Source organism: Faecalimonas hominis (assembly GCF_054660755.1).
Map to the genome: position 1 here is coordinate 57,672 of NZ_BAAHSH010000023.1, position 81,623 is coordinate 139,294.

78 protein-coding genes, 1 tRNA gene and 1 other RNA gene (1 of these 80 only partly in view) are annotated in these 81,623 nt (G+C 40.0%); 71 read left to right on the forward strand and 9 right to left on the reverse strand.

Annotation, left to right across the window (positions count from 1 at the left end):
* The 7 genes from ileS to ACYQ35_RS03175 all read left to right on the forward strand — a co-directional run.
* A protein-coding gene (gene ileS / locus ACYQ35_RS03145; protein WP_459830214.1) for an isoleucine--tRNA ligase crosses the window boundary here: on the forward strand, window positions 1–2,572 show its 3' portion. Its footprint begins 536 nt before the window's first position; only the last 2,572 of its 3,108 coding nucleotides appear in the window; its start codon lies beyond the left edge, outside the window; its stop codon occupies window positions 2,570–2,572.
* A gap of 10 nt (window positions 2,573–2,582) precedes the next feature.
* On the forward strand, window positions 2,583–5,045 hold the full coding sequence (locus tag ACYQ35_RS03150; protein WP_459830216.1) for a glycogen/starch/alpha-glucan phosphorylase: 2,463 nt from the start codon (window positions 2,583–2,585) through the stop codon (window positions 5,043–5,045).
* Window positions 5,046–5,057: 12 nt separating this feature from the next.
* Window positions 5,058–5,723 (forward strand): hypothetical protein, encoded by a 666-nt coding sequence (locus ACYQ35_RS03155; RefSeq protein ID WP_459830219.1) that lies wholly within the window; start codon window positions 5,058–5,060, stop codon window positions 5,721–5,723.
* A 79-nt stretch (window positions 5,724–5,802) separates the two neighbouring features.
* Window positions 5,803–6,762: a SpoIID/LytB domain-containing protein gene (locus ACYQ35_RS03160; protein ID WP_009461864.1), complete on the forward strand. Its 960-nt coding sequence runs from the start codon at window positions 5,803–5,805 to the stop codon at window positions 6,760–6,762.
* A 42-nt stretch (window positions 6,763–6,804) separates the two neighbouring features.
* Window positions 6,805–7,548, forward strand: a complete 744-nt coding sequence (locus tag ACYQ35_RS03165; protein WP_009461862.1) for a M23 family metallopeptidase — start codon at window positions 6,805–6,807, stop codon at window positions 7,546–7,548.
* Between the two features lie 96 nt (window positions 7,549–7,644).
* Window positions 7,645–7,923, forward strand: coding sequence for a hypothetical protein (locus ACYQ35_RS03170; RefSeq protein WP_009461860.1), 279 nt, complete (start codon window positions 7,645–7,647; stop codon window positions 7,921–7,923).
* A gap of 2 nt (window positions 7,924–7,925) precedes the next feature.
* Window positions 7,926–8,177 carry a GIY-YIG nuclease family protein gene (locus tag ACYQ35_RS03175; RefSeq protein WP_009461858.1) on the forward strand — a complete coding sequence of 84 codons (252 nt, stop codon included), beginning with the start codon at window positions 7,926–7,928 and terminating at the stop codon, window positions 8,175–8,177.
* Between the two features lie 27 nt (window positions 8,178–8,204).
* Here ACYQ35_RS03175 and trhA read toward each other — a convergent pair whose 3' ends face one another.
* Window positions 8,205–8,861: a PAQR family membrane homeostasis protein TrhA gene (trhA, locus tag ACYQ35_RS03180; protein ID WP_459830355.1), complete on the reverse strand. Its 657-nt coding sequence runs from the start codon at window positions 8,859–8,861 to the stop codon at window positions 8,205–8,207.
* Window positions 8,862–9,110: 249 nt separating this feature from the next.
* Between trhA and ACYQ35_RS03185 the strand changes: the two genes are divergently transcribed.
* Both ACYQ35_RS03185 and ACYQ35_RS03190 read left to right on the forward strand, forming a co-directional pair.
* Complete coding sequence (locus tag ACYQ35_RS03185; protein WP_009461854.1) at window positions 9,111–10,697, forward strand: DEAD/DEAH box helicase; 1,587 nt, start codon at window positions 9,111–9,113, stop codon at window positions 10,695–10,697.
* 90 nt (window positions 10,698–10,787) lie between these two features.
* The gene (locus tag ACYQ35_RS03190; protein WP_009461852.1) at window positions 10,788–11,378 is read left to right on the forward strand and encodes an ECF transporter S component; all 591 of its coding nucleotides are present in this window, start codon (window positions 10,788–10,790) and stop codon (window positions 11,376–11,378) included.
* A gap of 53 nt (window positions 11,379–11,431) precedes the next feature.
* Here the strand turns inward: ACYQ35_RS03190 and ACYQ35_RS03195 are convergent, their stop codons facing one another.
* Together ACYQ35_RS03195 and ACYQ35_RS03200 are read right to left on the reverse strand one after the other, a co-directional pair.
* Entirely contained in the window at window positions 11,432–11,974 is a 543-nt protein-coding gene (locus tag ACYQ35_RS03195; RefSeq protein WP_009461850.1) for a rubredoxin-like domain-containing protein, read from the reverse strand.
* 103 nt (window positions 11,975–12,077) lie between these two features.
* Window positions 12,078–12,482, reverse strand: coding sequence for a Fur family transcriptional regulator (locus ACYQ35_RS03200; RefSeq protein WP_009461848.1), 405 nt, complete (start codon window positions 12,480–12,482; stop codon window positions 12,078–12,080).
* A 687-nt stretch (window positions 12,483–13,169) separates the two neighbouring features.
* Between ACYQ35_RS03200 and ACYQ35_RS03205 the strand changes: the two genes are divergently transcribed.
* A complete protein-coding gene (locus ACYQ35_RS03205; protein WP_459830226.1) occupies window positions 13,170–13,367 on the forward strand; it encodes a DUF1858 domain-containing protein in 198 nt (65 codons plus the stop codon).
* A gap of 77 nt (window positions 13,368–13,444) precedes the next feature.
* On the opposite strand, the gene ACYQ35_RS03210 is transcribed toward ACYQ35_RS03205, so the two are convergent.
* Window positions 13,445–14,182: an adaptor protein MecA gene (locus tag ACYQ35_RS03210; protein WP_459830228.1), complete on the reverse strand. Its 738-nt coding sequence runs from the start codon at window positions 14,180–14,182 to the stop codon at window positions 13,445–13,447.
* Between the two features lie 446 nt (window positions 14,183–14,628).
* On the opposite strand from ACYQ35_RS03210, the gene ACYQ35_RS03215 reads away from it, so the two are divergent.
* From ACYQ35_RS03215 to ACYQ35_RS03240, 6 genes are all read left to right on the forward strand, one after another.
* On the forward strand, window positions 14,629–14,850 hold the full coding sequence (locus ACYQ35_RS03215; protein WP_009461842.1) for a hypothetical protein: 222 nt from the start codon (window positions 14,629–14,631) through the stop codon (window positions 14,848–14,850).
* A gap of 112 nt (window positions 14,851–14,962) precedes the next feature.
* On the forward strand, window positions 14,963–16,774 hold the full coding sequence (locus ACYQ35_RS03220; RefSeq protein WP_459830231.1) for a glycosyl hydrolase family 18 protein: 1,812 nt from the start codon (window positions 14,963–14,965) through the stop codon (window positions 16,772–16,774).
* 53 nt (window positions 16,775–16,827) lie between these two features.
* A complete protein-coding gene (locus tag ACYQ35_RS03225) occupies window positions 16,828–17,502 on the forward strand; it encodes an N-acetylmuramoyl-L-alanine amidase (RefSeq protein WP_009461838.1) in 675 nt (224 codons plus the stop codon).
* Between the two features lie 46 nt (window positions 17,503–17,548).
* Entirely contained in the window at window positions 17,549–19,069 is a 1,521-nt protein-coding gene (locus ACYQ35_RS03230) for an L-threonylcarbamoyladenylate synthase (RefSeq protein ID WP_459830233.1), read from the forward strand.
* A 17-nt stretch (window positions 19,070–19,086) separates the two neighbouring features.
* Entirely contained in the window at window positions 19,087–19,716 is a 630-nt protein-coding gene (gene upp / locus ACYQ35_RS03235) for a uracil phosphoribosyltransferase (protein ID WP_009461836.1), read from the forward strand.
* A 16-nt stretch (window positions 19,717–19,732) separates the two neighbouring features.
* On the forward strand, window positions 19,733–20,221 hold the full coding sequence (locus ACYQ35_RS03240; protein WP_459830236.1) for a deoxycytidylate deaminase: 489 nt from the start codon (window positions 19,733–19,735) through the stop codon (window positions 20,219–20,221).
* A gap of 141 nt (window positions 20,222–20,362) precedes the next feature.
* Here the strand turns inward: ACYQ35_RS03240 and ACYQ35_RS03245 are convergent, their stop codons facing one another.
* The gene (locus tag ACYQ35_RS03245) at window positions 20,363–20,602 is read right to left on the reverse strand and encodes a YaaL family protein (RefSeq protein ID WP_009461834.1); all 240 of its coding nucleotides are present in this window, start codon (window positions 20,600–20,602) and stop codon (window positions 20,363–20,365) included.
* Between the two features lie 164 nt (window positions 20,603–20,766).
* On the opposite strand from ACYQ35_RS03245, the gene ACYQ35_RS03250 reads away from it, so the two are divergent.
* The 12 genes from ACYQ35_RS03250 (at window position 20,767) to ACYQ35_RS03305 (ending at window position 29,836) form a co-directional block, all read left to right on the forward strand.
* Window positions 20,767–20,976 (forward strand): pro-sigmaK processing inhibitor BofA family protein, encoded by a 210-nt coding sequence (locus ACYQ35_RS03250; protein ID WP_009461833.1) that lies wholly within the window; start codon window positions 20,767–20,769, stop codon window positions 20,974–20,976.
* A gap of 158 nt (window positions 20,977–21,134) precedes the next feature.
* Window positions 21,135–22,124 (forward strand): P-loop NTPase family protein, encoded by a 990-nt coding sequence (locus tag ACYQ35_RS03255; RefSeq protein ID WP_459830239.1) that lies wholly within the window; start codon window positions 21,135–21,137, stop codon window positions 22,122–22,124.
* Entirely contained in the window at window positions 22,078–23,292 is a 1,215-nt protein-coding gene (locus ACYQ35_RS03260) for a CpaF family protein (protein ID WP_459830241.1), read from the forward strand. The genes ACYQ35_RS03255 and ACYQ35_RS03260 overlap by 47 nt, the downstream gene beginning before the upstream one ends.
* Window positions 23,237–23,992: a type II secretion system F family protein gene (locus ACYQ35_RS03265; RefSeq protein ID WP_459830244.1), complete on the forward strand. Its 756-nt coding sequence runs from the start codon at window positions 23,237–23,239 to the stop codon at window positions 23,990–23,992. Before ACYQ35_RS03260 ends, ACYQ35_RS03265 begins: the two co-directional genes overlap by 56 nt.
* A 1-nt stretch (window position 23,993) precedes the next feature.
* Complete coding sequence (locus ACYQ35_RS03270; RefSeq protein ID WP_459830247.1) at window positions 23,994–25,205, forward strand: type II secretion system F family protein; 1,212 nt, start codon at window positions 23,994–23,996, stop codon at window positions 25,203–25,205.
* A gap of 11 nt (window positions 25,206–25,216) precedes the next feature.
* Window positions 25,217–25,393, forward strand: coding sequence for a Flp1 family type IVb pilin (locus ACYQ35_RS03275; protein WP_459830250.1), 177 nt, complete (start codon window positions 25,217–25,219; stop codon window positions 25,391–25,393).
* A 10-nt stretch (window positions 25,394–25,403) separates the two neighbouring features.
* Window positions 25,404–26,759: a DUF5702 domain-containing protein gene (locus ACYQ35_RS03280; protein WP_459830252.1), complete on the forward strand. Its 1,356-nt coding sequence runs from the start codon at window positions 25,404–25,406 to the stop codon at window positions 26,757–26,759.
* A gap of 17 nt (window positions 26,760–26,776) precedes the next feature.
* On the forward strand, window positions 26,777–27,658 hold the full coding sequence (locus ACYQ35_RS03285; protein WP_459830254.1) for a pilus assembly protein: 882 nt from the start codon (window positions 26,777–26,779) through the stop codon (window positions 27,656–27,658).
* Entirely contained in the window at window positions 27,646–28,050 is a 405-nt protein-coding gene (locus tag ACYQ35_RS03290) for a prepilin peptidase (protein ID WP_459830256.1), read from the forward strand. Before ACYQ35_RS03285 ends, ACYQ35_RS03290 begins: the two co-directional genes overlap by 13 nt.
* Complete coding sequence (locus tag ACYQ35_RS03295; protein ID WP_459830259.1) at window positions 28,047–28,442, forward strand: TadE family protein; 396 nt, start codon at window positions 28,047–28,049, stop codon at window positions 28,440–28,442. The genes ACYQ35_RS03290 and ACYQ35_RS03295 overlap by 4 nt, the downstream gene beginning before the upstream one ends.
* A complete protein-coding gene (locus ACYQ35_RS03300; RefSeq protein ID WP_459830261.1) occupies window positions 28,432–29,139 on the forward strand; it encodes a DUF6382 domain-containing protein in 708 nt (235 codons plus the stop codon). The genes ACYQ35_RS03295 and ACYQ35_RS03300 overlap by 11 nt, the downstream gene beginning before the upstream one ends.
* 85 nt (window positions 29,140–29,224) lie before the next feature.
* A complete protein-coding gene (locus ACYQ35_RS03305; protein ID WP_459830263.1) occupies window positions 29,225–29,836 on the forward strand; it encodes a rhomboid family intramembrane serine protease in 612 nt (203 codons plus the stop codon).
* Here the strand turns inward: ACYQ35_RS03305 and ACYQ35_RS03310 are convergent.
* Entirely contained in the window at window positions 29,765–30,514 is a 750-nt protein-coding gene (locus ACYQ35_RS03310; RefSeq protein WP_009461821.1) for a sensor histidine kinase, read from the reverse strand. The two genes, ACYQ35_RS03305 and ACYQ35_RS03310, sit on opposite strands and share 72 nt — an antisense overlap.
* 105 nt (window positions 30,515–30,619) lie before the next feature.
* Here ACYQ35_RS03310 and ACYQ35_RS03315 point away from each other — a divergent pair, with 105 nt between their 5' ends.
* A complete protein-coding gene (locus tag ACYQ35_RS03315; protein WP_009461820.1) occupies window positions 30,620–31,027 on the forward strand; it encodes an HIT family protein in 408 nt (135 codons plus the stop codon).
* Window positions 31,028–31,058: 31 nt separating this feature from the next.
* A complete protein-coding gene (locus tag ACYQ35_RS03320; RefSeq protein ID WP_009461819.1) occupies window positions 31,059–31,625 on the forward strand; it encodes an RNA polymerase sigma factor in 567 nt (188 codons plus the stop codon).
* A gap of 57 nt (window positions 31,626–31,682) precedes the next feature.
* Here the strand turns inward: ACYQ35_RS03320 and ACYQ35_RS03325 are convergent, their stop codons facing one another.
* Window positions 31,683–32,747 (reverse strand): undecaprenyldiphospho-muramoylpentapeptide beta-N-acetylglucosaminyltransferase, encoded by a 1,065-nt coding sequence (locus ACYQ35_RS03325; protein WP_459830268.1) that lies wholly within the window; start codon window positions 32,745–32,747, stop codon window positions 31,683–31,685.
* Window positions 32,748–32,851: 104 nt separating this feature from the next.
* On the opposite strand from ACYQ35_RS03325, the gene ACYQ35_RS03330 reads away from it, so the two are divergent.
* Window positions 32,852–33,685, forward strand: coding sequence for a DUF4367 domain-containing protein (locus ACYQ35_RS03330; RefSeq protein WP_459830271.1), 834 nt, complete (start codon window positions 32,852–32,854; stop codon window positions 33,683–33,685).
* Between the two features lie 68 nt (window positions 33,686–33,753).
* The gene (locus ACYQ35_RS03335; RefSeq protein ID WP_459830274.1) at window positions 33,754–34,212 is read left to right on the forward strand and encodes a DUF6147 family protein; all 459 of its coding nucleotides are present in this window, start codon (window positions 33,754–33,756) and stop codon (window positions 34,210–34,212) included.
* Between the two features lie 293 nt (window positions 34,213–34,505).
* Here ACYQ35_RS03335 and ACYQ35_RS03340 read toward each other — a convergent pair whose 3' ends face one another.
* Window positions 34,506–34,748, reverse strand: coding sequence for a TIGR03905 family TSCPD domain-containing protein (locus ACYQ35_RS03340; protein ID WP_459830276.1), 243 nt, complete (start codon window positions 34,746–34,748; stop codon window positions 34,506–34,508).
* A gap of 124 nt (window positions 34,749–34,872) precedes the next feature.
* Between ACYQ35_RS03340 and ACYQ35_RS03345 the strand changes: the two genes are divergently transcribed.
* The 5 genes from ACYQ35_RS03345 (at window position 34,873) to ACYQ35_RS03365 (ending at window position 41,307) form a co-directional block, all read left to right on the forward strand.
* Entirely contained in the window at window positions 34,873–35,568 is a 696-nt protein-coding gene (locus tag ACYQ35_RS03345) for a 5'-methylthioadenosine/adenosylhomocysteine nucleosidase (protein ID WP_009461814.1), read from the forward strand.
* Window positions 35,569–35,690: 122 nt separating this feature from the next.
* On the forward strand, window positions 35,691–36,458 hold the full coding sequence (locus ACYQ35_RS03350; protein WP_009461813.1) for a hypothetical protein: 768 nt from the start codon (window positions 35,691–35,693) through the stop codon (window positions 36,456–36,458).
* A 64-nt stretch (window positions 36,459–36,522) separates the two neighbouring features.
* Window positions 36,523–37,872, forward strand: coding sequence for a glucose-6-phosphate isomerase (locus tag ACYQ35_RS03355; RefSeq protein WP_459830281.1), 1,350 nt, complete (start codon window positions 36,523–36,525; stop codon window positions 37,870–37,872).
* Between the two features lie 79 nt (window positions 37,873–37,951).
* Window positions 37,952–39,058 (forward strand): PucR family transcriptional regulator, encoded by a 1,107-nt coding sequence (locus tag ACYQ35_RS03360; protein WP_459830283.1) that lies wholly within the window; start codon window positions 37,952–37,954, stop codon window positions 39,056–39,058.
* Window positions 39,052–41,307, forward strand: coding sequence for a hydratase (locus ACYQ35_RS03365; protein WP_459830285.1), 2,256 nt, complete (start codon window positions 39,052–39,054; stop codon window positions 41,305–41,307). Before ACYQ35_RS03360 ends, ACYQ35_RS03365 begins: the two co-directional genes overlap by 7 nt.
* Window positions 41,308–41,728: 421 nt before the next feature.
* Here ACYQ35_RS03365 and ACYQ35_RS03370 read toward each other — a convergent pair whose 3' ends face one another.
* Window positions 41,729–42,283 carry a biotin transporter BioY gene (locus ACYQ35_RS03370; RefSeq protein WP_009461809.1) on the reverse strand — a complete coding sequence of 185 codons (555 nt, stop codon included), beginning with the start codon at window positions 42,281–42,283 and terminating at the stop codon, window positions 41,729–41,731.
* Window positions 42,284–43,019: 736 nt separating this feature from the next.
* Between ACYQ35_RS03370 and ACYQ35_RS03375 the strand changes: the two genes are divergently transcribed.
* The 34 genes from ACYQ35_RS03375 (at window position 43,020) to ACYQ35_RS03540 (ending at window position 81,478) form a co-directional block, all read left to right on the forward strand.
* Complete coding sequence (locus ACYQ35_RS03375; RefSeq protein ID WP_459830287.1) at window positions 43,020–45,575, forward strand: hypothetical protein; 2,556 nt, start codon at window positions 43,020–43,022, stop codon at window positions 45,573–45,575.
* A gap of 92 nt (window positions 45,576–45,667) precedes the next feature.
* A complete protein-coding gene (gene glgB, locus ACYQ35_RS03380; RefSeq protein ID WP_040449995.1) occupies window positions 45,668–47,584 on the forward strand; it encodes a 1,4-alpha-glucan branching protein GlgB in 1,917 nt (638 codons plus the stop codon).
* Between the two features lie 21 nt (window positions 47,585–47,605).
* A complete protein-coding gene (trmB, locus tag ACYQ35_RS03385) occupies window positions 47,606–48,259 on the forward strand; it encodes a tRNA (guanosine(46)-N7)-methyltransferase TrmB (RefSeq protein ID WP_459830290.1) in 654 nt (217 codons plus the stop codon).
* 42 nt (window positions 48,260–48,301) lie between these two features.
* The gene (locus ACYQ35_RS03390) at window positions 48,302–48,439 is read left to right on the forward strand and encodes a hypothetical protein (protein ID WP_009461805.1); all 138 of its coding nucleotides are present in this window, start codon (window positions 48,302–48,304) and stop codon (window positions 48,437–48,439) included.
* A gap of 14 nt (window positions 48,440–48,453) precedes the next feature.
* Window positions 48,454–48,723: a thioredoxin family protein gene (locus ACYQ35_RS03395; protein ID WP_459830294.1), complete on the forward strand. Its 270-nt coding sequence runs from the start codon at window positions 48,454–48,456 to the stop codon at window positions 48,721–48,723.
* Window positions 48,724–48,850: 127 nt separating this feature from the next.
* Window positions 48,851–49,732 (forward strand): YitT family protein, encoded by an 882-nt coding sequence (locus tag ACYQ35_RS03400; protein WP_459830297.1) that lies wholly within the window; start codon window positions 48,851–48,853, stop codon window positions 49,730–49,732.
* 80 nt (window positions 49,733–49,812) lie between these two features.
* Window positions 49,813–49,885, forward strand: a tRNA-Lys gene (locus ACYQ35_RS03405).
* Window positions 49,886–50,093: 208 nt separating this feature from the next.
* A complete protein-coding gene (locus ACYQ35_RS03410; protein WP_459830299.1) occupies window positions 50,094–50,939 on the forward strand; it encodes a DUF5685 family protein in 846 nt (281 codons plus the stop codon).
* A complete protein-coding gene (locus ACYQ35_RS03415) occupies window positions 50,936–51,562 on the forward strand; it encodes a J domain-containing protein (protein WP_009461801.1) in 627 nt (208 codons plus the stop codon). Before ACYQ35_RS03410 ends, ACYQ35_RS03415 begins: the two co-directional genes overlap by 4 nt.
* Window positions 51,553–52,068 (forward strand): hypothetical protein, encoded by a 516-nt coding sequence (locus ACYQ35_RS03420; RefSeq protein ID WP_459830358.1) that lies wholly within the window; start codon window positions 51,553–51,555, stop codon window positions 52,066–52,068. Before ACYQ35_RS03415 ends, ACYQ35_RS03420 begins: the two co-directional genes overlap by 10 nt.
* Window positions 52,065–52,706 carry a 4'-phosphopantetheinyl transferase family protein gene (locus ACYQ35_RS03425; protein ID WP_459830302.1) on the forward strand — a complete coding sequence of 214 codons (642 nt, stop codon included), beginning with the start codon at window positions 52,065–52,067 and terminating at the stop codon, window positions 52,704–52,706. The genes ACYQ35_RS03420 and ACYQ35_RS03425 overlap by 4 nt, the downstream gene beginning before the upstream one ends.
* Before the next feature lie 2 nt (window positions 52,707–52,708).
* The gene (locus tag ACYQ35_RS03430; RefSeq protein WP_459830305.1) at window positions 52,709–53,512 is read left to right on the forward strand and encodes a M15 family metallopeptidase; all 804 of its coding nucleotides are present in this window, start codon (window positions 52,709–52,711) and stop codon (window positions 53,510–53,512) included.
* Between the two features lie 74 nt (window positions 53,513–53,586).
* A complete protein-coding gene (locus ACYQ35_RS03435; protein ID WP_459830307.1) occupies window positions 53,587–54,231 on the forward strand; it encodes a hypothetical protein in 645 nt (214 codons plus the stop codon).
* Between the two features lie 113 nt (window positions 54,232–54,344).
* A complete protein-coding gene (locus ACYQ35_RS03440) occupies window positions 54,345–55,088 on the forward strand; it encodes a DUF6128 domain-containing protein (RefSeq protein ID WP_459830309.1) in 744 nt (247 codons plus the stop codon).
* Complete coding sequence (gene tadA, locus ACYQ35_RS03445; RefSeq protein ID WP_009461795.1) at window positions 55,085–55,552, forward strand: tRNA adenosine(34) deaminase TadA; 468 nt, start codon at window positions 55,085–55,087, stop codon at window positions 55,550–55,552. The genes ACYQ35_RS03440 and tadA overlap by 4 nt, the downstream gene beginning before the upstream one ends.
* 32 nt (window positions 55,553–55,584) lie before the next feature.
* An RNA gene (gene ffs / locus ACYQ35_RS03450) (signal recognition particle sRNA large type) lies at window positions 55,585–55,846 on the forward strand.
* 64 nt (window positions 55,847–55,910) lie between these two features.
* Window positions 55,911–57,635, forward strand: a complete 1,725-nt coding sequence (locus tag ACYQ35_RS03455) for a B12-binding domain-containing radical SAM protein (RefSeq protein ID WP_459830312.1) — start codon at window positions 55,911–55,913, stop codon at window positions 57,633–57,635.
* Window positions 57,636–57,851: 216 nt separating this feature from the next.
* A complete protein-coding gene (locus tag ACYQ35_RS03460; RefSeq protein WP_459830314.1) occupies window positions 57,852–59,447 on the forward strand; it encodes a VanW family protein in 1,596 nt (531 codons plus the stop codon).
* Between the two features lie 14 nt (window positions 59,448–59,461).
* Window positions 59,462–60,451 carry an AIR synthase-related protein gene (locus ACYQ35_RS03465; RefSeq protein WP_459830316.1) on the forward strand — a complete coding sequence of 330 codons (990 nt, stop codon included), beginning with the start codon at window positions 59,462–59,464 and terminating at the stop codon, window positions 60,449–60,451.
* 11 nt (window positions 60,452–60,462) lie between these two features.
* Window positions 60,463–60,945 carry an Lrp/AsnC family transcriptional regulator gene (locus tag ACYQ35_RS03470; RefSeq protein WP_009461785.1) on the forward strand — a complete coding sequence of 161 codons (483 nt, stop codon included), beginning with the start codon at window positions 60,463–60,465 and terminating at the stop codon, window positions 60,943–60,945.
* Complete coding sequence (locus ACYQ35_RS03475) at window positions 60,945–62,126, forward strand: aminotransferase class I/II-fold pyridoxal phosphate-dependent enzyme (protein ID WP_009461783.1); 1,182 nt, start codon at window positions 60,945–60,947, stop codon at window positions 62,124–62,126. Before ACYQ35_RS03470 ends, ACYQ35_RS03475 begins: the two co-directional genes overlap by 1 nt.
* Window positions 62,119–62,616, forward strand: coding sequence for a tRNA (uridine(34)/cytosine(34)/5-carboxymethylaminomethyluridine(34)-2'-O)-methyltransferase TrmL (gene trmL / locus ACYQ35_RS03480; protein WP_459830321.1), 498 nt, complete (start codon window positions 62,119–62,121; stop codon window positions 62,614–62,616). The genes ACYQ35_RS03475 and trmL overlap by 8 nt, the downstream gene beginning before the upstream one ends.
* Before the next feature lie 78 nt (window positions 62,617–62,694).
* The gene (locus tag ACYQ35_RS03485; protein WP_459830324.1) at window positions 62,695–62,928 is read left to right on the forward strand and encodes an AtpZ/AtpI family protein; all 234 of its coding nucleotides are present in this window, start codon (window positions 62,695–62,697) and stop codon (window positions 62,926–62,928) included.
* Window positions 62,918–63,319: a hypothetical protein gene (locus ACYQ35_RS03490; RefSeq protein ID WP_009461772.1), complete on the forward strand. Its 402-nt coding sequence runs from the start codon at window positions 62,918–62,920 to the stop codon at window positions 63,317–63,319. Before ACYQ35_RS03485 ends, ACYQ35_RS03490 begins: the two co-directional genes overlap by 11 nt.
* A 15-nt stretch (window positions 63,320–63,334) precedes the next feature.
* Window positions 63,335–64,054, forward strand: a complete 720-nt coding sequence (gene atpB, locus ACYQ35_RS03495; protein WP_009461771.1) for a F0F1 ATP synthase subunit A — start codon at window positions 63,335–63,337, stop codon at window positions 64,052–64,054.
* Between the two features lie 38 nt (window positions 64,055–64,092).
* Window positions 64,093–64,359, forward strand: coding sequence for an ATP synthase F0 subunit C (gene atpE, locus ACYQ35_RS03500; RefSeq protein WP_009461770.1), 267 nt, complete (start codon window positions 64,093–64,095; stop codon window positions 64,357–64,359).
* 43 nt (window positions 64,360–64,402) lie between these two features.
* On the forward strand, window positions 64,403–64,918 hold the full coding sequence (gene atpF, locus ACYQ35_RS03505; RefSeq protein ID WP_009461769.1) for a F0F1 ATP synthase subunit B: 516 nt from the start codon (window positions 64,403–64,405) through the stop codon (window positions 64,916–64,918).
* Entirely contained in the window at window positions 64,906–65,451 is a 546-nt protein-coding gene (atpH, locus tag ACYQ35_RS03510; RefSeq protein WP_009461760.1) for an ATP synthase F1 subunit delta, read from the forward strand. The genes atpF and atpH overlap by 13 nt, the downstream gene beginning before the upstream one ends.
* 27 nt (window positions 65,452–65,478) lie before the next feature.
* Window positions 65,479–66,981: a F0F1 ATP synthase subunit alpha gene (gene atpA, locus ACYQ35_RS03515; protein WP_009461756.1), complete on the forward strand. Its 1,503-nt coding sequence runs from the start codon at window positions 65,479–65,481 to the stop codon at window positions 66,979–66,981.
* 16 nt (window positions 66,982–66,997) lie between these two features.
* Window positions 66,998–67,858, forward strand: a complete 861-nt coding sequence (atpG, locus tag ACYQ35_RS03520; RefSeq protein ID WP_009461755.1) for an ATP synthase F1 subunit gamma — start codon at window positions 66,998–67,000, stop codon at window positions 67,856–67,858.
* Window positions 67,859–67,899: 41 nt separating this feature from the next.
* Window positions 67,900–69,291 carry a F0F1 ATP synthase subunit beta gene (gene atpD / locus ACYQ35_RS03525; protein ID WP_009461748.1) on the forward strand — a complete coding sequence of 464 codons (1,392 nt, stop codon included), beginning with the start codon at window positions 67,900–67,902 and terminating at the stop codon, window positions 69,289–69,291.
* Between the two features lie 12 nt (window positions 69,292–69,303).
* Window positions 69,304–69,705: an ATP synthase F1 subunit epsilon gene (gene atpC / locus ACYQ35_RS03530; protein WP_009461747.1), complete on the forward strand. Its 402-nt coding sequence runs from the start codon at window positions 69,304–69,306 to the stop codon at window positions 69,703–69,705.
* A 193-nt stretch (window positions 69,706–69,898) separates the two neighbouring features.
* Complete coding sequence (lacZ, locus tag ACYQ35_RS03535; protein ID WP_459830343.1) at window positions 69,899–75,724, forward strand: beta-galactosidase, LacZ type; 5,826 nt, start codon at window positions 69,899–69,901, stop codon at window positions 75,722–75,724.
* Between the two features lie 171 nt (window positions 75,725–75,895).
* Window positions 75,896–81,478 carry an NPCBM/NEW2 domain-containing protein gene (locus ACYQ35_RS03540; protein ID WP_459830347.1) on the forward strand — a complete coding sequence of 1,861 codons (5,583 nt, stop codon included), beginning with the start codon at window positions 75,896–75,898 and terminating at the stop codon, window positions 81,476–81,478.
* The last annotated feature ends 145 nt before the right edge of the window (window positions 81,479–81,623 follow it).

An 81,623-nucleotide genomic window follows, 5' to 3' on the forward strand; every position in this document is an offset into this window, starting at 1 on the left:
TCCATATTGTCCGCGCTGCGGGACTCCGCTTTCAAGCCACGAGGTTGCACAGGGATATAAAGATGTAAAAGAAAAATCGGCAATCGTAAGATTTAAGGTAAAAGATGAAGATGCTTATATTTTAGCATGGACAACAACACCGTGGACACTTCCTTCAAACGTTGCACTCTGTGTAAATCCGGAAGAAACATATGTGAAAGTAAAAAATGACGGATACACATATTATATGGCAGAAGCATTGCTTGACAGTGTGCTGGAAGGTGACGTGGAAGTAGTAGAACGCTATATGGGAAAAGAACTGGAAGGAAAAGAATATGAGCCGTTATTCCCATTCGTAGAATTAAATAAAAAGGCATATTATGTTACTTGTGACACATATGTTACACTTACGGACGGAACAGGTGTTGTTCATATTGCACCTGCATTTGGTGAGGACGATGCTCAGGTAGGACGTAAATACGATTTACCGTTCCTTCAGTTGGTAGATGAAAAAGGTGAGATGACAGAGGAAACTCCGTGGAAGGGAGTATTCTGTAAAAAAGCAGATCCATTTGTATTGGAAGATTTGGAAAAGAGAGGACTTTTATTCTCCGCTCCGAATTTTGAACACAGTTATCCACACTGCTGGCGTTGTGACACACCACTTATCTACTATGCCCGCGAATCATGGTTCATTAAGATGACTGCGGTAAAAGATGATTTGATCAGAAATAACAATACAATTAACTGGATTCCGGAAAGTATCGGTAAAGGGCGTTTCGGTGACTGGCTGGAAAACGTTCAGGACTGGGGAATCAGCCGTAACCGTTATTGGGGAACACCGTTAAATGTATGGGAATGTGAGTGTGGACATATGCATTCTATCGGAAGTATTGCAGAGTTAAAAGAAATGTCCGATAACTGTCCTGACGATATTGAATTACATCGCCCGTTTATTGATAAAGTTACAATTAAATGTCCTCATTGTGGAAAAGAAATGCACAGAGTGCCGGAAGTAATCGACTGCTGGTTTGACAGCGGGGCAATGCCATTCGCACAGCATCATTATCCGTTTGAGAATAAAGAATTGTTTGAACAGCAGTTCCCGGCAAACTTTATTTCAGAGGCGGTTGACCAGACAAGAGGCTGGTTCTACTCACTACTTGCCATTTCAACGCTTGTATTTAATGAAGCACCATACAAAAACGTTATCGTTTTAGGCCATGTACAGGACGAAAAAGGGCAGAAGATGAGTAAATCCAAAGGAAACGCGGTTGATCCGTTTGAGGCGTTAGAACAGTACGGCGCAGATGCGATCCGCTGGTACTTCTATATTAACAGTGCACCGTGGCTTCCAAACCGTTTCCACGGCAAGATTGTAACAGAAGGACAGAGAAAGTTTATGGGTACATTGTGGAACACATACGCATTCTTTGTACTGTATGCAAATATCGACGAATTTGATGCGACAAAATATACGTTGGAATATGATAAATTAACCGTTATGGATAAATGGCTGTTATCTAAACTGAATACATTGATTAAAACAGTAGATAATAACTTGGAAAACTACCGCATTCCTGAAAGTGCAAGAGCGTTACAGGAATTTGTGGACGATATGAGTAACTGGTATGTAAGAAGAAGCCGTGAACGTTTCTGGGCAAAAGGAATGGAACAGGACAAAATCAATGCGTATATGACACTTTACACAGCACTTGTTACTGTTGCAAAAGTGGCAGCGCCTATGATTCCGTTTATGACAGAAGACATTTACCAGAACCTTGTAAGAAGTATTGATACAAATGCACCTGAAAGTATCCACCTTTGTGATTTCCCTGCAACAAACGAAGAATGGATTGATACGGAATTGGAAAGAAATATGGAAGAGGTATTGGAAATCGTTGTTATGGGGCGTGCGTGCCGTAACAGTGCAAATATCAAGAACCGTCAGCCAATCGGAACAATGTTTGTAAAAGCAGAGGAAGAATTATCAGAATTCTATAAAGAAATCGTTGCTGAAGAATTAAATGTAAAAGAAGTGAAATTTACAGATGACGTGAGAGACTTTACTTCCTATACATTTAAACCGCAGTTAAAAACAGTGGGACCAAAATATGGAAAACTGTTAGGAGGAATCCGCACTGCACTTTCTGAATTAGACGGAAATAAAGCAATGGACAAATTAAATGAGAAAGAAGAATTGAAACTGGATATCAACGGGGAAGAAGTTGTTTTATCGAGAGAGGACCTTTTAATTGAAACTGCTCAGATGGAAGGTTATGTATCAGAAAGCGACAATGGAATTACGGTTGTATTAGATACAAATCTTACGGAAGAGTTATTACAGGAAGGATTTGTACGTGAAATTATCAGTAAAATCCAGACAATGAGAAAAGAAGCAGACTTTGAAGTGACAGATAAAATTTATGTGACTTACGAAGGAAGCGAAAAAGCAGATAGCATTTTTGCACAGTACGGAAGACAGATTGGTGACGAAGTATTGGCATTATCAGTAGAAAAGAAAACTCCGGCAGGCTATACAAAAGAATGGAACATCAACGGGGAAAAAGTGACTATGGGTGTTGAAAAATAGGAGGATTATAATGCGGCAGGAGAAGTTTAATAAAGAAGAATTTCAAAAGACAGTGAAAAATAATGTAAAAAGACTTTATCGGAGAACAATAGACGAGGCGAGTCAGCAACAGTTATTTCAGGCAGTGTCTTATGCAGTGAAAGATGAGATTATCGACAGATGGCTTTTGACACAGGAGCAGTACAAAAAAGACGATCCTAAGACAGTATATTATATGTCTATGGAGTTCCTTATGGGAAGAGCGTTAGGAAATAATATCATTAACTTAACTGCTTATAAAGAGGTGGCAGAAGCGTTAGATGAGATGGGAATCGACTTAAATGTTATTGAGGACCAGGAACCTGATGCGGCACTTGGAAACGGCGGCTTAGGGCGTCTTGCAGCCTGCTTCCTCGATTCTCTTGCAAGTTTGGGATACGCAGCCTACGGCTGCGGTATCCGTTATCACTACGGAATGTTTAAACAGAAAATCGAAAACGGTTTTCAGGTGGAAACTCCTGATGATTGGTTAAAGGAAGGAAATCCTTTTGAAATCAGGAGAGAAGAGTACGCAAAAGTAGTCCGCTTCGGAGGACATATCCGAATCAACTACAACGAAAAAGCGAAAAGAAGTGAGTTTATTCAGGAAGATTATGAGTCGGTTCTCGCCATTCCATACGATATGCCGATTGTGGGATACAATAACAATATCGTAAATACACTTCGTATTTGGGACGCGAAGGCGATTACGGATTTTCATTTAGACTCATTTGACAGAGGAGAATATCAGAAGGCTGTAGAGCAGGAAAATCTTGCGAAAACGATAGTGGAAGTATTATACCCGAACGACAACCACTATGCCGGAAAAGAACTCCGTTTAAAACAACAGTACTTCTTTATTTCTGCAAGTTTGCAGGAGGCGATAGAGAAATATCTGAGAGAGCATGATGATGTTCGTAAGTTCCATGAAAAAGTAACCATTCAGATGAATGATACCCACCCTACCGTGGCGGTTGCAGAATTAATGCGTCTGCTTATGGACGAACAGGGACTAGAGTGGGACGAAGCATGGGAAGTGACAACAAAAACATGTGCGTATACAAACCATACAATTATGGCGGAAGCGTTGGAAAAATGGCCGATTGACTTATTCTCAAGGTTACTTCCCCGAGTATATCAGATTGTGGAGGAAATCAACCGCCGTTTTGTAGCACAGATTCGTGCAAAATATCCGGGTAATGAGGAAAAAGTTCGTAAAATGGCTATCCTGTACGACGGTCAGGTGAAAATGGCGCATCTCGCCATCGTTGCGGGATACTCGGTAAACGGTGTTGCAAGACTTCATACAGAAATCTTAAAACATGAAGAGTTAAAGGACTTCTATGAGATGATGCCGGAGAAGTTCAATAACAAGACAAACGGAATCACACAGAGAAGATTTCTTCTTCACGCAAATCCTCTGCTGGCAGGCTGGGTGACAAAACATATCGGTGACGGCTGGATTACAGATCTTTCACAGATGGCAAAATTAAAACCTCTTGCCGATGATGTGAAAGAAAGAGAAAAATTCATGGACATTAAGTTCAGGAACAAGGAACGCCTTGCAAAATATATTTTAGAGCATAATGGAATTGAAGTAGATCCCCGTTCTATTTTTGATGTGCAGGTAAAACGACTTCATGAATACAAGCGTCAGTTGTTGAATATTCTGCATATCATGTATTTGTACAATAAAATAAAAGAGCACCCGGAACTTTCTTTCTATCCGAGAACTTTTATTTTTGGCGCAAAGGCGGCAGCAGGATATAAACGTGCAAAACAGACAATTAAATTAATTAACTCTGTGGCAGATGTGATTAACAATGACAGAAGCATTAACGGCAAGATAAAAGTTGTCTTTATCGAAGACTATCGTGTGTCCAATGCGGAACTTATCTTTGCGGGGGCAGATGTCAGCGAGCAGATTTCAACAGCATCAAAAGAGGCTTCCGGCACGGGAAATATGAAATTCATGTTAAACGGGGCTGTCACACTCGGAACAATGGACGGTGCAAACGTGGAAATCGTGGAGGAAGTCGGAATTGAAAATGCCTTTATTTTTGGATTAAGTTCTGATGAAGTTATTCAGTATGAAAATTATGGCGGCTATAATCCGGTGGATATTTACAACAGCGATTGGGAAATTAAACGTGTTGTCGACCAGTTGGTAGATGGAACATACGCCAATGGCGACCACGAAATGTACAGAGATTTATATAATTCATTGTTAAATACACAGAGCAGCGACCGTGCAGACACATATTTTATTTTGAAAGACTTCAGAAGTTATGCAGCAGCACAGGAAGAAGTGGAAAAAGCATACAGAGATGTAGACAGATGGTCAAAAATGGCATTGCTAAATACGGCGTCATGTGGTAAATTTACATCAGACAGAACCATTCAGGAATATGTAGATGAAATCTGGAAACTGGATAAGGTGACGATTGACGTATAGGGAGGAATGTGAATGTACTATAATGAGACAGATACGGTTGCAGTGACGGTCTTGGCAATTTATCTTGTTGTGTTGGGATTGTGCCTGTTAGGTTGGATAATCAGTTTTATTTTTCGCGGTATCGGAATGTATAAAATGGGAAAAGCTCAGGGAAAAACGAATTCATGGCTTGCATTTATACCGTTTGCGAGAACGTATTTTCATGGAGAATTAAGTGGAGAAATTCCGCTGAAGAAAAGAAGTATTAAGTCACCGGGGGTATGGCTTCTGATTGTACCGATTATTTACGGAGTGATTTTTGCGGTTATGTATTTCTTCATGATTATTTCGATTTTAATCAGCGCGATTTCGGCAGAATCACGCATGAGAGATTATATGGGATACCATGTACCCAATTCGGAAATGTCAGGACTTCTCATGGTTTTTGTAGTTTTTCTTGTATTTGTTATTATTATTTCTGTTATTTATGCAGCGATTAAAGGAGGATTGGAAATTCTAATCAATCGCCAAATTTATGAGAGATATACAACAGTAAATATGGCGACTTTGCACGCTGTGTTTAGTATGATTATTCCATTTTATGAATCTGTTTGTATGTTCATTTTCGGAAGGAGAGCGGAGCAGAATACAAAAGAAAATATGGCGGAAAATCAGTTGACAATAGAAGAAGAGGAATAGTTTTAAACACTGTGGAATATCTTAAGGATAAACCACAGTGTTTTTTATTTGCAGAAAAGTTCTTCAAAAGGAGGGGAGTATGAAAAAGAAATGTAGGACAATCTGTATCGTACTTTTTGCTTTTTTATTGTTGCCTTATATTGTTACAGTGTTGATAAATGGAAAGTCCATTGATGGAAATGGGGATAACTCTCCTTTCTATGTGAAAGTGCAGGTGGGAGACATGGAAAAGAAGGTATTATGGGACGAGTATCTGACGGGAGTGGTAGCGAAAGAGATTCAACCTGATTACCATGAGGAAATGTTAAAGGTACAGACGATTATAACACGGACAAACCTATACAGAAAAATAGAAGAGAAAAAGGACGTTGTTTTTTCGGGGGAATATATGACGCGGGGAGACATGGAAAAGTTATGGGGAAAGGACAATGGCAGGAAAATTTATAAGAAACTGAAAAAAGCGGTCAGCGATACAGAAGGGAAAGCCATTCTCTATAAAGGAAAACCCGCATCGGCGTCCTTTCATCAACTAAGCAACGGAAAAACACGAAATGGAAATGAAGTGTTAGGGGGAGAAAACTATCCTTATTTAAAGACAAAAGACTGTCCGAAGGATATAGAGAACAAATGGCAGTTGCAGACACTTGAGTTATCTTACGAGGAAGTGAAGGAATACTGTCAGCCGTTTCTTGCGGCGGTGGACAAAAAGGAGGCGGAGAAACCTTTTACGAAGGAAGATTTTGAGATAAAGCAGACGGATACGGCGGGGTATGTGACAAAAGTACGGATTGGAAAACATATTTATGCGGGGGAAGAATTTAGAAATGCATTGGAACTTCCCTCCAGTTGTTTTTCTTTTCAGGAGAGCAACGGAATGCTTAAAATCACGACAAAAGGTGTGGGACACGGTATCGGATTGAGCCAGCATACGGCAAATGAAATGGCAAAAGAAGGAAAAACATATGAAGAAATTCTACAGTATTTTTTTGAGGGGACGGAAATTAGGGAGGTTGCTGAAATTTTATTAAATATAGAATAAGGCAGTTGCTTTCTGGCAAAAATAAAGTCAGAGGTGATGAAAATGAAAAATAATTTAAGACCTTCCAAAAGAGGACATGGCCTGGCGATAGGTGCTGTGATTTGCTTTGTGGCGGTAATCGGCATGGTTGGAACATATACCATCAATCAGTACAAAGCCGGAGTGAAAAAGGAATTGGCAAAAGTAGAGAAGAAACAGAAAGAGGAAAAAATTGAAAGTACAGGCGGAGGACAGGATTTGGTTATCAATACACCACAAAAAGAGCAAAATGTGATTGAGGAACAGCCAAAAGTAACGGAACAGGTAGAAACGGTGGAAGAGCAGCCGGAAGTAGTGGCAGAACAGCCGGTTAAATCGCAGTTTTCATTCAGTGAAAAGGATTTAATCTTGTGGCCAATCGAAAATGGAGAAGTTATTTTAAATTACAGTATGGACAAAACAGTCTATTTCCCTACATTAGACCAGTATAAATATAATCCGGCAATGATTATAAAGGGTGCGGCAGGAACTCAGGTAATGTCGGTAGCAAGAGGAGTGGTAAAATCCATCGACGTCACAAGCCAGACAGGGACAACAGTTACGGTGGATATGGGAAACGGCTATGAAGCAATTTACGGGCAGTTAAAAGAAGTTCCGGTTCATGTGGGTGATACGGTGGAGGCAAAAACCGTTTTAGGATATTTAAGTGAACCGACAAAATATTACAGTGTGGAAGGCTGCAATCTTTATTTTGAGATGAGAAAGGACGGACAGCCGATAAATCCAAATGATTTTTTAGGAGAGTAGAAGAGGCGGGGCTTGAGCGGGAGGGCGCAAGCCCTGTTTTTTGCTTGATATATGGGAAATGGAGAGTATAATAAAGAGAAAAAGGAGGAAAAGAGTATGGACGAAAAAGATTATATTTCTATGGGACTTAATGGAACTGCTCCGCTAAAATTGATTTTGTGTGGAGAAGTAGAAGAAGCAGAAAGCAGGAAAACAGGGGTGGTGTCTGTTGTGTATGCGACAGAGAATAAGGAAATTGCGGAAGAGAAAATAAAGGAATTATCAGAAAAGTATCCGGAAAAATTTTATATGGTGTATAGTGTTCCTCTGAACGTAGATTTGACAACTTTATCCCACTATCCATCTATTGAAATAAGCCAAGAGGATTTGCAGTAGAGATGGAAAACTATACATACATTGTCCGATGCAGTGACGGTACTTTATATACGGGCTGGACAAATGACCTGGAGAAAAGAATACAGAGCCACAATGAAGGAAAAGGGGCAAAATATACGAAGACGAGAACGCCGGTTACTTTAGTATATTATGAAACGTTCCCGACAAAGCAGGAGGCAATGAAAAGAGAATACGCCATTAAGCAGATGCGAAGAAAAGAAAAAGAAAAATTAATAGACGGGAGAAGCGTTTAGAGTTCTCCCGTCTATTATGTTAAATGGTTATCCGAGCAGATACACATACATGACAACAAAATGGCAGGCAGTTCCGCCCATAACAAACAGGTGGAAAATTTCGTGGCTGCCGAAGTTGTGATGTTTCTTATTAAATATAGGCAGTTTCAATCCGTAAATCACTCCGCCGATTGTATAAATAATTCCTCCAACTAAAAGCCATATAAAAGCCGGTGTAGACAGAGTGTGATAAATCTGCGGAAAAGCAAGGACACAGGTCCACCCCATTGCGATATATAGAACGGAAGAAAACCATTTCGGACAATATATCCAAAATGCTTTAATCAGAATACCCAAAATTGCGATTCCCCATACGATTGCCAAGAGGGTATATCCTACCTTACCTTTCAATGCAATCAAACATATAGGCGTATAACTTCCTGCAATTAAAACGGAAATCATCATGTGGTCAAATTTTTTCAGGCGTTTATTTATCTTCTCTGAAATATCCAAAGAGTGATACGCCGTACTCGCCGTATAGAGAAGAATAACGCTTATAATATATACCGCAAAAGAAACAAAATATATTTTATCAGGTTTATGCCATGCCCTAAATAAAAGTGGTGCGGCTGCGATGATTGCAGCAACCATACCGATAAAATGTGTAATGGCGCTTGCCGGATCTTTTAATTTTTTCGCTTTCATCAACATAAATACTCCCTCCTAATCAATAAAAAAATACAAGTAGTATTAAATACTACATTAAGCATATTCAAATACTACACCAAATATACCTATATATCAAGAAAAAAAGGAAATTTTATAAAAATTTGACAAACAGAAGTGATTCTGTTATGATAGTCGACAGTGCTTTGTGAGTACCCTTTACTTATGACGAGTGAAGGGTATTTTTTTGGATACATAGAAAATTATGATTGTAGAAGGGAATAATAGATGGAAAATATAAAATTTGAGCAGTTGGGGATTTGTCCGGAAATTCAAAAGGCAGTAAAATATATGGGATTTGAGGAGGCGTCTCCTATTCAGGCAAAGGCAATTCCTGTTATTTTAGAAGGAAAAGATATTATCGGGCAGGCACAGACAGGAACAGGGAAAACGGCGGCATTTGGCATTCCGCTTTTACAGAAGGTAAACCCTAAAAACAAAAAATTGCAGGGAATCGTGCTTTGTCCGACGAGAGAACTTGCAATTCAGGTGGCCGATGAAATCAGAAATCTGGCAAAATATATGCATGGAATAAAGGTGCTTCCAATTTATGGGGGACAGGAGATTGTTAAGCAGATTCGTTCTCTGAAAAACGGAACACAAATCATTATCGGAACACCGGGGCGTGTCATGGATCATATGCGAAGAAAAACGATCAAAATGGAGCAGGTGCATACGGTTGTGCTTGATGAGGCGGACGAGATGTTAAACATGGGATTCCGTGAGGATATTGAAACGATTTTGGAGGGAGTTCCGGAAGAACGACAGACAGTTCTTTTCTCCGCAACAATGCCGAAAGCAATTATGGAAATCACAAAAAAATTCCAGAAAAAAGCAGAGGTAATTAAAGTAACAAAAAAAGAACTGACCGTTCCGAATATCGAACAGTTTTATTATGAAGTCAAACCAAAAAACAAAGAGGAAGTTCTGGCACGTCTTCTGGATATTTACACACCGAAACTCTCTGTCGTATTCTGCAACACGAAAAAACAGGTGGATTTGCTTGTGACTTCTCTTTTGGGGCGCGGATATTTTGCCGCAGGACTGCATGGAGACATGAAACAGGTACAGCGCGACCGTGTGATGCAGGGATTCCGCAGCGGGAAAACGGATATTTTGGTGGCGACAGATGTCGCAGCCAGAGGAATTGATGTGGACGAAGTGGAAGCAGTATTTAATTATGATTTGCCGCAGGACGATGAATACTATGTACACCGAATCGGAAGAACGGGGCGTGCAGGGCGAGTAGGACGTTCATTCTCTTTCGTATCGGGAAAAGAGGTTTATAAATTAAAAGAGATACAGCGCTACTGCAAAACAAAAATTTATGCGCAGAAAGTACCGTCGTTAAATGATGTTGCCACAACAAAAATGGAAAATATTTTGGACGACATCGACCAGATTATCGTAAACGAAGATTTAACTTTAATGATAAATGCAATTCAGGAAAGAGTAAACGATTCTGACTATACGGCAATGGATATGGCGGCTGCATTCTTAAAAATGTGCACCGGAATGACTTCCGAAGAAGAACAGGAAGAAATGGACTTTGGCGATACAGGAGCGGAAGAACCGGGAATGGTAAGATTATTTATCAATATCGGTAAAAAACAGAAGGCAAAACCGGGAGACATTTTGGGTGCTTTGGCAGGCGAAACGGGAATGCCGGGAAAACTTATTGGAACAATTGACATGTTTGACAAATATACATTCGTAGAAGTGCCGAGAGAATACGCGAAAGACGTATTGCTGGCAATGAAAAATGTAAAAATTAAAGGAAAAACCATTGTCATCGAACCTGCAAATCAGAAATAACTGGCATGGTTAAAAATGTAATAACTGGCGGTTTTGATAAATCCAGATATGTGCTAATATGTATTCATTCTAATAAAGGAGTGAAAAAGAATGAATAAGAAAAAGAGCACATTAATGAAAATTTCACAGACGGCGGTTATGGCGGCACTTTGCTTTGTCGTATTTACATTTCTGCAGATAAAAATACCGACACCGGGAGGAGATGCATCATCATTGCATTTGGGAAATGCGGTTTGTGTTTTGGCAGCGCTGATGCTTGGTGGTGTGTACGGAGGTCTGGCAGGGGCAATCGGCATGGGAATAGCAGATATTATGGATCCGATTTACATTACGGTTGCACCGAAAACATTTATTTTGAAATTGTGCATCGGATTGATTACAGGATTTGTTGCACACCGTGTGGCAAAGATTAATCAGAGTACGGATAAGAAATATATTTTGAAATGGAGTACGTTGGCGGCAGCGGCAGGGTTAGGATTTAATATAATTGCTGATCCGCTTGTTTCTTATTTTTACAAAATGATCATTTTCGGTCAACCGCAAAAAATGGCAGAGGTGCTGGCAAAATTAAGTGCGGTGACAACATTTGTAAATGCTGTTGTTTCCATTATTTTAGTAGCATTTTTATATAATGCCCTCAGACCGGTTTTAATCCGCAGCGGAGTGATTGTAAAAGAATAGAGTTCAATACAAAAAAGGGAGTGAATTTACATTCACTCCCGAATTCTTTATTCTTAGCCAAAGTATCTGTTAAGAAGTCCTTCAAATGCTTTTCCGTGACGAGCTTCGTCTCTTGCCATTTCATGAACTGTATCATGGATAGCGTCTAAGTTAGCTGCTTTAGCACGTTTTGCAAGGTCAAATTTACCTGCTGTAGCACCGTTTTCAGCTTCTACTCTCATTTCAAGGTTTTTCTTTGTGCTGTCTGTTACAACTTCACCTAATAATTCAGCAAATTTTGCAGCGTGTTCTGCTTCTTCCCAAGCTGCTTTTTCCCAGTATAATCCGATTTCTGGATATCCTTCTCTGTGAGCAACTCTAGCCATTGCAAGATACATACCAACTTCTGAACATTCACCTTCAAAGTTTGCTCTTAAATCAGCAACGATGTCTTCACTAACACCTTTAGCAACACCTACAACGTGTTCTGCTGCCCATTCTCTCTCTCCTGACATTTCTTTGAATTTTTCAGCCCCTACATGGCACTGTGGACATTCTGCCGGAGCAGCCTCTCCTTCGTAAACATAACCGCATACTGTACATACAAATTTTTTCATGTTAAATCTCTCCTTTTCTTTTTTGATTTATTATTATTTTTTAGTTATCAATATTAGTAATTGTTACTGATATTAATTTACCACATTAAGTTTTAAATGTCAATCACATTTTTAAAACTTTTGCATTTTTTACACAGTCTCCACAACGACCGTAAAAAGTAATGTTGTGAGTGTCAATTTCTCCATCAAAGTTTTTGCCGGCAATATGATTAATAGTTTCTATATTATCCATATCCAAATCTAAGACAGCACCGCAATCCGTACAGAAAAAGTGATAGTGTGGAGTTGTAGTCCCGTCAAACCGGTCACCGCCGTTTAAAGTGGAAATTTTTATGATTTCTCCAATATCCGCTAAAAGATTAAGGTTTCTATATACAGTCCCTAAACTTATATTAGGAAATTCCTGTTTCACATGAAGATACACCATATCTGCAGTAGGGTGTTCCTTCGTACTCATTAGGTACTCTTTGATGGATTCACGCTGTCGGCTATATTTTAATGCTGGCATAGAATCCTCCTTTCAAAACAATAATAACAATAATGATAATAGTTACTATAAGTATAATAAAAAAGAAGTGAAGAAATGTCAATAAAAATATCTGTTTTAGTTGGAATTAAAAAAGACATATTCATATTTTGCAAAGAGAACACAAAAAATATGCGTAGAAATCATCTTTTTCTATAGGGAAACGGAATAATCATTATCTGAAAACGGATATTTTAAAGAAAGAATAGATTTAACGGGAAAAAAACGCAAAAGAAAACGGAGAGAATATTCTTATACAATATGCACAATTTAAAAGTATTTTGTCGAAAACGGTATTTTCGTGTAAAAAAGTTATGAAAAACTATCCCAACATTATCCTTAAGTTATCCACGCGAGGAATGACGAAAATATGCAGGAAAATTGTCGAAAACTGAGTTTTACACAAAGTTATCCACATTATCCACATAAAATGAGGGGGATTATGTGGATTATTTTGGGTAAAAAAAAGAACAGGCGTTTTGTGTAGAAATAATAAATTTCTAATTTTGTCGAAAAATTAACAAAATCAACTTGACAATTGAGTAATCAAAAAGCATGTAAAAATGTGTATACAATTTTGAGGGAGACAAAGAGAATAAATACTCAGTATTGCTAATTCAAAAAAAAGGTATTATAATGAGTATCATGTTAAAAAAAGGAGGAAGTACAATGATTTCAAAAGATATGACAATCGGTGAATTATTAGCAGCAAATCCTCAAGTTGCACCAATTCTCATGGAGATTGGAATGCACTGTCTTGGTTGCCCGTCTGCTCAGGCTGAAACATTAGGAGAAGCAGCAATGGTACACGGATTAGATGCAGATTTGTTAGTTGAGAAGATTAACGCATTTTTAGCAGCAAACTAATATAAAAGATTATGCAGTTGCATATACGCAAAAAACCTGTCACACCAAAATGGTGGACAGGTTTTTGTTAATTAAAGTTAAATAAGTGCCAACTGCTGTATGGCGTTGCCGCCAATAATTGTATCACAATGTTCCTCAAGATATGCCAAAGTTGCACTTCCGGTTTTTTCAAAAGAACCATATTCGGAAAGCATATTACAGATTTTATTATAATCACTTGCGGAATGTCCGGACTGCGACAGAACTAAAATGTAAAGGTCATCTTTAGGATCTTTATATAAAGTATTTGCACCTGTGTACATTGTTGTAAGCAGATGTGAAGCATCTATTACATTGTCCAAAGATGCAAATGTAAACAAACGAACATCTTTCTTTGTCTTTCTGTCAGCAGGCGTGGATTCCGTTTCTTCCATTTCCGGTTTTTCAGAGACTGCTTTCTTCACTTTGCCAAGCAAATCAAGAAATTCTTCCGCACCTTCTAATTTATCTAAAACATTTTGCATTTTACCGGTCGTTCCACCCGACGATGAGGGAGCAAACTTGGAAAAGCGGGTATCCAGTTCTTCAGGGTCTTCCACTTTAGTAATAATCAGTACAATTGTATCAGAAGAAGCCGGGATTGCCTCAATCATAAGAGGGGTATCGTCCGCTTCAAATCCGAATTCAAATGCTGCCTGTTGCATCATATCCTGGAAAAGTGATTTTGCTTTTTCTGTTCCATAAGCCAATTCACTCAGTTTGAGTTCACGCTCGGCTAAATCAGCACGCGTCAGCGTACAACGAATTTGGTTATCATTTAGTTTTTCAATTTTCATATAATCACTTCCTATCTGCAAATAAAAATATTTACTCAATTATTAGTATAAACAAAAACAAAAAATATGTAAAGAAATTTAAAGAAAATACTTGAAAAGGAAAATATTACTATTTATAATGAGAGTGCAAGAAGATAGTCTTTCCATGTAACTATGTTTATATAGAAGAAGGAGGGATTTATGTTCGGAATAATATTAAGAAGTCTTATTTTTATAGTCTAAAGAGTCATATTAAAAGTTATCTGTAATTTGTTGTAAACAATATCAAGAAGAATATCTGTCATTTCAGACAAAATATCAGCAAAAGACAACACATAACAAAAAGAAAAAAGAGAAACTGTAAATTAAAGTACTGTCTTCTTGCCAGCCCAGAAGATAATTTTAATATATCACAATCCTTATGGAATATCGGAGGGCCATAGTTACAAGAAAAGAAGGGTCATAACATGGAGCAAGAAGATAAAGCATATCGGGAACTGTTTACGGAGTTGTCACAATATGAGAGATACGGAGTACCCATGTCCATAGATGGGGAAAGTGCAAGTCCGATGCAGATAGCAGCGGCACACATGGTAAAAGAAAGCGGCGGCTACATGCGGGACTATATATGGGATAAAGACGGTCATATGGAAGAACTTCATTTTCATGAGATTAAAAGTGTGGAATAGAATTACAATACCCCTCGTAAGACAAAACCTTTTAATGTGACGAAAATTGTCGAAATAGTTAATGACGTATGCCGAAATAATTGTTATAATGTACTGGAATAGGAGGTGCGTCATGAACGAAAGAGACAGAAGGGAACAAATAAGGCGCAGAAGATATTCCCGAAAGAGAAGACAACGTTCTTTGCTCATTAAAGTTTGTATTTTCATTATACTGGCACTGGTTGTTTTATGTGGAACTATATTGTGGAAAAAATACAGTCCATCGGATAAAAAAGCGAATAGAAAAGAATATTATGGTATTACGAATGAAGAGCAGCTTGCGGTAATAGTGAATAATCAGATTTTAGAGCCGAAAGGCAAGATGATTGACGGAACGCTATATCTGGAATATTCTGCAGTCAGAGATTACGTCAACGAAGGATTTTATTGGGACGCAAATGAGAATCTTTTATTGTATACTTTGCCAAATGACATGGTGTCCGTATCTGTTGGAAGTCGCGAATATGCAGTGTCAAAAGAGAAGAAAAGTGAAGAGTATGTTATTCTCAAGACAGAGGGAAGTACGGCATATATTGCGCTTGATTTTGTAAAGAAATATACGGATATAGAATATAAAATGTATAAAAGCCCTAATCGTATAGTGATTCAGAGTGACTGGAGCGACGCGAAAGTGGCAACAACGAAAAATAATTCTGCGATTCGTATGCGGGCAGGAGTGAAGAGCCCTATTCTTACGGAAACAAAATCAGATGATGTTGTGAGAATTATTGAAAAAGAAGGAAAGTGGAGAAAAGTCCGCACAAATGACGGCTTTGTCGGTTACATTAAGCAGAGTGATCTGAAAGACGAAAAGACAAAGACGTATAAACGTGAATTTAAGGAAGAAAAGTTTACTAACATTAAGAAGGACTATACAATCAACATGGCATGGCATCAGGTAAGTTCGCGTTCTGCGAATAATCAGGTGCTGGAGATGATTGCCAATACAAAGGGGCTTACAACACTTTCACCTACATGGTTCAGCGTAAAGGATACAAAGGGAAACATTACTTCCATCGCAAGTTCCGAATATGTGAACTATGCACATCAGTCCAATATAGAAGTATGGGGGCTGGTAAGAAATTTTGATCCTCTAAATCAGGAGGGAATTAAAACTTCAGAAGAGACACATGAACTGTTAAGCCGCACTTCAAGCAGGGAGAATCTGACAAACCAGTTGATTTCAGAGGCTCTTCAGGTTGGCTTGGACGGAATTAATGTAGACTTTGAGACAGTTGCCGAAAAGACGGGTGAACATTATATCCAATTTATCCGTGAATTGTCCGTGAAATGCAGAAAGAACGGTATTGTCCTGTCGGTAGATAACTATGTACCGAAGGGATATAATGCACATTATCACCGCAAAGAACAGGGAATTGTAGCAGATTATGTTATTATCATGGGATATGATGAACATTTTGCAGGTTCATATGAGAGTGGTTCAGTAGCCTCCATCGGATATGTGAAGGAGGGCGTTCAGGAGACTCTGAAAGACGTTCCGGCAAGTAAAGTGATCAATGCGATGCCACTGTATACAAGACTTTGGAAAGAAGTTCCAAAGACGGAGGCAGAACTTTCGGAGCAGGCGGGAACGGAAGCGGGAAAATATTCCACGAAAGTAACAAGTGAAACAGTTTCCATGAAGAGAACAGACAAAGTTCTTGAGCAGTTTGGTGCAGAAGCGAAATGGGACAGCAAAACAGGTCAGAACTATGCACAATGGGAGAAAGACGGCGCGACCTACAAGATTTGGCTGGAAGATGAAAAATCTATAGAAGAAAAATTAAAAGTCATGAAAGCGAATAAACTGGCGGGTACGTCAGTCTGGAAACTGGGCTTTGAATCTCAGGGACTTTGGGAACTAATTTTAAAATATGTAAATTAGACATTCCCTCTGTGGCATATATTTTAACAATAAATGTCACAGAGGGGATTTTTTTGTATCGTAAAACAAAATTATTGATGGCAGTTGTACTGATTGGCGCATCGTTTCTGATGGGAAAAACATTGAGTGTCCATGTATCGGGAAATCAGATAAAAAAAGGAAAAAGTATTGTTGTTTTGGACGCGGGGCATGGATATACCGATCCCGGCAAAATAGGGATAAACAAGAAAAAGGAAAAAGACATAAATTTAAGTATCGCAAAAAAAGTGGAAAAGAAGTTAAAAAAACAAAACATTATTGTTAAGATGACAAGAAGGGAGGATAAAGGGTTAGGCGATACAAAGATAGCCGATATGAAGGAGAGGGTAAAACGAATTAACAATACAAAACCGAATCTTGCAGTCAGTATTCATCAGAACAGTTATACGCAGGAGTCGGTGAAGGGGGCTCAGGTTTTTTATTTTACACACTCTAAAGAGGGAAAAGAGGCTGCAGAAGTAATGCAGGAGATGTTTCGTCTGTTTGATAAGGAGAATAAAAGAGTTTGTAAGGGAAATAATACATATTACATGTTGAGAAAGACGGAAGTCCCTACAATTATTGTGGAATGCGGATTTTTGAGCAACTGGGAGGAGGCGGAGAAACTTTCTACAAAAGAATATCAGGAGAAAGTAGCACAGGTTATCTGTGATGGTATTATACATATTTTACAAAAACAAGAGGAATAGATACTGTGGGTTTTTTTTTCAGGGCAATAATGGTATAATAAAAGTTATGAAAACAATAATAACAAAAGTAGACAAAAACCAAATAGAGAAAGAAGTCATAGAGCAGGCAGGAAAAATTATACAAGAAGGAGGTTTAGTTGCCTTCCCAACGGAAACGGTATATGGACTTGGGGCAAATGCACTCGACGAGGAGGCGGCAAAGAAAACGTATGAGGCAAAAGGCAGACCTTCGGATAATCCTCTGATTATTCATATCGCAGACATCAGCCATCTGAATAAGATTGTTCAGAATATCTCTAAGAAGGCAATGGATCTGGCGGAAGTATTTTGGCCGGGCCCGCTTACAATGATTTTTGAGAAGTCGGATATAGTACCATACGGAACGACAGGCGGATTGGACACGGTTGCTGTCCGTATGCCTGATGATATAATTGCGCGGGAATTGATTTTAGAAGGGGGAGGATATATTTCTGCCCCAAGCGCTAACACTTCGGGACGTCCAAGTCCAACAACGGCAAAACATGTTGAGGAAGACATGAGCGGAAGGATTGACATGATTTTGGACGGGGGAAGTGTGGATATCGGCGTGGAATCGACGATTGTGGATATGACGGCAGAGCCGCCGATGATTTTAAGACCGGGGGCGGTGACCCAGAGAATGCTTGAGGAAGTCATTGGGGAAGTGCAGGTGGATAAGACACTTCTCGGTGAGGAGACGAGTGAAGCGCCGAAAGCGCCGGGAATGAAGTACCGTCACTATGCACCGAAAGCGCAGTTGAAGATTGTGCAGGGAACACTGAAAGACGAAGTGCATGCAATTAAACAACTTGCTTATGAGAAGACAAAAAAAGGAAAAAAGGTAGGTATTATTGCCAGCACGGAGACTGCCCCTCAATATACGGCAGGGCTGATTAAGCCGATAGGAACAAGAGAAAATCAAAGTTCCATTGCCAAAAATTTATATAAAGTGTTGAGAGAGTTCGATGATGAAAATGTAGATTGTATTTACAGTGAATCTTTTTCTGTTGACGGAATCGGAAGCGCAATTATGAACCGATTGGAGAAAGCAGCGGGACATCAGATTATTGATGCCAATGAGATTGCGTCGAAGCAGAAGTTCAGAAGAGTTGTCTTTGTCAGCAAAAGTGACAACAGCAGAGGGCCAATGGCGGCGGAATTATTGAGAAATCATGATTTGATTCAGGAGTATGATATAGAGTCAAGGGGAATGATCGTACTGTTTCCGGAACCGGCAAATCAGAAGGCGGAGGCCATTATGAAAAGTCAGCAGATGACACTGGAAGGCCATGAGGCAGTTGCCTTTAGTGAGGCGGACTTAGACGAGGATACACTTGTTCTGACACTTGAGGAGAACCAGAAATGGAAAATTGTTACCGATTATGAGTATGTAAAACATGTTTATACATTGGGAGAATATGTGGAGATTGATAAAGAAGTGCCATCAGCCTACGGGCAGCCGTTGGTGGAATATGGCAAGTCTTTTGAAATATTAAAAGAAATGATAGAAAAACTTGCAGAAAAATTAAATGCAGAAGCAAGGAAATAGGAATATGGAGGAAAACTATGGCAAAAGTACATGTAATGGAACACCCATTAATCCGTCACAAAATTAGTTATATCAGAAGAGCAGACTTAGGTTCAAAAGATTTTAGGGAAATGATCAGCGAGATTGCTATGCTCATTTGTTATGAGGCAACAAGAGACTTAAAATTGCAGGACGTAACAATTCAGACACCGATCTGTGAGACTGTTGAAAAGGAACTTGCAGGAAAGAAACTTGCGGTCGTGCCTATTTTGAGAGCAGGGCTTGGTATGGTGGAAGGAATGCTGGCAATGATTCCGGCAGCAAAAGTAGGACATATCGGATTATATCGCGATCCTGATACTCTTGAACCTGTAGAATATTATTGTAAACTGCCGGCAGACTGCGAAGAGAGAGATGTTTTTGTAGTGGATCCGATGTTGGCGACAGGAGGCTCAAGTGTGGCGGCAATCCAGATGTTAAAGGATAAGGGAGTAAAAAATATCCGTTTTCTATGTATCATCGCAGCACCTGAAGGAGTTGAACGCATGCAGAAAGAGCACCCTGATGTAGACATTTATATCGGCGCTTTAGACAAGCAGTTAAATGAACACGGATATATTGTTCCGGGACTTGGAGATGCGGGGGACCGTATATTTGGTACAAAATAGTACAGAAGGTGAAAAAATGAGTGAAAAAAGAAACGATTATATTTCATGGGACGAGTATTTTATGGGAGTTGCAATGTTGTCCGGAATGCGTTCAAAAGATCCAAGCACGCAGGTAGGGTGCTGCATTGTAAGTCAGGATAATAAAATTCTTTCAATGGGCTATAACGGATTGCCAAAAGGCTGCTCAGATGATGAGTTCCCGTGGACGAGAGAGGGCCAAGATCCGCTGGAGACAAAGTATGTGTACACGGTACATAGTGAGTTGAATGCTATTTTGAATTACAGTGGGGGAAGTCTTGCAGGAGCAAAACTGTATGTATCTCTTTTTCCATGTAATGAATGTGCAAAAGCAATTATCCAGTCAGGCATCAAAGAAGTTGTCTATGACAGTGATAAATATGCGGATACGGCATCAGTTATGGCGTCAAAGCGAATGATGGACTGTGCGGGAGTTCGTTATCATCAATATCACCGTACAGGAAGAAGAATTGAAATAGAACTGTAAAGGAGTGTCGCAAAATAACTGATTAAGTTCAGTTATGGAGCGATGCTCCTAACTTTTTGCAAAAAAATAGAGATGATTTTTTGTATAGAAAAGGGAGCGCTGCTCCATAGGTGATTCTCACCTATTTTGCAACGCCCCCTTTTAACTGATTTTTTTTGCCTGCTTCAGAAGAAAATGATAACGTTTTAATGCTGCGTTACTCTCAAAAATGTAACAGTCAATTAAATCGGGATCGAGTACATTTTGAAAGTTTATATAAGCGTTATCCATATCGGCTTTTACTTTTTCAATTTCTTTAAGTAAGACGGTATCCTGTATAGGTGTGTTTGTATGTTCCCGATATACGACCTTTGCTTTTCGTTTCTTTTGAAATAGTTTCATATGCCCTCCCGCTTTCCAATGATAACTTATTGCTTCTATTTCTAGTATAGTCATGGAAGACAGGTTTCATACACGGATAAGAAAATATTGGATTTTAGGAGAAAAGAGGAATGAAATAATACGGATTTGTATAGATATGAAGTGAGGGGGATAGGGAAATGGAAATGGAAAAGGAACATTCAGGGTTTATTATTAATTTTATCATTCGGGCAGTTATTGGGATAGGGCTTATTTTCTTTATCAACGAATATCTTTCTTACAGACAGATAGAGATTGCGGTGGGTATTAATCCGGTCTCCGTTTTACTGTCAGGATTTTTAGGTGCGCCGGGCGTTGCCCTGCTTTATGGCATATTAGTATACCAAATTTTGTAGAGTTTTTACAAAGTTTCGGAAAATCATATTAAACTATGGACAAGAGGAGAAAACAGATTTATAATACAACTCACAAGTCACATAGATTCTAAGACAATCAGTCCATTCGGACAATGACAATCCAACAGGAGAATTGAATATAGGATAAGGAGGAGATTGTGAGGAGCAGATGTTTTGTTATTTGCGACAGTGAAATCGTGTATGCGGAGAAATTATCTTTTATTTTAGGAAAGAAAATAGATTTTCCGGTATATGTCTGTTCTGCAAAAGAGCAAATCGAGAAAATAGCGAATGAGATTCCAATTGAGATATTGCTTTTGGACGAAAGATTTGCAGAGAAGGTACAGACGGATATAGCGAGAAAGGTGATTTATCTCACGCGGGAGCGAGGAAAAGTGGAAGAAAAACAGGCGATCTATAAATATCAGTCGGCTGACAATATACTTGCAGACATACTCAATGTTTATGCGGAGGAGGACAGAGACATACTCAGGCAGAACAGATATAAGGAGTGTACATTTATCGGAGTATATTCGCCTGTGCATCGCGTTGGAAAGACTGCTTTTGCCATTGCGCTTGGAAGAGAACTTGCGAAAAGGGAGCGGGTTTTATACTTGAATCTTGAGGAATATTCCGGTTGGGAAGAGCGAATGATGGTAAAAACTTCTCAGACGCTTGCAGATTTACTTTATTACGCGAGGCAGGAAAACAGCAGAATAGGTACAAAGATAGGAGTAATGGCAGAGAAAACCGGACAGTTGGAATATATTGCTCCAATGAAGATAAGCGAAGATTTAAAACAGGTTACTTATGAGGAGTGGCAGGAGTTATTCAGGCAGTTATCACATTTGCGGCTGTACAGAAAAATCATTATTGATTTTGGTGAATGTGTGCAGGGATTATGGAGTCTGCTGAATATTTGTCACAAAATATATATGCCTGTAAGCAGACAGCGGGAATCATCGGCAAAAATATTACAGTTTGAACAAAATGCAGATATTCTCGGATACGGAGGAGTGTTGGACAAGACCGTGCAGTTGGAAATACCTGAAAACTTAGAAGAGTATGTGAGAGACTTACTAAAGAAGGAGGGAAAACAAAGTGATACAGGCAGAACAGTTTCATGGGAAGATATTGGAAAAGATTGATCTGTCAGAGGAGATAGATGATGAGGAACTGACGGAGGTCATCTATCAGGTTTTGGAGGAATACAGTGAAAAACAATATATTTCTTTGCAGGACAAAGTGGAAGTGGGGCAGGAATTATTTAATGCCTTTCGCAAACTGGATATTTTGCAGAACTTAATTGAAGATGAAAATATTACAGAGATTATGATTAATGGAAACCAAAATATTTTTATCGAGAGGGAAGGAAAAATCATTCTCAGTGATAAGCGATTTATTTCCAAAAAGAAACTGGAAGATGTCATTCAACAGATTGTGGCTGAAACAAATCGAATTGTCAACGAGGCAACGCCCATTGTAGACACAAGGCTTTCGGACGGTTCACGAGTCAATATCGTTTTATATCCGATTGCGTTAAACGGCCCGATTGTCACTATCCGTAAATTTCCAAAGGAAAGTATTACATTGGAGAAATTACGGCAGTGGGGTGCGGTCAGCCAAGAAATCATTTCATTTTTACAAATCTTAATACAATCAAAATATAACATTTTTATCAGTGGTGGTACGGGAACCGGAAAGACCACATTTCTAAATGCGTTATCGCAATACATACCAAAAGACGAAAGAGTTATCACAATTGAAGACAATGCGGAACTACAAATAAAAGAACTTCCCAATCTTGTCAGTTTGGAGGCAAGAATGGCAAATATAGAAGGCGTTGGGGAAATCAGTATTCGTGACTTAATTAAAACGGCGCTGAGAATGCGCCCGGACAGAATTATTGTAGGGGAAGTAAGAGGGGCGGAAGTCATTGATATGCTTCAGGCAATGAATACGGGGCACGACGGTTCTTTAAGTACGGGACATGCCAACAGTTCAAAGGATATGATAACAAGGCTTGAAACAATGGTACTTATGGGAATGGACCTTCCTCTTCCGGCAATTCAGCGACAAATTGCATCGGGGGTGGATATATTGATTCATCTTGGCAGATTTCGCGATAAGAGCAGGAAACTGATTTCCATTGAAGAAATTACAGGGTGTGGCAGTGAAGGCGTTCGGTTAAATATGTTGTACCAGTTTCAGGAGACAGAAGAAAAAGGAGGCAGAGTAAAAGGAAAGTGGGTAAAAATACATGAGATGGAAAACAGAGGAAAACTATTGGCAGCAGGATATGAGAAACAGGGATAGACTGTTGGCGATAGTGAAAGGACTAGGCGGAATAGGAATACTGGCATATTTATTTTACCATTCGTGGATAGGGTATGCTGCTTTATTACCTCTTTTATTTCTTTATTATCGGACATGGAAGAAAGAGTATGCAAAGAGGAGAAAAGAGAAGTTCCAAAAACAGTTTAAGGAGGCTTTGCAGTCTCTGCGGACAGTGTTAAATGTAGGATATTCCATTGAGAATGCAATTCGTGAAGTGAAAAAAGAGATGACAACACTGTATGGGGAAGATGCGCTTATTACAAAAGAATTTTCTTACTTAGTCAGACAATTAGAGATGAACATTCCGGTGGAGCAGGCATGGAAAACATTTGCAGACAGGGTAGAGATGAGTGAAGTGACACATTTTGTCACAATACTTTCGACAATTAAGCGAAGTGGCGGAGATATGATTGCGGTTCTGAGACAAACGATAGAAACAATTTGTATGAAACTGGAAGTGCAGCAGGAAATCTATACAATCATTGTGGCAAAACAGATGGAATTTCACATTATGTCGGCAATTCCCATGGGAATCATTGTCTACCTGAAAATGAGTTTTCCTGAATTTTTATCTGTACTTTATCAAGAATTAGTTGGAAAGGTCGTGATGACAGTCTGCCTGCTTATTTATTTTGCGGCGTATCAATGGGGAAAGAAGATATTGGAAATCGAGGTGTAACGTGGACAATAAGATAAAAAAGAAAATGTTTCTTGCCGGAGGAGTGACGCTTATTCTCTCAATAGGGTGTCTTTTGGTGGAAACAGGCAGTCGAAATGTAAGTACGGTAGAGAGAAACGGGTATGGAAAAGGTGAAAGGCAGGAAACATACAAAGTGACGGTCGGGGATATTTTAAAAAATGAATCGTTGGACATTGAGGTCGGGGAGGAAGAGTATACGGTTGAGGAAATCCGCAGGGTATTTAAAAGGACAATGGATCAATTGGAAAAAATAGTGTTGGCGGACAACAAAAGTGCCGATCATGTGGAAAGCAATTTGAATTTCATTGGCGAGATGCCCGATGTTCCAATCAGAATCGTTTGGGAGACCGACAGAAGTGAGATTATAAATGCGCAGGGCGAAATTCAGGAAGAAAATCTTTCAAAAGAGGGAGAGCAGGTGGAAATAAAAGGCTGCCTTTCTTACGGGGAGGAAGAGTGCATGTATGTGATGAATGTGATGGTTTATCCGAAAACATTGAGTAAAAAAGAGAAAGTACTGACAGAGATTCAAAATAAAGTGCGTTCTTCGGACAGAAAAAGTAAAAATAAATCCGCCATGCACCTTCCCGATGAAGTCGGAGGAGAAAAAATTATCTGGAAGAAAACAACAGATTATACATTTCTCTACATATTAGTTTTGGGCGGGGTGTGTACAGTTGCGATTTATACAAGGGAAAAGGAGGAGAAGAAGAAAAGAGAAAAGCAAAGGAGAGAGCAGATGATTATCGATTATCCTGAGATAATCAGTCAGTTATCACTGCTTATCGGATCGGGAATGACGATAAAAAATGCGTGGAAGAAAATACTTTTTCATTATGAAAACAGGAAAAAGAAGGAGGTTAGGTTTGCATATGAGGAGATGTATTGCGCTATGAGGGAAATGCAGGGAGGAATGACCGAATCAGAAAGTTATGAGCGGTTTGGAAAACGGTGCGGCATTTCTTCCTACATGAAACTTGGGACAACTCTTTCCCAAAATGTAAGAAAGGGGGCGAAGGGACTGACGGAATTATTGGAAAAAGAAACGAAAGAAGCGTTGGAAACAAGAAAACAGAGAGCAAAACAGTACGGGGAAAAAGCAGGTACAAAACTACTTTTGCCGATGAGCATGATGCTGATTGTCGTGTTAGTGATTGTAATTGTGCCGGCATTTTTGTCCATATCTATTTAGGAGGAAACAGTATGAGCAGAATAAGATTATTTTGGAGCACATTGAAAAATGACAGAGGAATCGGAGTGGTGGAAGTTATTTTGATTTTGGTCGTTTTAATCGGTCTTGTAATTATTTTTAAATCACAACTGACAGAACTTGTCGAGTCCATTTTTGAGAAGATTACAAGTGAAAGTTCCGGTATTTAAAGGAGAGACAATGAAAAAAGGTGAAGTCACGGCTTTTCTAAGCATTTTGTTTCTCCTATTTCTATCACTGACGGCAACCGTTATTGAGAGTGCGTCGGTGCAGATAACAAAGAATAAAAGAAGAGGAGATGTGGATATGGCGCTGGAGTCGGTGTTTGCAGAGTATCAGAAGGAGATGATGGAAACCTATGATGTTTTCGCATTGGACGGCACTTATGAAAGCAGTACCTTTTCTGAGAAAAACATTCTGGACAGATTGAAATTTTATGGCGCCGGAAACGGAAGATATAAGATAGAGAGAATACAGTTGTTGAGCGATGATTCCGGAAGAGCATTCCGCGAACAGGCAATTGCCTGTATGAAGCAGAAAACGGGGATTGGAATTGTGGAGGAACTTGCCGGTGAAACATCAGAATGGGAAGAGCAGGAAAGAAATCAGGAGGAATCTCAGAAGGAGGAAAAGGAAGTGACGGACAGTTTGGAAGAGTCACTTGCAGAAGCCAAGCAGGAACTTCCAACGGAAGATAATCCGATAGAAGTTGTCTCTGATATTAAGAGCCGCGGTTTGTTGCAGGTTGCCGTGCCAAAAGATATACATATTTCAGAAAAGGCGATTCGGCTGCAGGAACTGCCGTCAAACCGAAAACTGAAAAAAGGGAGAGGCACGTTTAAAATACGAAAAGAAAAAAGCGAAACAATGTCTAAACTATATTTTACGTCATATTTACTGGAGAAGTTTTCGGCAGTGGACAAGCCTGATGACAAGAAAAAATTATCTTATGAATTAGAATATGTGATTGGTGGAAAGGAAAGCGACAGAGAAAATCTGGATATAGTTGTTACACGGCTTGTCGCTATGCGTTTTCCGGCAAATTACGGGTTCCTTTTAGGGGACAGTACGAAAAAGGCGGAGGCAGAGGCGATGGCAGCCACTTTGGCAGGAGTGATTGCTCTTCCGGCATTGGTGGGGATTATTAAGCAGGCAATATTACTGGCGTGGGCATTTGGAGAAAGCATAATGGACGTCCGTTCGCTTTTGGCAGGCGGGAAAGTGGAGTTAGTTAAAAGAAAAGAAAACTGGCAGTTACAGTTATCCTCTCTGTTGAATTTAGGAAAAGAGGAGGGAGATGTACAGAAAAAAGAAACTGGGCTTTCTTACAGAGAGTATTTACGCATGCTGCTTTTCCTGCAGAAAGAAGATGAGTGTACGATGAGAAGTCTGGATATTATTGAAATGAATATACGGCAGAAAAAAGGAGAGTTTTTCCGAATAGATTCCTGTGTAAGTAAACTGGAAATAAAAAGTATTTGTAAAATACGGGAGAGAATTACATATCAGTTCTCCACTTTATATGGATATCAATAAGAGAAAAGAGGTGAATAATGATGTCCTTTCTATTTATAAATTCCCAAAAGACATTAAAACATCAAAAAAAGAATAACAGAAGGAAGGAGGAAGACTCTACTAAGACACAATCCATAACATCTTATTTCCCAAAAAAAGTAGAGAGGGCATCATTATTCACCTCTTTTAAAGGAAGTATTACCGTAGAAGCGTCTATGGCAGTTCCACTGTTCTTTTTGGCAATCTGTTGTCTTTGTTACCTTTTAGAAGTCATGTCAATTCAAATGACCATCAGGTCTGCCCTAGATGAGATAGGACGAAAAACTGCTGAAGAAATATACGTCAAACCTTTTATTTTTCCGGGGGAACTGGAAGAGAAAATGGTTGCTCATATTGGAAAAGAACGGTTGGACAGAAGTGTTATAGCAGATGGAAGTCAGGGATTAGATTTAAGCGGGACAACACTGTCAGGGAAAAGCAAGATTATCAAAATGTGTGTAGAGTATAAAATCAAACTGCCGGTATATACTTTCGGAAAACTTGCATTATCCTGTAAGGAGGAATTTCGACTGAAAAGTTGGACGGGATATGAAAAAGAATTCGGATTTCAGGACAAAGAAGATATTGTTTATGTGACCGAGACAGGCATGGTCTATCATAGGGATAATCAATGTACATATTTAGATTTATCCATTCGTACGGCAGGGAAAAAAGATATTGCACAGTTGAGAAATGAGAATGGAGAGAAATATAGAACTTGTGAGAAGTGTGGAAAGAAAGCGGGAAAAAATGTATATATCACGAATCAGGGAAACCGCTATCACAGTTCAATAGGCTGTAGCGGATTGAAAAGAAAAATATATGCCATACCTATTTCTGAGGCGCAAGGGAAAGGAGAATGTTCGAGATGTGGGGAATGATATTTCTTTTGATTTGTGCAATGTGGGATTTGCGTGTAAAAAGAATCCCGACCTATCTGCTTTGGATTGGAACAGCCGGGACAATGATTTTCAATATTTTTTTCTATAAGGGAAATCTGTTTAATCCCCTTGGCGGTCTTATCATCGGCGGTGTCTGTCTTTTTATCAGTAAAGTGACGGACGAGGCATTGGGCTATGGAGACAGTTTTATTATCTGCCTGCTGGGAAGTTATGCGGGATTTTTAAAAACTCTTTGGACTGTGACACTTGCTTTTACAGTGGTCGGTCTGTTTTCCCTGATTTTTCTTATGAGAAAAGGTGACTACAGAAAAAGGACAATACCATTTATCCCCTTTTTGGTAATATCGTATATGGGAGTGATGTATGTATGAAGATGATGAAAGGAAGTCTGATGGTGGAAGCAGCATATATTATGCCCGTGATTTTTCTAAGTTTTATTGCAGGGCTGTATATGCTGTTTTACTTTCATGATAAAAATATTCTTCTCGGAGCAGGGTATGAAACGGTGGTTGTGGGTAGTGAGAAGATGAGGTGGAATGAAGAAAACATAGAGGAGAAAATGGAGGAGTTTTTTCATAAGAGGGTAAAAGGGAAAATGATTTTCTTTTCTAAACCTAAAGTAACTGTGCAGTATGAAAAAGAAGAACTGGTATTACGGGCATATGCTAAAAAGAAAAGAATGGCTTTAAAGATAGAACAAAAGAAGACGGTGAGAATGCCGGAAAGATATATAAGAAAGAAAAGGAAGGTCTATGGAAAGTAAGTATAAACGGGATTGCAAGCATATGTATTTTATTCTGGAAAGACCGGAGTTCTATGAGGAAGATTATCAAATGAAGATGATGAAAGAGAATCGAATCGAGGGACTTTTGCAGGTTGCCGGTCAGGGAATAAATGGAAAAAGCCAGTATAATTATGAGATTAGTGGAAAAGTATCCGTGAAATCCATCTATGAAAAAATGGTGATAGAAAAGGAGGAACTGGAGAATTTTCTTCGACAGTTTTTAAGTCTGCTTAGTCAGATAGAAAACTATCTCTTGAATGTAAACTGCATTCTACTGGAACCGGAATATATTTTTTACGAGGAGGGAAAATACTTCTTCTGCTATCTTCCTATAGAGGAAGAGGAATTCTGTTACAGATTCCATTGTCTTACGGAATACTTTGTAAGTAAGATTAATCATAAAGAACAGGAAGCCATTTTGCTTGCATATGAATTACACAAGGCAACAATGGAAGAGAATTACAGTCTGGAAAAAATTATAGAGCAGGCGATGGCTGCGAGTGTAAAAGAAACAAAAAAGGAAAGAGAGATGGAAGAAGAGTATGAAGATGATTGGATTGACTTTGAAGAGCAGCAGGAAAAACAAGGGAATATCATAGAAGAAAAATGGAAATCATGGAAGAAAAAATGGGGTAGAAGAAAGACGGAAAAATGGGGAGAATGGGAGCAAGATTAGTGTGATATAAAACAGGTAAAAATGCGGTTGTGAAAATAGCAGATAGAGGATATAATGGAGATATAAATTCAGAAGGAGGAATGATATGCCGATAAAGAAGAGACCAATTATAACGATTGGAATTATCGCAATTAATATTCTCGTGTTTGTATGGCTGTCTTTTTTTGGAATGACAGAAGATGGCAGTTATATGCTGGAACACGGAGCGATGTTTGTTCCACTCGTACTGGGAAATCATGAATATTATCGTCTGATAACCAGCATATTTTTACATTTTGGATTTGCACATTTAATGAATAACATGGTTATGCTTTTTTTCCTTGGAAGTATATTGGAGGAGGAAATCGGCAGTTTCAAATATCTTTTATTATATTTTGTAAGTGGCGTGGCAGGGAACATTCTGTCAGCGTTCATGGACCTGAAAACAGGAGAATTTGTCATATCGGCAGGTGCATCGGGAGCGATTTTCGGCGTAATTGGAGCATTGTTGATTATTGTAGCGAAAAATCACGGTCATTTGCGAACATTGGACGGAAAAGGAATGGTATTTATGGTTGTCTGCAGTCTGTATCATGGTTTTACAAGCACAGGTGTAGATAATATGGCGCACATCGGTGGCCTGCTATCAGGAATCCTTCTCGCATTTATCCTGTATCGGAAGCGTCAGAGTAAAAGAAGTACTGTGGAATGGAATTGATTTTACATAGACGGTTCCGTGGTGTGCTTCTGTAACTGCTTTAACGATCGCCAGTCCAAGACCGGTTCCGTTTTCTTTATAAGTGGTAAAAGGCGTGAAAATATCAGAGAGATGACTTTGGGGAATTCCACAACCGTTATCTTTTATGTGCAGAATGATAGATTCATCTTTGGATTGTGCGGAAAAATAAATTTTTCCGTCGGGTTTTACGGCATCTCGTGCATTGGTTAGAAGATTTAACAGCGCTTCTTGTAACTTTATTGGATCACCTGCTATATTCGGAAGATTTTGTTCGATATTTGAAGTGAGTTCAATGGAACTTTCGGTCAATGTTGTTGCGAAAGACAAAATGAGCCGGTTGAAAAAATCAGTAGTGTGAATAACTGTTTTATGTAAGCGGGTTCCATTATTATATAGGGACAGTTCTTCCAGAAGAGTTTTCATAAAGGAAATATCTTCTAACATTTGTTTCCAGTAGGCAAAGTGCGTAACTTCCGGGTGCTGTTTTTGGATTAACTGTAAAGTGCTTGAAATAAGAGTGAGAGGATTTCTTATTTCATGGCTGATTTTGCTTATGGTGAGTTGTTGAAAATCCAATAATTTTTGAATTAACATATAATTGTCGGAGTTTTCATTCATCAATCTGTGTAATTGTTTTTCATCGTCTAATGTGAACATATCTAACCCTCCTGCAAAAAAGTGTAACATTGGGCAGGAGCGGATTCAATAAAAAGAAGAGAACAAATTTCGACAAATAAATCATAGAAGAAAAGAGGAAAAGAAATGAGAGATAATAATTGTATTTTTTGTAAGATAGCAAATGGGGAGATTCCATCTGCAACGATATATGAAGACGAAGATTTTCGTGTGATTTTAGACCTATCGCCGGCATCAAAGGGACATGCATTGATTCTTCCAAAAGAACATTATGCAAATTTGTTTGAATTAGATGACGAAAAGGCAGGCAAGGTATTGGTTGTAGCAAAGAAAGTAATTACAAAAATGAAAGAGATTTTAAATTGCGATGGTTATAATCTTGTGCAGAATAACGGAGAGGCGGCAGGTCAGACAGTAAATCATTTTCATTTACACCTCATTCCAAGATATGAGGGTGATAATGTGGGACTTCAATGGAATCCCGGTACATTGACTGAGGAAGTCAAAGAAGAAATTTTATTGAAATTTCAATAAATTGTAATACAGACAGAGAAAGATAGTAGTAATGAATGAGATAGAAAGTGCAAAAAGAAAATTTACCGGTAACATAAAATTCGACAGTATATACGGAAGAAACAGAAATAAAGTATTTCAGACTGCAATGTACTATACGAAGAGAATGGAAATTGCAGAGGAGATTACACAAGAGATTTTTGTGGAAATGTATGTGGGAATCGATAAAATAGATGAGGCAAAAGTAGATAACTGGTTACTCACTGTTACAAAGAATAAATCATTAAATTGGCTGCACAAACTGGAAGCAGAGGTAAGAAGACTGGAATATTTGCAGGAAAACGGAGAACTGCTGAGTGAGAGTGCGGAATATAGTGTATTGGAGAAAGAACGCAAACAGGATTTTGGACTTTTGAGTCAGGAAATATTTTGTGAGTTATACAAAGAAAATGAAAGATGGTATGAGGTAGTTAGCGGCATTTACTGTTCAGGTAAAACGTATACAGAGGTTGCAGATGAACTTCATGTAAGTAAAGATGTCGTATATGCAATTATCTATAGAGCGAGACGCTGGATAAAGAGGAACTATGGCAAGCGGTATGAGAAAATATTTGAATAATGGCAGAGGTGCATTGACTTAAATAAAAATAGAATGTGCGATGCACATTCTATTTTATTATTGAGAGACTTCTTCGATTAATTTAATAATCGTATCAATGGAGTTCTGTTGTAAAGACTGACTCATCGCATTGACGTAAGAGTCGCGATTATCGTATAAACTATGAATAGAAGCAAGAAGTTTTTCGTTACTTAAATCTTCTTCTTCAATGACGATACTAAATCCCTGACGCTCAAAAGAGTGGGCATTTAAAATCTGATCTCCCCGGCTTGCGTTAGCAGAAAGCGGAATTAATAAATTTGGTTTGCGAAGAGCAAGCAATTCGCAAATGGCATTTGCACCGGCGCGGGAAATAACAATATCCGTTAAGGCGAAGATGTCCTTTAATTCATTCTGAACGTATTCAAATTGTACGTAGCCGTTCAGATGATTCAATGACGGATCCACTTTATTTTTACCGCACAGGTGAATTACCTGGAATTTTTGCAGCAGTTCAGGCAGGATAGCCCGCACAGCGTCATTTACAACTACAGATCCTAAACTTCCGCCGATAATGAGAATAACAGGTTTATCTTCCGTAAGCCCGCAGAATTTTAATGCGGCAGCCCTGTCTCCGGTCAGTAGTTCCTGACGAATCGGAGAGCCGGTAAGGAGAGCCTTCTCTTTCGGTAAATATTCCAATGTCTCGGGAAAATTGCAACATACTTTTGTTGCGGAAGGTATGGAAAGTTTGTTTGCCAATCCCGGGGTCATATCTGATTCATGAATAATCGTTGGAATATGATGGCGTTTTGCAGCTATAACAACGGGAACAGATACAAATCCGCCTTTGGAGAAGACAACATCAGGTTTCAAAGATTTCATTAGTTTATTCGCTTCGTTTAACCCTTTTACAATGCGGAAAGGATCTGAAAAGTTCTTTAGACTAAAATAACGGCGTAATTTTCCGGACGAGATACCGTGATAGACAATACCTAATTGTTCGATTAGTTCTTTTTCAATACCGGTGTAAGAGCCGATATAATGAATGTCATAGTTTAACTCTTTTAAACGTGGTAATAAAGCAATGTTGGGAGTAACGTGTCCGGCAGTTCCTCCCCCGGTAAGTATAATTCGTTTCATAAAATAAATTCCCTCCGAAATACAGTATATAAGATTTATATTAAACAGATTTCAAAAAAAGGTCAAGGGAAATGAAAAACAGAGAATAGAAGAAGAGGTGAAGCATGAATAAGAAAGAAGACATAACTGCACAGTATTCTGACGAGGAATTACAAAGAGAGGCAGACGAGATAAGAGCGATTATAGAAAATCAACCCGAATTGAAGAAAATGGAGATGCCAAAGGAGGCACATCTCTCATTAATGAATAGAATTAAAGAATATGAGGAAGAAAAATTGAGAAATGCACTGCCCGAGGAGGACAGAGAGGCGCTGCGCATTGGGAGAGAAGTGAAAAAGAAAAGAGAGCGTGCAAAACAGAATCGCAAAAAAATACGGCGTATTATGGGCGTGGCGGCTACGGTTGTGCTGTTTATTGGCATTGGCGTGACGAGTGTGGGCGGAAAGAAACTCTTTATAGACACTTTTGATAAAAAGTTTGGCGGAGAAGATAAAACTTATGTGAACTCTATAGAACCGGAAGATGTCGGAGAAGTTACGGAAGAAGAGGCATGGGAGCAAATCAAAGAAGCATTGGGAGAAGAGCCTGTTAGAATGGTATATAAACCTAGAAATACAAAGTTTTTAAATGCTGTGGTGGATAAAGATTTGCAGGAGGCGGTTTTATATTATTCAGTGCAGGATAAAACGTTGAATGTTCGTATTGTATCCAGATATGTAAAAAGTTCAACGGGAATAGAGATTTCTGACAAACTGCTTCGAGAGTATTCTATACAGTTGCCGGAAACAAAAGTATCGGTTAGAGAGTATAAAGTTTTGGAGACAGGAGAGAAAGAATACATAGCACAATTTACATATAAAAACAGTGAATATTTCCTCTCAGGAATTGTAAATCAGGCGGAATTTGAAAAAATTATTAAAAATTTACACTTTTTTTAAAAAATGGCGTCAGATTTTCCTTCTAAGATTGTATATATAGTGTAAGACAAAATAAGGAGGAGAAAAAGATGCGAAAGAAAATAGCAATTACGGTTGCTGCCCTTTTACTTTCTTTAACACTTTACGGTGGAGAGGGAAAGGAAGTAAAGGCGGTTGAGAATGTACAGAAAGTATCTGTTCAGCAGGACAACAAAGTGAGTGAGGGGATTACAGAGCCGAAAGGGAAATATTTACAATCAGGCAGTTCCAGCATTGGTCAGATTGGAAAAGGAAAGATTAAAGTGTCGGGAACGACAATAGCACAGCAGCTTGTATCTACAATTAAAATCAGTGTTATGGTGGAGCGACAGGTGAACGGTGACTGGCTAAGTTATACATCGTGGAATGCAAGTGATACAAACGCATATGCGCTTACGACGTCAAAAACAATGTATGTTCCAAGAGGATATTACTACCGCGTGAGATGTGTTCACTCCGCGAATTCAGATGTAGGAGACTCAAATACGAGCGCAATTTTGGTGGACTAGTTTTCAGTTCAGAGGGACTACTGCAGCCATTGCAGTAGTTACGGAAGAGGAACTGTTAACGAAGATTCAAGTAGTTTTCCTATCTCATGTCTTTACACTAAACTACCGAATCCTGCAATGGCTGCAGTAGTCCCTCTGGATAGAATAAATCTTTATAATATTAATTCATTGACAGAGATTAATATTTCAAAAAACAGACTATATCATTTCTATGGAGTTGAGGGCAAAACAACTCTGTCTATTTATAAAAATAAAAACTATCGACAAACAGAATTTGTCAATAGTTTTCAATCTTAACGTCCCGTTACTTCTTTCAAAGCCTGTGCTAGTTGGTCAGGGCAAGATGTGGATTTGTATCCGCATTTAATCCCTTCAATACGGGAGATAGCCTCATCTACATTCATTCCTTCAATTAATTTTGCAATTCCCTGAAGATTTCCGGAACAGCCTCCGGTAAACTGAACAGCGTGGACGGTATCATTCTGAATATCAAATGTAATCTTTTGTGAACAGACTCCATGTGGTTTATAGTCCATAGTCATAACCTCCTTTACTTTTGCTATTATAACAAAGGTGTTGAAAAAAAACTAGGTAAGAAATCAAAATTCTGTTATACTGAGAAAAGAAAATAAATAAAAATCAAAATAGAGGAGAAGAGAAATGATTGGAATTATTGGAGCAATGCAGAACGAGGTAGTTCTTTTGCAGGAAGAAATGACTGTGGAAGAAACGGTAGAAAAAGCGGGCATGGTATTTTATAAAGGGGAATTATGCGGACAGAAGGCAGTTATCGTAAAAAGCGGGATCGGGAAAGTCAATGCCGCTCTCTGCGCGCAGATTTTAGTGGATATGTTCCATGTGGATACACTGATTAATACGGGAATTGCAGGTTCTCTGAATGCTGAAATCAACATTGGAGATATTGTGATTTCAACAGATGCGGTACAGCATGATATGGACACAACTATATTTGGAGATCCGCTCGGACAAGTGCCACAGATGGATACGTTTTCATTTCCGGCAGATGAGAAGTTAGCAAAACTGGCAAAAGAAGTAAACGAGGAAGAAAATCCGGATATTCAGACATTTATGGGAAGAATTGTAAGCGGAGATCAGTTTGTTTCTTCGGGGGAAGTGAAGGAGAGACTGGTTTCACAATTTGATGCAATGTGTACGGAGATGGAGGGGGCTGCAATCGCACATGCAGCATACTTAAATAAAGTTTCGTGTGTCATTATTCGAGCAATTTCGGACAAAGCCGACAATAGCGCCGTTATGGATTATCCGGCATTTGAAAGACAGGCAATCGTGCATTCTGTAAGGCTTGTACGCGGTCTGATGAAAAAACTGGGATAAAAAAACATTGAAAATCAAAGTCAGAAATGACATTTTATGTAGAAAGTTGTAGAACGAATCTTCGCCCAAATTCTTTTATTTACGCTATAATGTCGCTAGATAAAAGAAGGAGGGCTTTTTATATGCTAGAAAAAATAATGGAAGCAAATGTAATACTTTGGATAATGGGCGCAATTATCGCAATCGGAGTACTTGGGAAGTTTATAACGGTGGTAACTTTGGGAAAACTGGTAAGAGCGTCAGGAGAAATGGGGAAAAGTACGCATAAGTTAATGAAACTGGTAAAAGCAAAGTTTGAACACACTATTATGGTCAGCGAGAAAGTGGAAAATATCCATGCGTTTGTGGAAAAGTACATTTTTGAATATCGCGTTTGTGGATTACACTTACATACATGGAGATATTTAGAAAAACAATCCATATGGTTCTGTGGAGTGGCGGGGTGTATAGGAGCATTTCTAAGTTACAGACTTGGAGGCGTACAGGAAGAGATGTTCAGATATACGGCACTGGCAGGAGTGGGAATGGTCGTATTGTTCCTTGTGTATATTTCCACTGACGAGAGTTACCAGATGGATACAATTCAGGTATATATGGTGGATTATCTGCAAAATATATGTGCTCCGCGCTATCAGAAACAGCAGGCTTTACAGATGCAGAGAATGGAAGAGATGATGAAAGAACCGGAAGAAATAAAAGAGAGTGAAGAAGTGCAGGAACAGGAGATAAAAGAGACTGTTGAAGAGGAAGTGAAGGCAGCGGAAGAAGTGGAGGAAACTTCCATGGAACAGGCAGAAATCAGACAGGAAGAAATAAAAGAAGAAAAAGAAGAGAAGAAAGTATCTCAGGAAGTCATTCTGCGAGAAATATTAGAAGAGTTTTTGGCTTGATAAACAAGAATCAATTTGATAAAATACTAGCATATAGTATTTTTCAGAGAGAGGATTGAGAATCATGAATAAGAAAGTTACATTTGACTATTCAAAAGCAGGTGCTTTTATTAAAGAACACGAAGTAGAATATATGGGAAAATTAGTTGCAGATGCGAAAGAACTTCTTGTCAGCAGAGAAGGTGCAGGGAACGACTTTTTAGGTTGGATTGATTTGCCTGTAGATTATGATAAAGAAGAGTTTGAACGCATTCAGAAAGCTGCTGAGAAGATTCAGGGCGATTCAGAAGTACTTCTTGTAATCGGTATCGGAGGTTCGTATTTAGGAGCAAGAGCGGCTATCGAATTTTTAAGACACAGTTTTTACAATATGGTTTCTAAAGAAGTCAGAAAGACACCGGAAATTTATTATGTGGGAAATAATATCAGCAGTACATATATCAAACATTTAATCGATGTAATTGGTGACCGTGACTTTTCTATTAACATGATTTCAAAATCGGGTACAACTACAGAGCCTGCTATTGCATTCCGCGTATTTAAAGAATTATTGGAGAATAAATACGGAAAAGAAGAAGCAGGAAAGAGAATTTATGCGACAACAGATAAGGCAAGAGGAGCACTTAAGAATCTTGCCACAGAAGAAGGATATGAAAGTTTTGTTGTGCCGGACGACGTGGGAGGACGTTTCTCAGTTCTCACAGCAGTAGGTTTACTTCCAATCGCAGTGAGCGGTGCAGATATTACAAAATTAATGGAAGGTGCACAGGAAGGAAGAAGACTTGCGCTTGAAAGTGATTTTGCAGAGAATGATGCGCTTAAATATGCGGCAATCCGCAACATTTTACACCGCAAAGGAAAATCAGTTGAGGTGTTGGCAAACTATGAGCCAAACCTTCACTATGTATCTGAATGGTGGAAACAGTTATACGGTGAAAGCGAAGGAAAAGACCAGAAAGGTATTTTCCCTGCATCAGTGGATTTAACTACAGATTTACATTCTATGGGACAGTTTATTCAGGACGGAAGCCGTATTATGTTTGAAACTGTATTAAACGTAGAGAAATCTACAGAAGAAATCGTGCTGAAAGAAGAACCTGTTGATTTAGACGGATTAAACTATCTTGCAGGAAAGACAGTAGATTTCATCAATAAGAGTGCGATGAATGGAACAATTCTAGCACATACGGACGGAAACGTACCTAATCTTATGGTAAGTATTCCGGAACAAAATGAATATTACTTAGGTCAGTTATTCTACTTCTTTGAATTTGCCTGTGGTGTGAGCGGATATCTCTCAGGGGTAAATCCGTTTGACCAGCCGGGAGTAGAAAGTTATAAGAGAAATATGTTTGCCTTACTTGGAAAACCGGGCTTTGAAAAAGAGAGAGAAGAGTTATTAAAGAGATTGTAGAATATTTCTCCAGCAAGAACATAAAGACGGAGTTTAAAAAACTCCGTCTTTTTCATAACAGAAGAAAGGGTGTATCAGAGTGTTACCGGTACAGATATTGAAAAAAACGGTTTGTGATATACAGGATATTACGGGCACTGCATGTTCCATATGGAATGTGGACGGAAACTGTCTTGCTCATTCGGGCGGGAAAGAAAAAGAACTGTCTGATTTTATAAAAGAACTGCCGGAAGAGGAAGAGTGGGAAGAGAATAACGCAAGTTTTTTTGGTGTATCTTCGGAGGAAGGGTTAATATATGTTCTTGTCTTACATTCGGTTTTGCCGGAAATGAAAATGGCCGGGCGGCTGGGCGTAAAACAGTTGGAAGGATATCTCCGATTATATCAGGAGAAGATGAACCGCAATCATTTTATACAAAATCTTTTGCTGGATAATCTTCTGCTCGTTGATGTGTATAATCGTGCGAAAAATATGCATATACCGATAGAGGCGCGTCGGGCAGTCATTATGATAGAACCGAAAAATCCAAATGACAATTTGATTTTGGAAGTATTGAAAGGGTTGTATGAGACAAGCACAAAAGATTTTGTGACTGCGGTTGACGAGAGCCATATTATTTTGGTAAAAATGCTGGAAGACAGAGAAGGCTATAAAGAATTGAATAAGATTGCCAAATATATTGTAGATATTTTAAATACAGAGGCGATGGTAAATGTGCGTGTCGCCTACGGAACAATCGTAGACGAGATAAAAGATGTATCGAAATCCTACAAAGAAGCGGGAATGGCATTGGACGTTGGAAGAATTTTCTATGAGGAGAAAAATGTGCTTGCATATGATCAACTCGGCATAGGACGTCTGATTCATCAACTTCCGATTTCTCTCTGTGACATGTTTCTTTCAGAAATTTTTGAGGGAAAAGAAATAGAGTTTGACGAAGAAACGCTGACGACAGTTCATAAATTTTTTGACAACAACTTGAATATTTCGGAGACGGCACGACAACTATTTTTACATAGAAATACCCTCGTCTACCGCTTAGAAAAAATACAGAAAAAAACGGGATTAGACGTGAGGGTTTTTGATGACGCATTGACATTTAAAATTGCGCTGATGGTTTCTAATCATTTGAAATCATTGCAGAAATCAGCACAAAGTAACGCAAAGGAGGAAACGAAATGGTAAAATTATATCCACACGGTGTATATCTGCTGAATGGGAAGGAAATCTCAGATGAAGCACAGATGAGCAAAGAGGAAGCACGCAAAAACACGATTGCATACGGCATTCTAAAAGAACATAATACTTCTTCGGATATGGAACATTTACAGATTAAATTTGACAAACTGACTTCCCATGATATTACGTTTGTGGGAATTATTCAGACGGCAAGGGCATCGGGACTTGAAAAATTTCCTGTTCCGTATGTATTGACGAACTGTCACAACAGCCTCTGTGCAGTGGGTGGAACAATCAACGAAGATGACCATATGTTTGGATTAACCTGTGCGAAAAAATACGGCGGTATGTATGTGCCTCCGCATCAGGCGGTTATTCATCAGTTTGCAAGAGAAATGCTTGCGGGCGGCGGGAAAATGATTCTCGGTTCGGACAGTCATACACGCTATGGTGCGTTAGGTACAATGGCCATGGGCGAGGGCGGACCTGAACTTGTTAAACAACTATTGAACAAAACGTACGACATTAAAATGCCGGAAGTTATCGGAATTTATTTGGACGGCGAAGTGATGGCAGGAGTAGGGCCGCAGGACGTTGCATTGGCAATTATCGGTGCTACGTTTGCAAACGGCTATGTGAATAATAAAGTAATGGAATTTGTCGGGCCGGGTGTGGATAAACTGAGTGCTGATTTCCGAATTGGAATTGACGTTATGACAACGGAGACAACATGTCTGTCTTCTATTTGGAAAACAGATGATACGATCAAAGAATTTTATGAAACGCATAAGCGCGCTGATGAATTTAAAGAGTTAAATCCGGGCGCAGTTGCGTACTATGACGGTATGGTTTATGTGGATTTGAGTAAAATTAAACCGATGATTGCGATGCCGTTTCACCCGAGTAATGTCTATACGATTGATGAAGTAAATGCAAACCTGAAAGACATTTTACATGATGTGGAGCAGAAGGCGCTTGTGAGTTTGGACGGTGCGGTGGAGTATTCACTGCAGGATAAAATACGAAACGGGAAATTATATGTAGAGCAGGGAATTATCGCAGGCTGCGCCGGAGGCGGTTTTGAAAACATTTGTGAGGCGGCGCACATTATGAAGGGGCATAATATTGGTGCAGACGAATTTACCTTCAGTGTATATCCGGCAAGTACGCCGATTTACATGGAACTGGTGAAAAACGGAGCGGCTGCGGACCTGTTAGCAGCAGGTGCGGTTGTAAAAACAGCGTTTTGTGGTCCGTGCTTTGGCGCGGGAGATACTCCGGCAAACAATGCGTTCAGCATAAGACATTCGACGAGAAACTTCCCTAACCGTGAAGGCTCAAAACTGCAGAATGGTCAGATTTCATCAGTGGCACTTATGGACGCCCGCTCAATTGCGGCAACTGCCTTAAACAAGGGATACTTAACTTCCGCGACGGAAGTGGTCGACAGAGAGTACAGGACACCGAAATACCACTTTGATGCATCTATCTATGCCAACCGAGTATTTGACAGTAAAGGAATTGCAGATTCGTCAGTGGAAATTAAATTCGGACCAAACATTAAAGACTGGCCTGAAATGTCCGCGCTGCCGGAAAATTTAATTGTAAAGGTAGTATCGGAAATCCATGATCCCGTAACAACGACAGATGAGTTGATTCCGTCAGGGGAAACATCTTCTTATCGCTCCAATCCGTTAGGACTTGCGGAGTTTGCTCTTTCAAGAAAAGATCCGGCTTATGTGGGACGTGCAAAGGAAGTACAAAAGGCACAGAAAGCCATTGAGGAAGGAAGATGTCCTCTTGAAGAACTGGAAGAATTAAAACCGGTTATGGATAAAATTTTTGAGAAAAATCCACAGTTGGATAAGAAGACACTGAGCATTGGAAGTACAATCTTTGCAGTAAAACCGGGTGACGGTTCTGCACGGGAACAGGCTGCTTCCTGCCAGAAAGTTTTAGGAGGCTGGGCAAACATTGCAAATGAGTATGCCACGAAGAGATACCGTTCAAATCTTATCAACTGGGGAATGCTTCCGCTTTTGACGGAGGAGAAAGATACAGAACTAAGTTTTAAAAACGGTGATTATATTTTCTTCCCGGAAATTCGCAAAGCCATTATAGAAAAGAGAAGCGCTATTAAGGCTTACGTTGTAGGGGACGAGTGGAAGGAACTCACTCTGACAATGGGAGAATTAACAGATAATGAGAGAGAAATCATTTTAAAAGGTTGTCTGATTAATTATTATAGAGGTTAAAATTGATAAAATCGGTAAATGCAGGAGAAACGACTGTGTTTACCGATTTTCATTTAACGATAATTGTGTTTGTTGACTAAATGATTAGAAAATTATTAAAAACAGAAAAATAAAAGTATTTTTCAAAATAATATTGACAAAAATAAAGTTGAGTGCTAATATACGATTAACAAAAGAAAACAGACTGAAAAGGAAATAGAAGATTTGTAAAGAAAGCGGGGAGATAATTTCTGACGAGAAAGGAAGTTAAACAGTAGCCGAAAGACAAAGCAGTATATTTTCAAGTAGGAAGATTGATATTTTCTTTGTTTTATGTAACACTTCTTTTTTATTATGGAAGGAGAACAAACCATTGGACACAGCAGAACGATAAACAGGCATTATAATTTGCGATAATTATAATGCCTGTTTATTTTATGTATTATTTTATCTGTTGAAGTCTTTTTTTCAAAACCGGACCGATAATCAGAGCAGCGATGATTTTAACTGCATCGCCCGGAAGATACGGTAAGACACCGATTGCTAATCCCTGTGTAAAGGAAAGTGACATTTGCTGTGCTATCCAGATTGTTCCGAAAGTGTATGTCAGAGCAGTTCCGAGAACCAATCCGATAGCGGACGGAATAAGACGTCCTTCATAATTTTCAACAAACCAACCGCCGACAAAAGCGAGTAACAGATATCCGATCAGATATCCTCCTGTAGGACCGGCAAGTTTTCCGATTCCGCCTGAGAAGCCGGAGAAAACAGGAAGACCGACAATCCCCAACAGTAAATAAATCAGGCAGCTGACCGTGCCATACTTTCTTCCCAGTGTGTAAGTCCCGAGATAAAGAATAAAAGTCGCAAAAGAAATTGGGACAGGACTAAAAGGAAGTGGGAAAGCAAAAGGAGCAATGACACAGAGAATGGCGGTCATCAGCCCGATGCGTACAAGGTTTTTAGTTGCAAATGTGTGTTCAATTTGTTTGTTCATAAGATACCTCATAAATTTTCTTGAATTAATCCGATAAAGTGTCATACTTATTATAAGTAAGTGACGGGCTGCTGTCAAATAGTAAAAATAAATATTCAGAATATTTTTAAAATAAAATATCGTAATAAAAAAACAAATAAAAAACAGATAAAAAGTGTTGACAAAAATAAAACTGAGTGATATTATAAAGTCAACAAATAACAAAAGAGTTTTTAAACGAAAAGAAGGAGGCTTACTCCAATGGACACGATAGAAAATCCAATTCAATATATCAGTGGTATGGCAAATGAAAGTTCCTATGTTGAAAGCCTTAACCATAGATAAGACCGGTAAAGAAAGATAAGATAGAATCGTTCGGAGAAGTAAAAGAAACCGGAATAGATAAAGAAGATTTAGTATTTGCAGATATATTGAGAAGATACCACAATGATTCAATGATTTAGATGATGTGTAAAGAAACATCAGATAAATGTCACATTTATAACTTATAAATAACAGATATTGAAATTAGTATTCAACTTTGAATTATAAAAACAAGGGCAATTAGGAACAGAAAACAGATAATCCCTCCGATATAAATATATAAAATAAAACTAAATACAAGTATAGCCATTATAATCTTATACATTATAATGGCTATTTTTTTGACATTGACAATCCCTTGTGATAAACTATAACAGTAAAAGTTTAACTATGGAAAATAAGGTTAAAAATAATTAATAGAGGTGAAAAAACATTGGATAAGCATGAATATCGTGTAAAAACAGAGCAGATGCTCGAGTACATGGAAAAGAAACAGTATAAAAAAGCAATGGAAATTGCAGACACAATCGACTGGCACAGAGTAAAAAGTTTGTCCATGCTCAGTACAGTGAGTGAAATATACGAATATAATGGGGAGAACCAAAAGAGCAGGGATATTTTATTCATTGCTTATGACCGTTCTCCAGGCAGCAGAAAGATAGTATATCGCTTGGGAACATTGGCAATTAAAATTGATGATTTGCAGGAGGCGATGGATTGCTATGAAGAATTTCTTTCCATTGCACCGAAGGATCCGAATCAATATATTTTAAAATATAAGATTTTGAAGGCGGAGAATGCGCCGTTAGAAGAGCAGATTGAAGCGCTTGTTGATTTCAAGAAGATGGAATATGTGGAAAAATGGGCGTATGAACTGGCTAAGTTATATAATGCGGCGGGAATGATACCGGAGTGTCTTGAAGAATGTGATGATTTGATTTTGTGGTTTAGCGAAGGAAAGTATGTTCTGAAGGCGATGGAATTGAAGAGACAGCATAAGCCGCTGACTCCTTTGCAGCAGGAGAAATACGATCGTTTCGTTGAGAAGAAAGAACAGGTGAAAAAAGCAAAAGAAGATTTGGACGCGACACGCAAGATTGAGATTCCGAAAGGGATTGCAGAACCTGTGCAGGAGAAAGCAGTTGAGGAAGTTGCAGAAGAACCGGTTGAAGAGACAAGCGGAGAAGTCGCAGAAGAGCCGGTTGAAGAGACAAGCGAAGAAGCCGCAGAAGAGCCGGTTGAAGAGACAAGCGAAGAGATCGTAGAAGAGCCGGTTGAAGAGACAAGCGAGGAAGTTGCAGAAGAACCGGTTGAAGAGATAACTGAAGAACCTGTTGAGGAAGTTCAGGAAGAAGGGACAGAGGAAACTGTAGAAGAAGAGTCAGTTGAAGAACCTGTCGAGGAAGTTTCGGAAGAGTCTGAAACTGAGCCGGAAGAAGTGACGGAAGAAAAAGAACCGGAAAGCATCATTAAAGAACCGGTGGTAGGTTCGACTTTGGAAGAAGCGGTTGCAAGAGGCGTAGCCGCTGCGGTTAATGTAACTGCCAGAGAAAAAGAAGAAGAGGCAATGACAGCGCAGGAGAAACTGGAAGGTATTCTCCAAAATTGGGAAGAAACACAAAGAGCGGTTGAGCAGGAAATCGAAAGAAAGAAACAGGAGGCTGAGGCTGAGCGGGAGGCAAAAAGAAAAGAGCGCGCAGCACAGAGCATGTTTAACACAACTCCGATTATTCCTGATGACATTCAGCAGTTGCTTGATGATTTGGAAAGTGAAATGAAAGAATCTGAAGAAGCAGAAGAAGATGTTGAAATCAATGAGGTTGTAGAAGAACCGACGGTGGAAGAAACTGAAACAACAAAGCCGGCAGAGGAAATACAGGAAGAACAAGTTGAGGAAGTGACGGAAATGGAAGCGGAAGTGACAGAAGAACCGATTATGGAGGAAGAACCTGAGGAAGTTGTTGAGGAGACTGTGGAACAGCCTGTAGAAGAACCTCAACCGCAGGAAGAAATTTTTGCTGATGACGATGATATTATCGAGAAACAGTTTGATATTTCTTTGCAGGAAGAAATAGAAGAACCGGTTGAAAAAGACGATGAGTTAGAAAAACTGCAGAATGAAACGAAAAAAGATGTAGACAAAGAAACAGACGGAGTTTCTTTTGACACCGGTTTTATCGTTCAGGGGAAATATGATTTGGAAGCGCAGAGTGAGATTGGAACAAAAGCCGGTCTTACTGAAGAACAGAAGAAGTTATTCTCCTACTTTGTTCCCGTAAGAGGAATGAGTGAGCAGATAGTGGAAGTGCTTGAAAATGATAAAAACTGCAATACAAGATATGGAACGTCACGCACTGGCAATATTCTTGTTGTAGGTCGTCAGGGAACAGGAAAAACTGTTTTGGCAGTCAATGTAGTGAAAGCGATTCAGAAAGCAAGAAAACTGAAACAGGGTAAAGTAGCCATTGTCACGGGAGAAGCGCTGAATAGAAAAGATTTGTCAACAGTTCTCGGCAAATTAAAAGGCGGGGCGTTAATCGTTGAAAAAGCGGGAAAAATGAACCAGTCAACAATTGAGGCGCTAAATGAGAAGATGGAAGAGCAGACGGGAGAACTTCTTGTTGTTTTAGAAGAACAGAGAAAACCTTTAGAAAAACTTCTCTCAGAAAATCCGGGATTCAGAAGAAAATTCACTTCTAAACTGGAACTTCCGATTTTCATCAACGACGAATTGGTTACATTTGGACAGACGTATGCAAAAGAAAACGGCTACAGAATTGACGAGATGGGTATTCTGGCACTTTATAGCCGAATTGATATTTTGCAGAAAGAAGACCATGCGGTAACGGTTACGGAAGTAAAAGAGATTATGGATCATGCGATTGAGAAAGCACAGCGTGTAAATATAAAACATTTCTTTAAACGTTTATTTGGTAAACATACAGACAATGCCGACAGAATAATTTTGACGGAACAGGATTTTAAATAGTGGTTTTGTGAAGAAAGGGTGTAAAAACCCTTTCTTTTTAATTGGGACTAAAGTATAATGAAGAGAAGGAAAATATGCGGGAAGGTGAATATATGACAAATAAAAATATAAGATATTCATACGAAATTGGTGAGTTGGACCATTATTTATTTGGACAGGGAACTCATTACGAGATTTATAAAAAAATGGGAGCACATAAGGTAAAGCGAGGAGCGAAAGAAGGAGTATATTTTTCTGTTTGGGCGCCTCATGCAAAGGAAGTTTCGGTTGTTGGAGAGTTTAATGACTGGGACAGAGAGAAAAATCCAATGGAGCGGGGAGAACCTTTGGGAATTTACACCTGTTTTGTACCAGAGGCAAAAGAAGGAATGCTCTATAAATTTTGTATTGAAACACATAAAGGAGAATTGCTTTATAAGGCGGATCCGTTTGCCAATTACGCAGAAGTACGTCCGGGAACAGCGTCCCGCATCACAGATATAACGAACTTAAAATGGACGGATAAGGAATGGCTTGAAAAGAGAAAATCATGGAATCATAAAGAAAATCCGATGTCTATCTATGAAGTACATATGGGTTCATGGAAGAGACATGAAGGATACGGGAAAGACAATGGATTTTTTACTTACCGTGAATTTGCCAAAGAGGCAGTCGCTTATATGAAGGAGATGGGCTACACTCACATTGAGTTGATGGGGATAGCGGAGTATCCTTTTGACGGTTCGTGGGGATATCAGGTGACAGGATATTATGCACCGACCTCCCGCTATGGAACACCGGAAGATTTTGCGTATATGATAAATCTTTTCCATAAAAATAAAATCGGGGTTATTTTAGACTGGGTACCGGCACATTTCCCGAAAGACGCACATGGTTTGGCGGATTTTGACGGAACACCTACTTTTGAATATGCAGATTCGAGAAAAGGGGAACATGCCGACTGGGGTACGAAGATTTTTGATTATGGGAAATCAGAAGTACAGAACTTTTTGATTGCGAACGCATTGTTTTGGATAGAACATTTTCATATTGACGGGCTGCGTGTAGATGCAGTTGCGTCCATGCTGTATTTGGATTACGGCAAGGAAGACGGACAGTGGGTTGCCAATAAATATGGCGGCAATGAAAATCTGGAAGCAATTGAGTTTTTTAAACATTTGAATTCAGTTGTTCTTGGAAGAAATCCGGGAACACTTATGATTGCGGAGGAATCGACAGCGTGGCCTAAAGTGACGGGAAGCCCGGAAGAGAACGGTTTGGGCTTCAGTTTAAAGTGGAACATGGGCTGGATGCACGACTTTACAGAATATATGAAGTTAGATCCGTATTTCAGACGCCCGAATCATCATCTGATGACGTTTGCGATGACTTATGCATACAGCGAGAATTATATTCTCGTATTGTCACATGATGAGGTTGTACATTTGAAATGTTCCATGTTAAATAAGATGCCGGGGCTTGGATTTGACAAGTTTGCCAACTTAAAGGTCGGCTATGCCTTTATGATGGGACACCCGGGCAAGAAACTTTTATTTATGGGGCAGGATTTTGCGCAACTCCGGGAGTGGAGCGAGGAGAGAGAATTGGACTGGTATCTGCTCCGTGAAGACAACCATCAGGCGATTCAGAATTTTACCCGCGATTTATTGCAGTTATACAAAAAAAATAAGGCGATGTATGAATGCGATAACGATCCGGAAGGATTTGAGTGGGTAAATGCAAATGATGGCAACAGGAGTATTTACAGTTTTATCAGACATTCCAAAAACGGAAAGAAAAACTTACTGTTTGTATGTAATTTTACTCCGATGGAATGGGCAGATTACCGTGTGGGAGTGTCGCGAAGAAAACAGTATAAACTCGTCCTTGACAGTGATGAAAAACAATATGGCGGAATGGGGAAAAAGCGTCCGTCCGTATATAAGGCGACAAAGGGAGAGTGTGACGGCAGACCATATTCTTTTGCGTATCCGCTTTCGCCTTACGGGGTTGCCGTATTTGAATTTTAATAGAAGATAAGAGGAACAAAAATGAGGTTAAGAAACATTCCGGGAGCAAGAGAGACAATCGACGCTAACCCGATAGCAATAAAAAATGAGAGGGAACACAAAGGAAAATGGAATGAATTATTTGGAAATGATAATTTGTTACATATTGAGATAGGTATGGGGAAAGGGCAGTTTCTTTTGACGCTGGCAAAACAGAACCCCGATATAAACTATATAGGAGTGGAGCGATATTCCAGTGTCCTTCTGAGAGCGCTGGAGAAATATGAGACGGAAGAGTTTTGCGGGTTGGAAAACATTCGATTTATCTGTATGGACGCAAATGACATTGCAGAAGTGTTTGCCCCTGAGGAAGTGGATAAAATTTACCTGAATTTTTCAGATCCGTGGCCGAAGGCGAGACATGCAAGAAGGCGTCTCACTTCAAAAGAGTTTTTAAGCAGATATGAGAAGGTGCTGGCAAAAGACGGAACATTAGAGTTTAAGACGGATAATCGTCCGCTGTTTGAATTTTCATTGGAGCAGGCGGAAGAGGCAGAAGGGTGGAAGGTGAAAGAGCATACATTTGACCTTCACCACAATGAAAAAATGAATGAGGGAAACGTTATGACTGAATATGAGCAGAAGTTTTCGTCGCAGGGAAATCCGATCCACAAACTGATTGCAGAGAGGCAATAGGACAAACTATATTGCATATCCTAATAAAAAGGGGGATATGTGATGAGCAGTAAGAGAAAAGTAAAAAACAAAGTGAAATGTGTCTTATACGACAGACCGAAACTGAATAGGAAACTTTCCTGTACAAAACGCTCATTTGATGAAGTAGTTCGTATACTGAATCCCCGCTGTAAATGTTAAATGGAGGTGGGAGCATGAAGCCGGAACTGGTTGTGATTTTCGGAAACTGGTGCGCAAAATGTAATATGATGATGCCGATTGTGGAGGAGATTGCACTGGAATACAAAGATGTGCTGCGAGTGACAAAGATAGAAGTGGAAAATGAGAACGAAGATTTACAGAAGAATTATGGAGTAGACATCGTTCCCACATTTTTGATACAAAAAGACGGAAAAGAACTGGGAAGAATGAGCGGTCTGATAGATAAAAAATTGATGGTTAAAAGAATTTTTTCGGTTTTGTAAATACTTGAATATCCGACGGGAAAATGATATAGTATTTGTTAGAAGTAGGGAAAAACAGGTTGTATAACCTGTTTTTCTTGCGTTCGGAAGAAATTTAATCTGATACAGTGATAAAAAGGAGAAATATATGAAAGCAGAAACAAAAAAAGAACTCAAAGATATTTTTGATTTAAAAAGACTTTTTTTCGTTATTTTAGGGAATACCATTTATGCGGCGGGAATTGCGGCATTTGTTCTCCCGACAGGGCTTATTACGGGAGGAACGACAGGATTGGGACTGATTGCGAATCATTATTTTCAAATTCCGATTGAATTGTTTGCGGCCGCCTTTAATGTGACGATGTTCATTCTGGCAGTTTTAGTTTTGGGGAAATCGTTTGCACTCACTTCACTTATCAGTACATTCTATTTTCCTGTGATTTTGGGTGTTTTTCAAAAAGTGGAAGTTTTGCAGAATCTCACAGATGATTTAATGCTGTGCACAATTTTTTCCGGTCTTTGCATCGGCGTGGGGATCGGAATGGTTATTAAAGCGGGAGCGTCCACGGGAGGAATGGATATTCCGCCGTTGATTTTTAATAAGAAAATGGGAGTGCCGGTATCTGTGGGACTATATGTGTTTGATTTCTCCATTTTGATTGGGCAGATGTTTTTCAGGGATACGGAGAAGAGTCTGTATGGTATTCTCCTTGTCATGATTTATACGGTTCTTGTAGATAAAGTGTTGTTGATGGGAAAAAATCAGATGCAGGTAAAAATTATCAGTGACGAATATGAGAAAATTAATGCGATGATCCATCAGAAATTGGACAGGGGAACTACTCTTTATAAAACGGAAACCGGATATTTGCATAAAGACGGATTTGCCATTTTTACGGTTGTATCTAACCGTGAACTTCCAAAATTAAACGAGATGGTTTTGGAAATAGACAGCAAAGCGTTTATGGTAATCAATCAGGTGAGTGAGGTTAAAGGGAGAGGATTTACACTCGGTAAGATTAAGATGTAAAAAAAGTTTAAAAACATCTTGAAAAAAGTATAAAATTGTTATATAATATTCCTTGCGTTAAAGAATAAATAATGCAGGAAGCGCGATTAGCTCAGTTGGTAGAGCACCTGACTCTTAATCAGGGTGTCCAGGGTTCGAACCCCTGATCGCGCACTAGGAAGCACTGTTTTTGCAATCTTTGAATTGTGGGGGCGGTGCTTCTTTTTGTTGAAATGAGACAGACAGTACTGGAATACGATACTGTCTGTTTTTGCGTTATAACTGTTCACAGATTTTTTAGAATTTCTCTCTCCCTCAACAGAAAGGGATATGCTATAATGACAATTAGTGCAGACTATTTTAGCAGAGAGGAGAGAAAGGAATGTTCGGATATGTGACGATTTGTAAACCGGAACTGAAGATGAAAGATTATTACACATACAGGGCATACTATTGCGGACTGTGTAAAGTTCTGAAGGAGAAATACGGTTTTCTCGGTCAGATGACATTGACATATGATATGACATTTCTTGTTCTTTTGCTAACTTCTCTATATGAGGAGAAGCCTACACATGAACAGAATCGCTGCATTGTACACCCGGCAAAGAAACATGATATGTTTTTCAATGAGATTACCGAGTATGCGGCGGATATGAATATTGTCTTAACATACTTTCATTTTGCTGATGACTGGCAAGATGAGAAGAGTAAAGTCGGGCTGGCGGGTATGAGAGCCCTTCGGAAAACATATTTGAAGATTAGGGAGAAGTATCCGAATAAATGCGAGAAAATCCGCAGATGTCTCGTGCGCCTGCAAAAAGCGGAGAAGATGAAAGAAGAGAACATTGATGTTGTTTCCGGATATTTTGGGGAATTAATGGGAGAACTTCTTTTGTATAAGGACGATGTGTGGAAAAAGACATTGAAAAGACTGGGATTTTATCTCGGTAAATATATTTATATTTTAGATGCCTACGATGATTTGGAAAAAGACAGGGAAAGCGGAAGTTACAATCCTCTGCTGACTTTGTATAATGATGAACAGTATGAGGAGAAATGCGGTCAGATGTTGACACTTGTGCTGGCGGAATGCAGCAGTACATTTGAAAAACTGCCGTGTATAGAATATGCCGATATTTTGAGGAATATTCTTTATGTAGGTGTATGGAACAAATATGACGATAAACAAAAGCAAAATACAGTGAATGAGGAAGGAATAAAAGAATGATGGCAAATCCATATGAGGTACTGGGAATTTCACCGAGTGCCACCGATGATGAAGTGAAGAAAGCATACAGAGAAATGAGCAGAAAGTACCACCCGGATTCATATACAAATAACCCTCTGTCCGATTTGGCGGAGGAAAAATTTAAGGAAGTACAGGAAGCGTACGACCAGATTATGAAACAGAGAGAAAACGGCGGTTATCAGGGAGGATTTTCAGGACAACAGTCGGGATATTCGTATTCGGGTAACAGCGGTGACGCAAATGTACAGATGCAGGCTGTCGCGAACTATATTAATGCAAGACATTACAGAGAGGCATTGAATGTGCTGAATGGAATCAGCAACCGAAATGCTCAGTGGTATTATTACAGCGCTGCCGCAAACTATGGAATGGGAAATAATATTGTGGCAATGCAGCATGCCCAGCAGGCAGCCGCGATGGAACCGAACAATCCTGAGTATGCCAATATGGTAAATCAGATGCAGTGGCGCGGACAGAGATACCAAAATACGGGATACGGTTACGGGCGTCAGTCTTACGGTACGGGAAATCTGTGTTGTGATTTATGGTGCGCAGACACATTGTGTGAATGTATGGGAGGCGATTTGTGCACATGCATGTAGGAGCAAAGAAAATAGCGGTTTTAGGACTGCTGGCGGCGTTTTCCGTATTACTTATCGTGCTTGGAGCAGTGATTGAAACGAGTACGTTGTTTTTTATATGCGGAGCGAGTTTTTGTGTCGGGATTGCCATTCGTGAATGGGGACTGCGCTACGGATTTTCTTTTCTTGTGGCGACGACACTGGTGGGGCTTTTAGTCGCGCCGAATAAAATGTATTGTGTTACATTTGCGGGAATGGGGTTATATCTGTGCCTTGCGGAAATATTGTGGAATAAATTTGGGAATAAGAGGACATCATTATGGTGTGGAAAATATATTGTGTTTAATCTGATGTACGTTCCTACAATTATTTTTATGCCCCAATTGCTGATCGCAAAGGAAATCAGCAGTACACTTCTCATGATTGTGTGGGCAGCGGGGCAGGCAGGATTATTTATCTATGATAAGGCACATGATTATTTTCAAATATTCATTTGGAATAAGTTAAGGAAGTATTTGTTGAAATGATAAGAACATGGATAGCAGAGGTGACTCCGCTGTTGGAGAAATCAGTTTATCGGAAATGTTATGAAAAACTTCCCACCTTTCGCAAGGAAAAGGCAGACAGAATTGTGCCTGAGGCAGACAGGGCGCTGAGCGTGGGAGCATGGTTATTATATGAATGTGTGAGGAAAGAATGTGGTGTTTCTGCGGAAACACCATTTAATCTGTCCCACTCAGGAAAGATGGTTCTCTGCTCGATTGAGGACAGCGGAGAAAAGGAAATTAAAATTGGCTGTGATATTGAAGAAATAAAAAAGTTGCATACGAAACTGATAAAGCGATATTTTTTTAAATCGGAAGAAAATTTTATTTTGAGTAAACCTTCCGAGGAGGAGAAAAAAGTTGCATTTTACCGTTACTGGGTGCTAAAAGAAAGTTTTATGAAAGCCACAAGATATGGAATGAAAATGGGTTTGGACACCTTTGAAATTATGTGCGATGAAACAGGGGCAAAATTGTTGCGCCAGCCAAAAGAGATATGCGAACAATTTTATTTTAAAGAATATGAGACAGACCTGCCATACCGGGTGGCGGTGTGTTCGACGGGTGATGTTTTTGCGGAGAAAATGGAGAAAATGGATTTAAGTATATACTGGAGATAGACATGAAGGAAAAGTTGCAGAAGATAGGAGAGAATTTAAAGAGAGTCAGGCTGAGCAAAAGGGCATGGCTGATAATCGGTGCGGTTCTGCTTTTAGTTGCAGGTACTGTCGCGGGATATTTTATGGGAAAGTATTTTGCAGACAGTAAGGCGGAGGAAAATAAGGAGGCGCTGATATCCAAGCATAAGAAAAGAGAAAAAGAATTGGAAGAGCAGTTGCGGGAAATGAAAATACAGAAACCTGAGGAAAGACCATGGTATTTGACGCTGGTCAATGACATAAATCCGATGCAGGAGGGGTATGTTCCGGAACTGACAAAGGTTGTCGGAGAGTATCAGGTCGATTCACGAATAGCGGAACCGCTAAAACAGATGCTTGCAGATGCGAAAAAGGACGGCATGAAGTTGTCTGTCTGCTCGGCGTACCGCTCTGTGGAGAAACAGAAAGAGTTATATAACCTTTATATGGGAAATGAAGTGCGCTCAGGCAAAAATTATTGGCAGGCACTGGAGGAGACAACAAAATCCACGGCATATCCGGGGAAAAGTGAGCATAGTCTCGGCTTGGCCGTGGATATTGTGTCGGCTAAATATACTGCGTTAGACGAGAAACAAAAGGATACACCGGAGGCGAAATGGCTTGCCAAAAACTGTTACAAATATGGATTTATTTTGCGTTATCCGGTGGATAAGACGGACATTACGGGAATTATTTATGAACCGTGGCACTACCGATATGTGGGAAAGGAAGATGCCAAGAAAATTATGGAGCGGGGGATTACTTTGGAGGAATATTTAGGAGAATAATGTCATAGAAGATTGACGAAATAAACGATTATGTTTACAATGAAGAGTAGAGAAAACGTGAGGAGGGAAAACTGATGATGAATCTCACATTCGGTGAGCAGGTAAAAATTGTTCTGAACCGAAGAGGAATGACGATTAAAGAATTGGCAGAAGCGATAGAGGAAAAAACCGGAAAGAAAATGTCCAGACAGAATCTGACACAGCGTCTCAACAGAGATAATTTTCAGGAGCAGGATATGCGGCAGATTGCTGAGATTTTAGGTTGCCCGTTTCAGTTGAGTATTCTCTCGGAAAGTGAGCCTGTCGTAAAACCGCGCAAAGAAAAGAAAGTAGAGAGAGAAGTGACGATTGGCGATTTGGTGGATTTGGAAGAAGAACCTAAGGTAAAACCTGTGGAGAAAAAGACGACGGTTTCCTCCGCTTCGGGCGTATTTAAAGGGTTCAGAAAGCCTTCCGCTTCCTACAAAAGTACTGCTGTGCAGGAGACGAGAAAACGTGAGGAGAAGCAGCAGATTGTCGGAGACATTAACCCTTATACAAGACAGGAATATGAGACAAACAGCGTCCGTATGCACCCGAAACGTATCGGTTATGTGCAGGTGTATGACCGGGGAGAACATAAATGGACGGATATGACGGAATGGGCTTTCTTAGGTTATCAGGAACGCAAGAAGAAACTGATGGGAAAAGATTATGTTCCGCCGATTTATTTAGACTAGCGTAGAATGTGCCAAAGCACATTCTATTTTTTCTGTGTACACGAAAAGAAATCATATAAGAGACAGCCGTAGAATAGATATATGTATAAACAGACAAGATTGAGGGATTGTTATTGAAACGGTTTACACAGTATTTATATGAATATCGTCAAAGAGAAAAAGTGAAAAATATAGGGTTTGTAAAGGTGGAGCAGGGGAAAAGTGAAGGAAAGGTAGAGATACAGACAAGAGGGCTTTTCTTTTCCCGCGGAGGCGGACTGAAAGTATATCTTTTTTACAGAAATAACGATATGTACGAAGGTGTTCTGCAGGGAGAAATAGGGCAGAATAAGCCGATGATTCAATATATGCTGACATTCTCCGATGAAGATATAGGAAATGCGGACAGCGTGGAAGCGATTTGCGGAATTTTCCTTGAAGATGAAGAAAAGAAAAGGTACATGGCTGTCTGGAACGGAGAGGAGATAAATGTGGAAGATATTTCTACGGAACCGCTGAAAGAGATGGAGATACGGGAAGAACCGGAATCAGAACCGGAACCTGAGAAAAATTTCTATGAGAAAATTCAGAGAAAAGATTTGGTAAGGCTTCCGCGAAGAGAGTGGAGACTTGCAAATAATAATTTTTTACTGCACGGTTTTTATAATTATCACCATTTGCTCTGGATAGAGGAAGGGGAAGAATTATACATAGGAGTGCCGGGAGTGAATCATGCCAGAGAGGTGCAGGCGGCGAAGGCATTTGGATTTACTCAGTTTAGGAAAATGGAAAATGAGGAAGTAGAGTTGTCTGAGGAGGAAAGAAATCCGAGAGAGGATTTTGGATATTTTTGCAGGAGGATTGAAAAGAACGAATGAATCAGGACGAGAAATACATGAGAGAAGCCATTAAACAGGCAAAGAAAGCATATGAGATAAATGAAGTGCCAATCGGGTGTGTGATTGTGTGTGAGGATAAAATTATAAGCAGGGGATATAACAGGCGGACAACCGACAAAAATCCGCTTGCTCATGCGGAGATGATAGCCATAAAAAAGGCAAGCAAAAAAGTGGGAGACTGGAGACTGGAAGATTGCACAATGTATGTGACGCTGGAACCGTGTCAAATGTGTTCCGGGGCGATTGTACAGTCAAGAATGAAAAAAGTCGTTGTGGGCTGTATGAATGCGAAGGCAGGCTGCGCCGGTTCCATATTGAATCTTCTGCAAATGGACGAATTTAACCATCAGGTTGAGTTGGAAACAGGGGTTTTGGAAGAAGAATGTAGTCTTTTGATGAAAAATTTTTTCAAAGAACTGCGAAAAGCGAAGCAGAAGCATTGACATTTACAGGTGAAGCAGGGTATAATATAGACTCGTGCAGCCGGGGTGGTAGCGGTACCTTGTACCCACAATCCGCTATAGTGGGGGTGATATTACACGGAGGGCTTTATTTTGTGAGGCTGCCCTCTGAAAGTGGCGTTGATGTTCGGGTCTTACGCGACAGGAATCCATGAACCGTGTCAGGTCGGGAACGGAGCAGCACTAAGTGGAACCTTCTGGGTGCCGTAAGGGTGCCTGGGCTGAGTTAACTACAGAGGTAACGCTCATGAAGTGAGTTCGAAGTGTAATGCACGAAGAAGAGAAATGACAGAGTCCGTAAGGGCTCTTTTTTGTACCATGTATTATGAAGGAGGAAAACATGAAGATTATACTGACGGCAATCAATGCGAAATATATTCATTCCAATCTGGCGGTTTACAGTTTGAAGGCGTATGCGAAGAAATATGCAGAGCATATTTTTCTTGCGGAATATACGATTAATCAGCAGTTAGATGAGATTTTGATGGATATTTATAAGAAGAAGCCGGACGTACTTTGTTTCTCCTGCTATATTTGGAATATATCGTATGTGGAGACACTTATACATGAAATTCATAAAATTATGCCGAACCTTCCAATCTGGCTTGGCGGTCCGGAAGTTTCCTACGACGCGCAGGAAGTGCTGAGACGTCTTCCGGAAGTGAGGGGAATTGTGAAGGGCGAAGGTGAGGAGACGTTTTCAGAAGTGGTTTCCTGTTATATAGAAGGGAAAAGTGAAGACTATCTTCGGGAAATTAAAGGCATTTCTTACCGGAAGAAGGACGGCCGGATTGTGGAAAATCCGTGGAGAGAAATTATGGATTTGAGCAGAGTCCCTTTTGTGTATGAAGATATGGAAGAATTTAAAAATAAAATCATTTATTATGAAACGAGCAGAGGCTGTCCGTTTTCGTGCAGTTACTGCCTTTCGTCCATTGATAAATGTCTTCGTTTCCGTGATTTGGACTTAGTGAAGAAAGAGTTACAGTTTTTCCTTGATAATGAAGTGCCGCAGGTAAAATTTGTGGACAGAACATTTAATTGTAAACACAGCCATTCGATGGAGATATGGAGATATATTGCGGAACACGATAACGGCATAACAAATTTCCATTTTGAGATTTCAGCCGACTTGTTAAACGAAGAGGAATTGGAACTTCTCGGGACGATGCGTGAAGGACTTGTGCAGTTGGAAATCGGCGTGCAGTCTACAAATCCAAAGACAATCGGGGAGATTAAAAGGACGATGCGCTTTGATAAGGTGGCTGACGCAGTGAAGAGGGTGAATGCGGGCAGAAACATTCATCAGCATTTGGATTTGATCGCAGGACTTCCGTATGAAGGTTACGAGAGTTTCGGGAAGTCATTTAATGATGTGTACGCCCTTGCTCCCGAGCAGTTACAGTTGGGATTTTTAAAAGTGTTAAAAGGTTCTTATATGGAGGAACATACGGAAGAATACGGTCTGGTTTATAAAAGCCTTCCGCCGTACGAGGTGCTTTATACGAAATGGCTTCCGTATGAGGACGTTTTAAAACTGAAAAGAATAGAGGAAATGGTGGAGGTGTATTATAACAGCGGACAGTTTTCTTACACGCTGGAACATTTAGTGAGGGAATTTGAGACACCTTTTGCCTTTTTTGAAAAATTAGGGGAATACTATGAAGAGCACGCATTTCACATGGTGAGCCACTCGAGAATTACAAGATATGAGATTTTGCTTGCATTTGCAGAAAAATATGCGGGGAAAAGAGTGGATTTGTATCGTGAACTTTTAATTTTTGACCTGTATCTTCGTGAAAACATAAAGAGCCGTCCTACATTTGCGGGAGAAAATACGACGGATAAAGAATGGCTTGGAGAATTTTACGAAGAGGAGTCAAAAGAACATAAATATCTTTTGGGGTATGAAAAATATGACAAACGTCAGTTGAGGAAAATGACGCATATAGAGAAATTTACTTATGATGTATTGGGGAACGGAGAGAGAAAAGAAACCGTTATTTTATTTGACTATCAGAACCGTAGCAAGTTAAACTACCAGGCAACGGTTTTTCGTTTATAGAATTGTGACTATTGTTTCTTGCAAAAAGATGCCAAAGAGTATAAAATGAAAGTATTCTATTAGAAAACACGGGGGTAGTGAAATGAATTTCTATGATAAAAAATTTAGAAAAATAGTATCTGGCGTAATATTGGTTATTATTGTTGCAATGTTAGCAACTTCCGTATTACCATATATCATGTAAAGAGAACCAAAATCGAGGGAGAGGGTTGGTTTATGCGTAAAGGGATCAAAAATAGCAAAAGAAGGAATGAGAATGAGAAAAAACACCGGAAAACAGCCAAAATATGTGGCTTGATTTTCGTGTGTTTTTTGTTTGTTTACGGGGGAATATATGCCGTACTGCATTATCAGGTCAATAAGCAGGCGGAAGATAAAATATGTGAGGGCGTTTTCATCGGAAGAGTGGACGTTTCGGGCATGAATGCAGAACAGGCACAGAATGCGGTGGATAAGCAGGCTGAAGTGTATGGAAAGCAAAAGATTTCCCTTACAGCCGAGGGAAAGAAAGCGGAAGTCACCTTAGAAGAATTGGGATTTGACATTTCCAAAGAGGAGAAACTGATCGAAGAAGCGGTGGATTATGGGAAAAAGGGAAATGTATTCAGCCGCTATGCCGAGATAAGAAAATTAAAGAAACAAAAGAAGACGTTAAAGCCGGTGTATCAGATTCAGAAGGAGAAGACGGAGAAAGTTTTAAAAGAGAAGGTAGAAAGTTTTCTTCCAAAAGCGGCGGACGCAACGATTACAAGAAAGGACGGGGCATTTGTCCTGACCAAAGAGCAGCAGGGAAAACAACTGGATACAAATAAAACGATAGATGCCGTCAATCAGTATCTGAACAAAGACTGGAACGGGGGAGCGGGAAAAGTGGAAGTTGTTTCCACGATAAAGAAACCTCGTGTGCAGAAAGAAGATTTGGAAAGTATTAAAGATACTCTCGGAACATTTTCCACTTACTGCGGAAGTGGTCAGAGCAGGGTAGTGAATATTATAAACGGTGTAAAGAAGATTAACGGTTCGGTTGTCATGCCGGGAGAGGAGTTTTCGGCCGGGAAGGCAATGCAGCCTTTTGAGAAGAGCAACGGCTATGTGGAGGCGGGAGCATTTGAGAACGGAGAACTTGTGCAGAGTATTGCCGGGGGAATCTGTCAGGTGTCCACAACTCTGTATAATGCTGTGATTGAATCCGAGTTGGAAGTGACGAGCAGACAGCCCCACTCCATGACAGTCAATTATGTAAAACCGTCAAGAGATGCGGCAATCGCGGGAGATTATAAAGACTTCAAATTTAAAAATAATTTGGATACACCGATTTACGTTGAAGGCTATGTATCAAAGGGAAATGTGGTTTTCACGATTTACGGAAAAGAAACAAGAAAGAAAGACAGAAAGATAGAGTATGTGAGCGAGGTTATTTCTACGGAAGCGCCGAAGAAAAAGTTTGTTGCACAGCCGGGTTCGGCCATAGGGGCAATGTCGGTGACAAAAGGTACACACAAAGGAATGACGGCGAGACTTTGGAAAGTGGTTTATGAGGGAGGAAAGGAAGTCAGCAGGGAAATTTTTAACAAAAGTACTTACAAACCTTCCGTGACGACAGTGTCTGTCGGAACTGCTTCCTCAAACCCTGAATATACAAAGCAGATGCAGAATGCGATTAAAACACAGGACGAAAGTAAAATAAAGGCAGCGATTGCGGATATTAAAGCGAAGGAAGCGGCAGCACAGGCTCCCGTGCCTGCACCGCAGCCTCAACCACAGCCAAATCCGCCTGCAGCACCGCAAACTGCACCTCAGGGACAACAATAAGAAGGATAGTAGAGATGAAGATAGGAAATGTATCACAGACGGTTATAAGACGGTCTGTATTAAAACAGTTAAAGACGAAAAGAAAAGAGGCGGTCATACAGCCTTCGGTGGAGGAGATGTGTTCGGGAATCGCTGTTCCTGACGGACAACAGGCAATTTTTACAAATGTGACGCTATATGGTGACGAGAAAGACATTGCCGTGTTTGGGCTGGCACAGGCTTTGAATGATTTGTATACGAGAGGAGCGTCTCCGGTGGGGGCAAATTTAAGTATTTTGCTTCCTCCTTACGCCTACGAATCACGGTTAAAGTCGATGGTGGAATTCGCGGAGCAGACTGCCCAAAGACAGCATATACAGATTTTAAATGTGAAAGCGCAGGTCAGCCCCGTTATCACAAAGGCGGTTGTCACTGTTGTTGGAATCGGGCTGGTGGCAGCTGGAGAACTGATCCAGAGCAATATGGGGAAGGCGAATCAGGACATTGTTCTGACAAAATGGATAGGACTGGAAGGAATGCTTCGCATCGTTCGCGAGAAGGGTGAAGAATTATCGCAGAGATTTGTTCCGGCTTTCATGACACAGGTAAATGCTCTTGAGGAAAATCTGTTTGCGGACAGAGAATTAAAACTGGCAAAAGAGTTTGGAGTATCCGCAATGTGCCAGATTACGGATGGAGGAATTCTTGCGGCATTGTGGAACATGGCGGAAGCGTCCGGTGTGGGCGTGGAAGTGGATTTAAAGAAAATCGCAGTCAAACAGGAAACAATAGAGATATGTGAATATTTTCAGCTCAATCCATACCAGATGACATCGGCGGGAAGCGTGTTGTTTATGACGGACAATGGAAAGGAACTGACTGATTTACTTCTCAGAAAAGGCATACAGGCGGAGGTAATCGGAAGAAGTACGGCAGACAGGGAGAGAGTGATTTACAATCAGGAAGAGAAACGCTATATTGACAGACCGGCACAGGACGAACTGTTAAAGATATATGGAGAGTAAGGGAGGCAGTCATGAGAAAAGAAATATTAAGTTACATTGAGACACACAGCAGGGTGGAATTAAAGGAACTGGCAGTTCTTTTGGGCAGCGATGAGATTACGGTCGCAAATGAAATTGCCGATATGGAGAAAGAAAAAATTATATGTGGTTACCACACGTTGATTGACTGGGATAAGGCAGGTGTGGAAAAAATTACGGCGCTTATTGAGGTTCGTGTAACTCCGCAGAGAAATCAGGGATTTGACCGGATTGCCGAGAGAATTTACAATTATCCGGAAGTTTCCGCAGTATATCTTATTTCAGGAGGATACGATTTGCTTGTTACTTTGGAAGGAAAGACGTTAAAAGAAGTTTCCATGTTCGTTTCGGAGAAACTTTCACCGATAGAGTCGGTTATCAGTACGGCGACACATTTCATTTTAAAGAAATACAAAGACCATTCCACCATACTGGTAAACAAGTCTAAAGGGGAAAGGATACCGGTGATGCCATAATGAGAAATCCATTATCAGAGAAAATTGTAAATATTGCACCGTCAGGCATACGAAGATTTTTTGACTTAGTCAGTGAGATGGACGATGCGATTTCGCTTGGAGTGGGCGAGCCGGATTTTGATACACCGTGGAGAATACGGGAGGAAGGGATTTATTCTCTCGAAAGAGGGAGAACATTCTATACGTCAAACGCCGGACTAAAAGAATTAAAGCAGGAAATATGCAGATATTTATCGAGAAAAATAAATGTAGAGTACGATTTCAGAAACGAGGTTGTCGTGACGGTAGGCGGAAGCGAGGGAATTGACATCGCCATGCGCGCCATGTTGGACAAGGGTGACGAAGTACTTATTCCGCAGCCGAGTTATGTTTCGTATCTTCCATGTACAGTACTTGCGGACGGTGTTCCGGTCATCATTCCGCTGCAGAGGAAAAATGAATTTAAACTGACGGTGGAAGAGTTGGAAAATGCGGTGACAGAAAAGACAAAAATACTTGTGCTGCCATTTCCAAATAATCCGACAGGCTCCATTATGACGAGGGAAGATTTAGAACCGATTGCAAAATTTGTGGTGGAACATGATCTGTTTGTTCTGTCCGATGAAATTTACTCGGAGTTAAGTTATAAAGGAGAACACATATCCATCGCGAGTTTTCCGGGAATGAAGGAGAGAACCATTCTCATCAACGGATTTTCAAAAGGATTTGCGATGACGGGCTGGAGGCTGGGATACGCCTGCGGACCGAAGAAAATTATTGAGCAGATGATTAAAATTCATCAGTATGCAATCATGTGCGCCCCGACAAATAGCCAGTACGCGGCGGTGGAAGCGCTGCGAAACTGTGAGGGGGAAGTGGAGGAGATGAGAAACGCCTATAATCAGCGCAGACGTTTCCTTGTCAGTGAATTTAAACGAATGAAATTAGACTGCTTTGAGCCTTACGGAGCATTTTACATTTTCCCGAGTATTCGGGAGTTTGGTATGTCATCGGAAGAATTTGCCATGAAGTTTCTGGCAGAGGAAAAGGTGGCGGTCGTGCCGGGGACGGCATTTGGAGAGTGCGGGGAAGGATTTTTGCGAATTTCCTATGCGTATTCTCTTGAAGATTTAAAGGAAGCAATCGGAAGATTGGAAAGATTTATCAACCGATTGCGGGAAAGGACGGAAGAAAATGCTTAATATTGTTTTATTTGAACCGGAAATACCTGCAAATACAGGTAATATAGGAAGAACATGTGTGGCGACAAACACAAGGCTGCACCTCATAGAACCTTTAGGATTCAGGCTGAATGAAAAGGCGCTAAAGCGCGCGGGCATGGATTACTGGGAAGATTTAGACGTGACAACGTACATTAATTACGAAGATTTTCTGGAGAAAAATCCGAATGCCAAAATTTATATGGCGACAACGAAGGCTCCAAACGTATACACAGACGTATCTTATGAGCCGGACTGCTATATTATGTTTGGAAAAGAAAGTGCGGGAATCCCGGAAGAGATTTTAGTGCAGCATAAAGAAGACAGTATCCGCATTCCGATGTCACAGGATATCCGCTCATTGAATTTGGGGAACTCCGTGGCGATAGTATTGTATGAGGCGCTTCGCCAGAACGGTTTTGCTAATATGGAAACGGAAGGACATCTCCACCGGTTGGAGTGGAAGGAGTAAAGTTCTGAATTGCTAACTGTGGACTTTAACTATAAAAAGTGTTATAACAATAACAGGCAGAAAGTTGGGAGAAACTTTATGAAATACAAAAAGAGTGTGCATAGAACATTTGCACTGATCACACAGGTGGGAATAAGTATGATTGTTCCGATTCTCATGTGTACATGGTTAGGCTCTTATCTTGAAGAAAAGTTTTCACTGCCGGTATTTATTCCCCTTGTCATTCTTGGAGTTTTGGCGGGCGGGAGAAATGTTTACTATTTAGTCAGACACGCGAATGAAGATTCAGAGGAAGAAGAAGATGACAAATAATTCAGCAAATGAAACATTAAAAGAATTAATCACGGGCATCATTGTATATGGAGCGATTGCACAGATTCCGGTGTGCTTTATTGCCACAGGGAATCTTTCTTATTTGTCTTTCGGATTGTGGATAGGCGTTGTCGTGGCAGTTGGAATGGCAGTTCATATGAAACGTTCCATAGAAGACGCTTTGGATTTAGGCGAAGCGGGAGCGGCAAAACATATGAGAAAAATGTATGCACTGCGGTACACGGCAGTGGTAATCGCGTTTGGTGCGACAGTTTATTTTGACGTTGGGAGTCCGATTACACTGCTTATCGGTGTTATGGGACTAAAAATAGGGGCTTATCTGCAGCCCTACACACATAAAGTGTTGTTGAAACTTAAAAAATCTAAGTAAAGGAGGTTGAAGCACGTGGGAAATGGACTAGGGATATTAGCGGCTAAAGAAGCGGACTTTATGATTCACTCACTTGTAAAGTTCAAACTGTTCGGCCAGGAGTTATACCTGACAACAACTCATGTCAGCATCTTTATCATATGCGTGGGGCTTATTATATTTGCTCTTGTGGCAAGGATAAAGTTAAAAGACACAGATGGAAAACCGGGTAAATTTCAAAATGCGGTGGAGTACATTGTTGAGATGCTGGACGGTATGGTACACGGTGGAATGGGCAAAAAAGGAATCCCGTATAGAAACTATATTGGAACGTTATTCCTGTTTATCCTGTTTAGTAATATCTCAGGATTGCTTGGTTTAAGACCACCAACAGCGGATTATGGCGTTACATTTCCACTTGGTATTATTACATTCTTCCTGATTCAGTTTAATAATATCAGGTACAACAAGTTCGGTGCATTTACCGACTTATTTAAGCCATTGCCGTTTCTATTCCCAATAAATCTGATTGGAGAAATTGCGGTGCCATTTTCATTATCATTGCGTTTGTTCGGAAATGTATTATCGGGAACAGTAATTATGGCTTTGCTTTACGGATTGTTATCCAATATTGCAATTGCATGGCCGGGATTTCTGCACATTTATTTCGATATCTTTTCGGGAGCAATTCAGACATACGTATTCTGTATGTTGACAATGGTATTTGTCAGTGACAAGATACCGGACAGAAAGTAACAAGAAAAAACAAAAACAAATTTTAGGAGGATTTAACTATGAATGGAATTTCAAATGAAGCATTAATTTTAGCGTGTTCAGCAATCGGTGCAGGTCTTGCGATGATCGCAGGTATCGGACCTGGTATCGGACAGGGTGTTGCAGCAGGTCATGGTGCATCAGCAGTAGGTAGAAACCCGGGGGCAAAATCAGACATTACATCTACAATGTTACTTGGTCAGGCCGTAGCGGAAACAACTGGTCTTTACAGTTTGGTTATCGCGCTTATTCTGTTATTCGCTAACCCATTATTAGGTAAACTGTAAGAATAACGGAAAATGAAAATAAGATAAGGAAGGAGGCTGAACCTTGGAACGATTATTTACCCTTGATGCACAGTTCCTTTTCGATGCTGTTGTGTTGGCGCTTAGTATGCTTGTCATGTTTACATTTTTATCGTATCTATTATTTGAGCCGGTAAGAAATCTTTTGGAAAAACGTAGACAGCGTGTCTTAGACGAGCAGGAAACGGCGAAAAAAGAGAGAACAGATGCGACTGCATATAAGGAAGAATACGAAAAGAAACTAAAAGAAGTGGATAAAGAGGCACAGGAAATTTTAAGTGCCGCACGCAAAAAGGCAATGCAGAATGAAGCAAAGATTATTGCTGAAGCAAAAGAAGAGGCAGCCCGTATTATAGAACGCGGAAATGCGGAAATTGAATTGGAGAAAAAACGTGCATTAGATGAGATGAAGCAGGAGATGATTACGATTGCATCTATGATGGCAGGGAAAGTCGTATCCTCTTCCATTGACACAAATGTACAGGAAAGTCTGATTGAAGAAACATTAAAAGAAATGGGTGACAGTACATGGCTAAATTAGTTTCTAAAACATATGGAGATGCATTATTTTCCGTAGCCATGGAGGAAAACCGTGTGGACGCTTTTGCTGAGGAGGCGAAAGGATTGTCAGTTATTTTTTCTGAAAATCAGGAACTCCGGAAATTAATGGATAATCCAAAGATTATTAAAGAAGATAAGATAAAACTTATCGAGGAAACTTTTACAAGTCATGTGTCAAAAGAAGTCATTGGACTGATAGCGCTTTTAATTTCAAAAGGGCATTCCAAAGACATTCCGGCCGTATTTGATTATTTTATTGCGCTTGTAAAAGAGGAAAAGAAAATAGGAACTGCATTTGTGACAACGGCAGTTGCTTTAAGTGATGCACAGAAAAGTGCTGTGGAAAAGAGACTTTTAGAGACAACCCGCTACGAAAGTTTCGAGATGAACTATTCGGTAGATGAAAGTCTTATCGGCGGAATGGTTATCCGTATCGGTGACAGGGTTGTGGACAGCAGTATTAAGACAAAACTTTATGAATTGTCTAAGCAGTTGAGAAGTATTCAGATATAAAATATAAAAGAAAGGTGGATTCGCTCCATGAATTTAAGACCAGAAGAAATCAGTTCTGTCATTAAAGAACAGATTAAAAGATATGCGTCAGATTTAGAGGTATCTGATGTGGGAACGGTTATTCAAGTAGCCGATGGTATTGCGCGTATCCACGGTCTAGAAAACGCAATGCAGGGAGAACTTTTGGAGTTTCCCGGGGAAGTATACGGTATGGTGTTAAACCTTGAAGAAGATAATGTTGGTGCTGTTCTCTTGGGAGATAACAGAAACATTAACGAAGGAGATACCGTAAAAACAACCGGAAGGGTAGTAGAAGTTCCGGTTGGAGATTGTATGTTAGGTCGTGTTGTAAACGCACTTGGACAACCTATTGATGGAAAAGGACCTATTCAGGCAAAAGCATATCGTCAGATTGAAAGAGTTGCCTCAGGTGTTATTTCCCGTAAATCAGTAGATACACCGTTACAGACAGGAATTAAGGCGATTGACTCTATGGTGCCAATCGGAAGAGGTCAGCGTGAGCTTATCATCGGTGACAGACAGACAGGTAAGACAGCAATCGCCATTGATACAATTATTAATCAAAAAGGACAGGGGGTAAAATGTATTTACGTTGCAATCGGACAGAAAGCGTCCACGGTTGCAAATATCGTACAGACATTTGAAGAGTACGGTGCGATGGACTATACAACGGTTGTTGCATCTACAGCAAGTGAACTTGCCCCACTTCAATATATTGCACCATATGCAGGCTGTGCCATGGGTGAAGAATGGATGGAAAAAGGAGAGGACGTACTGATTGTATATGATGATTTGTCCAAACATGCGACAGCATACCGTACACTTTCATTACTTCTGAGAAGACCACCGGGACGTGAAGCTTATCCGGGTGACGTATTCTATCTTCATTCAAGACTGTTAGAGAGAGCGGCAAGATTGTCAGATGAGTTGGGAGGAGGCTCACTTACTGCGCTTCCGATCATTGAGACACAGGCAGGCGACGTATCTGCATATATTCCGACAAACGTTATTTCAATTACGGACGGACAGATTTTCCTTGAAACAGAAATGTTCAACGCAGGTTTCAGACCGGCTATTAACCCGGGTATCTCCGTATCACGAGTTGGTGGTTCGGCACAGATTAAGGCGATGAAGAAAATCGCAGGACCGATCCGTATCGACCTTGCGCAGTATCGTGAACTGGCAGCGTTCGCACAGTTTGGTTCAGAACTTGACGCTGATACAACAGAACGTCTTGCACAGGGAGCGCGTATCAAGGAAATGTTGAAACAGCCGCAGTATCAGCCGATGCCGGTTGAATATCAGGTCATTATCATTTACGCTGCAACACAGAAATATCTGTTGGATATTCCGGTAGAGCGTGTTCTTGAATTTGAAAAAGGATTGTTTGACTTTATTCAGACAAAATATCCGGAAATTCCGGAAGCAATCAAAGTAGAAAAAGTGATTTCAGATAAGACAGAAGAAGCACTTGTAAATGCAATTAATGAGTTCAAAAAAGAATTCTAAATAGAGGAGAATTGTCATGGCATCAATGAGAGAAATAAAACGGCGTAAGAGCAGTGTACAGAGTACACAGCAGATTACAAAAGCCATGAAACTTATTTCTACCGTAAAACTGCAGAAAGCAAGAATGCGTGCAGAGAATTCAAAGGCATACTTTGAGTGTATGTATTCTACAGTAACGTCCATGCTTGCAAAGGCGGGGAATATCGAACACCCATATTTGAAAGCGGGAGATTCAAAGAAAGTCGGCATTGTTGCCGTTACTTCCAATCGTGGACTTGCAGGGGGATACAACTCAAATATAGTAAAACTCATTACGGAAAGCGGTATCGCAAAGGAAGACGTTCGTCTTTATCTTGTGGGAAGAAAAGGGGCGGAAAGCCTTGTGAGAAAAGGATATGATGTTGCCCTTGACTGTTCCGACATGATAGAAGAGCCAACTTATGCAGATGCACAGGCACTGAGTAAAAGACTGCTTACGGATTTTGCCAATGGGGAAATTGGTGAGATTTATGTGGCGTATACATTTTTCAAAAACACGGTAACACATATTCCGACATTTAAGAAATTACTTCCTGTGGACACTTCGGCTGTTGCGGAAGAAAATGAATCGGAAAACAGTAACGTGCTTATGAATTTTGAGCCGAAGGAAGAGAGAGCAATCAGCCTTCTCGTTCCGAAATATATGACAAGTATCTTATATGGTGCGTTTGTGGAAGCGGTTGCAAGTGAAAACGGTGCCCGTATGCAGGCAATGGATTCTGCAACAAATAATGCGGAAGAAATAATTGAAGACTTGGCATTGAAATATAATAGAGCCCGTCAGGGTGCTATTACACAGGAATTGACAGAAATTATAGCCGGTGCAGATGCACTATAAGGCATCGGCAGTTATCTTTAGAAAAAGGTAGGAGTGAAAAAATGGCAGAGAAAAATATAGGTAAAATCACTCAGATTATCGGCGCGGTATTGGATATCAAATACGCCGATGGCAACCTTCCTGAAATCAACGAGGCGATTGACATTACAAGAAGTAATGGAGAAAAATTAGTTGTGGAAGTTGCGCAGCATTTGGGTGACGATACGGTTAGATGTATCGCTATGGGACCTACGGACGGACTCACTCGCGGTATGGACGCAGTTGCTACAGGAGCACCTATTTCCGTACCGGTCGGCGAAAATACATTGGGACGTATCTTTAACGTACTTGGAGAAGCAATCGATGAGAAACCTGCACCGACAGATGTAGAGTATGCACCGATTCACAGAAAGGCTCCTGCATTTGAAGAACAGGCAACAGAGGCTGAGATGCTTGAAACAGGTATCAAAGTAATCGACTTGCTTTGCCCTTACCAGAAAGGTGGTAAAATCGGTCTGTTTGGTGGTGCAGGTGTAGGAAAAACGGTATTAATTCAGGAATTGATTACAAATATTGCTACAGAACATGGTGGATATTCCGTATTTACAGGTGTAGGGGAAAGAACCCGTGAAGGAAATGACCTTTACTATGAAATGATGGAATCAGGTGTTATCAATAAAACAGCCATGGTGTTCGGTCAGATGAACGAACCGCCGGGAGCGCGTATGCGTGTAGGTCTTACAGGACTTACAATGGCGGAATATTTCCGTGATAAAGGCGGAAAAGACGTTCTTTTATTCATTGATAACATTTTCCGTTTTACACAGGCAGGTTCAGAAGTTTCCGCTTTGCTTGGACGTATGCCTTCAGCGGTAGGTTACCAGCCTACATTACAGACAGAAATGGGAGCATTACAGGAACGAATTACTTCTACAAAGAATGGTTCTATCACATCAGTGCAGGCAGTATATGTACCTGCCGATGACTTAACTGACCCGGCTCCGGCGACAACATTCGCTCACTTGGACGCGAAAGTCGTATTATCCCGTGCGATTACAGAACTCGGCATTTACCCTGCGGTAGACCCGTTGGAATCTTCATCTCGTATGTTAGATCCACACATTGTTGGGGAAGAACACTATAAAGTTGCCCGTGGCGTGCAGGAAATCCTTCAGAAATACAAAGAATTGCAGGATATTATTGCAATGCTTGGTATGGACGAATTATCAGAAGAAGATAAATTGACGGTATCCCGTGCAAGAAAGATTCAGAGATTCCTGTCACAACCATTCTTCGTAGCAACACAGTTTACAGGTTTTGAAGGAAGATATGTTCCGATTAGTGAGACAATTCAGGGCTTCAAAGAAATTCTTGAAGGAAAACACGATGATGTTCCGGAAGGATATTTCTTAAACGCAGGTAATATTGACGATGTATTGGCACGCGTGAAGTAGGAGGTGTTTCCTATGGCAGAGAACGTATTTGAATTGAGAATCATTTCCCCTGACGAAGTGTTTTATGAGGGAGAGTCGTCCTTCCTCGAATTTGTATCCGTAGAGGGAGAAATGGGTGTTTATAAAAATCATATTCCGCTTACAACAATTTTAGAGCCTTGTGTAATGAAAATTCATAAAGGGGCGGAAGTAAAAAAGGCGGTTATTCTCGGAGGATTTCTTGAAATTCTTCAGGAAAAGATTACCGTTCTTGCGGAAGATGCACAGTGGCCGGAAGAGATTGACGTTGCCCGTGCAGAGGAGGCAAAGAAACGTGCGGAGGAACGTTTGAACAGCAAGAGTGATTCTGTTGATGTTATCCGTGCGGAAGCGGCGTTGAAGAGGGCGGTAGCCAGAATTAACGGTGCGAAATAGAATAAATGTTAAAAGAGTTGATGTCTTGACAGAGGAAATCTGTCGGGGCATCAATTTTTTTTATTTTTTGTATAAAAAATCGAACTTTTTTCTTAAAAAAATGTATTGAAATAAATAATAACAGAATGATAAACTTTAGCAAGGTAACTTGCAGAATTTAAAGGACCTTTTTGAGAAAGAAAGGAGTAAAGACATGAGAAAGAAACGTTTTGTTTCAACACTTTTGGCAGGATCGCTTGTTTTAGGCACGTTTCTGTCAGGATTTGGAGAACTCGGCAAAGACATGATGAATGTTTTGGCAGCGGACACGGACACGAGGGAGTGGACGAACAATCCGGAGGTATTCCAAGTGAACAGGGAGAAAGCCCGTGCCACATTTTACAGATATGACAGTGTGGATAAGGCGAAAAAAGGGGATAAGCAAAGTTCGAGTTATTATCAGTTGCTGAACGGAGATGACTGGAAGTTTAGCTGGGCAGTAAAACCTGCTGACCGCATCGCGGCAAAAGACAAAAATTTCAACAAAAAAGACTATGACGACAGCAACTGGGATAACATTACCGTTCCGAGAAACTGGCAGACATATCTGAACAAGGACGGGTCGTTTAAGTATGATCCGGTTATTTATTCCAACCAGAACTATCCATGGATAAATGCTGAGGGAAAGAATTATAAAGATTACAAAGTCGGTCAGGCGCCGGAAGAATGCAATCCGGTGGGAACATACCGAAAGACATTCACCGTAGATTCAAGTTGGGAAGGAAAAGAGATTTTCCTGAACTTTGAAGGCGTGGAATCCGCAATGTATCTCTGGGTAAACGGGGAGTATATCGGATATTCTGAGGACAGTTTCACAAGAAATGAATTTAACATTACAGACGCATTGGATTTTTCAAAAGGCAATGAAAATGTAATTACGGTGGAAGTATACCGCTGGTGTGACGGAAGTTACATTGAAAATCAGGATTTCTTAAGACTTGCCGGAATTTTCCGTGATGTATATATGACGGCAAAAGAGCAGACGGAAATCAGAGATTTTACTGTTGTGACAGATTTAGATGAGAAATATGAAAACGCGGCATTGAATGTAGATGTGGATTTGAGAAATTTTGACGGTAAAAAAGATGGTTACAGTGTCAAAGGCTATCTCTATGATGCGGCAGGAAATCTTGTGACAGATACACCGCTGAGTGCGGAGGCATCATTTGGCGATAAGAAGGAGACAACCGTTAAATTATCCGGACAGATTACAAATCCGAAGAAATGGACGGCAGGGCACCCGAATCTGTACAACCTTGTACTTGTTCTTGAAAAAGACGGAAAAGAGACGGAAATTACGTCCGTAAAAGTCGGCTTCCGTGAAGTGGAGATTACGGATAAGGGGACAAACGATGCAAGACTTCGTGTCAACGGACAGGTTATTACATTGTACGGTGTAAACCGTCATGAAAATGATCCGGAGACGGGACGCTATCTGACGGAAGAAGATATGAGAGAAGAAATCGAACTCATGAAATCATTAAACATTAATGCAGTTCGTACGGCGCATTATCCGGACGACCCTGTTTTCTATGAACTGTGTGATGAGTATGGACTTTACGTTATGGACGAGGCAAATGTGGAATCTCATAACGGACGAAGCCAGTACAATGTTCCGGGAAGCATTTCAGGATACGTGGAAGCGGCAGAAGACCGTGCAATCAATATGCTGGAACGTGATAAAAACTATCCGAGTGTAATCATGTGGTCACCGGGAAATGAAACCGGTACAGGTGATTCGCTTCAGGCAGAGATTGACTATTTCCAGAACAATGACGATACACGAGTAGTACACTATCAGGGCTGGAACGCTAATGAAGGTGTGGACGTAGAGTCAAATATGTATCCGGAAATTGATAAGATTAAAACGAACTACACAAAACCGTATATTATGTGCGAATATCTGCACACAATGGGTAACAGCGGCGGCGGAATGATTGACTACTGGGATAAGATTAGAAAATACGGTATTTTACAGGGCGGTTTCATTTGGGACTGGGTAGACCAGACATTTAACACTCCGCTTATTGAAGACGGAAAATGGGACGGCAAAACAACATACTGGGGCTATGACGGAGACTGGAATAAGGGAGACTACTCCTCATGGAAATCAGGAAACACGGATTTCTGTGTAAACGGTATTGTTTCTGCAGACCGCACACTACAGCCGGAAGCATATGAAGTAAAACGTATTTATCAGGCGCTTCAGATGACTATGGCGGACGAAAAAGCACAGACGGTTTCTATTCATAACGAATATACCGACACAAATGCAAGTGAATATAAGATGCTTTGGAGTTTGGAAAAAGACGGAACATCAGTGCAAAAAGGAGAAATCACGGACGTTGACATTGCTCCGCTTGCAACAAAAGAGGTGAAAATTCCTTATACTGTTCCGACGGACGCAAAAGAGGGAGACGAATATTTCCTGCATATTCAATTTGTGACAAAAGCAGATACAAGTTGGGGCAAAGCAGGAGATATTGTTGCAGAGGCGCAGTTTGATTTGAACTTTGAAAAAGAGGCGGCAGATCGTGGTCTGGATACAGGGGCGATGAAGTCGTTTGAGGATTCCGCAGTAAAAGAAACAGAAAAAGAAGTGACGATAAAACAGGACGATTGGTCTGTTGCATTTAATAAGGAAAAAGGAAGTCTCTCTTCTTTTGAAGTAAATGGAAAAGAAATGATTGCGGAAGATTTACTTCCAAACTACTGGAGAGCATACACAGACAACGACAAGAAAGAGGCTGTTGATGCGAATTGGAAAAAAGCAAATGAAAATGCAAAGGTAGATGCTGTCAGCGTGACAAAGAGTGAGAAAGCAATCTATGTGACAATCGACCGTACATTGACAAACTGCTCAGATTCTAAAGACAGCCTGACATATACGATTTATTCTTCAGGAGATATTTTTGTGAAGAGTACATTGATTCCGTCTAACCAGATGGGAGATTTACTCCGTGTAGGTAACAGAGTGCAGTTAGACGAAAGTCTGGAAAATATGACATGGTACGGACGCGGGGAAGCGGACAGTTACAGTGACCGTAAGACAGGATACGATGTAGGTATCTATGAAAGCACTGTAAAAGATCAGTTTATAAACTTTGTGTATCCGCAGGAGACAGGAAATAAGACAGACGTGCGTTTCATGGCTTTGACAGATAAAGACGGAAACGGTCTGCTTGTTGATGCGACAGATCATCTGCTTGAGATGAGTGCATTGCACTATACACAGGAAGATTTGGATAAGGCGGGACACCCATATCAATTAGAAGGAACAAAAAATACGGTACTTACGATCGACTATGCACAGATGGGACTTGGAACGGCAAGCTGCGGACCTGCAACTCTTTCAAAGTATAGACTTCCAAGTTCACAGACATATACATACACATATCATTTGAAAGCGCTTTCGGGAGAAACGAAAGAACAGATGGTGGAGGAAAGTAAGGTAACAGTTAAAGATGAGACGGTGCTTTTAAAAGGAATTAAAGTAGGAGAAAAAGACCTTCTGGGATTTAACAATGAAGTGACTTCATATACTTTCGATGCGTATGGAACAGAAGGGCAGGTTCCACAGGTAACCGCAACGGCCGCATCAGAAGATGTAAAAGTTGAGATTACACAGGCAGAGGCTATTCCGGGAACTGCGACGGTAAAAGCGACCGCTAAAAACGGATATAGCAGAACATATACGATTCAGATGGAAATGAGCAAAGAAATTCCATTGACAGAGGTAGGATATGATACAAAAAGAAGTACATCAGGTTACGCCGGCATTCATGTAAATGAGGATAATGGCGGAACGGCGCTCGACCTTTGGGTAGATGGAAAACGGACGACATTCTCAACCGGATACGGAGTAAATGCAGAATCTAAATTGTATTTTGATATCTCAGATTTGAATGTATCAAGGCTTCAGGTATATGGCGGAATTGACTGCCATAAAACACAGTCAAAAGACGGTGTGGAATTAGCGGTTTTCGTTGACGGAAATGAAGTAGAACGCTCAAAAGTATTAAAACACGGACAGAATGCGTATTATTTTGACATAGACGTTAAAGGGGCAGAAGAAATTATGCTGTATGCGGATATGCTCGGAAATAATGGACATGACATGGTTACATGGGGTGATCCGAAACTTGTAAAAGGTGACGGAGAACAGGAAAACGACCGGTTCGAGTTGAAAGATGATGCGAAAGCGAAAATGGACAGAGAAAACAATATTCTGTACGGTATTGCCTCAGGCACAACGGCAGGAGAATTGAAAAAGATGTTCAGGGAAATTGACGGAGCGACCATTACAATGTCCGAAGCGATGGGTGGCGAACAGTCAGACAGTTCTCCGGCAGCAACTGGATATAAATTAACACTTACGGTAAACGGTACAATCAAAGATACTCTGACGTTGGCAGTCAGCGGAGATATTGACGGAAGTGCAGACGGGCTTGTCACAGAGGCAGACGTAGAAAAGATGGAATCTTATCTTGCAGGAGAAGAGGCGGATACGCTTTACCTGCGCGCAGGAGATTTGGACAATGACGGAAAACTTACTGAAAATGATTTGAAACTGCTCAAAGAACTTGCAGGAGAGAAACCGGAAAATGTACCTGTCACGAAACTTACAATGAAAGGTATTCCGGGAAAAGTAAGTGCAGGAGATACGTTTACAGTGACCGTATCTGCGGAACCGGAAAATGCTACGGATAAGAGCGTAACATTTGAAAGTTCTAATCCGGCAGTGTTGAGAATTGATGAAAACGGAAAAGTCCGTGCTCTCGGAAACGGAGTGGCAACACTTAAAGCTACGGCGAAAGACGGTTCTAAGGTGCAGACAACAACTGAAGTTACCGTTGGAGAAGATATGTTGAAGTTAGATACGTACTATTTGACGGGAGATGGTGTTGAAGGCGCTATGGAAGCGGGAGAAGGTTATCAGGTGCTGAAATATGAAGATGCCGTATCAGGCTGGGGCGGTGTTCATATTAATAAGGCAGACACAGGAACAGATAAATCTACGACAGATATCAGCATGAAGATAGATAATCAACAGACAACATTTGCAAACGGTTTAAGCGCAAATACAAATGCACAGATTACATATGATTTGAGCAAGGTTGCCGGAACAGAGAAATATTTCCAGACATGGCTGGGAATCGACTACATCAAGGCGGGAAAAACAGGACGTGACGGTGCAAAATTCCTTATTTATAAAGAAGAGGTATCTGAAGAAAATCTGCTTTATGATTCAGGAATCATTAAACAGGCAGATGAAGCCCAATTTGTCAATTTAGATGTCAGCAGTGTAAACAAATTGATTCTCGTTGCAGATGAAGTGGAAAATAAAAATGATGACTGTGTGGACTGGGCAGACGCGAAACTTTATGTAAAACCTGAAGTGAAAGCGGATAAAGAGGCATTACAGTCAGTAATCGCTCAGGCGGAGAAGAAAGCAGAGAAAGATTACACATCAGAAAGCTGGAAAGTGTTTGCGGAGGCGCTTGCAAAAGCACAGGAAGTAAATGCAGACGATAAGGCAAGTCAGGAAGAAGTGGACAATGCAACGGAAGTTCTGCAGAAAGCGATGGACAACTTGAAAGAGAAAGAGCCTGAATTTATAGAGGCGGATAAAAAAGCGCTGCAGTCAGTAATCGCTCAGGCAGAGAAGAAAGCAGAGAAAGATTACACATCAGAAAGCTGGAAAGCATTTGCGGAGGCGCTTGCAAAAGCACAGGAAGTAAATGCAGACGATAAGGCAAGTCAGGAAGAAGTGGACAATGCAACGGAAGTTCTGCAGAAAGCGATGGACAACTTGAAAGAGAAAGAGCCTGAATTTATAGAGGTTGATAAAAAAGAACCTACAAAAACAGAACCTGTAAAAACAGGTGATACACAGATGCCATTTGTATTCGGTCTTGCAATGGCAGTTTCAGCAGCTGGAATTGTTGTAGTAAAACGTAGAAGAAAAGCAGATAAGTAGAATGTAAATTAAAGGAGACAGTATCCCGCTGGGGACTGTCTCCTTTAGTATATTTTTTGTACAAAATCGTAGAAAATCACACATATAGGATAGATTAATCTATATATTTTTGGGATAAGTGATAGTACAATGAAATAGGGAAAATCCCAATAAAATTTAGGAGGAGAAGACATGAAAAAGAAACACAGGTTTTTACCGCTTGTTTTGGCTTTATGTATGGGCATCTCAGGAATGACGCCAATCAGCGTTGAAGCAAAAGGTAAAGACAAGGGAACGGTAATCGATGTAACTGATTACGGCGCAGAAGCAGACAACGGAAAAGACAATGCGGAAGCAATTATCAAAGCAGTAGCCGCAGCGAAGAAAGCTTCAGATGCGGGAGAAAATGTAACTATCAGTTTTCCGAAAGGAAGGTATGATATTTATCCTGACAAAATTAAGGCAAGAGAGTTATACATTTCCAACACGGTAGGAACAGACCAAAACAATAAAATGAAGAAAATCGGTATCCTATTGGAAGATATGAAAAATGTAACAGTGGAAGGAAACGATTCCTTATTTATGTTCCACGGTAAAATGACAACATTTGCGGCAATTAATTGTCAGAATGTTACTTTCCAAAACTTCGAGGTGGATTTCCAGACACCGACAGTTGTGGACGTAACGGTTGAAAAGACAGAAGGCAACACTGCTACAGTGTACGTACCGGAATGTTACAACTATGAGATTAAGGGGACAAGCGTAAACTGGATAAGTGATAAGAGTCCTTACACAAATCAGCCATACTGGACAACAACAAACAACATGGTTTACACACAGCGTTTCGATACAAAGACAGGTTTGACATGGAGAGGAAACACAACAAGCAATCCATTATTCCAAAATGTAAAAACAATCGAGGATATGGGAAATAACCGTTTGAAATTTACTTATAACAGCGGATTGAATTCAGAATTAAGACCGGGACTTTGCTATCAGATGCGTCCGACAGTTCGTGACCATGCGGGAACATTCTTCTGGAAGAGTAAAAATGTTGCATTAAAACATTTGGACATCTCTTTCTTACACGGTTTCGGAATGGTAGGACAGCATTCAGACACATTGACATTGGACGATGTTGATTTTGAAGCGCCGTTAGAAAGCGGAAGAACAACAGCGGGATATGCAGACTTTATTCAGATGTCAGGCTGTAAAGGAAAGATTGACATCAGCAACTGTACATTCTCAAATCCACACGATGACCCGATTAACGTGCATGGAACATTTAACCAGGTTGTAGAAGTTATTAATAATAAAACGTTTAAAGTTAGATTTATGCATAATGAAACAGCGGGATTTCCAAACTTTTTCGTAGGTGATACTGTCGAGTTTACAAAAATGTCAACATTACTTCCAGTGGAAAATTCTACGGCGAAAGTTGTAAAAGTGGACGGACCTGACGGAGAGGGCGGAAAAGGAAGTTCTAATAGTTTGACAGATATTATTGTTACGTTAGATAAAGAGATTCCTGGAATTCAAGCAAATCAACATGCAATCGAAAATATTACTTACACGCCGGAAGTACATATTCACGACAACGTGTTTAAAGAAACACCGACTCGAGGAATTCTTGTGACAACAAGAAAACCGGTATTGATTGAGAATAATACATTCGACGGTATGGGAATGTCGAGCATTTTCATCTCAAATGACGCACAGAATTGGAGAGAGTCAGGAAGAACAGAAAATGTGACAATCAAAAACAATGTGTTTACACGCGGAAAAGACAATGCAATCTTTGTAGAGCCGACAAACCCTAATGGTTCAGCACAGGCAATCCATAAGAATATGACGATTGAAGGCAATACATTCTATATGGAAGATAAGCATGTGTTAAATGCAAAGAGTGTAGATAACCTTACATTTAAGAACAACAAAATTTACCGTCAGGAGCCAAATGCAACAGTAAACGTAACTGTTGACGGAACGACGATGAAAGTCGGAGAGACAAAAGAGTTAAAAGCAACTACAACAAGCACGCAGTTAAATACAAGAGCGTATAAGTTTAGAGGCTGCTATAACGTGACAATCGAAGGCAATACATACGATGCCGGCGTAAATGCAGGAAGTTTACTTTCTGATAATACAAAAGAAAGTGACATTACTGTAAAAAATGATATTGTGCAGTTGAACAAAGATAATAAGACAGATTTGGGACAGGTATATTATCAGTCAAGCGACGAGAAAGTTGCAACAGTAACAGATAACGGTGTTGTGCGCGCAGTGAAAGAAGGAACAGTTACAATCACACCATACCTTGTTGCAGGAGAACGCAAATTCCCTGGAACACCGATTACACTCACTGTATCAGGTAAAAGTGATGTGACAATGCCGACAGAAATTACAATCTCTTCAGACAAAGAGACAACTGACGGTGCAAACGTACAGTATACGTCAAGTGTGAAAGACAGCACGGTAACATGGTCTGTTGTAGATGCGAAGACAGGAAAAGCAACAGATAAAGCGACAATCAGCAATACAGGATTGCTTACACCGAAAGCAAGCGGAGTTGTGGAAGTGGTTGCAAAGACAGTAAACGGTCTGGAAGCAAGAAAACTTCTCTCTATTCAGATGAATGGGCTGACACTTGGAAATGGCTTTACAATTGACAGTGAGCAAAAAGACGGTTGGAGCATTCCGGCAGAGAACAAGATTGAAATCAAGGCATTAAAAGGCGGACTTTGGAATACACAGACAATGCACAACTTATTTGGCTATAAAGTTGATAATGCCGAAAATGTAGAAGCAACAATTAAAATGGAAGGTTTGACTCAGTCGAACTGGGACGAAGCAGGATTAATTTTCTTTAAAGATGGTGACCATTATGTTTCTATCGAAAGAAAACATGGAAATAATTCTCCGAAAATAAAATTAGTAAATGAACCTGACCGGAACAGTCCGTCGGAAGTTGGAGAATCAAATGTTACAGAAAATACTGTTTGGTTTAAACTAAAAAAAGCAGGAGACAAAGTAACTGGTTCTTACAGTAAAGACGGAGCGAATTGGACAGATGTAAGCACAGTGACAAATGCAAATCTTGGAAATTCCTTCAAGATTGGTATGCTTGCAGGAACAGGAAGCAACAGTTCAAATGCGAAATTTACATTCTCAGAGTTAAAAGTAGATAACAAAACAGTTAACTTGACAGCAAATGTAAAAGATTCTCTTCCAACTGCAACAGCAAACGTAACTTACAAACAGGCAGAAAATAAAGTAGAAGTATCTCACGAACTGACAGGTGCAACTGAAGCGGTTGTAAAATGGGCAGTTGCAGATACAGAAGGTGGAAATTACTCTGTTGTAGCAGGTGCGGAAGGAAAAACACTTACAACAACAAGAGCAATGAAAAACAAATATGTGAAAGCGGCCGTTGTTCCGGTAACAGCATCAGGCATCAGCGGAAACATTGTTTGGTCAAATGCAGTGCAGGTGACAGGAGAAGGACAGGACGTCGACATCAGCAAGATGAAATCTTCCAATGCATTATTAAAGACAGCGGAAGTTGATGGATTACAGACTCCATTTGAAACATTTAATCCAAAAACGTACCACTATTACACAACAGCGGGAATTGATGAACGCGCAATTACGGCAAACTTTGCGGCAGAAGATGAAAATGCAAAAGTGGAAGTGCTTTTCAACGGTAAAAAAGTGGAAGCAACTTCTGACTTAACATTACATAGCGCAAGAAATCTTATCGAAGTAAACGTAACAGCGGAGGACGGCATTACAACAAATCACTATAGATTTACGGTTAGCCGTACAGGAGAAAATATAACAGGCCTTTCTTCTCTAAGCATTAATGAGGACACTATTGCATTACAGGACAATGTATATACATATAAATATGCATTAGAAAAAGAAGGAAAGATTACAGTAAAAGCAACTCCGAAGTCTCAGAATGCAAAAGTAACAATCACAGTAAACGGTAAAGTTGCAAAAGAAGGTAAAGCAGATGCAAAACCGGGAACAAACACGGTAAATATTCTTGTATCTTCAGAAACAAGTGCAGCGCCGGCTGTTTATACTGTATTCGTTAAAGTTCCGGATTCTAACAATGCAAATCTGGAAGAAATGACATTTAGCGATAACGTACAGTTAAATGAAGTGTTTGACAAAAATACAGTAGAATACACAGGGCTTGCATCAGAGCCAAATACAGCAATTACAGTTGTTGCAGAAGAAAAAGACGCAAAAGTTGAAGTGATGGCAGGCGGAAAAGTTATCGGAGAAGGCGAAGGAAAAGTATATACAGCACATACACTCGCAGAAGGAGAAAATACACTCAAAGTAAAAGTAACTTCTCCAAACGGAAAAGAAACAAAAACATATACAGTAGACTTAAAGGGAACAGGAACAGTATATCTTTCGGATATGAACTGGGAATCACAGACATCAGGAGATGCCGGAAGCAACCCTACAAGAAAAGATAAGAGTTGTGGCGGAAATGCAATCAAGTTATGGAATGGAACAGAAGAGCAGACATTCAAAAAAGGACTTGGAAGCCATGCCAAATCTGAGATTGTATATGACCTTGAAGGCAAAGGATATGAAACTTTTGAATCCTATGCAGGCGTTGACCGCGAGGCATATAAAGACACACACGAAGCAGACATTACTTTCAAAGTATATGTAGACGGTGTGGAAAAGGCTACATCAGCAGTGATGAAAGACAATACGGCAATGCATCACTTCAAAGTAGATATTAAAGGCGCTAAAAAATTAAAACTTGTAATGGAACCGGGTACACACAACTGGAGCGACCACGGAGACTGGGCAGATGCAAAAGTCTTAAAACCATTTGAAACAAAAGAAACATTTACATTAACTACAAGAGTAAATGATGAAAAAATGGGAACGGCAGTTATGGATAATGAAAATGGTGTTTACGGTAAAAACACACTTGCAACATTAACTGCAAAAGCAAATGACGGTTATGAATTTGTAAACTGGACAGATGCAGACGGCAACGTATTAAGTAAAGCAGAAGTTTACAAATACGTTGTAACAAAAAATGAAGAACTTCAGGCAAACTTTAAGAAGAGTGATATGGAAGGCTTGAATGAAGTGCCTGTTATTCATGCGGAAGATAAGACATTGACAGTTGGAGATGAATTTGATCCATTGGCAGATGTTACCGCAACAGACAAGGAAGACGGTTCAATTACATTGACACCAGATAATGTTATCAAAAATGAAGTAGACACAACAAAAGCAGGTGTTTACGAAGTGGTTTACAAGGTGACGGATAGTCAGGGAGCATCGGTTACAAAGACAATTACTGTAACGGTAAATCCTAAAACTGAAGGTTTAAATGAAGTGCCTGTTATCCATGCTGAAGATAAGACATTGACAGTTGGAGATGAGTTTGATCCATTGGAAGATGTTACCGCAACAGACAAAGAAGACGGTTCAATTACATTGACAACAGATAATGTTATTAAAAATGAAGTGGACACAACAAAAGCAGGTGTTTACGAAGTGGTTTACAAGGTGACGGATAGTCAGGGAGCATCAGTTACAAAGACAATTACTGTAACGGTAAAAGAAAAATCCACAGATAAACCTGTGAAACCTAATAAACCTAATAAACCTGATGTGCCAAAGACAGGGGACATGACAAACTTTGGGCTTCTTGCTTCTATGTTAGCAGGTTCACTGGCAATACTGGCAGTTATGGTAATGGAAAGACGTAAAAAGAAGGAAAATAACTAGTACAGCAAAAACTTATTTTCCACTATACCAGAGGTTAATATAAAAACAGGGACGTAATGTCCCTGTTTTTATAATTAGCATTATAAATTTCTCCTTTCACTTTGCCTGAATCACGATTTTTATCTAAAAAACACAATAAAAATCT

Coding starts and splice junctions, on each gene's coding strand:
- ACYQ35_RS03420 (WP_459830358.1), top strand. CDS start 51,553: ATGCATGTAGGAGCAAAGAAAATAGCGGTTTTAGGACTGCTGGCGGCG.
- ACYQ35_RS03230 (WP_459830233.1), top strand. CDS start 17,549: ATGAAAACAATAATAACAAAAGTAGACAAAAACCAAATAGAGAAAGAA.
- ACYQ35_RS03205 (WP_459830226.1), top strand. CDS start 13,170: ATGATTTCAAAAGATATGACAATCGGTGAATTATTAGCAGCAAATCCT.
- upp (WP_009461836.1), top strand. CDS start 19,087: ATGGCAAAAGTACATGTAATGGAACACCCATTAATCCGTCACAAAATT.
- ACYQ35_RS03160 (WP_009461864.1), top strand. CDS start 5,803: ATGAAAAAGAAATGTAGGACAATCTGTATCGTACTTTTTGCTTTTTTA.
- atpG (WP_009461755.1), top strand. CDS start 66,998: ATGGCATCAATGAGAGAAATAAAACGGCGTAAGAGCAGTGTACAGAGT.
- atpE (WP_009461770.1), top strand. CDS start 64,093: ATGAATGGAATTTCAAATGAAGCATTAATTTTAGCGTGTTCAGCAATC.
- ACYQ35_RS03390 (WP_009461805.1), top strand. CDS start 48,302: ATGAGCAGTAAGAGAAAAGTAAAAAACAAAGTGAAATGTGTCTTATAC.
- ACYQ35_RS03240 (WP_459830236.1), top strand. CDS start 19,733: ATGAGTGAAAAAAGAAACGATTATATTTCATGGGACGAGTATTTTATG.
- ACYQ35_RS03340 (WP_459830276.1), bottom strand. CDS start 34,748: ATGGACTATAAACCACATGGAGTCTGTTCACAAAAGATTACATTTGAT.
- ACYQ35_RS03410 (WP_459830299.1), top strand. CDS start 50,094: ATGTTCGGATATGTGACGATTTGTAAACCGGAACTGAAGATGAAAGAT.
- atpH (WP_009461760.1), top strand. CDS start 64,906: ATGGCTAAATTAGTTTCTAAAACATATGGAGATGCATTATTTTCCGTA.
- trmL (WP_459830321.1), top strand. CDS start 62,119: ATGCTTAATATTGTTTTATTTGAACCGGAAATACCTGCAAATACAGGT.
- ACYQ35_RS03285 (WP_459830254.1), top strand. CDS start 26,777: ATGATGTCCTTTCTATTTATAAATTCCCAAAAGACATTAAAACATCAA.
- ACYQ35_RS03490 (WP_009461772.1), top strand. CDS start 62,918: ATGACAAATAATTCAGCAAATGAAACATTAAAAGAATTAATCACGGGC.
- atpC (WP_009461747.1), top strand. CDS start 69,304: ATGGCAGAGAACGTATTTGAATTGAGAATCATTTCCCCTGACGAAGTG.
- ACYQ35_RS03300 (WP_459830261.1), top strand. CDS start 28,432: ATGGAAAGTAAGTATAAACGGGATTGCAAGCATATGTATTTTATTCTG.
- ACYQ35_RS03165 (WP_009461862.1), top strand. CDS start 6,805: ATGAAAAATAATTTAAGACCTTCCAAAAGAGGACATGGCCTGGCGATA.
- ACYQ35_RS03470 (WP_009461785.1), top strand. CDS start 60,463: ATGAGAAAAGAAATATTAAGTTACATTGAGACACACAGCAGGGTGGAA.
- ACYQ35_RS03435 (WP_459830307.1), top strand. CDS start 53,587: ATGATGAATCTCACATTCGGTGAGCAGGTAAAAATTGTTCTGAACCGA.
- ACYQ35_RS03275 (WP_459830250.1), top strand. CDS start 25,217: ATGAGCAGAATAAGATTATTTTGGAGCACATTGAAAAATGACAGAGGA.
- ACYQ35_RS03280 (WP_459830252.1), top strand. CDS start 25,404: ATGAAAAAAGGTGAAGTCACGGCTTTTCTAAGCATTTTGTTTCTCCTA.
- ACYQ35_RS03355 (WP_459830281.1), top strand. CDS start 36,523: ATGAATAAGAAAGTTACATTTGACTATTCAAAAGCAGGTGCTTTTATT.
- ACYQ35_RS03210 (WP_459830228.1), bottom strand. CDS start 14,182: ATGAAAATTGAAAAACTAAATGATAACCAAATTCGTTGTACGCTGACG.
- ACYQ35_RS03290 (WP_459830256.1), top strand. CDS start 27,646: ATGTGGGGAATGATATTTCTTTTGATTTGTGCAATGTGGGATTTGCGT.
- ACYQ35_RS03540 (WP_459830347.1), top strand. CDS start 75,896: ATGAAAAAGAAACACAGGTTTTTACCGCTTGTTTTGGCTTTATGTATG.
- ACYQ35_RS03295 (WP_459830259.1), top strand. CDS start 28,047: ATGAAGATGATGAAAGGAAGTCTGATGGTGGAAGCAGCATATATTATG.
- ACYQ35_RS03175 (WP_009461858.1), top strand. CDS start 7,926: ATGGAAAACTATACATACATTGTCCGATGCAGTGACGGTACTTTATAT.
- ACYQ35_RS03425 (WP_459830302.1), top strand. CDS start 52,065: ATGATAAGAACATGGATAGCAGAGGTGACTCCGCTGTTGGAGAAATCA.
- ACYQ35_RS03245 (WP_009461834.1), bottom strand. CDS start 20,602: ATGAAACTATTTCAAAAGAAACGAAAAGCAAAGGTCGTATATCGGGAA.
- trhA (WP_459830355.1), bottom strand. CDS start 8,861: ATGAAAGCGAAAAAATTAAAAGATCCGGCAAGCGCCATTACACATTTT.
- ACYQ35_RS03370 (WP_009461809.1), bottom strand. CDS start 42,283: ATGAACAAACAAATTGAACACACATTTGCAACTAAAAACCTTGTACGC.
- ACYQ35_RS03320 (WP_009461819.1), top strand. CDS start 31,059: ATGAATGAGATAGAAAGTGCAAAAAGAAAATTTACCGGTAACATAAAA.
- ACYQ35_RS03155 (WP_459830219.1), top strand. CDS start 5,058: ATGTACTATAATGAGACAGATACGGTTGCAGTGACGGTCTTGGCAATT.
- atpD (WP_009461748.1), top strand. CDS start 67,900: ATGGCAGAGAAAAATATAGGTAAAATCACTCAGATTATCGGCGCGGTA.
- ACYQ35_RS03475 (WP_009461783.1), top strand. CDS start 60,945: ATGAGAAATCCATTATCAGAGAAAATTGTAAATATTGCACCGTCAGGC.
- ACYQ35_RS03215 (WP_009461842.1), top strand. CDS start 14,629: ATGGAGCAAGAAGATAAAGCATATCGGGAACTGTTTACGGAGTTGTCA.
- tadA (WP_009461795.1), top strand. CDS start 55,085: ATGAATCAGGACGAGAAATACATGAGAGAAGCCATTAAACAGGCAAAG.
- ACYQ35_RS03170 (WP_009461860.1), top strand. CDS start 7,645: ATGGACGAAAAAGATTATATTTCTATGGGACTTAATGGAACTGCTCCG.
- ACYQ35_RS03485 (WP_459830324.1), top strand. CDS start 62,695: ATGAAATACAAAAAGAGTGTGCATAGAACATTTGCACTGATCACACAG.
- ACYQ35_RS03430 (WP_459830305.1), top strand. CDS start 52,709: ATGAAGGAAAAGTTGCAGAAGATAGGAGAGAATTTAAAGAGAGTCAGG.
- ACYQ35_RS03330 (WP_459830271.1), top strand. CDS start 32,852: ATGAATAAGAAAGAAGACATAACTGCACAGTATTCTGACGAGGAATTA.
- atpA (WP_009461756.1), top strand. CDS start 65,479: ATGAATTTAAGACCAGAAGAAATCAGTTCTGTCATTAAAGAACAGATT.
- ACYQ35_RS03455 (WP_459830312.1), top strand. CDS start 55,911: ATGAAGATTATACTGACGGCAATCAATGCGAAATATATTCATTCCAAT.
- ACYQ35_RS03395 (WP_459830294.1), top strand. CDS start 48,454: ATGAAGCCGGAACTGGTTGTGATTTTCGGAAACTGGTGCGCAAAATGT.
- ACYQ35_RS03305 (WP_459830263.1), top strand. CDS start 29,225: ATGCCGATAAAGAAGAGACCAATTATAACGATTGGAATTATCGCAATT.
- ACYQ35_RS03190 (WP_009461852.1), top strand. CDS start 10,788: ATGAATAAGAAAAAGAGCACATTAATGAAAATTTCACAGACGGCGGTT.
- ACYQ35_RS03335 (WP_459830274.1), top strand. CDS start 33,754: ATGCGAAAGAAAATAGCAATTACGGTTGCTGCCCTTTTACTTTCTTTA.
- ACYQ35_RS03345 (WP_009461814.1), top strand. CDS start 34,873: ATGATTGGAATTATTGGAGCAATGCAGAACGAGGTAGTTCTTTTGCAG.
- ACYQ35_RS03250 (WP_009461833.1), top strand. CDS start 20,767: ATGGAAAAGGAACATTCAGGGTTTATTATTAATTTTATCATTCGGGCA.
- ACYQ35_RS03315 (WP_009461820.1), top strand. CDS start 30,620: ATGAGAGATAATAATTGTATTTTTTGTAAGATAGCAAATGGGGAGATT.
- ACYQ35_RS03150 (WP_459830216.1), top strand. CDS start 2,583: ATGCGGCAGGAGAAGTTTAATAAAGAAGAATTTCAAAAGACAGTGAAA.
- ACYQ35_RS03400 (WP_459830297.1), top strand. CDS start 48,851: ATGAAAGCAGAAACAAAAAAAGAACTCAAAGATATTTTTGATTTAAAA.
- trmB (WP_459830290.1), top strand. CDS start 47,606: ATGAGGTTAAGAAACATTCCGGGAGCAAGAGAGACAATCGACGCTAAC.
- ACYQ35_RS03265 (WP_459830244.1), top strand. CDS start 23,237: ATGAGATGGAAAACAGAGGAAAACTATTGGCAGCAGGATATGAGAAAC.
- ACYQ35_RS03465 (WP_459830316.1), top strand. CDS start 59,462: ATGAAGATAGGAAATGTATCACAGACGGTTATAAGACGGTCTGTATTA.
- ACYQ35_RS03365 (WP_459830285.1), top strand. CDS start 39,052: ATGGTAAAATTATATCCACACGGTGTATATCTGCTGAATGGGAAGGAA.
- ACYQ35_RS03195 (WP_009461850.1), bottom strand. CDS start 11,974: ATGAAAAAATTTGTATGTACAGTATGCGGTTATGTTTACGAAGGAGAG.
- ACYQ35_RS03460 (WP_459830314.1), top strand. CDS start 57,852: ATGCGTAAAGGGATCAAAAATAGCAAAAGAAGGAATGAGAATGAGAAA.
- ACYQ35_RS03200 (WP_009461848.1), bottom strand. CDS start 12,482: ATGCCAGCATTAAAATATAGCCGACAGCGTGAATCCATCAAAGAGTAC.
- ACYQ35_RS03350 (WP_009461813.1), top strand. CDS start 35,691: ATGCTAGAAAAAATAATGGAAGCAAATGTAATACTTTGGATAATGGGC.
- ACYQ35_RS03185 (WP_009461854.1), top strand. CDS start 9,111: ATGGAAAATATAAAATTTGAGCAGTTGGGGATTTGTCCGGAAATTCAA.
- ACYQ35_RS03310 (WP_009461821.1), bottom strand. CDS start 30,514: ATGTTCACATTAGACGATGAAAAACAATTACACAGATTGATGAATGAA.
- ACYQ35_RS03415 (WP_009461801.1), top strand. CDS start 50,936: ATGATGGCAAATCCATATGAGGTACTGGGAATTTCACCGAGTGCCACC.
- lacZ (WP_459830343.1), top strand. CDS start 69,899: ATGAGAAAGAAACGTTTTGTTTCAACACTTTTGGCAGGATCGCTTGTT.
- ACYQ35_RS03220 (WP_459830231.1), top strand. CDS start 14,963: ATGAACGAAAGAGACAGAAGGGAACAAATAAGGCGCAGAAGATATTCC.
- glgB (WP_040449995.1), top strand. CDS start 45,668: ATGACAAATAAAAATATAAGATATTCATACGAAATTGGTGAGTTGGAC.
- ACYQ35_RS03325 (WP_459830268.1), bottom strand. CDS start 32,747: ATGAAACGAATTATACTTACCGGGGGAGGAACTGCCGGACACGTTACT.